At 69.3% G+C, this 115,343-nt stretch carries 82 protein-coding genes (2 of these 82 cut by a window edge); 37 read left to right on the forward strand and 45 right to left on the reverse strand.

Annotated elements, in window-relative coordinates; all coding sequences use genetic code 11:
- The 5 genes from OG293_RS01460 to OG293_RS01480 form a co-directional block, all read left to right on the forward strand.
- Positions 1-1,319: the 3' portion of a GNAT family N-acetyltransferase gene (locus tag OG293_RS01460; protein WP_405996894.1), read on the forward strand. It extends 1,372 nt beyond the left edge of the window; the window shows 1,319 of its 2,691 coding nt (coding positions 1,373-2,691); its start codon lies beyond the left edge, outside the window; the stop codon is at positions 1,317-1,319.
- A gap of 19 nt (positions 1,320-1,338) precedes the next feature.
- Complete coding sequence (locus OG293_RS01465) at positions 1,339-2,067, forward strand: CBS domain-containing protein (protein WP_405996895.1); 729 nt, start codon at positions 1,339-1,341, stop codon at positions 2,065-2,067.
- 16 nt (positions 2,068-2,083) lie between these two features.
- A complete protein-coding gene (locus tag OG293_RS01470) occupies positions 2,084-2,593 on the forward strand; it encodes a flavodoxin domain-containing protein (protein WP_405996896.1) in 510 nt (169 codons plus the stop codon).
- Positions 2,594-2,676: 83 nt separating this feature from the next.
- Positions 2,677-3,351 (forward strand): CBS domain-containing protein, encoded by a 675-nt coding sequence (locus OG293_RS01475; protein WP_405996897.1) that lies wholly within the window; start codon positions 2,677-2,679, stop codon positions 3,349-3,351.
- 202 nt (positions 3,352-3,553) lie between these two features.
- Positions 3,554-4,420: a universal stress protein gene (locus OG293_RS01480; RefSeq protein ID WP_405996898.1), complete on the forward strand. Its 867-nt coding sequence runs from the start codon at positions 3,554-3,556 to the stop codon at positions 4,418-4,420.
- Between the two features lie 115 nt (positions 4,421-4,535).
- On the opposite strand, the gene OG293_RS01485 is transcribed toward OG293_RS01480, so the two are convergent.
- Positions 4,536-5,267 carry a response regulator gene (locus tag OG293_RS01485; protein ID WP_406003476.1) on the reverse strand — a complete coding sequence of 244 codons (732 nt, stop codon included), beginning with the start codon at positions 5,265-5,267 and terminating at the stop codon, positions 4,536-4,538.
- A 395-nt stretch (positions 5,268-5,662) separates the two neighbouring features.
- Here OG293_RS01485 and OG293_RS01490 point away from each other — a divergent pair, with 395 nt between their 5' ends.
- Positions 5,663-6,151 (forward strand): pyridoxamine 5'-phosphate oxidase family protein, encoded by a 489-nt coding sequence (locus OG293_RS01490; RefSeq protein ID WP_405996899.1) that lies wholly within the window; start codon positions 5,663-5,665, stop codon positions 6,149-6,151.
- A gap of 242 nt (positions 6,152-6,393) precedes the next feature.
- On the opposite strand, the gene OG293_RS01495 is transcribed toward OG293_RS01490, so the two are convergent.
- Both OG293_RS01495 and OG293_RS01500 read right to left on the reverse strand, forming a co-directional pair.
- A complete protein-coding gene (locus OG293_RS01495; protein WP_406003477.1) occupies positions 6,394-8,118 on the reverse strand; it encodes a GAF domain-containing protein in 1,725 nt (574 codons plus the stop codon).
- 150 nt (positions 8,119-8,268) lie between these two features.
- Entirely contained in the window at positions 8,269-8,733 is a 465-nt protein-coding gene (locus OG293_RS01500; RefSeq protein ID WP_405996900.1) for a Crp/Fnr family transcriptional regulator, read from the reverse strand.
- Between the two features lie 509 nt (positions 8,734-9,242).
- On the opposite strand from OG293_RS01500, the gene OG293_RS01505 reads away from it, so the two are divergent.
- Positions 9,243-10,328 (forward strand): zinc-dependent alcohol dehydrogenase family protein, encoded by a 1,086-nt coding sequence (locus OG293_RS01505; protein ID WP_405996901.1) that lies wholly within the window; start codon positions 9,243-9,245, stop codon positions 10,326-10,328.
- A gap of 27 nt (positions 10,329-10,355) precedes the next feature.
- Here the strand turns inward: OG293_RS01505 and OG293_RS01510 are convergent, their stop codons facing one another.
- The 3 genes from OG293_RS01510 to OG293_RS01520 all read right to left on the reverse strand — a co-directional run bounded on the left by OG293_RS01510 (position 10,356) and on the right by OG293_RS01520 (position 13,024).
- Positions 10,356-11,681: a cation:proton antiporter gene (locus tag OG293_RS01510; RefSeq protein WP_405996902.1), complete on the reverse strand. Its 1,326-nt coding sequence runs from the start codon at positions 11,679-11,681 to the stop codon at positions 10,356-10,358.
- A gap of 46 nt (positions 11,682-11,727) precedes the next feature.
- Positions 11,728-12,429 (reverse strand): CBS domain-containing protein, encoded by a 702-nt coding sequence (locus OG293_RS01515; RefSeq protein WP_405996903.1) that lies wholly within the window; start codon positions 12,427-12,429, stop codon positions 11,728-11,730.
- Positions 12,430-12,583: 154 nt separating this feature from the next.
- Positions 12,584-13,024: a universal stress protein gene (locus OG293_RS01520; RefSeq protein ID WP_405996904.1), complete on the reverse strand. Its 441-nt coding sequence runs from the start codon at positions 13,022-13,024 to the stop codon at positions 12,584-12,586.
- A gap of 298 nt (positions 13,025-13,322) precedes the next feature.
- Between OG293_RS01520 and OG293_RS01525 the strand changes: the two genes are divergently transcribed.
- A complete protein-coding gene (locus OG293_RS01525; protein WP_405996905.1) occupies positions 13,323-14,201 on the forward strand; it encodes a universal stress protein in 879 nt (292 codons plus the stop codon).
- 66 nt (positions 14,202-14,267) lie between these two features.
- Here the strand turns inward: OG293_RS01525 and OG293_RS01530 are convergent, their stop codons facing one another.
- The 3 genes from OG293_RS01530 to OG293_RS01540 are packed head-to-tail and all read right to left on the reverse strand — an operon-like array spanning position 14,268 to position 18,284.
- A complete protein-coding gene (locus tag OG293_RS01530) occupies positions 14,268-16,658 on the reverse strand; it encodes a glycoside hydrolase family 65 protein (RefSeq protein ID WP_405996906.1) in 2,391 nt (796 codons plus the stop codon).
- Complete coding sequence (locus OG293_RS01535) at positions 16,658-17,404, reverse strand: HAD family hydrolase (protein WP_405996907.1); 747 nt, start codon at positions 17,402-17,404, stop codon at positions 16,658-16,660. Before OG293_RS01535 ends, OG293_RS01530 begins: the two co-directional genes overlap by 1 nt.
- A 4-nt stretch (positions 17,405-17,408) precedes the next feature.
- Positions 17,409-18,284, reverse strand: a complete 876-nt coding sequence (locus OG293_RS01540) for a universal stress protein (protein WP_405996908.1) — start codon at positions 18,282-18,284, stop codon at positions 17,409-17,411.
- Positions 18,285-18,780: 496 nt separating this feature from the next.
- Between OG293_RS01540 and OG293_RS01545 the strand changes: the two genes are divergently transcribed.
- Complete coding sequence (locus tag OG293_RS01545) at positions 18,781-19,245, forward strand: GNAT family N-acetyltransferase (RefSeq protein WP_405996909.1); 465 nt, start codon at positions 18,781-18,783, stop codon at positions 19,243-19,245.
- 292 nt (positions 19,246-19,537) lie between these two features.
- On the opposite strand, the gene OG293_RS01550 is transcribed toward OG293_RS01545, so the two are convergent.
- Entirely contained in the window at positions 19,538-22,393 is a 2,856-nt protein-coding gene (locus OG293_RS01550) for a DUF1349 domain-containing protein (protein WP_405996910.1), read from the reverse strand.
- Positions 22,394-22,665: 272 nt separating this feature from the next.
- Here OG293_RS01550 and OG293_RS01555 point away from each other — a divergent pair, with 272 nt between their 5' ends.
- Positions 22,666-22,920, forward strand: a complete 255-nt coding sequence (locus OG293_RS01555) for a hypothetical protein (RefSeq protein ID WP_405996911.1) — start codon at positions 22,666-22,668, stop codon at positions 22,918-22,920.
- Between the two features lie 119 nt (positions 22,921-23,039).
- On the opposite strand, the gene OG293_RS01560 is transcribed toward OG293_RS01555, so the two are convergent.
- A complete protein-coding gene (locus OG293_RS01560) occupies positions 23,040-24,467 on the reverse strand; it encodes a M1 family metallopeptidase (protein ID WP_405996912.1) in 1,428 nt (475 codons plus the stop codon).
- Positions 24,468-24,863: 396 nt separating this feature from the next.
- Between OG293_RS01560 and OG293_RS01565 the strand changes: the two genes are divergently transcribed.
- Genes OG293_RS01565 through OG293_RS01580 form a run of 4 tightly spaced genes read left to right on the forward strand, consistent with a single transcriptional unit; the run spans position 24,864 to position 28,520 of the window.
- Positions 24,864-25,523 (forward strand): hypothetical protein, encoded by a 660-nt coding sequence (locus OG293_RS01565; RefSeq protein WP_405996913.1) that lies wholly within the window; start codon positions 24,864-24,866, stop codon positions 25,521-25,523.
- Positions 25,520-26,599 carry a peptidoglycan-binding protein gene (locus OG293_RS01570; RefSeq protein WP_405996914.1) on the forward strand — a complete coding sequence of 360 codons (1,080 nt, stop codon included), beginning with the start codon at positions 25,520-25,522 and terminating at the stop codon, positions 26,597-26,599. Before OG293_RS01565 ends, OG293_RS01570 begins: the two co-directional genes overlap by 4 nt.
- Positions 26,596-27,315, forward strand: coding sequence for an ABC transporter ATP-binding protein (locus OG293_RS01575; RefSeq protein WP_405996915.1), 720 nt, complete (start codon positions 26,596-26,598; stop codon positions 27,313-27,315). The genes OG293_RS01570 and OG293_RS01575 overlap by 4 nt, the downstream gene beginning before the upstream one ends.
- Complete coding sequence (locus OG293_RS01580) at positions 27,312-28,520, forward strand: ABC transporter permease (RefSeq protein ID WP_405996916.1); 1,209 nt, start codon at positions 27,312-27,314, stop codon at positions 28,518-28,520. Before OG293_RS01575 ends, OG293_RS01580 begins: the two co-directional genes overlap by 4 nt.
- A gap of 246 nt (positions 28,521-28,766) precedes the next feature.
- On the opposite strand, the gene OG293_RS01585 is transcribed toward OG293_RS01580, so the two are convergent.
- On the reverse strand, positions 28,767-33,200 hold the full coding sequence (locus tag OG293_RS01585) for a hypothetical protein (RefSeq protein WP_405996917.1): 4,434 nt from the start codon (positions 33,198-33,200) through the stop codon (positions 28,767-28,769).
- A 1,355-nt stretch (positions 33,201-34,555) separates the two neighbouring features.
- Complete coding sequence (locus OG293_RS01590; protein ID WP_405996918.1) at positions 34,556-35,131, reverse strand: hypothetical protein; 576 nt, start codon at positions 35,129-35,131, stop codon at positions 34,556-34,558.
- A gap of 243 nt (positions 35,132-35,374) precedes the next feature.
- On the opposite strand from OG293_RS01590, the gene OG293_RS01595 reads away from it, so the two are divergent.
- The 3 genes from OG293_RS01595 to OG293_RS01605 are packed head-to-tail and all read left to right on the forward strand — an operon-like array spanning position 35,375 to position 37,985.
- On the forward strand, positions 35,375-36,064 hold the full coding sequence (locus OG293_RS01595; protein WP_405996919.1) for a response regulator: 690 nt from the start codon (positions 35,375-35,377) through the stop codon (positions 36,062-36,064).
- On the forward strand, positions 36,061-37,500 hold the full coding sequence (locus OG293_RS01600; protein WP_405996920.1) for an ATP-binding protein: 1,440 nt from the start codon (positions 36,061-36,063) through the stop codon (positions 37,498-37,500). Before OG293_RS01595 ends, OG293_RS01600 begins: the two co-directional genes overlap by 4 nt.
- Positions 37,497-37,985, forward strand: coding sequence for a hypothetical protein (locus OG293_RS01605; protein ID WP_405996921.1), 489 nt, complete (start codon positions 37,497-37,499; stop codon positions 37,983-37,985). Before OG293_RS01600 ends, OG293_RS01605 begins: the two co-directional genes overlap by 4 nt.
- A gap of 83 nt (positions 37,986-38,068) precedes the next feature.
- On the opposite strand, the gene OG293_RS01610 is transcribed toward OG293_RS01605, so the two are convergent.
- Entirely contained in the window at positions 38,069-40,261 is a 2,193-nt protein-coding gene (locus tag OG293_RS01610) for an ATP-binding protein (RefSeq protein WP_405996922.1), read from the reverse strand.
- 691 nt (positions 40,262-40,952) lie between these two features.
- Between OG293_RS01610 and OG293_RS01615 the strand changes: the two genes are divergently transcribed.
- Positions 40,953-41,885, forward strand: coding sequence for a DUF3048 domain-containing protein (locus tag OG293_RS01615; RefSeq protein WP_406003478.1), 933 nt, complete (start codon positions 40,953-40,955; stop codon positions 41,883-41,885).
- A 107-nt stretch (positions 41,886-41,992) separates the two neighbouring features.
- On the opposite strand, the gene OG293_RS01620 is transcribed toward OG293_RS01615, so the two are convergent.
- Positions 41,993-43,075 carry a helix-turn-helix domain-containing protein gene (locus OG293_RS01620; RefSeq protein ID WP_405996923.1) on the reverse strand — a complete coding sequence of 361 codons (1,083 nt, stop codon included), beginning with the start codon at positions 43,073-43,075 and terminating at the stop codon, positions 41,993-41,995.
- A 599-nt stretch (positions 43,076-43,674) separates the two neighbouring features.
- Here OG293_RS01620 and OG293_RS01625 point away from each other — a divergent pair.
- Positions 43,675-44,160 (forward strand): hypothetical protein, encoded by a 486-nt coding sequence (locus OG293_RS01625; RefSeq protein ID WP_405996924.1) that lies wholly within the window; start codon positions 43,675-43,677, stop codon positions 44,158-44,160.
- Positions 44,161-44,372: 212 nt separating this feature from the next.
- On the opposite strand, the gene OG293_RS01630 is transcribed toward OG293_RS01625, so the two are convergent.
- Together OG293_RS01630 and OG293_RS01635 are read right to left on the reverse strand one after the other, a co-directional pair.
- On the reverse strand, positions 44,373-45,068 hold the full coding sequence (locus OG293_RS01630; RefSeq protein WP_405996925.1) for a class F sortase: 696 nt from the start codon (positions 45,066-45,068) through the stop codon (positions 44,373-44,375).
- Between the two features lie 66 nt (positions 45,069-45,134).
- Positions 45,135-45,626 carry a hypothetical protein gene (locus OG293_RS01635; protein ID WP_405996926.1) on the reverse strand — a complete coding sequence of 164 codons (492 nt, stop codon included), beginning with the start codon at positions 45,624-45,626 and terminating at the stop codon, positions 45,135-45,137.
- A 1,018-nt stretch (positions 45,627-46,644) separates the two neighbouring features.
- Between OG293_RS01635 and OG293_RS01640 the strand changes: the two genes are divergently transcribed.
- Positions 46,645-48,948: an ATP-binding protein gene (locus tag OG293_RS01640; protein ID WP_405996927.1), complete on the forward strand. Its 2,304-nt coding sequence runs from the start codon at positions 46,645-46,647 to the stop codon at positions 48,946-48,948.
- Here OG293_RS01640 and OG293_RS01645 read toward each other — a convergent pair.
- A complete protein-coding gene (locus tag OG293_RS01645; protein ID WP_405996928.1) occupies positions 48,942-49,403 on the reverse strand; it encodes an ATP-binding protein in 462 nt (153 codons plus the stop codon). The genes OG293_RS01640 and OG293_RS01645 overlap by 7 nt on opposite strands.
- 858 nt (positions 49,404-50,261) lie before the next feature.
- On the opposite strand from OG293_RS01645, the gene OG293_RS01650 reads away from it, so the two are divergent.
- Positions 50,262-52,766 (forward strand): SpoIIE family protein phosphatase, encoded by a 2,505-nt coding sequence (locus OG293_RS01650; RefSeq protein WP_405996929.1) that lies wholly within the window; start codon positions 50,262-50,264, stop codon positions 52,764-52,766.
- A gap of 151 nt (positions 52,767-52,917) precedes the next feature.
- Here OG293_RS01650 and OG293_RS01655 read toward each other — a convergent pair whose 3' ends face one another.
- From OG293_RS01655 to OG293_RS01665, 3 genes are read right to left on the reverse strand one after another with little or no spacing between them, the layout of a single operon-like run.
- Entirely contained in the window at positions 52,918-53,169 is a 252-nt protein-coding gene (locus OG293_RS01655; protein ID WP_406003479.1) for an SDR family oxidoreductase, read from the reverse strand.
- Positions 53,170-53,172: 3 nt separating this feature from the next.
- Entirely contained in the window at positions 53,173-54,381 is a 1,209-nt protein-coding gene (locus OG293_RS01660) for a tryptophan 7-halogenase (RefSeq protein WP_405996930.1), read from the reverse strand.
- Positions 54,378-57,377 carry a LodA/GoxA family CTQ-dependent oxidase gene (locus tag OG293_RS01665; protein ID WP_405996931.1) on the reverse strand — a complete coding sequence of 1,000 codons (3,000 nt, stop codon included), beginning with the start codon at positions 57,375-57,377 and terminating at the stop codon, positions 54,378-54,380. Before OG293_RS01665 ends, OG293_RS01660 begins: the two co-directional genes overlap by 4 nt.
- A gap of 1,508 nt (positions 57,378-58,885) precedes the next feature.
- Between OG293_RS01665 and OG293_RS01670 the strand changes: the two genes are divergently transcribed.
- Positions 58,886-60,493: a CAP domain-containing protein gene (locus OG293_RS01670; RefSeq protein ID WP_405996932.1), complete on the forward strand. Its 1,608-nt coding sequence runs from the start codon at positions 58,886-58,888 to the stop codon at positions 60,491-60,493.
- A gap of 201 nt (positions 60,494-60,694) precedes the next feature.
- Here OG293_RS01670 and OG293_RS01675 read toward each other — a convergent pair whose 3' ends face one another.
- The gene (locus OG293_RS01675) at positions 60,695-61,534 is read right to left on the reverse strand and encodes an alpha/beta fold hydrolase (protein ID WP_405996933.1); all 840 of its coding nucleotides are present in this window, start codon (positions 61,532-61,534) and stop codon (positions 60,695-60,697) included.
- 158 nt (positions 61,535-61,692) lie between these two features.
- A complete protein-coding gene (locus tag OG293_RS01680; protein ID WP_405996934.1) occupies positions 61,693-63,039 on the reverse strand; it encodes a sensor histidine kinase in 1,347 nt (448 codons plus the stop codon).
- Between the two features lie 787 nt (positions 63,040-63,826).
- Between OG293_RS01680 and OG293_RS01685 the strand changes: the two genes are divergently transcribed.
- Both OG293_RS01685 and OG293_RS01690 read left to right on the forward strand, forming a co-directional pair.
- Positions 63,827-66,616 carry an AAA family ATPase gene (locus tag OG293_RS01685; protein WP_405996935.1) on the forward strand — a complete coding sequence of 930 codons (2,790 nt, stop codon included), beginning with the start codon at positions 63,827-63,829 and terminating at the stop codon, positions 66,614-66,616.
- Between the two features lie 516 nt (positions 66,617-67,132).
- Entirely contained in the window at positions 67,133-69,892 is a 2,760-nt protein-coding gene (locus OG293_RS01690; RefSeq protein ID WP_405996936.1) for an AAA family ATPase, read from the forward strand.
- Positions 69,893-70,100: 208 nt separating this feature from the next.
- Here the strand turns inward: OG293_RS01690 and OG293_RS01695 are convergent, their stop codons facing one another.
- From OG293_RS01695 to OG293_RS01705, 3 genes are all read right to left on the reverse strand, one after another.
- Entirely contained in the window at positions 70,101-70,964 is an 864-nt protein-coding gene (locus OG293_RS01695; protein ID WP_405996937.1) for an SGNH/GDSL hydrolase family protein, read from the reverse strand.
- An 892-nt stretch (positions 70,965-71,856) separates the two neighbouring features.
- Positions 71,857-72,522 carry a response regulator gene (locus OG293_RS01700; RefSeq protein ID WP_405996938.1) on the reverse strand — a complete coding sequence of 222 codons (666 nt, stop codon included), beginning with the start codon at positions 72,520-72,522 and terminating at the stop codon, positions 71,857-71,859.
- A 412-nt stretch (positions 72,523-72,934) separates the two neighbouring features.
- Complete coding sequence (locus tag OG293_RS01705) at positions 72,935-74,128, reverse strand: damage-control phosphatase ARMT1 family protein (protein WP_405996939.1); 1,194 nt, start codon at positions 74,126-74,128, stop codon at positions 72,935-72,937.
- A 153-nt stretch (positions 74,129-74,281) separates the two neighbouring features.
- Here OG293_RS01705 and OG293_RS01710 point away from each other — a divergent pair, with 153 nt between their 5' ends.
- Both OG293_RS01710 and OG293_RS01715 read left to right on the forward strand, forming a co-directional pair.
- Positions 74,282-75,790, forward strand: coding sequence for a glutamate synthase subunit beta (locus OG293_RS01710; RefSeq protein ID WP_405996940.1), 1,509 nt, complete (start codon positions 74,282-74,284; stop codon positions 75,788-75,790).
- A 507-nt stretch (positions 75,791-76,297) separates the two neighbouring features.
- Complete coding sequence (locus tag OG293_RS01715; RefSeq protein WP_405996941.1) at positions 76,298-76,489, forward strand: DUF6381 family protein; 192 nt, start codon at positions 76,298-76,300, stop codon at positions 76,487-76,489.
- Between the two features lie 185 nt (positions 76,490-76,674).
- Here OG293_RS01715 and OG293_RS01720 read toward each other — a convergent pair whose 3' ends face one another.
- From OG293_RS01720 to OG293_RS01780, 13 genes are all read right to left on the reverse strand, one after another.
- A complete protein-coding gene (locus OG293_RS01720; RefSeq protein WP_405996942.1) occupies positions 76,675-77,781 on the reverse strand; it encodes a ring-opening amidohydrolase in 1,107 nt (368 codons plus the stop codon).
- A 75-nt stretch (positions 77,782-77,856) separates the two neighbouring features.
- On the reverse strand, positions 77,857-78,819 hold the full coding sequence (locus tag OG293_RS01725; protein WP_405996943.1) for a carbamate kinase: 963 nt from the start codon (positions 78,817-78,819) through the stop codon (positions 77,857-77,859).
- 114 nt (positions 78,820-78,933) lie between these two features.
- The gene (locus tag OG293_RS01730) at positions 78,934-80,559 is read right to left on the reverse strand and encodes a carboxyl transferase domain-containing protein (RefSeq protein WP_405996944.1); all 1,626 of its coding nucleotides are present in this window, start codon (positions 80,557-80,559) and stop codon (positions 78,934-78,936) included.
- Positions 80,556-81,887, reverse strand: a complete 1,332-nt coding sequence (locus OG293_RS01735) for a CaiB/BaiF CoA transferase family protein (protein WP_405996945.1) — start codon at positions 81,885-81,887, stop codon at positions 80,556-80,558. The genes OG293_RS01730 and OG293_RS01735 overlap by 4 nt, the downstream gene beginning before the upstream one ends.
- Positions 81,888-82,063: 176 nt before the next feature.
- On the reverse strand, positions 82,064-83,923 hold the full coding sequence (locus OG293_RS01740) for a hydantoinase B/oxoprolinase family protein (RefSeq protein WP_405996946.1): 1,860 nt from the start codon (positions 83,921-83,923) through the stop codon (positions 82,064-82,066).
- Between the two features lie 3 nt (positions 83,924-83,926).
- Positions 83,927-86,053, reverse strand: coding sequence for a hydantoinase/oxoprolinase family protein (locus OG293_RS01745; protein WP_405996947.1), 2,127 nt, complete (start codon positions 86,051-86,053; stop codon positions 83,927-83,929).
- 256 nt (positions 86,054-86,309) lie between these two features.
- Entirely contained in the window at positions 86,310-87,209 is a 900-nt protein-coding gene (locus OG293_RS01750) for a carbon-nitrogen hydrolase family protein (protein ID WP_405996948.1), read from the reverse strand.
- A gap of 18 nt (positions 87,210-87,227) precedes the next feature.
- A complete protein-coding gene (locus OG293_RS01755) occupies positions 87,228-87,875 on the reverse strand; it encodes a carbon monoxide dehydrogenase subunit G (RefSeq protein ID WP_405996949.1) in 648 nt (215 codons plus the stop codon).
- Positions 87,872-90,460 (reverse strand): aerobic carbon-monoxide dehydrogenase large subunit, encoded by a 2,589-nt coding sequence (cutA, locus tag OG293_RS01760; RefSeq protein ID WP_405996950.1) that lies wholly within the window; start codon positions 90,458-90,460, stop codon positions 87,872-87,874. Before cutA ends, OG293_RS01755 begins: the two co-directional genes overlap by 4 nt.
- Positions 90,457-91,005, reverse strand: coding sequence for a (2Fe-2S)-binding protein (locus OG293_RS01765; protein WP_405996951.1), 549 nt, complete (start codon positions 91,003-91,005; stop codon positions 90,457-90,459). Before OG293_RS01765 ends, cutA begins: the two co-directional genes overlap by 4 nt.
- Entirely contained in the window at positions 91,002-91,919 is a 918-nt protein-coding gene (locus tag OG293_RS01770; RefSeq protein WP_405996952.1) for an FAD binding domain-containing protein, read from the reverse strand. Before OG293_RS01770 ends, OG293_RS01765 begins: the two co-directional genes overlap by 4 nt.
- A gap of 118 nt (positions 91,920-92,037) precedes the next feature.
- Positions 92,038-93,513 (reverse strand): uracil-xanthine permease family protein, encoded by a 1,476-nt coding sequence (locus tag OG293_RS01775; protein ID WP_405996953.1) that lies wholly within the window; start codon positions 93,511-93,513, stop codon positions 92,038-92,040.
- Between the two features lie 273 nt (positions 93,514-93,786).
- On the reverse strand, positions 93,787-95,529 hold the full coding sequence (locus OG293_RS01780) for a PucR family transcriptional regulator (RefSeq protein WP_405996954.1): 1,743 nt from the start codon (positions 95,527-95,529) through the stop codon (positions 93,787-93,789).
- Between the two features lie 129 nt (positions 95,530-95,658).
- Between OG293_RS01780 and OG293_RS01785 the strand changes: the two genes are divergently transcribed.
- Genes OG293_RS01785 through OG293_RS01795 form a run of 3 tightly spaced genes read left to right on the forward strand, consistent with a single transcriptional unit; the run spans position 95,659 to position 99,448 of the window.
- The gene (locus tag OG293_RS01785) at positions 95,659-96,567 is read left to right on the forward strand and encodes a DUF2877 domain-containing protein (RefSeq protein WP_405996955.1); all 909 of its coding nucleotides are present in this window, start codon (positions 95,659-95,661) and stop codon (positions 96,565-96,567) included.
- Positions 96,564-98,030: an FdrA family protein gene (locus OG293_RS01790; protein ID WP_405996956.1), complete on the forward strand. Its 1,467-nt coding sequence runs from the start codon at positions 96,564-96,566 to the stop codon at positions 98,028-98,030. Before OG293_RS01785 ends, OG293_RS01790 begins: the two co-directional genes overlap by 4 nt.
- Positions 98,027-99,448, forward strand: a complete 1,422-nt coding sequence (locus OG293_RS01795) for a DUF1116 domain-containing protein (protein ID WP_405996957.1) — start codon at positions 98,027-98,029, stop codon at positions 99,446-99,448. Before OG293_RS01790 ends, OG293_RS01795 begins: the two co-directional genes overlap by 4 nt.
- A 707-nt stretch (positions 99,449-100,155) precedes the next feature.
- Here the strand turns inward: OG293_RS01795 and OG293_RS01800 are convergent.
- From OG293_RS01800 to OG293_RS01810, 3 genes are all read right to left on the reverse strand, one after another.
- A complete protein-coding gene (locus tag OG293_RS01800) occupies positions 100,156-100,854 on the reverse strand; it encodes a tectonin domain-containing protein (protein WP_405996958.1) in 699 nt (232 codons plus the stop codon).
- A gap of 352 nt (positions 100,855-101,206) precedes the next feature.
- Entirely contained in the window at positions 101,207-102,925 is a 1,719-nt protein-coding gene (locus tag OG293_RS01805; RefSeq protein ID WP_405996959.1) for an acyl-CoA dehydrogenase family protein, read from the reverse strand.
- Positions 102,926-103,002: 77 nt separating this feature from the next.
- Entirely contained in the window at positions 103,003-103,557 is a 555-nt protein-coding gene (locus OG293_RS01810) for a PadR family transcriptional regulator (protein ID WP_405996960.1), read from the reverse strand.
- Positions 103,558-104,270: 713 nt separating this feature from the next.
- Here OG293_RS01810 and OG293_RS01815 point away from each other — a divergent pair.
- The 5 genes from OG293_RS01815 to OG293_RS01835 all read left to right on the forward strand — a co-directional run bounded on the left by OG293_RS01815 (position 104,271) and on the right by OG293_RS01835 (position 108,599).
- Positions 104,271-105,077, forward strand: coding sequence for an IclR family transcriptional regulator (locus OG293_RS01815; RefSeq protein ID WP_405996961.1), 807 nt, complete (start codon positions 104,271-104,273; stop codon positions 105,075-105,077).
- A gap of 278 nt (positions 105,078-105,355) precedes the next feature.
- Positions 105,356-105,748 carry a hypothetical protein gene (locus tag OG293_RS01820; RefSeq protein ID WP_405996962.1) on the forward strand — a complete coding sequence of 131 codons (393 nt, stop codon included), beginning with the start codon at positions 105,356-105,358 and terminating at the stop codon, positions 105,746-105,748.
- Positions 105,745-106,422: a VOC family protein gene (locus tag OG293_RS01825; RefSeq protein WP_405996963.1), complete on the forward strand. Its 678-nt coding sequence runs from the start codon at positions 105,745-105,747 to the stop codon at positions 106,420-106,422. Before OG293_RS01820 ends, OG293_RS01825 begins: the two co-directional genes overlap by 4 nt.
- Positions 106,423-106,739: 317 nt before the next feature.
- A complete protein-coding gene (locus tag OG293_RS01830) occupies positions 106,740-107,537 on the forward strand; it encodes a polysaccharide deacetylase family protein (RefSeq protein WP_405996964.1) in 798 nt (265 codons plus the stop codon).
- Between the two features lie 513 nt (positions 107,538-108,050).
- Positions 108,051-108,599 (forward strand): dihydrofolate reductase family protein, encoded by a 549-nt coding sequence (locus OG293_RS01835; protein ID WP_405996965.1) that lies wholly within the window; start codon positions 108,051-108,053, stop codon positions 108,597-108,599.
- 154 nt (positions 108,600-108,753) lie between these two features.
- Here OG293_RS01835 and OG293_RS01840 read toward each other — a convergent pair whose 3' ends face one another.
- The 3 genes from OG293_RS01840 to OG293_RS01850 all read right to left on the reverse strand — a co-directional run bounded on the left by OG293_RS01840 (position 108,754) and on the right by OG293_RS01850 (position 112,189).
- Positions 108,754-109,446, reverse strand: a complete 693-nt coding sequence (locus tag OG293_RS01840; protein WP_405996966.1) for a YoaK family protein — start codon at positions 109,444-109,446, stop codon at positions 108,754-108,756.
- A 636-nt stretch (positions 109,447-110,082) separates the two neighbouring features.
- Positions 110,083-111,441: a hypothetical protein gene (locus OG293_RS01845; protein ID WP_405996967.1), complete on the reverse strand. Its 1,359-nt coding sequence runs from the start codon at positions 111,439-111,441 to the stop codon at positions 110,083-110,085.
- A 13-nt stretch (positions 111,442-111,454) separates the two neighbouring features.
- The gene (locus OG293_RS01850; RefSeq protein ID WP_405996968.1) at positions 111,455-112,189 is read right to left on the reverse strand and encodes a class I SAM-dependent methyltransferase; all 735 of its coding nucleotides are present in this window, start codon (positions 112,187-112,189) and stop codon (positions 111,455-111,457) included.
- Between the two features lie 527 nt (positions 112,190-112,716).
- On the opposite strand from OG293_RS01850, the gene OG293_RS01855 reads away from it, so the two are divergent.
- The 3 genes in view from OG293_RS01855 to OG293_RS01865 are tightly spaced (at most 25 nt apart) and all read left to right on the forward strand, a layout consistent with a single transcriptional unit that may run on beyond the window.
- Positions 112,717-113,799: an N-acetylneuraminate synthase family protein gene (locus OG293_RS01855; protein WP_405996969.1), complete on the forward strand. Its 1,083-nt coding sequence runs from the start codon at positions 112,717-112,719 to the stop codon at positions 113,797-113,799.
- Positions 113,789-114,604, forward strand: coding sequence for an SDR family oxidoreductase (locus tag OG293_RS01860; RefSeq protein ID WP_405996970.1), 816 nt, complete (start codon positions 113,789-113,791; stop codon positions 114,602-114,604). Before OG293_RS01855 ends, OG293_RS01860 begins: the two co-directional genes overlap by 11 nt.
- Before the next feature lie 25 nt (positions 114,605-114,629).
- Positions 114,630-115,343, forward strand: the start of a protein-coding gene (locus OG293_RS01865) for a transketolase C-terminal domain-containing protein (protein ID WP_405996971.1). It continues 1,203 nt past the right edge of the window; 714 of the gene's 1,917 nt are visible here — the first part of the coding sequence; the start codon lies at positions 114,630-114,632; the stop codon falls past the right edge of the window.

Below are 115,343 nucleotides of genomic sequence, written 5' to 3' on the forward strand. Positions count from 1 at the left end.
TCGCCACCCGAACCGTCGGCGAGCTCCTCGACGCAGCCGCGCTGTTGCATACACAGCCGCTGCCGGCCGGAGCGTCGGTCGCGATCGTGACCAACGCGGGCGGAGCAGGCGTCCTGGCCGCCGACGCCTGCATCGAGGCCGGACTGACCCTGCCCGCGCTGGGCGGTGCGCCGGCGGGCGAACTGCTGGCCGGGCTGCCGGCCGGTGCCACGGTCGTCAATCCCGTGGACGCCACCGCCGCCGTCAACGAGATCCAGCTGCGGGCATGTGTGGACCGGCTGAGGGAGCACAGCGGGATCGATGCCGTCCTGGTCGCATTGGTTCCCACCGCGCTGGCCACGGCAACCGGCGACGACCTGCCCCGGGCCGTCACAGGATCCGGTGGCAGCCGCTCCAAGCCGGTCGCCCTGGTCCTCCCCGCACAGGACACCCGCGTCCGGCTGCTGCCCGCAGAGGGCGGCGGCCACATACCGGCGTACGCCGACGCGGAAGACGCCGCACGTGCCGTGGCCCATGCCGTGACCCGCTCCCGCTGGCTGGCCCGTCCCGCGGGATCGTTCCGCGACCTCGACGGCGTGGACACCTCGGGAGCCGAGGAAATCGTGCGTGGATACCTGGAGGAGCACCCGGACGGCGGCTGGCTCGATCCGCGGTCCGTTGCCGACCTCTTGGCCCGCTACGGCATTCCGCAACTGGACTGGTCGTGGGCCGCGGACGAGGACGAGGCCGTCGCCGCGGCGGCCCGGCTCGCCGGGCCGGACGGCAGGGTGGTGATGAAGGCCTACTGGCCCGGGCTGCTGCACAAGAGCGAGCAGCGCGCTCTCCACCTGGACCTGCAGGGCGAGTCACAGGTACGGGCCGCTCACCGCGACCTGGTGACGCAATTCGGTGACCTGATGACCGGGGTGGTCATCCAGCCGCTCGCCGAACGCGGCACCGAGCTGGTCGCCGGCGTCGTCCAGGACGCCGTGTTCGGACCACTGGTGCTGTTCGGTCTCGGCGGCACGGCGACCGAACTGCTGGCCGACCACGCAGCCCGCCTCGCTCCGCTCACCGACCAGGACGTCCACGACCTGATCACCGCACCACGCTGCGCACCACTGCTCTTCGGCTACCGGGGCGACGGACCTGCCGATCTCGAGGCGCTGGAGCAGTTGCTGCTGCGGCTGTCACGGATGGCGTCCGACCTGCCCCAGCTCACCGAGGCCGACTTCAACCCTGTCGTGGCTCGCCCCGACGGCGTCATCCCCCTCGACGTCCGGATCCGACTGATGCCGAACGCGGCGGCTCAGGACCCCTATCTGCGCCGTTTGCGCTGAAGATGAGAGAGGAACTGCCATGAAGCACACCAAGGTCGGCGCCGTCATGGTGGGCGATGTGATCACGGCCCGCGCGGAGACCGGCTTCAAGGATGTGGCCCGTCTGCTCGGTGACAACCGCATCAGCGGTCTGCCGGTCATCGACGACGACGACAAGGTCCTCGGCGTCATCTCCGAAAGCGACCTCATGCTGCACCAGGCCGCCGAACCGGTTCCCGGTGATCCCGGACACCGGCGGCGCCCGAAGCTGACACGCGCCGCGCGGTCCACGGCGGTGAAGGAACGCGCCGGGACTGCGCGAACACTGATGTCGGTTCCCGCCGTCACCATCCACGCGGACGAGACGATCGCCGCAGCCGCCCGTGCCATGACCCGGCACCGGGTCGAACGGCTCCCCGTCGTCGACGACGAGGAGCGACTGGTCGGCATCGTCACCCGCCGCAATGTGCTCCAGGTCTTCCTCCGCCCGGACGAGGAGATACGGCACGAGGTCGTCCAAGGCGTCATCGTGGACGCCCTGTGGCTGACCCCGCAGACCCTCGACGTCAGCGTCGAGAACGGCGTGGTCACCCTCGACGGGCAGGTCGAACGACTGAGCGAGAAGCCGATCGCCCTGCACATGACGCGCCAGGTCGACGGTGTGGTTTCCGTCGTCGATCGGCTCACCTACCGGATCGACGACTCCCATCTGCAGCCGGCCGACCAGGCCATGCACGGCATCGGCCACCAGTGGCTGCACACGTTGTGAAGGGAGAGAGTTCATCATGACCATGAACATGCTGGTCGCCTACGCCGGCAAGAACGGCTCCACCGAGGAGATAGCCCACTGGCTCGCGGACACCCTCAACGACAGCGGCGTGAGCGCGGTGGCCCGGCCGGCTGCTCTTGAAGGCGCCCCGGAGCAGTACGACGCCGTCGTGCTGGGCAGCGCCCTGTACGCGGGCCGCTGGCAACGTCCGGCGCTCCGTTTCGCGCACCGCCATGCCGAGATGCTCGCGGCCAAGCCATTGTGGCTGTTCAGCAGCGGGCCCCTGGACGCCTCCGCGGCCGAGAAGGATCTGCCGCCGGTGCGCGGTGTCGCGCGGCTCGCGGAGCGTCTGCACGCGCGCGGGCATGTCACCTTCGGCGGCCGGCTGGAGCAAGGCGCCAAGGGCTGGATCGCCCGGATGATTCTCCGGCAGAACCGGGGCGGGGACTTCCGCGACCAGGAACAGATCCGCGACTGGGCACGCGGCATCGCCGCGGAAATGACCGCCCGCCGGCCCGTCGGGTGACGGCGCCGGACCTGCCGTGGCACAGCCCGTGCCACGGCACTGCGAACCCGCCGGAGCATTCCGGCCGACGCATGGAGGACACCATGCACACCAGCCCGCACATCGTCAGCGACGTCATGACGCAGACGGTCCTCTCGGTCGGCCGTGAGGCCACGTTCAAGGACATCGTCGAGCTGCTCGGACAGTGGAAAGTCAGCGCCGTGCCCGTCACGGAAGGCGAGGGCCGAGTCGTCGGAGTGGTGTCCGAGGCCGACCTGCTGCCCAAGGAGGAATTCCGTGACGGCGACCCCGACCGCTACACCCAGCTGCGACGGCTGTCCGACATGGCCAAGGCGGGGGCAGTCACCGCGGAGGAGCTGATGACCCAGCCCGCGGTCACCATCCCTGCCGGCGCGACCCTCGCCGAAGCGGCCCGTGCGATGGCCCACGAGGGCGTCAAACGGCTCCCTGTGGTCGACGCCGTGGGCCGCCTTGAAGGCATCGTCAGCCGCGCCGACCTCCTCAAGGTCTTTCTGCGGTCCGACGAGGACATCGCCGAAGAGGTCCGGCGTACCATCGTCGCCTACCTCTTCCCCGCTCCCGTCGAGCCGATCGTCGTGACCGTCGAGGACGGCGTCGTCACTCTCAGCGGCAAGATCCGCGACACCTCTCTGATCGGGGTCGCGGCACGTCTGGTAGGCGCAGTGGAAGGCGTGGTGAGCTTCGAGTGCGACCTCCACAGCGCCGGCTACCCGGGGGTCGTGAACACGGCTCTGTGAGCCACCGAGCCCTGACCGGGGTGTTCTCGCCGGGGCGCCTGGCATAAGGGCCCGCCCAACAGGCCTCGTTCCCAGTACGGAGGCCCAACGGCGCTCCGCGGTGGGCCGAACGGCCCTCGGCGCCGACTGTCGGTGCCGGAAGGGTGAGCGCGAAGGACTGGACGGGTGCGCGGTGCGCGCACCTTCAAGGGGAGGCATCGGGATGACTCGCGCGATCGTTGTCGGAGTGGACGGGTCCAAGGAGAGCCGGGCGGCAGCCGACTGGGCGGCCCAGGAAGCGGTACGTCGCCGACTGCCGCTGCATCTCGTGCATGCGTGGCTCTGGCAGGCCGTCGACGTACCGATGGTCCAGGACCGGGAAGAACAGGCCCATGCGGCCCGGACATTGCTCCAGGACGCCGAGAAGGACCTCACGTACCGGTACCCGGCTGTGGAGGTGTCGGCCGAGGTGGTGGGAGACACTCCGGTGTCCGGGCTCCTGGACGCCTCCGAGCGGGCCGAGATGCTCGTGGTGGGCTCCCGTGGGCACGGCGCCCTGGTGGGATTCCTGCTCGGATCCTGCGGTCTGCAGGTGATCAGTGCCTCCACCCGCCCGGTGATCTCCGTCCGTGTGACGGGCGAGGACAAGGCAACGCGTGAGGAGGTCGTCGTGGGCCAGCAGGGCGGGGTTGAGGACAGCGCGTCGACCCTGCGGTTCGCGTTCGAGGCCGCCGCGGCCCGGGGAGCGTCGGTACGGGCCGTGCGGGCATGGAACCTTCCGCCGATCCTTGCCTACAGCCCGTCCTCGATGCTGCTCATCGACGACGCCGGAGGGCTGCAACCGTACGAAGAGGCGGCTCTGGACCAGGCGCTCGCCCCCTGGCGCGAGCGCTACCCCGACGTTCCGGTGGCCACACACGTGGAGATCGGAAGTGCTGGGCAGGTGCTGCTGTCCGCCGCCGCGGGAGCCGCGTTGCTGGTCGTCGGCCGTCGTCGGCGCCCCTCCCCCGTCGGTGCCCGGATCGGGTCGGTGGCGCATGCGGCCCTGCATCACGCCCCATGCCCGGTCGCGGTGATTCCGCATCCCTGACGCGCGTCTTGCACGTGCGGGAGGGCTGCGGGGCCGGTGAGGTCCGGTCCCGCAGCCCTCCTGTGTTTCGTCGGTTCCTGCCCGCGCTCGGTTGGTCAGCCGGCGTCGTCGGCGCTCAGTTCCGCGCGCGTCTGTCGCGCGTGGCAGACGGTGCGGCGTTGTGGTGTTCTTGCGCGGCAATGGCCTGGGTGGCGATCACAGCCGCTTGGACGCGGCGTTCCACGCCGAGCTTGGCCAGTAGCCGCGAAATGTTGTTCTTCACCGTCTTCTCGGCGAGATAGAGCCGCTTGCCGATCTCACGGTTGGTCAGGCCCTCACCGACCAGGGCAAGGATTTCCCGTTCCCGTTCGGTCAGGCCGGGCAGCGTCTGCTTGGCTTCCTCCGGCTCGGCCCCGCCGCGAAGGCGGGCCATCAGCCGGGTGGTGGCCCCGGGGTCGAGCATGGACTGTCCCGACGCCACGGTCCGTACGGCGGTAACCAGGTCGGTGCCGGTGATCTGTTTGAGGACGTAGCCCGATGCCCCGGCCATGATGGCGTCGAGGAGTGCTTCTTCGTCGTCGAAGGACGTCAGCATGAGGCAGGCGAGTTCCGGCATGCTGGAGCGCAGTTCCCTGCAGACACTGACGCCGTCTCCGTCCGGCAGTCGTACGTCGAGGACAGCCACGTGCGGGCGCAGGGCAGGAATGCGGACGAGGGCCTGCGCGGCCGTCGCGGCCTCGCCCACGATCGTCAGGTCGGGCTCGGCGTCCAGCAGGTCGTGCACACCCCGTCGCACCACTTCGTGGTCGTCGAGGAGGAAGACTCTGACCGGCGCCTTTGGGGCTGGGCCGCCCTTGCTGTCCGTCATCGCCACTCCGTATTCGCTCGGTCCGTCCGTGGGCACCATTCATCGTCTCCGTACAAAGGGCCCGCATACCAGGGCCGGATGGCCCTGCTGTGGTTCGGCATGTCGTTCCCAGTGTCCGCCAGACCGGCAGATCGATGCCGGCATCAGGGCCGGGCCGTCATCGAGCGGGCTTGCTTCCCGGGCATGCCCCGGGAAGGACATGCCATCGCCGGCCCGCAGAGGCCGCGCACCCGCGTGGCGAGCGGACCCGCCGAGGATCTTGAAGGCGGAAAGGGGTACCAGGCCTCCCTCAGCGGGGGGCCATCCGGCCCTGTCCCCACCGCGTCCCGGAAGGGAAGCTGACTGTCTGGCAACAAGCGCCCTGACCGGCGCGGCAGGAGCAAAGGGTGTGCACCATGAGCGAGGAAGCAGTACAGCCGCTGGACGGCGCCGGTGAGGCGCCGCCACGGCGCATGAAGCCGTTGGACCGCAGTGAAGCGCTGGCGCTGCTGGCCTCCGTCTCCCTGGGACGCCTCGTCTTCACCCAGCAGGCTCTCCCGGCCGTCCGCCCCGTCAACCACGTCCTCGACGGCGAGGACATCGTCATCCGGCTCAGCGACGGGTCCACCCTGGCCTCGATGTCGGCTCCCCCGGACGGCCGGGAGACCGTCGTGGCGTACGAGGCCGATGTCATCGACGCCGACCGGCACCTGGGCTGGAGCGTCGTGGTCACCGGTTACGCGCACCTCGTGGACGACCCTGCCGACCTGGAACGCTACGAACGCCTGCTGCGTCCTTGGGTGGCCCGGTCCATGACGGGCGCGCTGCGCATCCGGCCCGAACTGGTCACCGGATTCCAGCTCACTGACGCACCGGTCGAGACCGCTGCCACACAGGCCGACTGACTGCCGTTGGTGCGCGCCCTCCGCCGTAGGGCGCGCACCAAACGCCCTCCATCCTCGGCGCGCCCTGCCCGCTGGGCATGGCTCGGCGCCCAGACGCAGGGCATGACCGGCTGCGTTCGCCGTCGTGCGCGGAAAGGCCGACCCCCTCCTCCCCCTGGCCTTCCCGCCCAGGTCCAGCCCTGACCTCCCCCGGGGCGTATGCCGGAGCACTGCTGGGTCCTTGCACGGGGACGGGAGTGCAATCAGCGGCCGTCGCCGCCCTGGACCAGCGGTGCCCGCCACACCAGTCGGCTGCCGCCGTCGGCAGGAGTGTTGATGGTGAAGGATCCGTTCACGCTCCGGGCGCGCTCGTCCAGGTTCTTCAGACCGCTGCGCCGACCGTCAGCGGGAATACCCCGGCCGTTGTCAGCGACGGTAAGGACGACTTCGCCCCCTGTGGCCTGCAGAGTCACCTCCACACGGGTGGCATGGGCGTGGCGGGCGGCGTTGCTGAGCATCTCCCCGAGGGCGGCCAGGACATGGTCGGCCAGCGGCAGGGGCACGTCTGTGTCCAGGAGGCCTTCCATGCTCAGGCGTGGCGGGTAGCCGAGTGCCGACGCGGCTTCGCCCGCCGCACGTGCGACGCGAGAGCGGAGGGTGGGGCCGGTCTCCTCGTCGTGGACGCGAAGGCCGAAGATCGTACTGCGGATGATCTTGATGGTTTCATCCAGGTCGCTGACCGCGCGGGACACACGCTCAGCGGCCCCGGCGTGTTCGACGAGGGGGGCGGCGCTCTGCAAGGTCATGCCGGTGGCGAACAGACGCTGGATGGCCAGGTCGTGCAGGTCCCGGGCAATACGGTCGCGGTCCTCCAGCAGCGTCAGCTGCTCGGCGTCGCGGCGCCGTTCGGCGAGTTCGAGGGTGACCGCCGCCTGGGCGGCGAAGACCAGCAGGGGCTCGATGTCGTAGTCGGTGAACACCGGCTCCCCGACGGCACGCGCCAGCAACAGCACACCGCGGCCTTCCTCGGCGGCCCCGAGCGGGATGGCAACGGCAGGCCCGAGACCTTCGAAATCGCCGGGCCCTGAGGCGTAACGGTCATCGTCGGCGAGACCGGTGGTGGTCACGAGCACCCCGGTGCGCTGGGCGGCGCCGGACAGCGTGCCGCTGATGGGGATCACCAGGCCCCGACGGTCGTCCTTCTGCGCGCCGAGGGCGAGTTCGACGGCGAGGTCGTCGGTGTCGGGGACGGGGACGGATACCTCGGCCAGTGCGGCACCCGTGATCTCGGCGGCACGACGGGCGATGAGTTCCAGGACATCGAGGCGCGAACTGCCGGAGAGCAGGCTGTTGGTGATCTCCGTGTTGGCCTGCAGCCACCGCTGCTGGCGCTGCACCCCTTCATACAACCGTGCGTTGTCGATGGCCACGCCTGCCGCGACGGACAGGGTGGAAATGATGCTCTCGTCCTCCTCGTCGAACTCCTGCCCACCGTGCTTGTCGGTCAGGTACAGGTTTCCGAACACTTCGTCACGGACCCGGATGGGAACGCCGAGGAAGGTGAGCATCGGCGGGTGATGGGCCGGAAAGCCGAAGGAGGCCGCGTGTTCGCCCAGTTCGGTGAGCCGCAGCGGTTTCGGGTTGCGGATCAGTTCGCCGAGCAGGCCGTGCCCCTCCGGCAGGTGCCCGACCCTGCCGATCTCCTCGTCGGTCATACCGATGGTCAGGAACTGCGACAGGGTCCGGCCGTCCGGGCTGATCACGCCCAAGGCCGCATACCGGGCCTCGGCCAGCAGAGCTGCGGCCTCCACGATCCGCCGCAGCACTTGGTCGAGGTCGAGCTCCCGGCCAACGGAGACGACCGCCTCCAGGAGGCTGTGGATCCGGTCACGGGTGCCGCGGGCGGCGTTGATACGGGCCTGCAGTTCTTCCAGCAACTCGTCCAGTCGCATCTTCGGGATCTGCGACAACGACTCCTGCTCACCCACCGGGCACTCCTCTGTAGCCACGCCACTCCTGGGTGTCAGACTATCGGGCCGGTCGACGCGTCTCACCGTGTGTGCAGGAGATGGCGCGTAGCGTGGCACGGTGGCCGAGTCCCTGCCGCGCCCTCGGCCCCAGGTCGCGCTGAGGACCGGTCAGCGGGCCAGGCGCAGAGAGCCGCCGCCGGAAGGGCCGTACAGGTCGAGCAGACGGCCTCGGGCCGACTGCAGCCGGTGGGCAATCACTTCGGCGACCCGGAGCGTGAGGGCATGGCAGAGTTCCTGGTCGTCCTCGCACAGGGCGCGCACCTGGGCGGCGTCGAATTCCAGCGCTCGTACCGGAGAGGTCGCTTCGGCACCGAGGTGCCAACTGCGGGGCGGAAAAAGCCAGGACCAGCCGAGCAGGTCACCGGGGCCGAGCCGCTCGACCACGGCGGCGCGGCGGCCCGGCACATGCATGTCGAGGGCGACGGATCCGCTCCGGATGATCCAGAAGCGGTTCGCCCGGCCGCCCTCCTCGCAGATGCGTGCGCCGACCGGGAAGGCAGTCTCCCGGGCGATCTCCAACAGCGTGTCGCGAGCCTCAGGCGGCAGGGCATTGAGCAGCTTCACCGTGGACATGCTCTCTCCGTCCCTCGTGACCGCCGGCGCGGTCCGGGCGGGTGGTCTTGTGATGTCCAGCCTGCCGATGTCGGACGGAGCGCGTCAGAGGCCTGGCGGCTCTGCAAGAGGGCCGGAAGGCCCTGATTCATTGCACCAGGGCCCGTTCTCCCCGTCGGGACATACAGGCGCAGTGGTCGGGGTGAGCGCGGGTGAGGACGAGGGCGTGGACGGCGGCGGCATCGAACGGGGCTTTCGCCGATTGCGGCGGCGCAGTTCGGCCAGTCCCTGGACAGGCCGCAGTCGATCATGATCAGCACGTGGTCGCTCTCGATTGAGCAACTGGCTTCCGGTGACTGTGCCCGCCGCCTCCGGGGAGTCTGCGGGTGCCGGCCTCGCGTCACGGACGGAGCTCCGGAGGGGGGCCGGTGAGTCCCCGCCGGGGCCACTCGGCCCCTGTGCGGTTCCTGTCGGCCCGCCACACGCTGGATGGAGGGGACCCGAGAAGAACCGACCTGAGGAGGATCGTCATGAAGGCTCTCGTTTTCCACGGCCCCGGCCAGACTTCCTGGGACGATGTGAAGGATCCCGGCATTCAGGAGCCGACCGACGTTGTCGTCCGTATCGACACGACCACCATCTGCGGCACGGATCTGCACATCCTCAAGGGCGACGTACCCGAGGTGAAGCCGGGAACGGTCCTCGGACACGAGGCCGTCGGCGAGGTCGTCGAAGCGGGCAGCGACGTCCGTACGGTGCGTCCCGGCGACCGGGTCCTCGTCTCCTGCATCTCGTCCTGCGGCCGGTGCCGTTACTGCCGTGAGCAGATGTACGGCCAGTGCCGCGGAGGCGGCGGATGGGTGCTCGGTCATCTCATCGACGGCACCCAGGCCGAGTACGCGCGGATCCCCTTCGCCGACCTCTCCGTCCACCTGCTGCCGACGCCGGTGAGCAGCAGCGACGCCGTACTGCTCTCCGACATCTTCCCCACCGCGTACGAGGTGGGCGTCCTCAACGGCGGCGTCCGGCCCGGCGACACGGTCGTCGTGGTGGGCGCCGGACCCATCGGGCTGGCGAGCATCGCCACAGCCAGGATGTTCTCCCCGGGAAGGATCATCGCCGTGGACCTGGCGAAGTCGCGGCTGGAGGCGGCGCACGAACTGGGCGCGGACGCCGTCGTCAACGCGGCGGAAGGCCCGGAACAGCTGGTCGCCGACCTGACCGACGGGCTCGGGGCCGATGTCGCCATCGAGGCGGTCGGTGTGCCCGAGAGCTTCGAACTCTGCACCCGTGTGGTGCGGCCGGGAGGCAGCGTGGCCAACGTCGGCGTACACGGCAAGCCCGCCACCTTGCACCTGGAAGACCTGTGGATCAAGAATGTGACCATCCGGACAGGCCTGGTGGACACCTACTCCACGCCGGTCCTGCTGGGCATGCTGGCCGCCGGCCGGCTTCCCGCCTCCGCTCTGGCGACCCACCGCTTCGGCCTGGCGCAGATCGAGGAGGCGTACGACGTGTTCTCGCGTGCGGCGGACACGGGTGCGCTCAAGGTCGTTCTGGGCAGTCCGGAACACAAGGTGGTGGAACCCGCAGCGACGCAGAGCCCCGGTACGTGACCACAGGCGGGCCGCCGCGGTGCGTGGCTAGGGCGAGAACCGGCCGCTCCGCGTGCCGCCTGTGTCGCCGTCACCGTCACCGTCACCGTCAACGTTCGGGTTCTCCCGTATGCCCGGTTCGACGCGCACCATGCTCGTGAACCACTCGCCGTAGCGAGATCCGAGGAACGGGGCCGTGGCACCGTGCAGAAGGATGCTCAGGGCGACGGTCACCGCGACAACGCCGCTCACGAGTGTCCCGCCGGGGAGGTGTTCCTCGAAGGCGATCAGGCCGAAGACCAGGGAGGCGAGCCCTCGTGGGCCGAACCAGCCGATGTAGGCGATGGACGCGGGACGCAGGCCGGTGCCGGCCAACGCGCCGGCCACGGGCAGCATACGGATGGCCGTCAGGCTGATCAGGCCGTAGGTGACCATCTGCCAGGTCAGCTGCTGAAGCGTCGGCCCCAGGATGACCGCTCCGAAAGCAAGAAAGCTCAGCGACCCGAGCAGCAGGCCAAGGTGTTCGGCGAACTCCGTGCTCTGCGCGGGTTGCCCAGTGTGCACGCGGGGAGGCTTGCGCCGCGGCGCTGCGCGCAGCCGGCTTCCGAAGGCCAGGCCGGCGGCCCAGGCACCGATGAAGCCGCTGCCGTCGGCAGTCAGGCACAGCGCGTAGCTGACGACCGGAACAGCGAGGGTCATCAGTTGTCTCCACGAAGCGCTGCTCCAGCCCCGCGCCTGCGACCGGCGCAGCATGCTCGCCCCGGCCCAGCCGGCCGCGACTCCGATCGCACCACTGAGCAGCAACGCCCGGAAGAACGTCTCCGCGACGCCCGGATGACCGTGTCCTTCGCCCGCCGCCGCCAACACCAGGACGAAGAACGGAAGCGCGAGACCATCGTTCAGTCCCGATTCGACCGACAAGCCGTGGCGCACCACTCCAGGGACACGCTCGTCGGCAACAGCCTGCTGCCCCAGTGCCGCGTCCGTCGGCGCGAGGACGACGGCGATCAGTGCCAGCTCCCACACACCGAGGCCGGGCATGAGAGGCCAGGCCACCAGCCACCCGAGCGCCATGGTCGCCGGCAGCCCCACCACCAGCAGGCGTACGGGCAGAAACCGTTCCCGGCGCAGGCTCTCGGCGCGAATGGCCGCCGAATCCGTGAAGAGCACGAGCGCCAGCGCGCTTTCCAGCAACGTCCGTGTGACGTCGGGATCCTGCTCCCGGCTCATGAGATCCAGACCCAGCGGACCGATGGCGAGCCCGATCACGACGAACACGAGCGGAGCTGAGATCACGGTCGTCGACAGCCGACGCGAGAGGGCGCCATAGCCCGCGATGACTCCCCCGGCCACGACCACGGCCCAAGGGCTCATTGCTGCTCCTCACCGTGGACGCGGTCATCGCCCGGATGTGGTCGGGTCACGACGGAGGGGTCTGAGGCTCCTCCGCGCCCGGCGGCTGCCCTGCCCTCGTCCGGCTGTCACCGCTCACCCTCCACTGGACATCCACCACGCCCGCGACGGCCCGCACCAGACGCTCGGCAAGCGGTACGAGCCGGGTGTCGGACAGGTTCCCGCTCAGTACGACAACGCCGTTGTCGACACGGACCCGCACGGTCTCGCCGGCGTCCGGGAACAGGCGATGGACGACCTCCCGCCGCACCTCGGCGGCCAGATCCTCATCCGGCCTCAGGAAGACCTTCAACAGGTCCGACCGGCTGACTACTCCTTGGAGCCTTCCCGCCGCATCCACCACGGGCAGGCGCTTCACACGGTCCACGGCCATCTTCCGGGCGGCCTGTGCCAGCGGGGCCTCTCCTCGGACGGTGATCGCCGGGCTGCTCATCAGCTCCGCGGCCGTGGTGGCCCCGGCCTTGGTGAGATCGGCCAGTCGGTGCACCTGCTCCATGCGGGAAGGAACGCTGTCCCGGAACTCCTCCTTGGGGAGCAGATCCGCGGCGGAGACGACGCCCACAACCACACGTTCCTCGTCCAGCACCGGCAGGGCGCTGACCTTCCACCGTGCCATCGTCTCGGCGATCTCCTTGAACGGTGCACCCTCGTCGACGGCGACGACAGGAGAGGACATCACGTCTGCCACGAAATACGGGGTGCGGTTCATCGGAACTCCTCAAGACGCTGCCGCACAGCAGTGCACCTGGTTCCAGCATCGCCCGGTGAGCCGTCCGGCCGATGGGGCCGGTGAACCCGACGTGCGGACCGAAGGGCCCCTTGCGCGGAGCGTTCCCGCGGAGCGGATTCCGCTGCGAATGGCCTCAGTGGACGGGTCGGACGATGACCACCGGGCACGTCGCGTGCGTGGCGCACTGCTGTCCCACGGACCCGAGAAGGAGGCTCCGGAATCCGCCCCGCCCGCGGCTGCCCACCACCAGGGCTTCCGCCCCGTCCGCTGCCGCGAGCAGAACCTCGGCCGGGTTGCCTCGCGTGAGGTGCTCACGCACCTTCACGGGCGGCCCGTCGCCGAGCACCGCGTGGATCTCGTCGGTGAATTGCCGACGGGCCAGCTCCTCGTCGAAGTCGGTGTCCACCGCGGGTGCCGACCACCCGTGCATCCCCGGCAGCTCCCATGCACAGACCGCGTCCACGACACCTCCGACCAGGCCCGCGTGCTTGACAGCCCACCGCAGGGCGGCCTGCGACGACTGCGAGCCGTCGACGCCGACAACGACGCGGGGTGTCGCATCACTGCTGCTCATACCCGTCACCTCTCTGCTGCCCCCACACCAAGCTGCCCGCCTCCGGGACAGTCCGCCAGGCGGAGCTGTCCACACGAGAGGGCACGCGGCCGTTGGAGTGAGACGGCCGAGGTACGGCCGGCGAGGGTCCGGCCGATCCGGCCCGGGTGCTGGTGGGGCCGTTCGGCCCGGTCGGGGGCCCCTTGGCCCCTCGTCGCGGGGGCATACGGCCGGTAACGCTGGAAGCGGGGCCACAGTGAGCGCCGCGGAGAGACACACGTCCCTCCGGGCGAAGATCCAACCGGAAGAGGTCCACATCATGACGGCTCATGTCACTGCCGGTCTGGACGGCACACCGGAAAGCCTCGCGGCCGCAGAGTGGGCCGCGCGGGAGGCAGTACTGCGCGAGGTTTCGTTGCACCTCGTTCACGCGGAGGAGGGACCGCCTGCGGTGGACCGGCCCGCCATCACCCCTGCGATGCGGCGAACCTGGGCCGACGAGATGCTGGAGAAGGCAGCCACCGAGCTGCGGCAGCGCCATCCGCGGCTGGAGATGGTCACCCGCCGAGTCTCCGGGCAGGGGCCCGCCGCCGCTCTGGCAGCCGCAGCACGTGAGGGAGACCTGCTTGTACTCGGTTCCCGGGGGCTCGGCAGGGTCACGGGCTTCCTCGTCGGTTCAGTGGGTCTGGCCACGGTGACAGCCACCGAGCAGCCGGTCGTGGTCGTACGAGCGGCGAAGGGAGAGGCGGACGCGTCATCCGGCCCAGGGCCGGCCGGGGGCTTCGACCAGTACCGCGACATCGTGCTCGGAGTCGACATCCGCAAGGACTGCGACGCGGTCATCGCGTTCGCCTTCGATGCGGCAGCCAGGCGTGCCACCACGCTCCGGGTGTTCTCCAGTTGGGCGATGCCGCTGGTCTACACGCACTATGCGGCTGTGGACGTCGGCCAGGAAAACGCAGCCGGGCTCAGTGCCATGCTGCTGCCCTGGCGGCAGAAGTTCCCGTCCGTGAACGTTGTCGAGCAGGCACTCTTCGGCGGGGCCGCTCAGCAACTGGTGTACGCGTCCGAGGACGCCGAGCTCGTGGTCGTCGGGCGGCGTCTGGACGACTCCCCGCTCGCGGGGCACATGGGTGCGGTCACCCACGCGGTCCTGCATCACTCGGCAGCACCCGTCGCCGTCGTCGCACACCGGTGAACCGCACGCCCCTGACAAAGGCCGGCTGGGCAGGTGGATCATTCAAAGGCCGGCCGGGCAGGTGGATCATTCCGGCAGAGTCAGCCGACAGGTTTCACCCGGTTCCACGCTGACCGTCCGGTCACGCAGTTCGATGGAGATCGGGGCCCGGTCGGACGCCGGAACGCCGACTTCGAGCTCTCCGGGCCGCATACGGAGCCGGACACCCCAGTGGCCCCGATAACGCAGGGCGAAGCTGTATTCGCCGAGCTCGGGCAGGGGTACGGGGTCCAGCCACAGTGCCCCGGCCCGTGTCTCCAGACCGGTCAGGCCCCGTTGTACGAGGTCGAGGGTGCCGCCCATCGCGCCGAGATGGATGCCTTCGCCAGTGGTCCCGCCCTGCAGGTCGGCGATGTCTCCCTCCAGCGCTTCCCGGCAGAACGTCCAGGCCTCGGCCCGCCGCACACGTGCCAGCACCCATCCGTGGACGAGTCCGCTGAGCGTCGACCCGTGGCTGGTGCGCCGCAGGTAGTAGTCGACGGTCCGGTGCCAGGTCTGCTCGTCCACCTCGTGTCCGAGCCTGCGGAACAGCCCTCGGAGCTCGGAGGGTGAGAAGAGGTAGCCGAGCATCAGCACGTCGGCCTGCTTCGACGCCTGGTAGCGGTTGACCGTGTCGCCTTCCGCTTCCAGAATCCGGTCGAGTCGGCGGATGTCGCCGTAGCGAGCCCTGTAGGTGTCCCAGTTCAGCTCCGTGAGGTCGCCGTATCCTTCGAACTGGCTGATGACTCCGGCGTGGAAGGGGACGCGCAGCTTGTGGGAGATGTCGTCCCACCGCGCGAGTTCGCCCTCGCCCAGCACGGTGCGTTCGAAGAGCTCGCGCCGACGAGGCTCGGGCAGGCCCCGAAGGACGTCGAGGGCGCGAGCGAGTACCCAGGCCGCAGTGACGTTGGTGTACGCGTTGTCGTCGAGGCCCGGTCCCTCGGAGCCCGGGTAGGAGTCGTGATACTCGTCGGGGCCTACGACACCGCGGATCCGGTACCGGCCGAGTCCCTCGTCGAACGTGGCGGACGATGCCCAGAACCGGGCGATCTGCAGCAGCATCTCCGCGCCCTTGGCGTGCAGGAACTCCGTGTCCCCGCTGGCTTCGCAGTACCGCACCACGTTGTAGGCCACAGCGGATCCGACGTGGTGCTGCAGCCGGGAGTGGTCGGGCAGCCAGCGACCGGACCGCGGGTTGAGGTGCAGGTGCTGGGTCTCCTCACGGCCGTCGCTCCCGCTCTGCCACGGGTACTGGGCACCCGCCCGTCCGGAGGCACGGGCGGCCACACATGCCTGTTCCAACCGCCGGTGCCGGTACTCCAGCAGGGCACGGGACACCTCGGGGAAATGCAGATTGAGATAGGGCAGCACGAAAAGCTCGTCCCAGAAGACATGCCCGCGGTACGCCTCGCCGTGCAGCCCTCGCGCCGGAACACCGGCGTCGATGTCGGCGGTGTGCGGCGAGAGCGTCTGCAGCACATGAAAGAGGTGGAGCCGTAGGATACGTCCCGCTTCCCCGGGGACGTCGAGCGCTGCTCGCTCCCACAGCTGCAGCCACGCCGTGCGGTGCGAGACGAGGAGTCCGTCGAAGTCGGCCGCCCGGTTCACCTCGTCGATCGCCGCCCGCAGCGGGTCGCTGATGGCCGGGTCGTGGGAGGTGTGCACGGCCACCGTCTTGTCGACGGTCGTGGTGTCGCCCTGCGTGAGAGGCAGGCGCAGCGACTGAGTGGCGCGGTGGTGGCCGTGGTGAACGGCGATGTCTGCGAGCGGCCCCTCGACGAGGGTGCGCGCCGCCATCCCGATCCGAATATCGGAGGCGCTGGTGCGACAGCGCAGCCACACCGTGTGCCCAGGGGCGGTGCCCGTGTGGACGTGGGTCAGGTGCCGGCCGTTCAGCTGCCGGTAGCGCTCCACTCCGGAGTTCGTGACCGTCCCGTCCAGCGCAGCCTCCACCTCGATCTCCGCGGAGAAGTTCTCGGCCGTGAACTCGGTGCGCAGGGCGGCGAGGTGAGGATGGGCCATGTGCACCAGCCGCAGCTGGCGCACGCGTAGCCGCCGCCCGGCGGCGTCCTCGTAGACAAGGCGGCGATCAAGAGTTCCCGAGCGCAGGTCCAGCGACAGACGGTGATCCCCCAGCGTGGTGTTCTCCGGAGTGAACCAAGGGACTGCTTGCTCGTCGGAGGTGATGCGAAACCGCAGGGGCAGCCAGTTGGGCAGGTTGACCATGTCCTCGTTCTCAACCCGCCGTCCTGCGATGTTCGAGGTGAGGCGGTTGTAGCAGCCCGCCGCGTACGTGCCGGGATAGTGCGCGGAGTCGGCCGAGCACTCGGGGGCCGCTCCGCGGGTGGCGAAGTAGCCGTTGCCCAGGGTGCACAACGACTCCCTGCGCCGCTCGGCTGCGGGGTCATAGCCCTCGTACTCCCACGTCCAGTCCGGCATCATCGGTCCCTCGCGTCGTCCGCGCCGTCGTCGAGCAGGTCGGCAAGGTCCCGGACGACGACGTCGGCGCCGTGCCGCAGAAGTGCGGCGGCTCTGTCCGGTGCGGCGGTGCGGTCCACGCCGATCACCAGCCCGAACCCGCCCCGATGTCCCGCTTCCACCCCGGCGAGCGCATCCTCCACCACCGCCGTGCGCCCGGAAGTCGCACCGAGCCGGCGGGCGGCTTCCAGGAAGAGCGCCGGATCGGGCTTGCCCGGCAGGCCCAGACGGGCGGATTCTCCGCCGTCGACGAGCACCTCGAAGAGGTCCAGCACCCCAGCACCGGCAAGGAGTTCACCCGCGTGCCGGGACGCGGACGCCGCAGCAAGACGAACCCCACGCAGGCGCAGCGCGTGAATCACTCTCACCGTCCCCGGGTAGGCCTCGGCTCCGCCCTCACGCAACCGCTCGGTGAAGAGCCTCTCCTTGAACGCGGCGACCGCCTGCACGGTGGCGTCCGGCAACCGTAGGCCTCGTGACGCGAGAAACGAGGTGGCTCCGTCGATCCGTGACCTGCCGTCCACGTACTGGAGGTAGTCCTCGCGCTGGTCGAACGGACGTCTCTGCTCCGGGGCCGCCGGGGGGTGTTCTCGCAGACAGCTGTCGAAGGCGGTCTTCCAGGCTGCGGCGTGCATCCCCACCGAATCGGTGATCACACCGTCGGTGTCGAAGACCGCCGCTTCCACGGCCTCCAGGGCGGCCAGCACGGGCTCACACCCGCTGAGGCACGACGGCCACGGGACATGGGGCGTGGTGGAGCGCCGTGTGGGCCAGACGGCCGAGTTCGAGGCCGAAGTGCCCCTGCCGACGCTCGGCTCCGACGATCAGAAGGTCCGCGGCTGCCGATCGCTCCAACAGCACCTTGCGGGCAGACCCCTCCACGGTGGTGTGGTGCACCCGGACCGCAGGGTGATCGTCCCCGGCCTTGCCCAGTGCCTCGTCGAGCAGGGTGGCAGCCCGCATCTCGTGGAACGTCGAGGCGTCGCCGGTGACCAAGGGGTGGTCGAGCGCCTCGTGCGCGGGTCGGCGCCACGCACGTACGGCATCGAGGGTGCAGCCGCGCGCCTCGGCCTCACGAAAGGCGAAGCGCACGGCGTTGGAGCCCGCGGCGAGGTCACCGACGCCCAGCAGAATCCGCCCATGGGTGCCCGCCACGGCGGCCTCGTCGCCGCGTACGACGATCACCGGGCAGTGGGCGCGTGCGGCCACCGCGAGACTCACCGAGCCGAGCAGCAGACCGGAGATACCCCCGCGTCCGCGAGAGCCGATGACGATGGCGAAGGCGTTGCGTCCCTCCCTCAGGAGCGCGGCGACCGCTTCCTCCGGCTGTACCTCGGCAGCCACCTTCACACCCGGGTTACGTCGACGGGCGCGCTCTGCGGCGGTACCGACAATGGTGTCGGCGAGTGTCTCGTCTGAAGGCCGGTCGAGGCTGTCCGAGGGTGTCTCCCCCTCGTAGCGCTCCCAGAGGGAGGCGTACACCAGTCGCAGGGGAATCCCATGGCGCGCCGCCTCGTCCACCGCCCAGTCCACAGCCCCGAGACTGGGCACCGACCCGTCCACACCCACGACAAGGGGCAGCTCCATCGTGCCCACACCTTTCATCCGGCTGATCGGAAGTGTCGCTCACGTCACCGTCTCACCTGCGCTGGGCGGCGAGGAGGGGCGGTTGGCCCCCTCTTGGGGACGATCGGCCCAGCTCCATGGCTCGGGTGGACCACACACTCAGTGTCGGCGGGGGCGGGACTGTGTGCACCCGCGCAGACGCCTCACGCGGAGGCCACCGCCGCCGGGGAGGTCCAGACTCGGGCCCCCACCATCGACCTGCCCCGCCCCCTGGGCCCGCCGCATTCCGTCACATATGAACTGGAGATGTCTTCCAGCCAAACTCTCATGCGTCGGCTTCGGTGTGTCCTCCGGCTTCGTCAGGCCGAGGCTGTCACGCTCGCCCTGTGTGGAAAGGTCTTCGAGGTGTGCGCCCCGGCCTGATGCCGAGCGCCGGAAAGTACGTCATGAGCCATGAAGGCACGGGGCGGGCGCGAGTGAGCGGCACCGGTACCCGGGTGCCCCGTAGCCTGCGGTGATGGAGATCGAGGTGGTCCGTCTGGCGGGCCCGCACCGTGCCGGGCTGCACGAACTGCTCGTTGCCGAGGGCTGGGACCACGTGGCCAAGGAGCTACAGGAGAACGGCCTTGATGTGTTCACTCAGTACGTGGCGCTGAGGGGCGAGCGAGTCGTGGGGTGGCTGGAGGGCACGCTGCGCTACGAGGCTGCCGTGGACATTCCGCGTATTCCGAGGCCGTGGGCTCAGGTCAACTTCATCCTGTGTCATCCGTCAATGCGACGGCGTGGCATCGGCACTGCGCTGCTTCGGCGATTCGCACGGGACGAGACGTCCGCGGGCCGTCGCTTCGTCGTCCTGTGGCCCGACCGGCAGGATGCGTACGCGCGCACGGCGTTCTTCACCGCCCTGGGCTTCCGCCCTGTCCCGGGAACCGAGCTGTTGGGAACCGATCTCCCCCACGTGCTCACCGGCCCGGCGCATTGACCCCAAGCCAGCCGCGCGGATCAACGGCAGTACAGCGCCAGTAGGAGGACTGACCGATCCTGTCTCGGCTGTCGCCGTCCCACGGCCTCAGTCACCGGGCTGGGCAGTGGCCTCACCCAGCGGGGACGTCCGCACCCGCCGCCGCCAAGGCTGGCCGAGGCCCCGTCAGCGGTTCATCAATGAGCCGAGCTCAAGCCCAGGGCGCCTTTCGCGTCGGCTGCATGCGACGGCGAACCACAACACCTCCTCGCGGGGGTGGCACCAGGTAGCGGATCCGGAACCTTCGCCGACATCACCAGCCCGAGAAGGGAACCGCCGTCCCGTTGATGGTGAAGTCCTCGAAGAAGAACGGGGTGTCAGTGGCGGAGGGGTTCTCCACCTCGGCGAGTACGCCGAAGCGGGCGGTTGAAAGCCTTGCGGCGTCGATCGGCCCGCCCACAGGGATGAAGGTGGTGCCGTCGAGCGAGTACGAGGCGGCGACGGTGTTCCCGGAACGCTGGAGACGCAGCCACACGTCCTGTTGGTCCGGGTCGGAGATTCGGGCCGGTTCCGTGGGCGAGCCATCGGTCTCGGAACTGACGGTGATGGTGGGTGTGCCGTGGTTGTGCTTGCGCTGCAGAGCGATGTAATCGTCGTCGCCTCGGTAGAGGAGCAAGCCAGCCTCCATCCAACCGCGTGCGGTGCGTCCGGTCATTTTGACAGTCGCGGTGCCCTCGCCGTTCCCGGACGTGGTGAGCACCAGGTTGCGGCTGCTGTTCTGGCCGGCCCATAGAAACCCACTGCCGGTGGGAGTGAGCGCGAGAGCACCGTCGGAGCGGATCGAGCGATGGTCGGCCTGGTCACGGGTGACGCTCCACGCGGCGGTGTTGAGCGTGGGAGGCGTAAGACAGGCGGGGGACGCGGGGTCTGCCCCGACCTTGAGCGTGACGGGTGTGCCATGGATTTCGCCGACCTGACTGTCCGTGACAGGGGTGATGGTGGCGGTGCCGACCCTCCTGGCGGTGACCTTGCCGTTCCGATCGACGGCGGCCACAGCCGGCCTGCTGCTGACATAGCGGATCGAGGGCAACAGGGACCGAATGTTGTCGGTGCCGTTGGTGGTGACCTCATCGGTGGTGACCTGAGAGGCGTCGGTGGTGTTGAGGTCGGCGCGCAGGTTCAGCCCGTTGTCGAAGTTGTTGTTCTTGATGCGGACTGCGGAGGAGCCGCGGTAGGAGAACAGCGAGGTGGAGTACGGCGAGGCGGTGGCGACGGTACGCACCTGTGTCCGGGTGCCCCGTGCTGGGCAGATGTTCTTGGCCTGGGCGGCGAAGGCGGTGTTGCGGTCGAGGCGGAAGACATCGTTGCGCTTGAAGGTGATGCCACCGACGCTCTTGGCCTCCAGGAGTCGGACATCGCCGATCCGGAAGTCGTTGTCCTGGATTCGGATGTTGCGGTGGACGGGCTCCGACGCGTCGAGGACCTGGTTGGTGGGCTCGACGAGGATCACGGGACTCGCAGGGCGCACGAAAGTATTCTCGCTGATCAGGACGTCCCGGACGGGACCGGACTCGTACCACTGGTAGGCGTCGGAGGAGATGAAGATACTGGCCATCTGCATACCGTCGAACACATTGTCCCTCACCACGACGGGCTTGCGGCTGGTGACCAGCACACCGCGGGTGGGGATATCGCGGAAGGTGTTGCCGCGGATGTCGACCCTGGGCGTGTAGGTGGTGTTCTCCACCACGAAGTTCCCTGCGGTGACCGAGGGCGGGATGGCCGTGTCGAAGGTGACCTTCATCGTGGTCAGGGGCTTGTTGTGGTCCTGGCCCGAAGGACCGTCGACCGACTCGACCTTGGCAGCGACACCGGGGACGGCCACCATGGTCCGCTTGTCCACGATCTCCACGCTGTCGCCGGGGTGGAACTGCGGGAACCCGGCCGTCTCGGAGTGTTTGTAAGCGAGCGTGAGCGCCTTGTCCGCGGGACGGCCGGTGACCTCCACGTATGTACCGTGGATGTTGATGGCGTCGTCGTGCGCGCCGTCGAACACGTTGTCCTTGATACTCACCGTGCCCTTGACGCCGGACATCTGGACGAAGTCGGCGAATCCGGCCGTGCTGCGTCCGGAAGCCGGATCGGTGCGGAACTCGTTGCCGCGGATCGTGATGTTCTCGCTCATCTGCCCGAGGAAGCCGAATCCGTGCAGGTAGCGGGCCTTGAGGTGCTGGACGGTAACGCCCTTCGACTCCCAGAAGAACGCTGACGCGGTGTCGCGGGTGGTCTCACGCATCTGGTAGACGAGCCCCCGGTCGGCAGGTGCCGTGCCAGTCGAGTATTCGATGCGCAGCTTGTTGCCACCCAGGTCCGTCATCGAGGCCACGTTGGTGAACAGCGGATTGCCACCGCGCCAGGTGCGCTTCACCGCCGGGTCGTGGATCTGCGTGTACCGCATGCCGTTGACGCCCGACCAGTACGGCTGACCGGTGGCAGGGCTCTTCTCGCCCAGCCAGGTCACCTGGTTGTTCGCCACGGTGAAGCCGTTGCCGGGCGGGATGCTCAGCACCCGGTATCCACGACCGCCCGAGACTCCCGTTTCGCTCACGGTGGCATCGACAACCTTGGGAGCCGTCACATCGAAGCTGAAGTTCCGGATCCGCACGTTCTGCGAGCGGATCGCCGCGAACGCGGTCATCAGCCCATGGAATTGGAGGTGCGAGCCACCGCCGTCGATCGTGACGTCACGCATGTCCTCGACAAGGATGCCGATCCGCTTGTCCCGGTACCTCTGATCGGCTCCGACTGTGTTGGAAAGGTACAGCTCCCGGCTCTCGGCCCGCTCGGGGTACATCTGATAGGTGCCGCGTGGGAACACCACGCGCACAGGCCCTTTGACCTCCTTGGCCCACCGCACGGCCTTCGCCACGGCGGCAGCGCTGTCCTTCTTGCCCGTGGGGTCGGCGCCGAACCTCGTGACGTCGACGACCCTCTGGAAGACGGTATCGGCCGCTGCCCCGGACGACATCGGAGCAGCTAACGAGGCGACGACAACTGTGCACAGCGCCGCCGCACGCAGCCTGCCGGAGCTGCCCTTCCCGGTCAGGAGCGATCCGTGAGTGGCGGACGCCGCAGGGACGCGGCGGCGCCGGAGGTTGCGGAGTTGCACGAGGAGGCTCCAGGGGGACGGAAAAGTCGCGAGCACGAAAACGAACGAAACTGAACAGCGCCAAACAGGCTTGGCCTAATGTGGGCGCTCGGCAGCCCCCTGTCAAGACATGCGTACGCAATGGCTGTTGTCGCGATTCCGTGGGATGTCATTTCCGCAGCGCACGTGCATGAGAGAAGTTCCGGCAGATTGCGGCGCGGGATCGTGGCACACCAAGTCGCCCCCTGCGAAGGTGTGTTCAACGCCGGGACGCGGACCAGGTGGTGCGCAGCGTGGCCGAGGTCGTGCTGAGCAGCGACCCGCTGAGCATTGTTCCGCCGGGACCGCGCGTCAAGGAGCTGGGACGCGGTGCGCACTACCGGTACCGCTTCAGCGGACTGCGGCTGCTGATCGAACGTGATCACCGGTACCACCTGCTGCGCGTGGGATGGAAGAAGTCAACAGATCCCACCTACGTCATCGAGGACGACGACACCATCCAACTCAGGCCCGGCACCCAGCCGCGGGCGCTTCCTCAAGCTTCTTGAGGCGGAGAAGGCACAAAGGGCAGCGCCCCGTCGCCGATGAAAGCGAAGGGGCGCCGGGGCAGGTGAGCCTGCGGTTGAACGAGGTGCTGTCGACTCTCTGGTGAAGCGGCCTCGTCGGCTCAGGGGGTGGCGGGTTTGCCCTTCCCGAACAGCCAGACGTCGAATATCGGCCTCGTCTTCTTCCCGGATTTCTGCTCCGTGAGGGCGATGAACTGCTCGATCGTCGCGGTGCGGTTCTTGTGCTCGGCCGTCCATGTCTTCAGGATTTCGCCGAAGACCTTGTCGCCGACCGCCTGCCGTACCTTGTGCAGCACCATGGCGCCTCGGTAGTAGACAGCATCGTCGAAGAGCTCCTTCGCCTTGGTGGGCTTCCCGGGCGGGAAGGCCCACAGTGCGTTGTCCGCAGGGGTCCGGTAGACGCTGTCGAACCACTTCTGCGTGGTCGCCAGGCCCTGTTCCTCGTCCCACATCCACATGGCGTAAGTGGCGAAGCCCTCGTTCAGCCAGATCTGCGACCAGTCGGAGAAGCGGACCGAGTCACCGAACCACTGGTGGGCGTACTCATGGGCCATCACCGTGCTATTCGGCGCCCTGCCGTAGAGAGGACGCCCGATGGTCTCGAGCGCGGCAGGCACCTTCGGAGCGTGGTCGATGATCGCCCCGGCCGAGTCGACGGGGTAGGGACCGAAGTGCTTCTCGCCCCACTCCACGATCGTGGGGATCTTCCCCAGGATCTCGCGTGATGCGGCGCGCTGCCGGGGGTCCACCGCGTTGACGATGGGCACTCCGGACTTCGTCTTCCCTGTCTGCAGTACGAACTTCCCCACGGCGAGGGTGGTCGCATAGGGGATGGTCTGGTTCTTGTTGTTCCAGCGGAAGGTGTTCTTGCCGGCACCGGCACTCTTCTTGCCCACGTAGCGGCCGTTGGAGACCGCGGTCAGGCCGGAGGGCACGGTCACCGCAACCTCGTACGTCGCCGGGTCGTGCACGGTGTTGTTCACCGGGTACCAGGTCATCGCACCGAGCGGCTCGCCCATCACCAGGGCGCCGTCGTCCGTCTTGATCCATCCGTCCTGGGAGCCGGGTATGAGGCCCGGCAGGCTCTGGGGGTTGCCGCCGTAGGCGATGGCGACCTTGAACGGCTTTCCCTTGGCTATGACCGTAGCGGGGGTGATCGTGAGTTCCGTGCCCTTGTGGCGGAACGTGGCCTTCACGCCGTTGACCGTGACCTTCTTGACCGTCAGTCGCAACAGATCGAGGTTGAAGCGTGACAGGTCCTGAGTCGCCTTCGCCGTCATGGTGCTGGTGCCGGAGAGCACCGTTTTCGACTTGGGCGCGACCGTGAGGTCCAGGGCGTAATGCGCTGCGTCATAACCGCCGTTGCCGGCCTGAGGGAAAATAGAGTCCCCGACCCCCTCCGCGCCGGGGGTGCCTCTGACCTGCGCATCGACAGCGGCGGCGCCGTCGAGGGGCGAACAGCCGGTGGTGCCCGCGATGAGTCCGGCAACAACTACGGCTGGGATAAGGGGCTTTCGGAGTTCGAACATACCTGAATCCGATACCGGGAGTTGACCCGATCGCTACCCAGACACCCCCGAAGAGTTCGGCGCGCCACACCGAAGGGTAACCACCGAAGTCCCGACATGAAACGCCGTAGAACTGGAAGTTGAGCTTGACGTATCCCGCACGCTCTCGGCAGCCCCGTGCGGTGCCCGAGCGCCGGTTCGGCACGGTGCCGCACTGAGACGGGCACGCCATCGGCCGCAGGCCCGGACCGGGTCCGGCCGTGTCAGCGAGACCCCACCCGACTCGGCAGCGGAGCCGCACCCATAGCGGAAGGCCACCCGGGGCGACGGGCCGTCTCCCATGCCGAAGAGGGCGTTGTTACGTTCTCATCATGTGCCCATGGAGGGCTCATCATGTGGCTCCTCCAGCGTGGCGGCATGAGCACTCAGCCCCCAGCAGCGCGCGCCGCCCTCCGCGCGCGCTCACGCACGCGACTTACCTGCTTCGTAGCGGCTCCGGTCCTCTTCCTGACGGTCTCATGTGCCGATGAGAACGGAACCGGCTCGAAGGACAACGGAGTCGCCTCGGTCCCGAACGACCCGTCACCGGGCGGCTCCAAGACCCCAGGGCCGGACGGTGGCACGGAGAAGACGGGCTCCGGCGGCAAGGGTGCCTTCTACGACGCACAGATGACGTACGTCCAGTGCATGCGCGGCAAGGGCGGGGTGAAGAACTTCCCCGATCCCAAACTGAGCGGCTACCTGGACTGGACGAAGATCGATGAGATCGGCCGCAGCAACCAGAAGGTCTACGGCGCCAAAGGCGGCCCCTGTGTTGACAAGATGCTCGCGGCCGACGCCCTTGCTCCGCCGCGGAACACACAGAAGGACTACGAGGCGATGCTCGCGCACGCCAAGTGCATGCGGGAGAACGGCGTCTCCAAGTTCACCAACCCCACCCTCTCCGGCGGCGGCGTGGTACCCGGCGGCGACCCCAACCCCGTCTCGCCGCAGATCGACCCGGAGTCTCCCGCCTACAAGCAGGCACGCGAAGCGTGCAAGGACAAGCTGCTCGACGGCCTGGACGGCATGCAGTGAAGCGGCGTACGGGCGTGATCGCCGCAGGTGTCATTGTCGTGGCCGGGGTTGTCGGCGCCGGTGTGCCGGCCCTGGGCGGCTCCGGCGCGCACACCGACGGAAGCGGTCCGGACCTGCCACCCTCCACTGCTGAGATCATCCGCACCGATCTCGTACAGAGCAAGACCGTCGACGGCACACTCGGGTTCGCCAACCGCCGGGCCGTCAAGGCAGTCGGCGACGGCACCGTCACCGTCGCGGCGCACGTGGGAAACACGGTCCGACAGGGCCAGCGGTTGTACGAGCTGAACGACAAACCGGTCACGCTGCTCTACGGCCAGGTACCCATGTTCCGCGATATGAAGACCGGCGACCGGGGCACCGACGTATTGCAGCTGGAGCGCAACCTGCGGGACCTCGGCTACGGGACCGGGCTCTCTGTCGACCCCCGCTTCGACGCAGCCACCGAGGCCGCGGTCAAGAGGTGGCAGAAGTCCTTGAACCGCACGGCCACCGGCAAGGTCGGCAAGGGGGACGTGGTCTTCCAGCCGGACCGAGTCAAGATCGTCTCCGCGGACGCGGTGCTCGCCGACCAGGTGGGCCCTGACAAGACCGTTCTCACCGTCGCCTCGACGACACCCGTCATCCGCGCCCAACTGGACATCGGCGACACGGCGCTGACTCGCAAGGGCACCAAGGTCGAGGTCACCCTGCCCGACGGCAAGACGGTGACGGGCAGCGTGTCCGGCACCGTCAGCACCGAGACGTCCGGGTCCGACGCATCCGGACAGGACAGTGACAGCACACAGGGAATCACGGTCGAGGTGACGCTGAAGGGCAGAACACAGGCCCCGGCGGACGCGGCAGGCACGGCGAGCGTGAAGTTCATCAGCGAGAGCCGCAAAGGGGTGTTGGCCGTACCCGTCGAGGCCGTCGTGGCGCTCCGCGGGAAGAACGGCGGCTACGGGCTCCAGCTCGTCAGCGGAACCACCACCACGATGGTGCGGGTCGAGACCGGTATGACGACCGACGGACAGATCGAGGTCAGCGGTCCAGACCTCCGCGAAGGTCTCAAGGTCGGAGTGGCCGCGTCATGAAGACCACACCCGCCACGCAGGTGCCCGAGGCCCCGGTCGTCGAGTTGCAGGACGTCACGAAGACCTACCCGGGCGGCGTCCACGCCCTGCGCAGCGTGGACCTCGTCGTCGAAGCGGGGGAACTGCTCGCGATCGTCGGCCCCTCAGGCTCAGGGAAGTCGACCATGCTCAACATCATCGGCACCCTGGACCGGCCGACCTCAGGCACGGTCCGCATCGCCGGACATCGGGTGACCGGCCTCTCCGACTCCCAGCTGTCCGCGCTCCGGGCCCGGCACGTCGGCTTCGTCTTCCAGCACTTCCACTTGGCCCCGGGCCGCGACGCGGTCGACAACGTCGCCGACGGACTGCTGTACACGGGTGCCGGGCGAAAGGAGCGCCGAACCCGCGCCAGGGCAGCCCTGGAGCGAGTTCGCCTCGGCCATCGCCTCGACCACCGACCCCACGAGCTGTCCGGTGGAGAGAAGCAACGCGTCGCCATCGCGCGGGCCATCGTCGGCGAGCCTCGCCTGCTACTGGCCGACGAACCCACCGGGGCCCTCGACACCGCTTCCGGCGAGATCGTCATGGAGCTGCTGCACGGCCTCAACGCGACCGGCACGACCGTCTGCGTCATCACCCACGACAACGACATAGCCGACTCGCTGCCCCGCCGCGTGCGCTTTCGCGACGGCGCCGTCGTCTCCGGATCCCGTGCCCGAGAGGTGGCCGGATGAGAGACAGCGAAGCCCCGGAGAAGCTACGGCCTGCCCGGCTCTCCGCTGCCGACATCCTGCGCACCGGCGCCGTGGGCCTGCACGCCCGCCGTGCCCGGGTGGTGCTGTCGGCGCTGGGCATCTCCATCGGAATCGCCACGATGGTGGCCGTCATCGGTCTGTCCACCTCAAGCCGCGCCGACCTGATGGCTCGCCTCGACCGGCTCGGTACCAACCTGCTCTCCGCGGAAGCCGGCAAGGACATCCAGCGCAACGACGTGAAGCTGCCGAAGAACGCGGTCGCGATGGTGGAGCGCATCGGGCCCGTACAGCACGCGACAGCCACGGCCGATGTGGAAACCCGTATCCGCCGAAGCGACCTCGTGCCCGAGGAGCGGCTCGCAGGCGTCACCACTCAGGCCGCCCGCCCCGATCTGCTGACGGCCCTCAACGCCACGACACACAAAGGTGTCTGGCTCGACGGGGCGAATCAGCACCTGCCCGTGACCGTGCTCGGCGCGATCGCCGCGGAGCGGCTCGGCATCACCGAACCCGGCGAGAAGATCATGATGAACGACCGGTACGTGGTGGTCGTCGGCATCCTCGAACCGATCGAACTCGTCCCGAATCTCGACCGCGTCGCCATGATCGGATTCCCTGCCGCCGAGAAGTACTTCGGATTCGACGGCCACCCCACCACCATCTTCGAACGCTCGACGGACGCATCCGTGGAGGACGTACGAGATGTCCTCGCCCGCACCGTCAACCCCGGCGGCGAGGGGTCCGTCAAGGTCTCCCGCCCCTCCGACGCGCTCGCCGCGAAGGCGGCGACCGACAAGGGGCTGACCGCCCTCATGCTCGGCCTCGGCGCGGTCGCCCTGCTCGTCGGCGGCGTGGGAGTAGCCAACACCATGGTCATCTCCGTTCTGGAACGCCGTCAGGAGATCGGCCTGCGTCGTGCCCTCGGCGCGACCAGGAACGCGGTCCGGCTGCAGTTCCTCACCGAATCCCTGCTGCTGTCCGCCGTCGGGGGTACGGGCGGAGCGGCCCTGGGCGCAGCGGCGACGTACGCCTACGCCAAGTCCCAGGGCTGGACGGCGGTCGTGCCGCCGTGGAGCCTGGCAGGCGGCCTCGGCGCAACATTGCTGATCGGCGCGCTGGCCGGCCTCTACCCCGCGATCCGGGCCGCACGCCTCGACCCCACAGCGGCACTCAACGCGACATGATGTGACCGGGGTCTTGGGACGACGTCGGTGCTCGGGGCCGACACACGACAGCTGGTGGCCGAGGTCGAGAACCTACGGGAGTGCGATGGCGCTGCCGTCGCCGCACCTGCGGGCGGCAGCGACCGCCCACCGGTGTGCGCTCCTTCGACACACGACCCCGCCCGGCCGCTGAGGGTGCGCTGCTCCTCCGGGCGCCACAGAGCCGCACTCGTCGAGTGCGGCTCTGTGCCTTGGGCTGTGTCAGGATCAGCTGATGGTGATGTCGTCGAGATAGCCGCTGTATTCGGCGTTGCCCGGATGGTCCTGGTCATAGCCGACGTTGATCCGGCTGATCTCCTTGCCGCTGTTCTTGGCGCCGAGGTTGACCGTGATGTGATTCCACTCGTTCGGCTTCAGGGAAGCACACTGGGCGGAAGGGTGGACCGAATTGCCCATCTGGTCAACGGCGCCGGAGTCCCGCAGTGTGGTTCCGTCGGTGAACACCAGATCCACTGCCGCGCAGTTGCTGTTGTTGACGGGCCAGTCCATGTTGTCCCGCCTGTCCGCGCTCTTCGGGTAGATCCAGTAACTGAGGGTCTTCGCCTTGCCGATACTCAACGGCTTGTTACCGAGGTCGAAGATCTTCAGATAGGCGTGGGCGTTGCTGATGCCGCCCCGGGTCGAGCCGGCGTACATCAGCGAACCCGTACCGGTGTGTGCGCGCTCGCCGGTGCGTGGACTCGTCACCGGCCCCGGGCCGCCCTTCATTCCGAAGACGTTGTCGACGCCTCCGTTGTCGTTGTCCGCACTGTCGGTCCAGGTCGGCTTCGCGTCAGCCGCCTCAAAGCCCGTACCGAAGGCCTTGCCGTGGTCGGTGTGCGGGTCGGGGTCGGGCTTCTTCGGCCCAGGGCCGGGGGCGACAGGGGGGTTGGTGCGTTTGGTTTCCCTGTAGGTGAAATTGGTCTGGGTCGTGTCGAACCCAAGGGTCGGTGTGGTGAGAAGGAAGCAGTACGGAACGGTCATTTGCGGGTCACGGGGCGTGAAGCTGGAGAACCCGCAGTTGGTCGCGGTCTGGTCGGCCCGGGGGACGAATTGTTTGACGAGATACGTGCCAGTCCCATGACCGATTTCGTAGGTGCCGAAGGCCAGCCCCGCGGGCCCGTCGACCTTGCAGTCGTGGTTTTCACGTGCGCAAGCGTGGGATGCCCAGTCGACGCCCACGCTCTGTCCCTCGTGCTGGGTCTCCTGGCCCAGGATCAGGTCGTGGTTCTCGGCGGACAGGAAGCAGTACTTGTGGGCGTCCTTGAGACCGCTCTCCACGACAGCCACCTCACCGAAGGTGGCGTCGTTGCAGGCGAAGTTCCCGCTCCGGACGGTCTTGACGACCCAGGATCCGTTGCCGCCGTAGGCCGCTTGGTAGGTTCCGGATTCGGGCACCGGGCAGGTCCCGCCGGGACCTGAGCAGTAGGTGAACTGGGCCGGGGGATTGGCGAGATAGCAGCCTTCCGCCTCTCCGGGCAAGGGATCCTTGCCGAACGTCGACGTGGTGCAGGGCACGCCGTTGGGGTACGCGTCCCCATCGACGTCCTTGTAGATCCAGCCCCGCTCCTCGTCGGAGATACGGGCGCCGAAGGCCAGTCTGACCTTGCCCGTGACGTGGCAGTGCTCACCCTGCACCGCGCACGCCTGATACGGGCCACCGGCATTGCCGGCGTGTCCCGGTGGCGAACCCGCCAGTACACGGCATTCCTTGGCCTTGCCCGGGGCAGGGTCGGCGCCGAATCCTTCCTCACTGCTGTCGCAGGCGACCGAGGACGTGACCGGCTTGACGATCCAGTGTGCTCCGGTTCCAAAGGCCACTTCCTGTGTGCCGGCAACCGTGCACTTCTCCCGCTCGTCGGCACATCCGCCCACCGAGGGCAGCCACGATCCGCCGTCGCCACCACTCCTGTTGTCCTCCGCGGGTACGAAGCACGACTCGTGGGCCGACGGGTTCGGATCGGTGGGGAAAGACGAAGGCTTGCACGCGATACCACCGGGTGGCAAAGCCGTGGTGATGTACTTGCCGGCCGCGCCGAAGGCGACCTGTCCGGTGCGGCCCTCGATGCCTGCGCATGTCCCCCCCTTGTCCGCGCAGGGGATGAAACCAATCGGCGCCACGGGCATGGTGTCCGAGATGGACAGCGGAGCGAACATCTTGCCCTCGTTCAACTGGCTGTCGACCGCGTCTTGAGCATCTTTCACGTCACCTGCGGTGAACAGGTCTTTCGGCGTGTTGGCCAGTACCCCCGGCGCGACATCCTTGTCCCATTCAGCCCTTCCTTTCCGCTCGTCCGGAGCACCGCAGGGAGCAAACCCCCCGGTTGTCTTGCAGGTCTTCGGTTGCTTGGGGACCCAGGTGCCCTTGTACCAGGCCGGGAAGGCGGACTTGTCCAAGTATGCCTTGGTGAAGACATCGGATCCTGTGCCCTTGTTCAGCGAGCGGAACAGCTCGGTGACCGCCTGGTGCACGCCGTTGATGAACCCGCTGCGCAGCGACTCAACGGACGCCTTCGTGTTGGCCACGGTCCGGGCGTTCGCAGTCCGAGCCGCTTCCATGACCGCGGAATCTCCCGCCCTTTCCGCCGTGGCGTTCAGCTGCGCCATCGTCGCGTAGGCACCGAACATCAACCTCTTCTGGGCCGCGTCGAACGCCTTCTGCGCAGCCTCGAGCAGCGCCGGGATGCTTTTCTCCAACACCTTCGTCTTCATTGTCTCGTGCCACGCCTTGTCGCGGCCTTCGATCTGCTTGTCGACTTCGCTCTTGCCGTTCGCCCAATCCACGATTCCGGCGACGATTTGCGTGACGAGTGCGACGACCCCCAAGATCATGGCAAGTTCCGGCTGTCCCGCGAACTCCGACGCTTCCGCCAGCAGGTACAGCACGTTCACCGCGAGGCCTACGCCGTCCTTCCTCTCCACCGAGTCAGCGATGCCCACCAACTGACCGACCACCGGAACCGGCGCCAGCACCACAGCCGATTTGGTCAGATCACTGGTGTCCTGGCTGAATGCCTCCGTGATCGAGTTGATCCACATGTACGCCATGGCCGGCGTCATTGCCTTGTTGAAAGCCCCCCAGCCTTTCGTCAAGTTCTTCGACAGGCGCGCGGGAGCCACACCCTTGGCCGATGTGGCTCCGCCGAACGGCTGAAAGATCATGGCGGGGTTCTTCATCGCCACCTTCAGGTCCGAGGTGAACCCGAACTCGCCGGGGCTGAACCCGGACGGGGCGGCCTCGTACTCCGCCATGGCAGCCTTCACCCGCGCTTCGGCGTATACCGGAAGCTGCTCCGCCGGCAAGTCTCGAACGATCAGCGACTCGGGAGATTCCTGGGCGACCTTCCCCTCCCGTTCCGCAGCCTTGAAATCAGCCGACTCCTTGATCTCCTCGGCAGTCGCCCGCCTCGATGAGCCGCAGTCGCCACCTGCCAATGGCGTTCCGGCGACGCAAGCAGATCCGGCTGCAACTCGTTCCGTGAGAGAGGAGCTCTTCTCCGGGGTGTCGTAGTCAGCCTGCTTCAGCGCGCGCCAGATCGCGTCCTTCACGAGTGCAAAACGACGAGAGGGCAGGTTGGGTGGTCTGTTGTACGTGGGGCGGTGCGGTTGAGTGATGGGACTTGCTTTGACGAAAGTGGTTTCAGAGATCGGATTGTTGCCTATGCCCGTGCGGACGTCGAGCGTCTTCGCGACTGCCTGGTCGCTGGGGTTGGCCTTGGCTGCGGCGGTCGCAATCCGGATCGCCTTGGCGGCGTACTGATCCGAGTTGAGCATGAGCCCGAGCGTCCATCGCCTGCTGCCGAAAGCCGCCTTCAGTCCTGATCTACCGCCATGCGCGATGAGTTCCTCGGCGTCTGTTTGCACTCTCCATTCCGCCGTGGGATCGCTTGGATCTTCCACGGTGTTTTCTACATATACCCTTTCTCCTTTGGAGTCTGCCGGGGCAAACCCAAGCAAGCCCCTCAACGAGTGAAGAATCTCGTGGAAGAGCGCCGTAGCAGAGCGTATTCCGAAGAGCTTTCCTTTCTCGGTATACGCTCCTTGGATGTAGTCCGGAACCTGGATGAAGTTTGCACCGCATCCGCTACCCTCGCTCGGCCAAGAACCGTCAAGGGACACTGAAGCCCTGTCATACCCAAGCTTCACCGCCTCGTAGTCCTCTCCAGGAGGAGCCCGGGTGATCACGGACTTGACAGAGGGAGCCGAGGAAGGATCGTTCACGTTGTAGAACGTGCGAGGCCCAGCACTGCCAGCCGGCCTCAAGGGAGAGGCTTCACCCATCGCCTTGAGCGCCCGCACCCCCTCGGGGTTGGACGCAATCTCATCGAGTTCTGCCCATATGCGGTCCAGAAAATCCTGAGCGTCTTGTCCAGCCGCCCTCGTGGCGGGCCACTCCTGGGCATTGTCGATCGCCTTGCCGTTTTTCAACACCACCCCCGGATACACGCCAATTCCGGTGCTCTGCCCGTTGAAGGTGTATTCGTACACCAGGAGCTCGAGGCTATTCTGCGTCGCGTCTCCGGGCTTACCGATCAACCTCGCGCGCGGATCAGCATCTCCTTTGCTCAGATCGGGTGGCGTGGTGTGGACGGCCGTGGGCGCTGCGGATGTACGGGGCGCCTGCTGCAGCACCACGATATGGATTCCGGTCACCACCAGCACGGCGGAGAGGATGAGTCCTAGTAGGCGCCAGCGGGGCATGGCATGACGTAACAACACCGTTCCTGCTTCCTGTAGGAGAGAGCGTCTGCTGAGCGTGAGGATCGCGGTCTGATGGGTGTCGCCTTGACGGCTTGGGCTCCTGAGTCGGGCATTGCCCGAGCGGGTGAAGTGCCTGCCGATGACGAGATTGCTCTTCGGCCACCGGGCAGAACAACGCGGTGCGCCGACTGCCCGGTCGGCTGACGCCGGCACGTAGCCGATGGCGGGGGCAGTCTCAGAACGGTTGCCGTGGCACAGGCGGAGCACCCCCCTTCAACCGTCTGATGATGGGCTGTTGGAAGAAGGATGAAGCCGGTCCCGTTCGGGGCACCAGCGTGAAATTACCTGCTCCGTTACTTGATGCTTCGACCCCGGAGATCCGGGACACGGGTTACCGAACCGCAGGGACGACGTCCGGCGTGGCGGACGCAGCAGCTTCTCCGGGCGCGACCAACGGGACCTGCTCATCGCCGCACACCGGCAGCTCGGCGGGCGTCAGGACCTGTTCAGAGCGCGACCGTGACCACTTCAGCGCGCAGGCGCGGGACCGCGGTGGAGATCCCTTCGGCGGAACCTCCACCGGGGTGCGGCACCTTCAAACCCCTTGACCATGCAGATACTTGGCACACAGGACGCAACCGCAGGACGGATAAGCCGAGTTCCCCAGCTGGACCGCGTCCTCAGTGTCGTCCTCGTCCACCTCAAATACCTGTTTCGCTACGAGGTCGGTGCGCTGACCGTCGGGACTCAGCCGGTACACGCGGAGTGTCATCATGAATGGCTCCCCGTACACGTGGGAGGCCCGCTCGCGCTCCAGACGAGCTCGATCGGCTTCAGGAGACCGACGGCCATGATGTCCTCGTCATTCATCTCGAACTTCTCGCTCGGTTCAGTGATGCCCGAGCCCGTGACAGCGCTTCTCGGGAGCTCCACGAGCTGCCCCGTTGCCGCATCCCTTGGTGGCCTCGACGGACGCAGATGCGTACCGAGCCGCTCCAACTGCGTAGTCCGCCCTGCTGGACATGTGGAGAGACCGACGGCCGCGACCATCGTGGCGCCGGTGATCGCGACACCACGGGCGGAGCGCACGGCGTGCGCCCAGCCCGACCCGCCGTCGCGCAGGACATCGGTGGCCGTGCGATATCAGACCGCAGCCTGGCTCCTGAACTCCCCCGCGCCTCATCGCGGTCAGTACGAGTCTCGGGTGGCCGCCCTCAAGGCCTTTGATCCGGCCCCGGCCCCGGTCCCGGTCCCGATGACGCTGACGCTGACGGTGACAACTGCTGCGCCCGGCACAGTCAGCCGAGTTCGTCCTGTCACTGCATGCCGTCCAGGCCGTCGAGCAGCTTGTCCTTGCACGCTTCGCGTGCCTGCTTGTAGGCGGGAGACTCCGGGTCGATCTGCGGCGAGACGGGGTTAGGGTCGCCGCCGGGTACCACGCCGCCGCCGGAGAGGGTGGGGTTGGTGAACTTGGAGACGCCGTTCTCCCGCATGCACTTGGCGTGCGCGAGCATCGCCTCGTAGTCCTTCTGCGTGTTCCGCGGCGGAGCAAGAGCGTCCGCCGCGAGGAACTCTTTGACGCAGCCTTCGCCCTTCTCGGCTCCGTCACGGTCAGCACCGCCCTTGTAGACTTTGCCATTCCCGGTCTTCTCGGCGATTTCGCCGATCTTCGCCCAGTCGAGATGACCGCTCAGCTTCGGGTCTGGAAAAGTCTTGAAACCACCCTTGCCGCGCATGCACTGGACGTACTTCATCTGGGCATCGAAGAAGGCCCCCTTGGAGCCTGTCCCCGCCTTCTGAACAGATCCGTGGCCGGAGGCACTCTCGCCGGGAACAGCGGCGATGCCCTCGTCTTTGACCCCGCCGCCGTTGCCACTGCAGGCGACGGACACGACAAGGACGGGGACAGCGCAGAACGCAGCCACACGCGCACGGGTTGAGGAGCAGGATGTGGTTCGTGTGCTCATGGCCCCACGGTCGTCCGGCCACATGATGAGCCCTGCACGGCCACATGATGAGTACGTAACAATGTCCACTCCACATGTCCACTCCACATGTCCCCTCCACATGTCCCCTCCACAGTGAATCCAGCTCAAGGGCAGCGGCAGCACAGACGTTCGCCCATAATCGAGCGCATGCCTCATGTGCTCCTTGTCGAGGATGACGCCTCCGTACGCGACGGGATGGAACTCGTGCTGCGCAGGCACAATTACGACGTGGCGGCGGCCGCGACAGGTGAGCAAGCCCTCGCCTTACTGGCCGGACCCCAGGGCGGCACGGTCGACCTGGCGGTCGTCGACCTGATGCTGCCCGGCATCAACGGCTTCGAAGTCTGCCACCGCATCCGCGCCAGGAGCACCATGCCGTTGATCATGCTCACGGCGCGAGGCGACGACCATGACATCGTCACCGGCCTCGAAGCGGGCGCGGACGACTATGTCATCAAGCCAGTCACGGCAAGGGTGCTCGAAGCCCGAATCCGAGCCGCACTGCGCCGCGCCGAACCCGCTGCCCTCTGCACACCGGGAGAGGACCACGCCGGACTCGTCATCGACCGGGGCGCACTCACGGTGACCAGGACCGGCACGCCGGTTGCCCTGCCTCCGATGGAACTACGGCTGCTTCTGGAACTGTCCGCCTCCCCCGGCCGCGTCTTCAGCCGCGAGCAGCTCCTCGAATCGATCTGGGACAGCGACTACCTCGGTGACTCGCGACTGGTGGACGCCGCCGTCAGCCGGCTCCGCACAAAGATCGAGGAGATACCCGCCCGGCCTCGGTACATCCAGACCGTGCGCGGCTTCGGCTACCGGTTCGGCCCGCTGTGACGCACGTCGGTCGGTTCCGGCTGCGGGCGCGGGGGCTGCGTGCCCGGCTTGTCATCACGTTCGTCCTCGTCGCCCTGGTCAGTGCGGTGGCCTCGACAGCTCTCGCCTACCGCGAGTCCCGCAACGCCGTGCTCCGGCGCGCCCAGGACGCCATCCAGACGGACTTTCGCACCCGGGTGAGCGAGGTCGCGGCGGATATGGACGTACCACCCGACCGGAACACCCTCACCCGCTTCGCGGTGAACGTCTCGCACGGGCTCCGCGATGACCTCGTGGTCGCCCGCTACCAGGATCTCCAGGCCGTCTCCGACACACACGCGGACCAGACGCGCGTCACACAAGAGCTGCGCGCCGCGGTGCACAGCACGGACCGGATGTCCTTCCAGCGCGTCGAGTGGGGCGGGGAGCCGTATCTCGTCGTCGGTACGCCCGTCACCTTCGTCGACGGACGCTCCTCGGGCATCGAAGTCTTCACCGTCGCCTCACTCAGAGCCGAGGAGGAGGACACTGCGGGGCTGCTGGACACCGTGCTGCAAGGACTCGCGCCCGTGGTTCTGCTGGCCGCGATCCTTGCGCTGCTGGCCGCCCGCACAGTGCTGCGCCCCGTTGCGGACCTGGGCAGAGCCACCAAGAATCTCGCCGCGGGCGACCTCTCCACCCGCGTCGAGGTCAGGGGGCAGGACGAACTCGCCGAACTGGCGGTGACGTTCAACCAGACGGCCGACAGCCTGCAGGCATCCGTCGCCGAGCTGCGCGAACAGCAGCTGCGCGCCCAGCGCTTCGTCGCCGATGTCTCACACGAACTGCGCACCCCGCTCGCCGCGATGACGATGGTGTCGACGGTGCTGGACGAGGACGCGGACCAGTTGCCTCCGGACGCCGCCAGCGCCGCACGCACCGTCAGCGCCGAGACCGCCCAGCTCTCGCGGCTTGTTCAGGACCTCATCGAAATCTCACGGTTCGATGCCAAGGCCGCCCGCCTGAACGCGTCGGAGACCGACCTTGCCGACGTCATCCGCTCGACGCTCGCCCGCCGCGGCTGGGCGGACAATGTGGAAACCGATCTCGCCCAAGGCGTACGGGCGACGGTCGACCGACGACGGTTCGACGTCGTTGTGGCAAACCTCGTCGGCAACGCGCTGCGGCACGGAGCCCAGCCCGTCGCGGTCGTCCTCCGAGCCACCATCGCCGACGTCACCGTAGAAGTGTCCGACGGGGGGCCGGGGCTGCCGCCCGACTCCCTGGCCCACATCTTCGACCGCTTCTACAAAGCCGACACCGCCCGCGCACGGTCCGAGGGAAGTGGCCTCGGCACCGCCATCGCCCTGGAGAACGCCCGGTTGCACCACGGCACCATTGAGGCAGCCAACCGGCCGGAGGGCGGAGCGGTGTTCACCCTGCGGCTGCCACGGCACCAGGTCGAGGAGGACCGATGAACCCACTGCACAGGGCGGCCGTCGCCGTGCTGCTCGTCGCCGCAGCCGCGGGCTGTGGGGTCCGTCCGACAGGAGTGATCGACTCGGGTGAGCCCGCGTCCGGGCTCAGAACGGGTCTGCGGATCTACTTCGCGTCGGACACGGGGTTGCGTGGAGTCTCACGCCTCACCAAGGTGGACAACCTCAACTTCGTGATCAAGCTACTGCTCATGGGCCCGACTCCATCGGAGCAGAACAGCGGGCTGACCAATCTCGTCGAGCCGGGCTCGTTCAGCGCGGTCGGCCATGGCAACCGGGTAACGGTCGAAATGTCGGGCGAGCCGCTCACATCCGAGGACCAACTCAGCGGGCAGCTGGTGTGCAGCCTCGCCCGCGCCCAGTCCGTGCTCGACCGGAAGATCCGGCCGGACGACGTCCAGGTCACCCTCAAATTCGACGACGAGTCGCAGGGCCCTTACCGGTGCTCGAACTTCCTCAACAGATGACGCTGCATGGCCACGCCCCCCCGGGCGAGTGCGCCCACCCACGACCGGCTGGCCGGCTTCGGCTCGTCAGGGCGGTCCCCTGGTCAGGCTTGGTCATGGCCCTGGACCCACATGGCGATCTGGGTACGGGTGGTGAATCCGAGCTTGGCAAGAATGCGCTGGACGTGTCCTTGGGCGGTACGAGGCGACACCACGAGCCGGGCAGCGATCTGTTTGTCGGTCAGCCCCTGGGTCAGCAGGACGGCGACCTGATGCTCCCGGGGGGTGAGTACAGGAGCAGCGTCCCGCACTGCGGGGCTGGGCTTTGCCGATGTCTTGTCCAGTGCGAAGGCGATGGCCTGTTCCATGGTCAGAGCGGCGCCCGAGCCCACATGCGTGGTGAAGCCGTCCTCTCCCAGCTCCTTTCGGAGCAGGTCCTCGCACTCGGTACGGTGATGCAGCAGGCGCCCGACGCCGGGGAGCGTGGCGCCGACCCTCTCCCAGGCGCTCTGTGCCGCACCCAGGAGTTTCGCGGCCTGTGCGCTGTGACCGTCGCTCGCTCGGGCCCACGCCAGCACCTCGAGGCACTGGGCCACAGCCAGCCGGTTGTCCGTGTGCCCGCCTGTGCTCAGGCCTTGTCGGAGGTAGTCGACGGACTGCCGGGTATCGCCCTTCAGCCAGTGCTGGAGCCCGAGCAGCCACAGCGCGAAAGTGCGCGACCATTCGGTTCCGTGGGCATCGCACAGGGCCAGGCACTCCTCGCTGAATGTCGCGGCACGAGGGTCCTTGCTCAGGTTGCAGGAAAGGCCGAGCAGGAACAGGGACGACCAGACATCGCCCGGTTCGCCGGCAGCGCGGTACCGGGTAAGGGCCACGTCCAGGAGCGGAACGGCGCGCAGGAAGTCGTCCTGGAAAAGAGCGGTCAGCCCGTCGAGTTGTTCGACGTGCGCCTGAGCTCGTCTGTCGCCGAGTTCGTTCGCCAACGCACGGGTCTCCGCAAGCCGCAGGAGTGCCGCGCCGGTGTCGCCGCGGAGAAGCGCCATCCATCCGTCGGCCCACAACGCCTTCAGCCTCGACGGGCTGGGCGTGTCGTCCGACGCGATGGCCCGGCCGAGCCAATGGCGTTCTTCCTCCAGACCGCCTCCGCCGAGGCGGTGGGCCCACAGGGACCCGGCCATTTCCTGGCCCGCTCGGGCCTCGCCCTCCTCGGTCAGGCAGTAGTCCAGCGCCGTACGGAGATTGGGCCGCTCCTGATGCAGGATCGCGAACCACTGGGTCTGCTTCGCCGTGAACCACTCCGCCTCGGCACGCAGGACCAGCGCCCGGTAGTGATCGCGGTGGCGTCGGCGCAGCGCCCGCTCTTCCCCCTCCCCCAGCCAGAGGTGCCCGTACTGGCGAAGTGTCTCCAGCATGCGGTAGCGCGCCTGCCGGTCCTCACGGACCAGAACGGACTTCTCCACCAGGCCCGTCACAGCGGCGAGAACCTCCTCGGCGGCCAAACCTGAATCGGTGCACACCGCCTCGACCGCCTCCAGGTCGAAGGAGCAGGGGAAGACGGACAGGCGGGCCCAGAGCTGTTGCTCTGCGGCCGCGCACAGCCCGAAACTCCAGTCGAGTGCGGCGCGCATGGTCTGCTGTCGGGGCAGGGCACCCCTGCATCCCCCGGCCAGCAGCTGAAACCGGTTGTCGAGCCGTTCCAGGATCTGTTCGCAGGTCAGCACCCGGAGCCGGGCGGCGGCCAGCTCGATGGCCAGCGGAATGCCGTCGAGCCGACGGCAGATCAGTGCTGCCGCTCTGCCGTGCTGAGAAGGCGTGTACTCCCCCAGTGCCGCGGCCGCCCGGTCGGCGAACAGCTCCAGCGCTTCGTTGCGGCCGGCCTCTGTGTCGTAAGCCGAGCCGTCCGGCTCGGGTGCGGACAGCGGGGGAACCGTCATCAGACACTCGCCGGCGACCCCCAGGCCCTGGCGACTGGTGGCGAGCACGTGCAAGCCGGGGGCCGCCGCCAGCAGCGTGCCGACCATGACCGCGCAGCCGTCCAGCAGGTGCTCGCAGTTGTCGAGTATCAACAAGAGCCGTCTGGTGCGCAGATGGCCGGTAAGCGCAGAGGCTGCCGGTAGTCCCGTGTCGTGCTCAGGTTCCAGTGCCGCCAGCACCACATGTTGGAGCAGTGCCTGGTCCTCGACCGCGGCAAGGTCCGCCAGCCAGACACCGTCGGGGAAGGACCGCCGTACTTGTGCTGCGAGTCTCAGAGCGAGCCGGCTCTTGCCGATGCCGCCCGGGCCGGTCAGAGTCAACAACCTGCTACGGGACAGCAGCTGGCGAGCGCGCGACACCTCGGCACTGCGACCGACGAAACTCGTTATGTCGGCGGGAAGATTTCCAGGGTCCTTGCGTATCACGACCACCGGGGCCTCACTTCTTGTGCATGCTGCCGTCAACTCGGCGCCGGGCAACGGACCTTGTGTGGCCCAGCAACCTAGCGCCAAGAGGCTCACAGCGTCCCGGAATAACGGATATGCGCCGTCAAAGACTCTTCGCTCTATGCGGTGTTCGCCCAGGTAAGACTGAACTGCGGCCCCGACGGTTGCCTCCCCGGCCCCTGTCTCTCATCCGGGTCTTGGCACGGCCATCGATTCCCACCCGCATGGCCGTGGACGTCCTTGGCGCGCCGAGTACTGCTTCACCCCGCGGGGAGCCGGGGCTGAGCCTTCACAGAACGCTCGTTCCCGTCGCCGTTCAGGTACGCCACGGTCCCGGCGTCGGCCGGGCGCGCGCGACCGTCGCAGTCGCCGGCCCCTGAACGCCCCGCGCCGCCCCACACCAGTCCCTGAGACGGTCACCTGCGGGCCATGGCGCTCCGACCAGTCGCTCCGACCACTTCTGTCCGACAATGGTGGCATGGGGAAGAGGCCGGTTTCTGCGCAGCGGGCCGCCGCCCGATGCGGTATCGGGCACGGCGGGCGGACGGGAGCGGCGGCCCGATGTGCGATGCTCGTGGCCGCGCTCGTTCTCGGCGTATCGGGCTGCCACGGCGGGGGCGGTCCGGCACCTTCGCCGGACAGCAGCTCGCCGTCCCTCAGTGCATCCGTCAGTCCCTCCGTACCGGGGGCCCACGTCCTGGCCGTGAAGATCGACAATGTCGGCCCTGCCCGGCCCCAGACCGGGCTCGACAGGGCCGACCTCGTCTATATCGAGCCGGTCGAGTCCGGGCTGAGCCGCATACTCGCCCTCTACTCGTCCCAGGTACCGCCCATCATCGGTCCGGTGCGCAGCGCCCGGGAGACCGACCTTGAGCTGCTTCGGCAGTTCGACGAGCCGACTCTCGCCTTCTCCGGGGCGCAGAGCAAGCTCCTGCCGGTCATCGACGCAGCGCCCGTGTACACACTTTCGCCGGGCAGGGCACCGCAGGCGTACTTCCGCGGCCAGGACCGGGCCGCCCCGCACAACCTGTATCTGCGGCCCGAGCGCACCAAGCGCGACATCCCGGGTGTCAACGCCTCCCAGTACGCGGGCCTGCGCTTCGGTCCCCCGCCCCCGGGCGGACGTCCGACTGCCGAGTACAGCGTCCGCTACCCGGCCGCGCGATTCGGTTTCACATGGTCGCCGAGCAGACAGCAGTGGCTGGTGGCCATGGACGGCTCTGCGTCCAGCACGCCGACGGGGCGACAGCTGGGGGCGGCCACGGTGGTCATCCAGTATGTGACGGTGCGCCCATCGCGCTTCCACGACCGGTCGGGAAACGCGTCCCCGTACACCGAGACCGTGGGCTCCGGAACCGCGCTCGTCCTGCGCGACGGATCAGCGTACGAGGCCGGATGGAACCGCGGTACCGCCACGTCCGGGACCGCCTTCACCACGCCTGCGGGCAGGCCCATGGCATTCGCCCCGGGGCAGACCTGGATCGTGTACGTCTCCCGCTGACGGTGACGGGCCCACCTCGCTTCGGCCGGGCGGCGCGGGGTGCATCACTTCGGCACAGGTCCACATGCGACAGCCCCCAGCCTGGTGGGCTCAGGCGTCACCCCGTCTCAGCCTCTTGGCTGTGGGAACCCCCAGGGACGTCGGCGTTGCCCTGCGCCCGAGGTCACGGATCCTCCCATCGGCGGAGGGATGGTGCCGCCGCCTGCTGGAGGGGACGCGTGCTGACCGGGCTGGGGCGGCCTGCGAGCGTGTCGGCCTCTCACATCCGTATGACTGTCGCTGATGTTGAAGTCCAGCAGGAGCTTTTCGAGCGTCTGTGCCTCCTCCGCGGCTCCCGCGGCGTCCAAGCTCCTCTGGGCCTCGCGGACGAGCCGTTCGATCTCAACCTTGGCTCGCCGCTCCATCGTCGACCGCTGGGTCTGAGCCTGCTTCACCGCTTGCTCGGCCTCGGCACGGAGCTGGTCGACTTCCTCAAGCATGCGGTCCACCGACGTGGCTGCCTTCGAACGGTGCTCCTTGGCGTACTCGATGGCGCGTTGTTTGAGGGCGCTCGCCTCCTGCTGCCCCTTACGCGTGATCGCTTCGGCCCGGTCGTTGGCCTCCTGGATGATCCTTTCTTGCTCTATGCGGCCCTGAAGCACACACCGGTCCGCGGTGGCGCGCGCATCGGCGATGAGCGAATCGGCTTGCCGCTGGACGGCAGGCATCCGCTCATGTGCCTGCCGGAACTGGTCGGTGGCTTGCGTCAGCAGCATGCGCGCCTGCGTCTCAAGAGCCGATGCCGCGTCCATTCGGGCCGCTGCCGCTTCGTCGGCAACCTTCGCCTGAGCTATGACGGAATCGGGGTGACACGTCAGAGCGAGCAGCCTCTTGTTCTCGTGTTCCAGGCGCGCGATCCTGGCCCCCGTCGTGTCGCCCCGTCTCAGGCTGGACGCCTGGTGTTCCTCTTCGGCGACCCGAAGGTCCTTCAGCCGCATCAGCCACGCTTCGGCGTCCCCCTCCAGCGCTTGGACAACGTCACGGAGAAGGTCGTCGGATGGCATCTTCTTGGCGTTGAACAACTCCGATAAACGCGGCTGCGCGTAGCCGGCCCGCTTGGCCAGCTCCTTCAGGGTGGGGGCGTTCGCCTGTTCCCGTAGCGCCCGAAGGCCTTGTGCGAAGCTTGTCAACGGTCGTCCGTCGTCCGACAAGGCACTGACCTTACGCCCCATGGGCATCCCCCTCCGCACCCGACCCGCAGCAGGTGGGCCATTCTTCCGGGCGGAGTGCGAAATACTCTAATTGATCTCCATCCATCTGGTTGATGAAATCTCAACGACGTGACCCACGGCCCTTGTTCGTGAGGCGATACGAAGAAAATCGAAGAACTCGAACTTTTTCCCACGCAACAAACCGATCAGTCCGTCAGGAATTGTTCGCCGTTCATCGTCCAGCTGTATCAGGATTTGGACTGAACTTCAGAGCCGCCTTCACTGGACAGCAGCCTCAGCAACAGCCAAGCAGCCTGCGTCCTTCGCACGCCCGGCCCTGACCTCGAACAAGAGATCACCAGGATCACAGTTATCGGGGAAGCAACGCAGCCAAGCCTCCTGTGGCACCGAACCCCACCGGGCTCGGTGCCACGGGGTCCTGCACCGACTGTGCGGTGCAGCGAGAACCTGTTGACGGCCTCGTCCGGGGAACTCTTCCAGGAGCCCCGGCAAGGCCCCGTTCTCCACAAGGACAACTCATGATGCACGGCATTGCTTCCCCGTTGACGGAGAATGCGGACCCACCACGCATCCGTGTGATGCTCGGCAGTAATGCCCTTCACGAGGGCTTCTCCAGCTCTTGGACATGGGCTGCGCTGATCGGCCTGGTCAGCCTCGCAGCCACGGTCTGCTTCTCCGTGGACCAGGTACGGAAGCACCACCGCGCCAAGGAAGCAGAGCGCCTCAGGCCGGACTACGAACTCCTGGACGAGACAATCGTCGCCCTCGACAAACTGGCGGGCACGGCCGCGGTAAAGGCCGACCTGGGCAGGCTCAGCGAGCTGCACAGCCGTATCAAACAAGCAGAGAAGCGCTCACCCGACATCCCGTTCGGCGCTGTGGTCGCGCATGTCGCCGCTTATCAGAAGACGGTTCTGCCCGATGGGTACGCCAAGAAGCTCGTCGGCAGGAAGGTCACTCTGGACGAACTGCTCGACCTCGCCCGGCGGCAGGGGGTGTCGAACGCCGGCATCCGCGTGGCCATCGATGCCGTGCAGCGAGAGATCGATCGCCGCACTGCCTGAACATCACCGCCTCGCGGCAAGAGCTGCGGCCCCGTGTGGCGTGGGAAGACCACGGCCAACGGGTGGCCGGTGCTCGCCTCGGCCCCCGACCACCGGATCGGGGGCACCACCGAGGTGCACGTCGCGACAGCGGGCAGGGACGTCGCCACTCGCCGTGTACGGAGCGGTCATCAGGCCCTGGCCTGCTCGATCGCGGACTTCCGTAACACGCCTCAGTTCAGGCCGATCAGGTACGCATAGACGACCACGTTGCCGAGATATCCCGTGTCCTTGCTGTAGCCGCCACCGCATGTGATGAGCCGCAGTTGAGGTTCGGCCGAGCTGCGGTAGACCTTCTTGGTCGGGAACTCGCTCTTTGCGTACACCTCGACCGCGTCGACGGAGAACACCGCGATCCGTCCGTCGCGACGTGTGATCTCGACGGTGCTGCCTTTGGTGACGGCACCGAGAGGAAAGAAGACGGCGCGGCCGGTGGGGGTGTCCACATGGCCTGCCACGACGGCCGTGCCCGCCTCTCCGGGGGCGGGACCGTCCGTGTACCAGCCCGCGAGGTTGGGCCGGTCCGCCGGTGGCACTTCGAGCGCACCCGCCTCGTCCAACCCGAGCTTCATGATCGGTGCGTCGACGCCGACCACCGGGATGCGCAGCCTGACCGGGGTGGAAAGCGACCGCGGGGTGCCGTGGCCGCTGAACGGTGGAGGACCTGCGGTCTGCCGGACCGGGCCCGGTGCCGCGCTTCCGCCGGGTGTGGCAGCGGACTGCGGGCTGGGCGCGGCAAAGGCCTGCGCGGCGGACGGCTGTGGAGCCGTTTCGCCGCGCAGGCCGTTGTTGAGCAGAGCGATGCCGACGATCACGACGACGAGCAGAGTCTTCGTCGACGTGAAGGAGGCAGGTTCCGTACGTGCCATGGCGGTCCGGGCCTCGGTCTGGGTGGTGGAGGCGGCATCGCTGCCGACCCGTGAGGAGTCGGCCTGTCAGTCGGTGTCGGCGGTGAAACGACGCCGCCGCATCGTCACCACGCCGCCGGCCGCCGCGCCGGCGATGAGCACGGAGCCCACCAGGACCTGCGTGCCGTTCGGCCCTTCAGAGCCGCCGAATCCGCTGTGCACCGCGCCCTTCGGGGGGCTGACGACCTCGAAGCTGGTCTCGACGCGTGTCTTCGGCGGGCACTTGACGGTGATGGTGTAGACACCCGCAGCGGCAGTGTCCGGGACGGTGAAGTCACCGGCCAGTTCTCCGCTGCGCCGTCCCTCGGTCAGGTTGATCTGGCCGCCGGCCTCCGCCTGGCCCTTGGCGTACGTGACGTCCTCCCCGCAGACCTCCGTGCTGACCGTGACGGTCGAGCCCGGGAAAGCCCGTTGCGGGCTCACACTGACGTCGGACTCGTCCGCGCCTGCCGCGGCCACCGGGAGCCCGAGGGCACACAGCATCATGGCCCCACAGGCGAAAATACGTGCGGTGCGCATGCCACCACCTTTCGACCGGCGCGGGCAGGACCAGCCGTCCCAACGAGAGTGCCGCGCTTCAGTGCCAAGACAAACAGCTCCCGCGATCCGACGGCCGGTCCGAAACGGGCGGTCCGACAGGGACCGGATTCCTCACGAAGGATTCCCGCAGGTCGCCCGGTTCCCATAAGCCCAAACGACGGAATGTCAGACGATGTGGCGATCGGGTGGTGCCACTCACTCCCCCAGGGGAACGCCCGCATGACAGGACGCGGTGCCGCTGAGCCACCCTCAAAGCCCGTCGGGAGACTGCGTTTCCCGTTCGTGTGGGAATCTGCCGTTCCGTGGGCTGAATGGGCGTCAGGTTCTCCCTGCGTTCGGGAAGGCCGCGCCGTCGCTGCCGGGCGAGGGGTTCGGTCCTCACCGGCGGCGTTCGAGCCTGCGGATCACCACTCCGAGGATGTCGCCTCGCGCTGGCACCGGCAACGGTGATCACGGCGTAGCAGCGCCGTGCCAGCAGTACGCCCAGCAGGGGCGTCGCGACCAAGGCAAGGGCGAACGGGAACAGCCGTCGGCGGACTGGCCGCATGGGAGCACCTCTTCAGGTGTCGAGGGATCGGCCACCAGGTTGGGCCCGTCCGGGACAGCCGCCCGGCCGGATCGGCCCAGCGCGGCGGGGGCCACATCCCGCTGTCCCCCGGGCGGGATGGCGGAAGCCCCGCCACTGCGCCGATACCAGCCGTACGGCCAGCCGCGTCCGGACCGCTCGCCGGGCTGACGCAGGCCGGCCTGCTCAAGCAGATCGCCGCCGACTCGGGAATCAGTCCCGGGACTCCGCGCAACCGGATGCGCGGAGTCTCGGGGACGGTCTCGTCCCCGGGGGCACCGGGCGGCAGCACCGCCCCCGCTGAGCTGGAGTGTGATACTGCAAGGACTCGGTACCGATGTGCAGGTTCGTCGATGACGGCGCACGGCGGAGGCTGACCCGCCGGAGCCGGTGCGCCGCCTGTTCGGTCACCAGGAGGCGAGGTGCGTTCTCATGGCCACGAGGACATCACGGCGGCGGGCGGGGAACCTCCCGGCCGACGTCACGAGCTTCGTGGGCCGCCGGCAGGAGATCTCCCGGGCCCGTCAGTTGCTCTCCAGCACGCGGCTGCTCACCCTGACCGGCCCGGGCGGTGTCGGCAAGACGCGGCTGGCCCGCCAGGTGGCGTCTGAGGTGAGCCGAGCATTCCCGGACGGAGTGTGGCTGGTCGAGCTGGCCCCGCTGCGTGACGCGGCGCTCGTGTCCTGGACGATCTCGTCCGCGCTGGGTCTGCAGGACCAGTCGGCGCGTCCGGCGGTGGCCAGTCTTGCCGAGTACCTCTCCGACAAGCGCCTGCTGCTCGTGCTGGACAACTGCGAGCACCTGGTGCCCGCCTGCGCAAACGTGCTGGGTGAGATCCTTTCCGCTGCTCCGGGGCTGCACGTCCTGGCCACCAGCCGGCAGGCGCTGGGCTGCGAGGGCGAGTGGGTGCTGACGGTGCCGCCGCTGTCCGGACCCGAGCCGGACGCGCCCTCGCCGGACGCTTCGGCGGCGCACTGGGAATCGGTCGAGCTGTTCGCCGCGCGGGCGGCTGCGGCGGTGCCCGGGTTCACGCTCACGCCGGCCACACAGGAAGCCGTGACACGGCTGTGCGGACGTCTGGACGGCATCCCCCTGGCCATCGAACTGGCGGCGGTGAATCTGCGCTTCCTGTCGGTCCACGACCTGGCCGAACGCCTCGACGACCGGTTCAGCCTGCTGACCGTGGCAAGCGACAGTGACGGCAGGCGCCACCGGAGCCTTCAGGCCGCGATGGACTGGAGCCACGACCTGTGCTCGCCGGAGGAGCGGCTGCTGTGGGCCCGCCTCTCGGTCTTCCGCGGCGGCTTCGACCTGGAATCCGCCGAGCATGTGTGCTCCGGCGAGGAAATCGTCCGGGCCGGCGTCCTCGACACCCTCGTCGGGCTGGTGGACAAGTCGATCGTGAACCTGCAGGACGCGGGGGCCGCGGGACGCTACCGGATGCTGGAGACCGTGCGGGAGTACGGCGGGGAGCAGCTGGTCCGCTCGGGTGCGCACCGGCTGATGCGTGAGCGCCACCGGGACTGGTACATGAAACTCGTCGAGCGGGCGAGGGACGACTGGTTCACCGGGAAGCAGTCCTCCTGGTTCGTGCGGCTCGGCTCGGAGCTGGCCAATCTGCGGTCCGCGCTCGAATTCTCACTGTCCCGGCCGGACGAGGTGCCTCAGGGGCTGGAACTGGCGGCGCGCATCTGCAACTACTGGATGCGCCTGGGCATGAGCGAGGGCCGCCACTGGATGGACCGCGCACTGAGCGTCGCCGACGGCCCGGACGAGCGGGTGCTGAACGTTCTGTGGATCGATGCCTGGGCGGCCGGCATCCAGGGCGACCTGCAGGGGGCCGTAGAGCTGACGGAGCGCTGCCGGGTCATGGCGGAACAGCTGGACAGTCCGAACCCGGCCGTGCCGATGGTGAGGGGTATCACCGCGTTCTACGCGGGCGACCCGGAGCGGGCCAGCGCTCTGCTGGGCGAGGCGCTCGAAGGGTTCCGCAGTGCGGGCGATGCCACGTTCACCTGGGTCGCCCTGTTCTACGTCGCCCTCGTGGCGTCGTTCACGGGCAGCGCGGACGCCGGCCGACTGACCGCGGAATGCCTGAGCACCGCCGGTGACGCACAGTGGTGCCAGTCGCACGCGCTGTGGATCTCGGCCATGAACCGCTGGCGGGAGGGGGAGCCGGAGGAAGCGGTCGCCATGGCCCGGGACGGCCTCCGCCAGAAGGCCTCCGTCGGTGACCTGTGGGGCATCGCGAACTGCATCGAACTTCTGGCCTGGGTCCACGACGCCATGGGGCAGCACCGGTACGCGGCCGGACTGCTGGGCAGCGCACAGACCTTCTGGCGCGCCACCGGCACCTCGGTCCGCGGCGGCGCGGCACGCGGCGCCCGTCACGATGCCTGTGAGACGCGGCTGCGGGAGCAGCTGGGCGACGGGGCCTTCCTGAAGGCGTTCGAACGGGGTGCGGGACTGGGCCAGGAGCAGTCCGTGGTGTACGCGCTCGGGGAAACGACGGCGCAGCCGGCATCCGAGGAGATACGGGACGATACCCAGCTCACCTCCCGCCAGCGGGAGGTCGCCCAACTACTGGCCGAGGGGTTGACGAACAAGGAGATCGCCGAGCGTCTTGTGATCGCCCAGCGGACTGCCGAGGCACATGTCGAGAACATCCTGACCCGCCTGGGATTCTCCTCCCGCGCGCAGATCGCGGCCTGGTCGGTGGAGCACCGGGCTCACTGAGCCACCACCGCACTGACCCGGCCGGGTCCGGGGGCCTCGGCCCGCGGACCCGAGGCCCCGCTCCCGGTGCCGGGCAGGGTTGCGGCCGACCGGCCGGCGCGGAGCGCGAAGCGCACGGTTTTGCCGTCGGCGTCCGGCACGGTCTCCCAGCACTCCGCGAGATCACCGATCAGCCACAGTCCCCGGCCGTTGTCACTGTCGAGCGAGGGTGCCGGGCCGGCCGACAGGGACCTGCAATCAGGATCGGTGACCTCGATCCATACCCGTGCGGCCTCCAGCCGGACCCTCACCGTGAAGTCCGCCCCGCCGCAGGCATGCTCGACGGCGTTGGTGGCCACCTCGCTCGTGAGCAGCACAGCCACATCGACCAGGTGCCCCAGCTCCAGCCCCTCCAGGACCGCCGCCACATGACGACGCGCGCGCCCCACACTCTCGGGACGGCCGGGCAGACTCACAGCGGTCCCCGCATCCGGAACCGCGGCAGCCCTCACCTCTGCCGCACGTCGCCGTGCGGCCCGAGCCGTACGCGGTGCGAACCGGCGCGGGAGCCTCCCGCGGGGAAGTCGCGTCCTGGACGCGGCGACGGTGAACGTCGTCGGAACCGCACGGGCGGTCTCCGCACCCGTTGCACCACCGGGAGCACCGACGGTGCGTACGGGCGACAGAAGCGCGAGATCAACAGTGCCCCGCAACGGGGTGGGCTCGTTCATTTCTCTGACTCTCCCGACGGCTGACACAGGTCCTGGATACGGGATCAAGCGGCAGGATCTCGTCCCGCTTCCACCATGCCCTCACCGTTTCCACGGCATATCGGGAGAAGTACGTAACTACGTAACCATCCACCCAAGCCGCCCCCACACCCAGCCCACACCCGACCGGCCCCACCCGGACCGGGGCCGGACCACCCACACCCGGCCGACCGGGGCGATCAGGGCGGTAAGGCGAGCCGCCGCCGAGGGCAGGGCGACCCCCTCCCCAGCGCTCGGGCCACCTCTCCGCTCTGACGATATAGTCGAAATTAAACCCTTTGGCACCTATGGCCGATTACCAGTGACTGATATCGGATGGTGTGGCAGATCGGAGTCAGCGAGAGTGGACAGGACGCCTCCATTCGGTATGCCGGGGCCGGAGGGAACAGCACCGGCCCAGCCGCACTCCCCCATCCAGGCACGCGGCGGGGGCGGACCGGTACAGCACCGGGGCCAGCGCTGCTGCGTCTCTCCCGGGAAAAGCCGCATGCGCTTTCCGTCCCTGCCGACACGGTGGCCCTTTCACTCCGCTCGTCCGACGGGCTCGGCGGGGTGCTCTCCGCCGTGAGAGAGGGTCCTGACCCACCCAGCGCGGCCCGGCGCGGCCACCTCGAAGCGGTCACGCGGTGGCTCTCCGAGCGGCTGGGGCGCCCCTCCCCCGCTCCGCGCCATACGAGCCGTGCCGGACGGCCGGAGGAGAATCCGGCCGGTTCCGGACTTCGTCGGGCGCGCGACGCGGTCCACGTCGGAGCCTGGGACTGGAACATTCGTACCGGTGACGTGGCCTGGGACGATGCCATGGCCCTGGTGGTCGGCATCGCCCCCGATGCCTTCGACGGGCGGATCGAGTCGTGGAGGGGGCTCATCCATCCCGAGGACCTGCCGGCCGTGCTGGCGCAGGCCGAGCAGTCCCTGCGCGAAGGCGCCGAGTACAGCGTCAAGCACCGGGTCCGCCGACACGACGGCACCGTCGGCTGGGTGGAGGCCCGGGGCCGGACACTCGTCGGCGAGGACGGCGAGCCGGCCCACATGGTGGGACGTCTCTGGGAGATCACCGAGACACGGGCCGCCATGGAATCGGCAGGCCGCGCCCTGCGGCACATGAGCGATGGATTCATCGCCGCCGATGCCGACTGGCGCATCCTCTACCTCAATCTCCAGGCCGAGCAACTCCTGGGCTCCTCCCAGGAGCTGGTCGGCCAGACCATGTGGGACGTCCCGACGCTCCGCGTGCCCGGCCTCGAATCGCGGTGCCGCCGAGCCGTCGCCGACCACACGCCGACAGGACTCGACCTGCAACTGCCCACCGACGCCCGGTGGTACCACCTGCGGCTGGTCCCCGTGCCGGACGGACTCACGGTCTACTTGACGGACATCACCCAGAGGCGGCAGCTGGAGGTGGAGCGCGCGGCAGTGGAGCGTGCGGCCGCCGAACGATCCGCACGCATCGGCGAGCTGACCTCGGCGCTCGCCGAAGCCCTCACGGCCGAGGACGTGGTGGCCGCCGCCGCCGAGCACGTGCTCCCGCTGTTCGGCGCAACCGGGTTGATCGTGCAGGCCCGCGAAGGAGAACGGTTGCAGGCCGTCGGCGCGGTCGGATACCCCCAGCCGTTCGTGGACCAGCTCGTCGAAGGTCTCCTGCCCGCGGCCGCCCCCGCCGACCACGCGCAGCAGAACGGCACGCCGAGGTTCATCGCCTCACCCGAGGAAATGGAGGCCGACTACCCGGCGATGCTCAACCTCATCACACTGAGCGGCAAACGTGCCTGGGCCTTCCTGCCATTGGTGGTCTCCGGTCGTCAAGTGGGCGGCTGCGTGGTCTCCTTCGACCGGCCGCGCAGTCTCACCGGGGAGGAACGCACCCTGCTGATCGCCCTCAGCGGACTGGTCGCCCAGGCCCTGGAGAGGGCCCGGCACTTCGACGCCGAACACACCCGCGCCCAAGCACTGCAGCGCGGCCTGCTCCCCCGAGCACTGCCCTGCCTGCCCGCCGTCACCACCGCCGCCCGCTATCTGCCGGCAGGTGAGGGCACGCTCGGTGGCGACTGGTACGACGTCATCCCGCTCTCCGCCGAACGTGTCGCACTCGTCATCGGAGATGTGATGGGCCATGGCCTCCCCGAGGCCGCCACCATGGGACGGCTGCGCACAGCCGTACACACCTTGGCCGGACTCGAACTACCCCCCGACGAATTGCTCTCCCACCTCAACGACCTGGTCAGCGACCTCGGCGACGACTTCTACGCCACCTGCCTGTACGCCCAGTACGACCCCGCCACCGGTGTCTGCACTCTCGCCAGCGCCGGGCACCCGCCGCCTGCCGTCGTCCGACCCGATGGCACGGTGCACTTCCCCGGCCTCGCCGCCAACCCGCCGCTGGGCGCAGCCACGCCCCCTTTTGACACCATGGATGTGGAAGTGCCCGAGGCGAGCCTCATGGTGCTGTACACCGACGGCTTCGTCGAATCCGCGCGACGCGACATCGAAAGCGGAATGGCCCAGCTGGCCACAGCGCTCACCACCAGCCCCGACGGCCCGGCGGGCGCCGCCCCGGCCCGGAACCGGGACACCGATGCGCTGAGACTGGACCGGCTCTGCGAAACACTGGTCTCCGCGCTGCTGCCCTCCCCGGAACAGACCCACGACGACGCTGCCGTACTCCTGGCCCGTACGCACACCCTCGCGACCGGGAACGTGGTGTCCTGGATCCTCCCCGACGATCCCGTCGCGGCAAGGCAGGCACGCGACCACATCAGGCACCAGCTGGCCGAGTGGCACCTGGACGAACTGGTGATGACCACAGAACTGCTCGCCAGCGAGCTGGTGGGCAATGTGGTGCGCCATGCGAAAGGGCCCGTCCGCCTACGCCTCCTGCGGAGCCGGACACTCATCTGCGAGGTCTCGGACGGCAGTCTCACCACTCCTCGGGTTCGCCGTGCCCGTGACACCGACGAGGGCGGTCGCGGGCTGCAACTGATCGCCGCTCTCAGCCAGCGCTGGGGCACCCGCTTCACCTCCGAGGGCAAGTGCATCTGGACCGAGCAGCCGCTGCCCGACGCCCTGCGCTGACCCTCCACCGTTTGCAGCGGACGGTTGCGGGGATGCCCCTGCGCAACCGGTCCCCCTCGCGCCTCGCGGACAGGCGGATACAGGGGTCCGGCCCACGCCGCCGACGTCTACCGCGAGACGGGCCACGCGAGTACCCCCTCCGTCGACGCCGTCAGACCTGCGCCATGCCGCCGTCGGCGAAGAGTTCGATACCGGTGACGAAACTGGAGGCGTCGCCGGAGAGGAAAGCCGCCGCCTTGCCCATCTCGCTGGGGCCGGCGATCCGCCCGGTGGGGTTGCCCTCCCCCATCGCCTCGTCCGCGGCCTCGACCTCGCCGGCGCCCTGCGCCATCCCCAGCGCACTCCTGAGGGAGCCGGTGTCGACGGCGCCCGGGCTGAGGGAACTCCTGATCGTCCGCGGCAGCCATCACGGTGAGCGCTGTCGGCGCTCCCAGAACGCATGGCTCGGCCAGCGCCGTTCCTGACCGTAGGACTCGGCGTGATGGCGTTCATAGGCGTCCGCGATCCGGTCCAGGAACATGGAGTAGTCGGCGAGCGCGTCCACCTCGCCTGCCAGGCACAGGTCGACGGCCCGGCCGGCGCGGGCACCTGTGTGCAGGGCTGTGAGGATGCCCTGGGAGGAGAGCGGATCGAAGGCGATGGCGGCGTCCCCGGCGGCAATCCATCCGGGAGCCGCCGCCGGGCGCAGACGCAGCCCGTGGGCGGCGGCCCAGCGTGGCGCCGGGGCTCGGGCGGGGTCGTAGCCGTCGAGGCGGGACCGGATGTGCCGGGTGCCCGCGACGGCGCCGAGGAACCCCTCGGGGGTGCGCAGAGCCGCATCGGACAGGTCGGCGTCGGTGAGATGCGCGACCAGCCGCCCGGCCGGAACCCGGGCGGTGTACCACCAGCCTTGGGGTGCCGCCTCGACGAGCGTACGAAGTTCCGCATCCTCGGTGCGATGAGCGGGCAGACGCCGGTCGAACAGGGCGAACACGGCCATGAGCCGGTCCTGCTTGCGCCGCTGGGCGCGTCGGCGGCCGATCACGGCGCGGCGGCCGGTGGCGTCCACGACCCAGTCGCAACGTACCTCCTTGAGCCGGCCGCCTTCACGGATCAGCAAACGCCGGTCGCCCGCGCCGGCGCCCAGCGGCACGGCCTCGGCCTGCCGCAGCTCGGCGCCGGCGGTTTCAGCGGCGCCACGAAGAAACGCGTCGAACCGCCTCCGATCGAGATGCCAGCCATGTCCGTGCGGGTCGTAGAGGTGGCTTCGGCCGTCGAGCCCGTCCGATCCCCAGGAGGCGTAGGTCCCCGGACATCGCAGGTGAGCGTCGGCCGCGAACCCGGGCCACAGGCCCAGATCGTGCAGAAGCAGCCCGGCCGCGGGCGGCAGTGTTTCCCCGATCTTGAACGGGGAGTGCCCGGGCCCGCCTGTGTCCTTGTCGATGAGCAGGACGCGACGGCCGGCCCGCGCCAGCACCAGCGCCGCGACGGCGCCTGCGGGACCGCCTCCGGCCACGACCGCCTCGAACGCTCCGGCGCTCTCGCCGTTCCCGGCGGTCCCGGTGTGCGGGGCGGTCCAGGCATAGCGGTGTCCGGTCGGGTCGGCGACAGCCGCTGCGCCGGGGCGTGAGGTCACTGTTCCTCCGGGAAGCGCGCGACCTTGTCGAAGTAGCCCGCCATCACCTCCTCTTCGGATGCGTCCGCCCGGGCGATGGCCGCAGCCACGGCTGCGTCGCTCAGTGCCGGGTCCGCTGCCTCCGGCACGTGCAGGCACCGCAGGTTCCGCAGCGCGGGCGGGGGCTGCTCCGGGTGGAAGCCCACCGCGGACTCCACGAACATCGTCGCGGGCAGGTCCGGATCGTCAGCTGCGCCTGGGCGCCGTTCGACGAGGCCGAGCTTGCCGAAGTCCTTGACCATCGCGTTCATCTGCTCGATACGGTCCTGAGGCAGCCATCTGTCCCACACGGCCCGGCGCTCGAAGGCGGCCCGGCGCTCCTCGGGGGCGCTGCCAGGACCGACAGCCGTCTCGTAGTCGTCCTCCGTCAGGACGTGGTTGGGCACGCGCGCGGGCCAGAAGGTGGGCAGGTAGGGGTCGTATCGGGGGCCGTAGCCCAGGTAGTAGCCGGAACGGCAACGGGCGGTGTCGGTCTGCCAGGGCACCGCCATCCAGCGCGTCAGGTCGCCCGGCCCCTGCCCGTACAGCGGACCGTCCACGTCGAGCGCCGTCTGCGGAGCGAGCACGCTGCCGTACTCGGGTTCGGGTTTGCCGGGATCGCGGTGCCGCACCCGGAACGGTGCCGAGTACAGGGTGCTGTGGCGCATCGGCCACGAGAGTTCGCACCCCGGGTGGAAGGCGTCGGCCACACAGAACGACAGGGCTGCGCGGTCGAGCGTGCCCGGACGCTCCTCCGGCAGCACCTCGTCGAGGGTCCTGGGCCCCAACGCCGAGGGGTCGTAGTCGGCGTCGAAGTCTCCCGCGGCCCACCGGGCCAGCGACCTGTACTGCAAGGGGGACAGCGTCAGATGCTGCCGAGCGGAGACGGGCCGCACACTCATCGAGTCACCGTAGATCGGCGGCCACGGCACGGGCGAGAGCCCGTCACGGTCGGGGTCCCGCATCGTGGCCCAGATCTGCTGACGCAGCTCTGCGTGACGTGAGCCGGGGGCGGCCAGCCTGGCGAGCCGCTCGGGCGCCAGGAGGTGTTCACGCCCGCCGTGCCCGAACTGGGCGGCGATTCCACGATTGACCCACTGAAGGTCGCACAGGCGCCGCAGGACCGGCAGCACGTCACGGGTGAACGAGACCCGCTCCGGTAGCGGCAGCATTCCGTTGGACACGAAGAGGTCGCGCATCAGGTCGTACATCGTGCGCACCGACTTCATCTCCGGCGCGAAGTTCGGCGGCGCCACCACCACCCAGGCCGCATCGACGGGGACGGCCCGGCCGCCGACTCGCACGCTCGCCGTCACCGGGCCGTCGGAGACGTCGTCGTGCCAGCCGTCGTTGTTGGCGAAATGCCCTGCCAGAGCGTGGTCCGGCGAGGCCGAGACGCCGTGCCCGCCAAGGAAGACCAGTCGGCCGGCGCCGTCGGTGCGCAGTTCACCCAGATGGACGGGTTTACCGAGGAAGGAGCCTGTGTCGAACCGGTACTCGGGGCGGCCCGCGCGGTCCCGGCCGCGGACCGAACGCTGACCGGGGTCGATGACCAGCCGACCACGCTCCGCGGGGGGCACCTTGGGATTGCGGGGGGTGCTCGCCGTCGCATCGGCCGCTTCGGGGATGTCCAGGGCCAGCTGGAACTGGTACCAGGCGGCCTTCTTGTTGGCCACGTGCACGGTCCAGCGGATGTCCGCGTTGTCCGCCGTCAACTCGCCGACCACCTCCCCGACCGCGTTGTAGCCGTAGATGCGAAAGCGCGCCGCCTGCCGCTTGAGGGCGCCGGTCGTGTCCTTGTACGTGCCGGTGGGCAGCGGCGGAGGATCGTCCACCTCGGGCGCGAAGAAGAACTCCTCCGCGCTGTCACCGACCCGCGCCACACCGATGGCGGGATGGATCGCGGCCCGCACGATCCGGGTGTCGCGTCCGTGCGCTTCGCCGGACATCGGCCGTGCGGGACCAGGTTCCGCCACCGGAATTCCGTTCGCGTCGCGGCGTCGTGCCGCCGACGCCCGGTACACGACCTTGCGGGCCTCCGCCATACTGCCGATCGGCCGGTGCTCGGCCAGGCAGTGCCAGGGGTTGTAGGCGAGGTTGTCGCCGTAGGCGTCCTGGCCGCGCGCCGTGACGTCCTGCTGATGCAGGGTCAGTCTCGCGACTCGGACGGGGGCGCTCTGCGACTCCTCCCAGCGCACGGTGGCACGGTCCAGCGGCATGCCGCCCGGGTCCGTGCGGAACTGCACCATCAGGTCGAAGGCGGCCTCTCCCCCGGCCAGACGGTGCCGCAGATCACCGCGCAGGAAGGAGGGGTCCTCGTCCGCCGGCGTCGCTTGTGGGTCACCGGGCGGGCAGGTGACGGGCACCAGCTTGTACTTCACGTAGTGGTCCGGCCCGAAGGCATACGGCAGCACGCCCCAGTAGGTGGCCGTCAGCGTGCTTTCCTCGGGCTTCCGCATCTCTTGGAGAATGCTGCGGGTGACCGGGTGCTCGTTCTGGTAGGCCACCGGGTTCTGCTGGAACTCGCACATGTCCCGGGCGGTGTCGACGAAGAACACGTCGTGGTTCTGCACCACGAGATCCTGTGTGTCCGCCCGGTCCTCGTCCCCCAGCAGCTTCGGCCCCGGAACACCGAACAGCTTGATGCCCATGCCGACGGTCCGGCGGAAGTCCGAACGGTCCGGCAGGGTGTCGCTGGAGAAGCGCACCCAGGCAGTCAGACCGCCTTCCTGATCCCGAGCGGCCCTGAGGAATCCGATACAGAGCTCCGGTGGCAGATCGGCAGAGACCGTGAGCACGCCACGGGCGGTGCCGTGGTACTTGACGAAGACCGGCCGCAGGACCGGATCCTGGCCCTGGGCGATCCGGTCCCCCATGCGCTCGCCCACGAACTCGGCCAGGATGCCGGCGATAGGTTCGGTCGCGCAGTCGGGGAGGGACTCCGAGGAGTTCCGGTGCGGGGCTGGTGTCCCGGTCATGGCGACGCTCTCCTGCCGGTCGAGCCGATTCGGCGTTCCCTTCTCATAAGTGGAGCAAGCTCGATGAAAATATGCTCAATGACGGCGATGACACGCAGATGGGGGCATAGCGTGTGCCGAGTCGGAGGCGCACTCGTTGTCCGCTCCCCTCACCTCCGTCCCGGGGGACGAGGCGCTCTTTCGCGGACCAGAAGCGCTTGTACCGGGCAGGTCAACGGGATGCGGCAGAACCGGCGCCGGCTCAACGAGGGGCAGCCGCAAGGGTGGCTCCCCGCCGCGACACGAACCGGGGAGGTCGCTGGAGAATGATCCATGCCGCATCAGAAGGCTCGACTGCGGCGACGCGTGTGACGGCCTCCGGGTAGAAGGGAACATTGTGTCCAGTGCCGAAGCCGACCTCGAGCACTTCGCCCTCCAGACTGGCACAGGCCCGGCGTCGTAGCGGTTGGGCTGTCTTCGCACCGCAGGCGACGTTGATGATCCGTGGCAAGACTCGTTCGTCATAGAAACCCATGGCGGCCTCCCTGTCCGCTTTCAGCATGGCACCGGAGGGGCCGCACGGCAGATATCTGCCCGTGCCGGAGCCACGGCCGCCCTCCGCGCAGCTCGCGGACTGCGGCACGACCCGGTCGGGGTCGCCGCGGACATCGCCGTGACGTGTGACCGGCCGGCAGTACTCCCGACGACTGAAACTCTCGCCGTCGCGGGCCTTGCCGTGCTGGGTACGGACCGGCACGCGGTCCGGCAAGGCCGGGGCTTGGCGCCGGACCCGTCGCGGAGAGTGCCCGGGGCGGTCCCTCGGGCACAGGACAGTCGTGAATGCTTCGCCTACGACGATGTCCCGGCACAGGGGTTGGCGCCGGCCGTCGGCGCGCCGACGCAGAGACTGGAGCCGGTGCCGGGCCCCACCCCGGTCGTGGCGGCGGTGGAGGGCGCGGGCGTGTGGAGGATCGAGCGGCTCCCGCGTGAGCGAGGCCGGCCAGGATGGAACGTGGCGCACGTCCATGACGGCGAAGACGTGGACGCCGGTGGATTCTCGACCTGGACCAGGCGCTGACCGTGGCCAGTCGGCCAGGCACGAGGGTGAGCGCAAAGTGCGGCACCGCCGACTTCCGCCCCCTGTCGCAGCCGCTGATGAAGCGGGGACCGCGCCTGAATCCCATCGGTTGTGCGCGCTATTCTCTCGGTATTTCCTTCCTGTTATTTCGGTGCGCGCACCAATTCCTTTCGGTACACCTTCTGGAAATCATCGGAGCACGGACTCCCGCTCTTCACATCAGCCACCAGTGGACCCATATCAGCAGGTCAGATGGCACTCACCCGCCGATGAGAAGCGGGGTGGGACGACACCGCTCATAGGCATCGACCAGCGCCTTATCAACCCCTGATCGCTCCCTTAAATATCCTTAAGGGATCGACAGCGAGCGTGGTTTGTGTTCTAGCGTGAAGACGAACGACGGAGCTTTGAGGTTCCGTCACTTCCGCTATGCAGAACGGAAATCCCTCTGATGAACCACCGCCGAAACGTCAACCGCAAGGCGAAGGCCGTGACCGGGCTGGTCCTCGGAGGCGCCCTCACCGCGGGGGTCGCCGCACTGTGGCCGGGCGCTGCGCAGGCACGCCTGCCCGGCACGGATCAACAGCCCACGGACCGCCCACAGCAGACACCCGCATTCGCTCCCTATGCGGACGCCTCGGTCTCCCCGTCGCTCGACCTCCCGGCGTGGGCCAAGGGTGCCGGAGTGAAAGAGATCAATCTCGGATTCATCAACCGCGGCAGCGGCTGTATCCCCGAGTGGAGCGGAAGCTCCGGCTCGAGTCCGCTCGACCGTAACGCCGTGGCCGCCCAGATCGACGCCCTCCGCAAGGCGGGAGGGGATGTGCGGGTGGTGTTCGGCGGCGACAACGGTGCGGAGCTGGCGACGGTCTGCTCCGATTCCGCCAAGCTGTCCGAGGCCTACAAGAAGGTCATATCCCAGTTCAAGCTCACCAAGCTGAACTTCGACATCGACGGCTATGGCCTCCACATGCCGGAGGTCAACTCCCTCCGTTCCAAGGCGCTCGCCAGCCTTCAGAAGAGCGACCCCAAGCTCGACGTGGCCTTCACGCTGCCCACACTGCCGAACGGCCTCACACCGGACGGTGTCAAGGTGCTCGAAGACGCCCAGAAGCAGGGCGTACGCATCTCCGCGGTCAACATCACCCCCGATGACTTCGGGACGGCGGGCTCCGGTGACATGGGGAAGCTCGCGATCGACGGGGCCACCGCCGCCCAGCGCCAGATCAAGGAAACGCTGGGGCTGTCGGAAGAAGCCGCCTGGCAGAAGCTCGCGATCACGCCGACCATCGGCGCCAACGGCCCCAGCGGCGCCAAAGGCAAAGTGTTCGGCCTGAAGGACGCCGAGAAAGTCGTCGCTTTCGCCCAGTCGAAGAAGGTCGCCTGGCTGTCCATGTCGACCGCCAACAGGGACAAGCCGTGCACCAGCGCCGGGGGGCCCGCCGGCCCCACGTGCAGCGGCGTGGACCAGAAGCCGTTCGCCTTCAGCAAGATCTTCGCCACCTACCGGGGCGGCGGGTCCGGCACCCCTGACCCGCAGCCCACGCCCTCCTCCACCTCCACCTCCACACCGGCGCCCACGCCCACCTCCACCTCCACACCGGCGCCCACGCCGACCGAGCCCACGCCGACGCCCACCGAGCCCAAGCCGCCCTCGAACCCCGACGGCACGCCCGCCGCCCTGGGCCGCCAGGTGATCGCGCTGGCCAACGCCGAGCGCGCGAAGGCAGGCTGCCCCGCCGTCCGGGAGAACAACCTGCTCAACAAGGCGGCGCTGGGCCACTCCGAGGACATGGCCAGCCGCAACTTCTTCGACCACACCAACCCCGACGGCAAGGACCCCGGCGCGCGGATCACGGCGGCCGGCTACCAGTGGTCCACGTACGGCGAGAACATCGCCAAGGGCCAGGCCACTCCCGCTGACGTCATGAAGTCCTGGATGGAGAGCAGCGGACACCGGCGGAACATCCTCGACTGCAAATTCAAGGAAATCGGCATGGGTGTCCGGCTCGGCTCCGGCGGCCCTTGGTGGACACAGGCCTTCGGCACCAGCCGCTGACCTCCCCGATCCAGGGCGGCCGCCCGCGGCCCGGCTCACCCGCGCCCCCATGGCGGATGATCCGGCCCGGGCGGTCAGCCCATCCGGCTCCACAACCCAGCGTCCGCCCCGTGCCTGCGCTGCTACTGCTTCACTCAGGGAACACCTGCCGCCTGTGAAGCACCGGGAGGCCCTTCGTAACCCGAAGGGCCTCCCGGTGCTTCACAGGCGGCTGTCGAGGAAGTCCCGCAGATGGGCGGTGAGGACGGCGGGCTGGTCTTCGGGGATGAGGGTGTAACTGTCCGCGATCTCGACGAGTCTGGCCTGCGGCAGTAGGTCGGCCAGGCGGCGGCCATGGGACGGGGGCATCACCCGGTCCTCGGCGGCCCAGGCGACAAGGGCGGGGCGATCGAAGGTGCGAAGCGCCTCGGACCATGCGAGCAACTCGGCCTTCGGCGGGGTGCTGAGGACGTATTTGCGCAGGTCTCGGCGCACCTCGGCGGAGCTGACGACGGGCCGGAACCAAGCGTCCATGATTTCGGGCGGCACCGGCCGTTTGGTCATCCAGCCCCAGGTCACCGGGAGTCGGCGCATGGGCCTGAGACGGAGCAGGTTGAAGGCCATGGCCAGGCCGCCGGGCAGCCTGGCGGAGGCGACCAGGTTGCTGCCGGGCAGGCCGGGCGGGTAGTTGTCGAAGGCCTCGCAGGAGGTGACGACGAGCCCGCCGATGCGGTCCGTGCGGCCGTCGGCGACAAGGCTCTGCGCACCGCCCCAGTCATTGAGCACCAGCGTGACATCGCGCAGGTCAAGCCGTTCGAGGAACTCGTCCACCAGCCGGGCGACGCCAAGGATCGACAGGTCGGCGTCCGGGTGCATCGGCCGACGGTGGCCGCCGAGCGGGAGCGTGGGGACGACACAGCGGAAGCCGTCCCGGAGCCCTGCGACGACGTGGCGCCAGAGTGAACCGTCCATGGCGACGCCGTGCAGCAGGACGACCACGGGGCCGTCACCACCGGTGTCCTGGTAGTCGATGGTTCCCGCCGAGAGTTCCAGCTCGGGCATGAAGGCCCCCTCTTACCGTCGTGACGGTGCACCCGGCCGTGCCAAACGCGTGATGCTGGGGTGCTGAGCGAGGCTCAGCACCCCAGCACCGTAACGCACCTGACTATGACCGGCTCTGCCGTCACGGCGGTGGCGGCCTCGGAGGCGTAGTCCTCACCTCACTGCTGCTGTCCCAAGGTGCCCTGACCGCTCGTGTCCAGCTCATTCACTCGCCGTGGGCCGGTCCACCTGTGGCGCGCGGCCGAGTGCCGTCGTCTGAGCGGGATCTGAGGCATCAAGGCGGGCCGGTCCGGCACTTGAGAGCCTCCCGGCGCCTGTGGCCGGTCCGCGGTGAGCGGGATGGTCGCCTGCACCTGGAACTCTCCCTTCTCGGTGGCCCCGGCGGTCACTGCTCCCCCCAGACTCGCCACCCGCTCGTTCATGCCGACCAGCCCGAGCCCCAGGCCCTCGCGGTCTCCGTCGCCGTGCCTCATCGCCGAAGACAGGACGGGATTGCTCACGACGAGCGTGAGGGCCTCGGGGCCAGTCGTCACCCTGACGGTGACAGTGGCTCCTGGCGCGTGCCGGGCCGCATTTGACAGTGCCTCTTGCGCGATGCGGTAGACCGCGCTTCTGACGGGCAGGGCACACTCCCCGAGCGCGCCGTCCACGGTCCACGTCACCGGCATCCCCGCCTCCTCGGCGCTGCTCAGCAGCTCGGCGACGTCAGGGTCGAAGGATCCTTCCCCGGCTCGGGTCAGTGCCGTCTTGTGCTCCGGGCCGCCGACACGCAGGACGAAGAGCAGGTCGCGCAGTTCCTGCATCGCCCTGCGGCCCAGATCGGAGATCACATGGGCGCTGTCCCCGGTCGTTGACTTCCGGCCGGCTGTCAGTTCCAGCGCACCCGCCCGAAGGACGATCAGTCCCACGTAGTGCGTGACGGAGTCGTGCATGTCCCTTGCGATGCGTGCACGCTCGGTCAGCACGGCGTTCTGGGACACCAGTTCCTGCTCTCGCTCCAGTTGCCCGGTCAGAGCGCGGAGGTTGTCGATCTGCTGCCGGTGCACTCGGACGGTGACGGCCACCAGAAGGGGAACGACGGCAAAGGGCATCATCTGCCGTATGACGACGTCCTCAAAACCTCGGATCACCAACATCGGCGTACTGATCGGATATTCCCACTCAATATGCAAGAAATTAATCATGGCCGACGTGCACATTCCCGTGGCAGCCGCCGCCGCCCACACGTAGCGGCGCTGGGCGGCGAGAGTGTAGAAGAGGATCGGAAGACACAGGACGGACCCGGTGACGAACACCGCGGTCACGGCGGTGACCGCCAGCACCTGCGGCCATCGGCGCCGTATCAGCAGGGACAGCCCCGCCGCGACGTCGGCCGCGATCCAGGAGACGAAAGACCAGTCGATCGACCCTGGCGTGAGTGGGGAGTACTCGGGCGTTGCATCGGTGGGAATGACCACGAAATAGATCAGGAGCGCGTAGCTCACCGCCACGGACGACAGCACCACATCAGAGAGTCTGATTTTCGCGCGGGATCTCTCCCTCCGTCGTCGCGCCCTCGGCGGGGACGGCTTCTCGTCGTTGCCCATGCGGCCTCCCTTGCGTCCACCCATGGCGCCGCGACTCTTGGGGCTCCTTCCCTGTGGTGCCGCTCGGGGCCACACAGTGGCCCAACGACTCGTGGGAGGGCGGTCCCTGGCGGCGACGAGCCGCCCTCGTACTCGGTCCTGCGGGAAGGGCGGAGGCAGATCGGCCCCCGCACAGCCCTGTGTCCACCGCCGACAGCCGTGCGCCGGCCGCCCCGTGGAGATGCGGTCGGCGAGTCGGCGGTTGCGTCCTCGTGCGGCACCACCACTGGCGGTGCGCCCGAGTGCTGCGGCGCCGGTCTCGCCCAGGGGGGCGCAGGAACACAGGTGTCGACGGAACTTGCACGGCCGTCCGGTCCGTCGATTCTGTCGGCGGACCGGACATCACGGCTGCGCCGAATCGATCAGCCGTGAACAGCGAACGCTCGTGGAGCCGCTGGATCAACCGCGGTGCTTGTCCGCGGCCACCGTAATCTCACCATCCCCCGAGATCCAGAGAAACCCTTGGGGTACCGAAAAAACGAAATGTTTCGGTACCGAAACCGCCCTTCCCCGGGTGGACACCGCCCGCCTCACCCATGGGTATATGAAATGGTGGAGAACCCCCTGGTCGCGGGCGGTGCAACTTCGCGCAGAGCAGCAGATCGAGGAGGCCTCGTATCGTGGTACCGGCAATGCCGCCGAACCCTGACTGCCATAATGAGCGCCCATGTTGACAGGACGTGAGAAAGAACTGTCGGTCCTGACCGAGTTGACCTCTTCGAGTACCTCCGGATCGCACCTCTTGATACGCGGTGAGAGAGGCCTGGGAAAAAGTGAGCTCCTGCGGGCTTTCACCTCACAGGCGACCGCTCGAGGATGGCACGTACTGACGGCCGCCGCCGATTCCTTTGGGAATGCGGATTCCGGCTCCGCCCGGCCTGCGGCAAGTGCCGTCAGCGAGAACGGCGTCGTCGGGGTGACGGATCGGCACCCCGCAGCCGGAGCAGCGCCGAGTGCGACCGGCGCCGGATTCGAGGAGCTGGTGCGGACCGCCGAGAGCGTCCTGTCGGGTCAGGCATCACCAGTAGCGCTGGCGTTGGACGACATCCATCGTGCGGACGACGCTGCGCTGCGCGGGCTCGGCCGACTCCTGCGCCGGCTCCAACGCCGGCCTCTTGTCGTGGTGGCGACGCTGACACCCTGCCTCGGCAGACTCGCCGTCGGTGACCTCCTGCCGTGCTTCGAGCACCAGTTGACCCTGGCCCCCCTCACACTGGACGACGTGCGGGCCGTCGCCCAGGAAGTGTCGGGAGGGGATCCGGCACCCGCCTTCGTCCGGGCCTGCCGGGCGGCCACGGGAGGCATACCGTCCGTCGTGCAGGAACTCCTCAGGGCCCTGCGGGCGTCCGGGACCAGTCCCGACGAAACGGCCGCTGCGCAGATCCTGCGCCATGTGCCCCGCTCCGTCGGGCGGGGGGTGATGGCGGAGGCCACCTCCTGCGGAGCGGACGTCGCCCGCACGGCGGTCGCGATGGCGGTCCTGGCGGCCAACTCCTCCCCCGCCCTTCTCTCACATGTGACCGGCCTCCGCGAGACCGCCGTGGAGGACGCCGTCCACACGCTTGTCGGAGCCGGCATCGTGCTCGAGTCTCCGAACGGCCCACGATTTCCCGCAGCGGCGGTGACCGCGGCCGTGGCGAACGAGGTTCCGCCCAGCGTCCGCAGAGACCTGCACAGCCGTGCCGCGCGTTTCCTGCTCGACACGGGCGCCTCCTGGGACGCACTCACGCCCCATCTCCTGCAGTGCCGGGGAGGCAGCGAATGGATCGTGGACGCCCTGCTGCGGACAGCCGAAGCAGCGACGGAACACGACAGCGACAGCGCCGTCGCCTGCCTGCGGCGTGCACTCCATGAACCTCTGCAGGACGATGTACGCGCCTCGGTCCTCGTATCCCTGGGCGAGGCCGAGCTCAACCGGTGCGCCCGTACGGCGGTCAACAGCCTGCGCAGCGGCCTCCAGTTGGATCTGCCCCCCGACGCGCAGGGGCGCGCGGCCCGCTGCCTCGCCGGCGCTCTCTTCGCACTCGACCGGTACCAGGAAGGCGCCGAGGTACTCCAGGACGCCGCGCGCGCACTCTGGCAGGTCCATCCGGCGCAGGCACTGCGCACCGAGGTCGATCTGGTCTACGCCCAGATCACGTTCGGTTCACCGGGGCCCTCGGTGATGCACCGGCTCCGGCAACTCACCGCATCCGACACCGCGGGGACCGAAACCGCCCCATCGCTCGCAGCCCTCCTTGCCCTGCGGGAGATCATGGGCGGGGGAACATCCCGCCAGGCCCTCGCTCATGCCCGGCACGCCCTGGCGCAGGGGGTGCTGCCCGAAGACGACGGGGCGTTCGTCTCCGGTGGCGCCGTGCTGGCCATGGCAGCGGCCGGACGGCCGGAGCTGGCGCTGTCCTGCCTCGACTCCAGCCGGGAAAGGCTGCGCAGGAGCGGATCAAAGCTGGCACACGGACATGTGCACACGCTGCGCGCCGCCGTGCACCACCGCCTCGGGAACATCGGCGAGTGCCTCGGGGACGCCCGGTCGGCGGTCGAGGCGCTGCGAGGAGCCGGCGCCGGCACGAGGTCGAACCACAGCGTGGCCCTCTGGGCGGACGCCCTCGTCGATCAGGGCGAACCCCAGCGGGCGGCGGAGGTCCTTGAGCTGCACGGACTGTCGGGCCGGCTTTCCCAGCGCTGGGCCGACGACTTCACGGCATTTGCGCGGGGGCGGGTGAGACTCGCCCTGGGGCAGCTCCGCCCGGCGCTCGCCGACTTCCTCGACTGTGGTGAACGGGCCTGCGCGCGGGGGCTGGGCAGTCCGGCCGTATTGCCGTGGCGCTCGGAGGCGGCGCTGGTGCACTCCCGGCTCGGCGAGGTGCGGCAGGCCGATGAGCTGATCGACGAGGAGCTGGAACTGGCACACGCCTGGGGTGTCCCGGAGACCATCGGCTCGGCCTTGCGCGCGGCAGGGGTGATCACCGGCGGCACGGCGGGTATCGATCTGCTCGGTCGAGCGGTGGCGGCGCTGGAGGCAACCGCATCCCGCGCCGCGTACGCGCGGGCTCTCCTCGACCTCGGGGCACTGGTGTGGCGGCAGGGTGACCCCGGGCGGGCGCACCCGCATCTGCAGCAGGCCCTCGCCGTCGCGCAGCACTGCGGCGCCGCGGTCGTCGCCGAGCGAGCCCGGGACGAGCTGCGGCTCAGTGGATTCCGGCCGGGACCCGAGGCTCTGCGGGGGGCCGCAGCGCTGTCGAAGGCGGAGGGACGGGTGGCCCGTATGGCGGCCGAGGGAATGACGAACAAGGCCATCGCCGCGGAGCTGTTCGTGGAACTGAGGACCGTGGAAATGCATCTCAGCCGGAGCTACCGAAAGTTGGGCATCACGGGCCGGGCATGTCTGGCGGACGCCCTGGCCCAGACGCACGGCAGCGCCGCCGTGCCCGGCGACGGAAGCGGGCCGGCATCGTGAGTCGTGCGGAGTCACACGGTCCCCTCGGCGACGTGCCACCCGCCTGCCCCGCGGCCACCCGGCATGTGCGGGCCGGCGACTCCAAGAGCGGTGCCGGTGCCGTTCGGAGCTGCTTGTCGGTCGCGGTGACGCGGGCCGCCCCGCGGTACCGAAGAGTTCGAATCTTGCGGTACCGGCACACGGTGTGCAGGAGCTTGGGCTGCATACCGTTGGCGGGGCCCTGCCGACCTGGCCGTGGCGGGCAGCGTCGCCCCTCGCAGGCCGGCGTCACCACACGTCGCATATGCGCACGGCCCTTCGCGCACACTGAGGCACGTCGCATATGCGCACGGCCCTTCGCGCACACTGAGGCACGTCGCATATGCGCACGCCCCTTCGCACACACTGAGGAAGGACGAACGACGTGGCCATGAAGCCATCAACACCGTGCGCACGCGTCGGCGCACACCGGCTCGTCGCCCTCGTGCCCGAGCTTGCCGGCACCGGCCCGCAGCCCCTCGGTCCGGTGAGCGCCCCGTGATTCCGCCACTGCTCGGACGCGAGCGAGACCGTGATGAACTGCATCGACTGCTCACCGGGCCCGACAGTGTCTTCGTACTGCTGGGTGGCGCCCTGGGCAGCGGGAAGACCAGTCTGCTGACCGATGTCTGTCAACAGGCCCGCCAGGCGGGTTCCGTCGTCCTCTCCGCCTCCTGCGACCCGGACGACCGCGCTGCCGACGGAGCCCTGGCCCAGCAGCTCTGCCACCCCCACCAAGACGTCTCCTGCGCCCACGGGGTCGACGAGATCATCGGTCTGCTCTCGCCCCCCGGACAACCGGACAGCGACAGCGAGCCATCCGGCTCCCGCGGCACGCGGCGCCTGGTCGTCCTGATCGACGACCTCCAGTGGGCGGACGCCGCGTCGTTGAAGCTACTGCTCCACCTCATGCGGGCCGTGGAAGGTCTGCCGGTCACCGTGATCGCCTCGCTGGGCCCGGGAGACGCCGTCGACGAACCCGCCCTCGGCGCGGTGCTCCAGCTCTTCCACCACCAGCCACAGCTGTCACCACTCGACGCGGCCGTGGTGCGACGCCATGTGGCGTCCATGACCGGGCTGCCGGAGGATGCCCCCTTCACGCACGCCTGCTCGGCCGCCATCGGGGGGAACCACTCCCTGTTCCGCGCCGCGCTGGGTGCCCTGGAAGACCATCGGGTCCGTGGTCCCGGTGACTTCTCCCCGAGCCAGGCGCTGAACTCGGTCCTTCCCGACGCCGCCCTGGCCGCGCGTGCCGTCCTGCGCAGGACGGCTCCCGAAGCCGAGCGGGTCGCAACCGTCCTGGCGATACTGGGAGGCGCCCAGGCCGTGGAGCTGATCGCCGGCGCCGCCGCCATGGACGTGCACCTCGTGGAGGACACAGTGCACCTCCTGGCACGGACCGAACTGATCGAGCACGCGGACGGAGGTGTGCATCTGACACCCCCGTTGCTCGGCACCGCCCTGGCCCAGAGCGTCCCCGTCAGTGTCCGCAAGGACTGCAACGCGCGTGCCGCTCAACTGCTGCACTCCTGGGGGGCTCCCGCCGAGCGGGTGGCACGGTATCTCGTGGACGGTCCGCTGGGCATCCCATCCGCTCCGGACGTCCTGTGCCGGGCCGCGGACATGGCGCTCGAGCGATGCGCACCCGACGAGGCGCTGGTCTATCTGCACCGGGCCATGCGGGAGGGGCTCGACGAACGCATGCGGGGCGAGATCCTCCGGCGGATCGCGACGGCAGAACCCGCCAGCTCACGTGGTCCGGGTGCCGTGAAGGAACTGCGCGTAAGCCTCCGGCGCGCCGCGACTGCCCAGGAGCAGACCGCGGCCGCGCGCCGCCTCGCGAGCGCACTGTTCGTCTCCGACCGCCACGCGGAGGCCCTGGAGGTGTTGCAGCAGACCGTCGAGCGGATACGTCCGCACGCCCCCTCGTCCGCTCTCCGCCTTGAGATCGACCATCTGCTCGCCGGCCTCGGAGAAGCCGCGTCGGCAGTCCGGACACGTCCACGTCTGCTGGACCTCTCGATGGCGGAAGCAACCGAGCTGTCGTCGCACAGGCCGCTGGCGGCGCTGCTGAGTTTCCGCGGGGCAGTGCTCGGGGACTCGGCCTCGGACGTCGTCGAGCGGGCACGCCGGGCATTGAGCCGGGGCATGGCGCCAACGGACGAGGAGTGCGTGCTTTACGCTTGCGCCGCCCTGGCACTGGGCGCGGCGGGAAGGCCCGACCTCACCCGCGAGTACGCCTCCAGCGCCGTGACGGAGACGCGGGCCCGAAAGTCCCCGCTGTCCCACGCCGGTGCCCTCGCGGTCCGTGCCCACGCACATGGCATGCTCGGCCGGCTTCATGACGCCGAGGCGGACGCGCAAGCCGCACTGGTGGCGCTCCAGGACGCCGGTACCGCCGACGCCGCCGAAAGCGAGCATCGCAGAGCCTTTGCGGTGGCGACGCTCACGGAGTCCCTCATCCGTCAGGGCAGGGAGCAGGAAGCCGAGGCCTTGCTGCACAACAGCGGCCTGAGCGGCTCCCTGGGCACGCACATGATCTACGACTATCCACTGCTCGTCCGCGGCCGTCTGCACGCGGCGCGAGGAAGACCCGGCGAAGCCCTTGCCGACATGCTGCGGTGCGGTGAGCGGCTGGCCTCCCGTGACATGACCGTTCCCGGGCTGTATCCCTGGCGGTCGGAGGCCGCACTGATGCATCTGCGTCTGGGAGACCGCGAGCAGGCCGCCGTACTCGCCGGTGACGAGCTGACGCTGGCGCGGGCGTGGGCCGTTCCGGAGACGATCGCGGTCGCACTGCGTGCCCGGGGCCTGGTCACCGGCGAGCGGGAAGGAATGGAGATGCTCACGGAGGCCGCCGCGCTGCTCGACGCCACATCGGCACGTTTCCAGTACGCACAGACGCAGGCGGATCGCGGAGTGCTGGCGGTTCGTTGCGGGCTGACGACGGACGGCCGCGCGGCACTCCAGGAGGCCGTCAGCGCGGCACACGAGTGCGGCGCCCCACCCGTTGCCGAGCAGGCCCTGGCCGGGCTGCGTGCCCTCGGCGACCGGCCGCGCACGCCGACCTTCCGCGGGCGGGACGCACTCACTCCCGCCCAGCGCCGGGTCGCGGAACTCGCTTGCCAAGGAATGTCGAACGGCGAGATAGCGCAGCAGCTCTTCGTCGGCCTGCGCACGGTGGAGATGCATCTGACGGTGGTCTACATGAAGTTGGGTGTGCGGGGCCGTCACGGTCTCGCGGAAGCGCTGCGCTGAAGGTCCCCCCACCGACTGTGCCCCAGCAACCTGTGAAGGGCGACGGCTTCCCACGGTTCCCACTTTCGGCGGGAGGGCCGAAGGACGTCCCACGGGCCGGACGGAAGTCGTGTCCCCCGCGTCCCGTCCTCGACACCAACAGCGCGGCTGGGAGCGCCGATGTGGTGGCGCTCCCAGCCGGGTGGTTCACGGCACGCGATGTGCGCGCCTACATCTGGGTGCGGGACCGGGGGTTCTTCCCCCCGGGCGGGCAAGCGGCGAGAGCCTTGTTCACGGCGTCGGCCATGGCCGCCTCGCCGCGAGCGTTCGGGTGCGCCGGTGCGGCCGGTGTCTCCGGGGCGAGGTTCTCGATCCAGCGGTCTTCGGCGGGCCGGCACATGTCGTGACCGATCGTCGGCGTGTAGGTGTCGATGTACGCCGCCCCGCCGGTCCTCGCCCGCTGCGCCAGCATGGTGTTGAGCGCTTTGTCCGTGTCGCGCAGATAGGCGAAGTCGCCCGCGGAGAAGGGGGCGCTGCGGCTCGTGCAGCCCACGCCGCTGTCCGGGAAGATCGAAGGGTAGCCGACGACGAGCACCTTGGCCTTCGGGGAACGACGGTGGATGGTGTTGATGACCTCGGAGATCTTCGGAGCGGTTTCGGCGACACCCTGCAGGAGACGGTCGCTGCCGCCCGCGGTGAAGTGGCTTCGGCAAGGCGCTCCCTGGGGGTCGCTCTTGCTCAACTCGGCGCAGGTCTTCAGGACGGTGGAGAAGGGGACTCCGTCGTTCCCGCCGATACTGACCGTGACCAGATCCGTGTCGGGACGCAGCGCGGCGTACTGGGCCTGCGCTCCGTGTTGGCCGGCGGCCAGGTCTGCGGTGGTCGCCCCGGAGCACGTCACATCGGTGAGCCGTGCCTTCCACCTCTCCGCGACGAGCGAGGGGTAGTTGCGGCTGGAGCGCGCGCACTCGGTGTCGACCTGGTCAGGAACTCCGGGTGCGGCGGCGTACGAGTCGCCCAGAGCAACGTAGTCAAGGTCTCCGCCCTGTTCCTTCGGCGCGCTCGCCTCGGCGGGCTGTCCTGCGATCAGCATGCAGGTGAGGACAGCGGTACCGAGAGCAAGCACATTTCGGAACGTGGGTGCATGACGGGTCATTCAGGATCCTGCTTCGGTGATGCGCGCTCTCTCGCGGAGCAGCGTCGAGTGGACGTAAAACAGGTACGGCCGTTCCGCGGGCCGTGCCGCCGGCAACTGCTCCGGAAAGCACCGGGCGTGAACCTCACAGATACGATGAGGAACCTGGAACACGGCGCTGACGACCCGGTGGGCGACCAGAAGGCTCAGCAGAGCCAGAAACGACAGTGCGGCCAGAGCAACCCTGGTGGGGCCATGTGTTTCACGCCGCGTAGGGCACGACGGCACCGAGGTCGGCTTGCCCGGTTCCCCACTCATTGCTCTCCTTTCGGGACGCTGAGGCGCCCACCACCTCGATCGGTTCAACCTGCCGGGACTCACCGCTGAGTTCACGGTCCTGGGTCCAGGACATGAGGACTGCCGCCGATGCGACGACGCACGGTGCGTTGCACAGGGACCAGCCGCACTCGCACAGGGAGTCGTCCCAGGGCGGCGCAGGACTTTCCAATGTGGGGAACGGCCATGTGAACGGCCTGACTCGCGGTGTGGACACAGGCTCTCCCGGAGGTTCAGGAAGGCACGGAAGCGAGGGAAGTCACTTCTCCCCAGCAACTGACGCCTTCCGGGCCGACCGCGGAACTGCGGACGACTCCGAGTAAAGCCACAACGAAAGACTGCGGTATCCACCCGAGGGACGAGGCAGTCGGAACGAACGTTACGCCCACGCCGAAGCCCGCGTCCCTGCCCGTCCATGGCCCGAGAAGTGCACGTGAGGAGCCGTATCGAGGAGTTGACCGAAGGTGCTCGCGCTCCCGAGGGCGAGAAGATCCTCACTCGCCCAGGGTGTCGCTCAGAGGGGCTCGTACCCGGCAGGCGCCTCAAGTCCCGCCGAGTGGGCCAAGATCGCGGCCTGTACGCGGTTGGCACAGTCCAACCGCCGCAGGATACGGCTGACATGGACCTTGATCTGAGACTCGCTGAGCTGGACGTGAGCACCGATCTCTGCGTTGGAGAGACCTTGAGCGAGCAGGTACAGGATCGTGAGGTGTTCCTCCGGCAGGGTCTTGAGCCGCTCCTGTGTGCTCGAGACCGGCTGCGGCACGGCGAAGTGCTGCATCAGCCTCCGTGTCATGGAGGGGGAGATGATCGCCTCGCCTCGCGCCACCACCTTGATCGCCTCGATGAGCTCGAGCGGCATGACGTCCTTCAGGAGGAAGCCGTCGACACCTGCTCTCAGCGCGGAATAGAGATACCCGTCGACCGCAAACGACGTGAGAACGACGATGTGCGGCGGGCTCGGGAGGCGGCGAAGGGCCAGCGCCGCGGACAGCCCGTCCATGTTGGGCATCTCCACATCGGTGAGAACGACGTCGGGCTGGTAGGACTGCACCGCGGCGAGCACCTCGGACCCGTCGGTCACCTCGCCGACGACGGTGATCTCATCGTCCGTCTCCAATATCAGGCGCAGGCTCTCCCTGGTCAGCTGTTCGTCGTCGGCGATGAGAACCCTGATCATATCTGTCTGTCACCCTCAACAACGTTGCAGAGACCTGCATACCGAACTCGGCGATCGGTCGTCCGACTCGGCGTCGACGGGCGGGGAGCCCCTGAGAGCGGTCGGCACGATCTTCACACGCACACTCCCCGCATCCGGGCACTGTTGTCAACGGGCAACGGCCTCGTCGTCCGAGGCCGGCATCCACGATCCGGGGCACACCGGGCGGTGGCCGTGAACGCTGGTTCTGACAGGTGCCGGCACGTGGGCCGGATCGCCGCCACCCGTCACCAGACGAGGCGTCCGCAGAAGCGACACTTCCGTTGGACGACGCCACAGCGACGACGATCCTGCGGGCGCGGGCGCCGGAACCTGGTGCGCCGCGTGTGGTTTGTTCCGCGGCCCGGATGTCTTCGGGCGGTGCGTTGGCAGGTCATGCCCTGACTTGGACGAGCGCATGTGTGCCACTGGTCCGCCAAGCGCTTCCCGTCGCTTCCAGCTCCGTCACGACATGCGGGTCAAGGCCGGTGACGACATCGGACTTCAACGTCCTCAGTGCGGCGACGGGGCCGGGGAAATACGCGGTGACCGTCGCGAAGGGGGTGGTGGCCGGCCAGTGACGGTCGCCGACGAGTCGGCGGTAGTTGAGGTCGCCTTTCATGACGGTCACGGCGGCCGAGGCGAAGTCCTCCCGGAGGTCGACCGGCATGTGCTGGTACGGCAACGGGGCCCACGCGAAGGGATGGGCGCGCAGAAGCAGCCGCCCGGCGGTCACTGCCTGACGCAGTCGCATGCCGATCTCCGACGCTCTGCCGGGCGCCGCGCACATGCGCGCCAGGCAGTCGACCACGTCCGAGGTGGTCGCGTCGGAGACGAAGTACGGATGCGGCTTGATGTGCAGGCTCACGGACGAGGCGCGTCCCGTGGTGAGCATATGGTCGACGAGAGCAAGATCGGGCAGCAACTCAGGTCCTGCGTTGTCGGCGACCAGGCACACCTTTCCCCCCGGCCGGTTGTCTTCCAGCAGCTTCCAGAAGGCCGCCGAGTCGTCTGCGACAAGGCCCGGCACACGCTCACCCATACCGGAAAGACCGGTCGACAGCTGAAATCCGAGGTCCGCCCTGTTCCCCCACAGTGAGGCGTGCAGCAACGCACTGTCCTGCCGCGATGCGGGAAGGCCGGGGAGGTCGTCGAGCGTGGCGAGCTCGGCATCGACGGCCGCGCCCATGAGCTCGGCGCGTTTGAAGGGTGAGAAGGGGTCGATGCCACGCCAGGCTCCGGGAGCGAAGTAGCCCAGTGCGGCCAGCAGCTTCCGGTAGAAGTAGCTCTCCGCCCAAAGGAACGGCACGTCTGCCCAGCGCCGCCCGATCTGTTCCTTGGTCCACCTTCGCCAGTCCGCCGCATCCGGTTCCATGTCGCCCAGAGCCTCGATGAGACCTCCTGCGGCGATCTCGCGCAGCAGGGCATCCAGGGCGCGCTGCTGTTCCGGCGGGTAGGCAGTCGCCTGGCGTACGCGCTCGATCAGCGCGGGGTGCCGGTCATGCAGTACGCCCCAGGCGAAGGAACCGACGACATTGCTGACAACGGTCGGCGCCTGGCCCCCGTCGGCCGACGTTGATCGCGACATTCTCGGCGGACTCCCTTCGGAGATCCTCGTACCTCAGCCCCACCGGCACCGCAGACTATCGGGTTGAGCCAACGGCTGGGGGAAAAGTAACAAAGCAGGCGTAGCCTGGTCAGATCCCCCTTTTGCGCCCCGAGTGAGTGATGGAGGCGGCGCATGACGGACCCGCACGGCTTCCTCAAGACGCCCCGTCGGCCCGTTCCGGCACGCCCCGTCGAGGAACGGCTCAGCGACTGGCACGAGGTGTACGCGGGGCAGGCGCTGCTTCCCCTCGTGTCCGAGCAGGCGGGGCGCTGTATGGACTGCGGCATACCCTTCTGCCACCACGGGTGCCCGCTGGGCAATCTCATTCCCGAGTGGAACGCGTACGCGCTCCATGGCGACTGGCGGGCCGCGGCCGAGCGGCTGCACGCGACGAACAACTTCCCCGAGTTCACCGGGCGCCTGTGCCCGGCACCTTGCGAGGACGCCTGTGTGCTGACCATCAATGCCGATCCGGTGACGATCAAGAACGTCGAGCAGGCCATCGCCGACCAGATCTGGGAGCACGGGTACGCGTCACCGCAACAGCCGGAGCGGCTCAGCGGTAAGTCCGTGGCCGTCATCGGCTCCGGACCGGCGGGACTGGCCGCGGCGCAGCAGCTCACCCGCACCGGCCACACCGTCGTCGTCTACGAGCGCGCCGACCGCATCGGAGGATTGCTGCGCTACGGCATCCCCGAGTTCAAGATGGAGAAACGGCACCTGGACCGCCGCCTCGATCAGATGCAGGCCGAGGGCACCAAGTTCCGAACAGGTGTCGACGTCGGCAGCGATCTTGACGCCCGCGAGCTCAGACGACGTCACGACGCGGTGGTCGTCGCCGTGGGAGCCACTGAACAACGGGAGCTCCCCGTCCCCGGCCGCCGGCTGTCCGGCATCCATCAAGCCATGGACTACCTGACCCTGGCCAACCGGGTGAGGGAGGGCGACTATGCCTCACCCCCCGTCACCGCCGAGGGCAAGCACGTGGTGATCATCGGTGGCGGCGACACCGGCTCGGACTGCCTGGGCACCACTCTGCGCCAGGGCGCGGCCTCCGCCCTCCAACTGGACATCAACCCGGAGCCGGGCGATGCCCGGCCGGACGCCGAGCCCTGGCCCACGTACCCCAAGGTCTACCGGATCTCCCATGCTCATGAAGAGGCCCGGGGTCGAAAGGGCACGGATCCAAGGGTCTTCTCCTCTGCCACCCTCCGCTTCGAAGGGAGCTCCACCGGCCATGTGCGTGCGCTGCACCTGACGGAAGTGGAACCCGAGGCCAGAAGGCCGCGCCCGGACACCGAGCGGATGATCCCGGCGGAGCTGGTCCTGCTCGCCCTGGGCTTCTCCGGCCCCGAACGGGACACGGGGCTGGTCCAGCAGCTCGGACTCACCCTGGACGGTAGCGGGAACTTCGCACGGGACGCCGCCTTCGCGGCCGAGACGATGGAGCGGACAGGCGGACCGGTCCGCCCCAGGGCTGATGGGGTCTTCGTCGCCGGTGACACCGGACGCGGTCAGTCCCTGGTGGTCTGGGCGATCGCGGAGGGACGGTCCGCAGCGGCGGCCACGGACCGGTACCTCACGGGATCCACCGTGCTCCCGGCCCCGGTGGCCGCCAAGGACCGGCCGCTGGCAGCGTGACGCCCCGGCCGTCACGTCGGCGCAAGACCGCAGGTTCGGATCTTGAGCCGCGCCGCCGCGAGTGGGCCTTGTACACAAGGCGTTTCGAACCCAGTGGGGGACGAGTCCGCAACGCGCCCTGGGGATATGTGCAACGCGCGACCGGGGTACAAGGGCAGGCTGCACCGGTAACTCACGTTGAAACTCAGCCCTGTTGGGTTCAGGTCAGCCGATCCCGACGGCTCATTCCAACGGCTCTTACATGAGTGACACACAATCTGCGGGGAACTGTGTCGCCGCTCCGGCGGAAATCGGCGCTCTGCCGTGGCCGGGACCACTCACACTCCCCGGCCTCACGGCCACCGATCAGGTCGGGCCAGGGCGGTGGGCGGGGTCCACGGCGGCATCCGCCCTCTGTCCGCCGCAAGCTCCATCGATAGCAGTGAGTGATCGTTCGACGTGCACGGGCGAGGGGGTGCTGTTTCGCTGGTGTAGCCCCACTCACCACCGTCACCCCGAGGAGTGAACATGAGTGCTGCAGGCGAGTCCGGCGGTCGTGCCCGGCAGATGCGCGCCAAGGCTCAGGAGATGGAACAGGCAGCAGAGCGTGCCACCGACCCCGAGGAGCGTCAGCGACTCAAGGACAAGGCCCGTCGGCTCAAGGAGCAGAGCGAGCAGGAGAGCGGCACGGCCGGCGGTGACATGAACCCCATGCTGTAGCGGCCGCGCACTGACACCGGCTGGTGGCCGACCTCGTCCGCTCCCGCGTTCGAGAGGCCACCAGCCGGCCACTCGTGTTTCCCGGCAGTCGGCCGCAGCCATACGGTTTTCTGCCTCACCTCGACCCGCTCCTCCTACGTGGTGGCCGATCGTCGCAGGTCCGGCCACCCCGTACGACGGCGGTTTCAGTCGACCGCGACCACAGCGGCGACCGGGCCGCCGCCGGAAGGGCCCTGGTGGACGGCGGCGACGGAGACGAACACCGCCGGGTCGCCGGTGACCGCCGCCGTCACCCCGCCCACCGCCGCCTTGATCTGCCGGTGCCAGTGCACGTCCGAGTCGTCGAGCATGATGTTGCGCCTGCCGCGCACGCTGCCGCCGGGGTCGGCCTCGCACTTGAGGAAGACGTTCACCAGCCTCCCACCGAGATCGTCCGGATGCGGTCGCTCCGGCAGGTCGAGGCCGGCCGAGCGGATGGCCGCCCAGATACCGTCCGCGTCGAGGGCGTCGTTCATCACGCTGTGGCCTGCCCGGAAACGTCCTCCCAGGCCGGTGATGTTGCCCACCACCACGATCTGCGCCCGGTCGAGCTCCACGCCCGAGGAGCAGGATGCAACCGACGAGTAGAGGGAAAGGTCCCGGTGGATCTGTTCCGCCGTCGGCATGTCGATCTCCCCGAGGGCAACCGCAATGCCCAGCGCGGTGGTCGAGTTGGAGACGTCCATGGACTTCAGTGTGTCCTCGGTCCATACGTCGTAGCCCCGGGACTTCGCCTCGTTGATCGTCTCCAGCACGAGCAGAGGTGTCTTGGTCTGGACGTAGTGCACGTCGGCGGGGTCGGTGATACCTGCCGCCTTCATCGCCTCCCGGACTCCCTCCGCCACCTTCTCGACCATGGCGGGCCGGCCGATGTCCTCGGGCAGGATGGCGTCGCTCATCGCCACACCGACGGTGAGCCGGGGCTCAGCGCACGGTGCGTAGCGGCCTTCGGGGGCGTGGGCGAACACGGTCGCATGGGGCGAGATCACGCCGTCGGTGCCTCCGGACCACACCAAGGGCACCTCGTCGACCTCTCCTGGCGATCTGCTGCCGCGGTCCACCAGGACCTCACGGAAAGCACGGTCGGCGAGGATCCGGGTGTAGTCGTTGACCCCGCCGTTGCCTTCCGTCTTGCCGATGACGGCGAGGACGTCGTCCGCGTGGACGACTCCTGCGTCGATGAGTTCGGCCAGCCCCGAGGCGTCCGTGACGCTTTCGATGGCGACCTTGTGGACCTCTATCGGTCTGGGCACCGGTTCCACCTCTTCATTCTCCAGGGTGTGCGCCCGCTGGAGGCGGGACGCCTACGGGGGTGTCACACCACCGGGTCAGCCACCAGGCGCGGAGCTGACCACCACCGTGCCGACGGAGCCGGTGACGGCCTCGGCGATCCGGTCGAGGGACGTGATGACGGCTCTTCCGCCGGCTTCGGCGAACCGGGTCGCCGCCTCCGCTTTGGGCCCCATGCTTCCCCCGGCGAACTGGCCGTCGGCGGCGTGGCGGCGCATCTCCTGTGGGGAGACCCGGCCGATCGGCCGCTGGCGGGGGGTGCCGAAGTCCAGAAGGGCGTACGGGACATCGGTCGCGATGACAAGGGTGTCGGCGCCGACGGCGGTGGCCAGCAGCGCCGCTGTCAGGTCCTTGTCCAGTACCGCTTCGACGCCGTGCTCGGTGCCGTCGGCGTCCCGGGCCACCGGTATGCCGCCGCCGCCCGCGGCCACGGTGACGAATCCGGCGGCCATCAGGGCTCGTACGGCTGCCGCGTCGAGCACGGCCAGCGGTTCGGGCGACGGGACGACCCGGCGCCACCCCGGCGCCCCGCGGTCCTCCCAGTGCTGCCCGAGCGCGACGAACCGCTGCGCCTCCGCACGGGGCAGATGGCGGCCGATCGGCTTGGTGGGCCTGCCGAACGCCGGATCGTCGCGGTCGACGAGGGTACGGGTCACCACCGCGGCGGCGGCGTCGGGCAGTCCGCGGCGCCGCAGGGCCTCCTCCAGGGCGCAGACGACGGTGAATCCGAGGGTGCCCTGGGTCTGCGCACCGCACCAGTCCAGCGGAACAGGGGGTACCACGTCGGCGGTCAGTTCGTTCTTCACCAGCAGGTTGCCCACCTGCGGGCCGTTGCCGTGGCTGACGAGCACCGTGTGTCCGGAGGCGACGACGTCCGCCACGCAGGCGGCCGCGATGGCCACCGCGTCGCGCTGCGCCTGAGGGGTCGCCGAACCGTCCGGGCCGGTCATGGCGTTGCCGCCGAGCGCGATCACCACGCGTCCTGGCCGGGTCTGCGTCATGCCGGGACTCCTTCCCTGAGCGGTGTGCGGGGCGCCGGTGCCTGGGAGGTCGGGCTGTTCGCGGGATGTTGGGCGGATGCCCCATCCCTCGGTCCGGGGGTGGGTGCGGTGACTCTATGGACGATTACTGAGGGAATCATGGGCATCTCCTGCCATCGGCCGCCGATGTTCTTGGCGGATCGTGCCGGGGCGGCGGTCGTCGAAGGTCCGCTCACCGCCGGGTGTGCGGTCAACTCGCGCGGTCCGTCGCGCGTCGGGCGGGCGGCCGGACAGGCCGCGCAGTTCGTCGGCGACGGCCCGGCCGGCCCGGCGGCAGAAGTCCTCGGCCTCCTCGGCCGCGTCGGGACGTTCGGCGACGATGCGGTCCACCACGCCTGTGTCCAGCAGGTCGACGGCACGCACCCCGAGTGCCTCGGCCATGGCGGGGGCATGGGCGGCGGAGCGGTGGACGATCGCCGAGGCCCCCTCGGGTGGGAGCGGTGCCAGCCAGGCGTACTGGGCGCAGAGCACCCGGTCGGCGGGCAGCAGGGCAAGAGCCCCGCCGCCGGCGCCCTGGCCGAGCAGCAGGGACAGGGTCGGGGTCCGCAGGGTGACCAGTTCGGTGAGGCAGCGTGCGATCGCGCCGGCCAGTCCGCCTTCCTCCGCCTCCCGGCTCAGTGCGGCGCCGGCGGTGTCGACGACGCTGACGAGCGGGAGCCGCAGCTCCGCCGCGAGCCGCATCCCGCGCCGCGCCACCCGGAGTGCGGCGGGCCCGAACGGCCCGCAGGAGTCCTGGCGGTCGCGGTCCTGTCCGAGGACCACGCACGGCGTGTCGCCGAATCTGGCCAGGGCGAGCAGCACCCGTGCGTCGGTCTCTCCCTCGCCGGTCCCGTGCAGGCGGACGACCTCGTGGGCGCCGTGGCGCAGCAGGGCGCGCACTCCGGGGCGTTCAGGGCGGCGGGAGCGACGCAGGGATTCCGAGGCAGGAGTGCGTCGCAGCGCGGTGAGGTCGGGCGGGGCTTCGGGGGCAGGCAGGGGCTCGGGGTCGGGACGCGCGGGGGTGTCCGGGCCGGGGCGTGGGGCGGCGAGGAGGGCCAGGACGCGGGCCGTGGTGTCCCGTAGCGCGGCCGGCTCGAGTACCGCGTCCACCAGGCCGTGCGCATGGAGGTTCTCGGCCCTCTGCACGTCGGGCGGGAGCGGCTCTTCGCACAGTGCTTCGTGGGCCCGGGGGCCCAGGAAACCGATGAGCGCGCCCGGTTCGGCCGCCGTGATCTGGCCGAGTGAGCCCCAGGAGGCGAGGGCGCCCCCGGCGGTCGGTCCGCGCAGATAGACGAGGTAGGCGAGTCCGGCGGCCCGGTGCGCGGCCACCACCGCGGTGATGCGCACCATCTGGACGAAGGCCGCCGTGCCCTCCTGCATGCGGGTGCCGCCGGAGGCGGGCGAGGCGAGGAGAGGCAGGCGGGCTGCGGTGGCCCGCTCGACGGCGGCCACCAGGCGGGCGGAGGCGGCGGCGCCGAAGCTGCCGCCGAGAAAGGCGAACTCGCAGGCGATGACCGCGACCCGGCGGCCGTGGACAAGGCCCTCCCCGGTCACCACGGCTTCGTCGGTGCCGGACCGGGCGGCGGCGCGGCGCAGCTGTCCGGCGTACGGCTCGTCGACTCCCGCGGGCAGGTGGGGCGGAGTGTCCCAGGAGATCCAGCTCCCCGGGTCCAGGACCTGTGCGAGGAGGGCGTGTGCGCCGGTGGGCTGGCGCCTGGTCATCGGTGCCGCACGGGCGAACAGGGGCGGCTGTGCGCGTCGTCGGCGGCGTGGGTGGTGGCGCGCGGGCGGCGTGCCCTGCCGTCGTCGTCGGCGCGGGCGACCTGCCCGGTGGGCCGTTCCTGGGCGACGGGATCGGCAGAGCGCGTGGCCTCGCCGGGGATGCCGGCCGGCTGGTCCTGCAGGTCGAGCCAGGCGAGCACCTCGTCTGTGTGGGCGCCGAGGACGGGCGGGGCGAGGTGGCTGTCGCGGACTCCCCCGTCGAAGCGGACGGCGGGGCCGGGCAGGGACACCCGCCCCAGGCTCGGGTGCTCCACCTCGATGACGAGTCCCTGCGAGCGGGTCTGTTCCCACTCGTAGACGCGGTCGAGGGTGCGGACCTCGCCGGCGGGGATGCCGGCTGCGCCGAGTTCGGCGAGCAGGTCGTCCACGTCACGGTGGGCGAAGGCGGCGTTGATGTGGTGGGCGAGTTCGTCGGCCCGGGCGACGCGGTCGGCGTTGACCGCGAACCGCGGGTCGTCGGGTGTCAGCCCGACCAGGGGGGCGAAGCGCTCCCACAACCCCTGGCTGCCGACCGCGACCTGGACGACGGCGTCGCGGCAGCGGTACGAGCCGTAGGGCTGCAGGGCGGGGTGCAGATTTCCCTGGGCCCGTCCCACCTGGCCGGCGACGGTGTAGTTGGTTCCCTGGAAGGCGTGGACGCCCACCACGGCGGCAAGCAGAGACGTGCGCACGACCTTGCCGAGGCCGGTGCGTTCGCGTTCGTGGAGGGCGGCGACCACACCGTATGCGCCGTACATGCCGGCCAGCAGGTCCGCGATGGGCACGCCGATACGGGTCGGGTGGTCGGGGTCCGGTCCGGTCAGGCTCATGAGGCCGGCCTCGCCCTGCGCGATCTGGTCGTAGCCGGGGCGTCCGCCTTCGGGGCCGTCGTGGCCGAATCCGGTGATCGACAGGGCGACCAACCGGGGGTTGAGCCGGTGGAGTTCTTCCATGGGGAAGCCGAGGCGGTCCAGGACCCCGGTGCGGAAGTTCTCCACGAGCACGTCGCAGCGGCGTACCAGACGGGACAGTGTCTGCCGGCCGTGGGGCGACTTGAGGTCGAGCACCACGGATTCCTTGTTGCGGTTGCAGGAGAGGAAGTATGTGGACTCCCGCGCGTCCTGCGGCCCGACGAACGGCGGTCCCCAGCCGCGCGTGTCGTCCCCGCCGTCGGGGTTTTCGACCTTGATGACGCGGGCACCCATGTCGCCGAGCATCATGGCCGCGTGCGGGCCGGCGAGGGCACGGGACAGATCCAGCACGACGAGGCCGGACAGCGGACCGTTCATACCGATCTCCTTGGTTCATGGGTGGAGCAGGGTGGGTGGGGAATCCCCGTGTGGCCCCTCGGGGGGAATTCGTGGAGCCACACGGGGCGGCCGTCTCCGCGCACACCGTGCTGCGGTGCGTGGTCACGGCCCCGACCCGTGCCGTCCTGCCTGCCAGGTACGGCACGGGCACCGGCTCACAGCAGGTCGACCTCGGCGTAGGTACGCCCGCCGGCGAGCCGCTGGTAGCCGGGACCTCGGTCGAAGAAGGGCTCGACGTCGGGGCGTTCGGCCCGCATCCGTGCGCGCCGCTCCTCGGTGGCGGCCGGGTCCGCCCGCAGTCCGTCGCCCTCACCGACGACGACAACCCCGTAGTCGTCGTGGGCTCCGTCGACGGAGACCTTGCCCCAGCGGACGTCGCGCACCACCGCGTCGACCTCGCGGTCGAGCGGGTCGCCCCAGCCGCCGCCGCCGGTGGTACGGATGCAGATGACCTCGCCCGCGCGGACCGGTTCGTCGTCCACCAGCCCTTCCATCACCCGCTCGTGCGGGCCGCCCGGGTCGATGACGACCTGGAACGGACGTCCGGCCTTGCCGCCCTTGACACCCCAGCAGGACAGGATCGAGCGGTCGGCGATGGACATGAAGGAGGCGTCCCGCAGCATGCGGATGTGCTTCTCGTAGCCGAGGCCGCCGCGGAACCGGCCGGGGCCGCCGGAGTCGACGGCCAGGCCCAGTCGCTCCACCCGGAAGGGGAAGCGGGACTCGGTGAACTCGGTCGGCAGGTTCCGGGAGTCGGGCACCACGTGGATGGTGTCCTCGCCGTCGGCGTAGTAACGGCCGCCCGAGCCTCCGCCGAGCACCTCGCGCATGAGGTACGGGCGGCCCTCGGCGTCGTCGCCGTAGACACCGGTGTAGCGGATCGTCTCCTGGTCGGCGGGCATCCGGCCGTCGACTGCCTTGGCCAGGACCCCGGCGAGGACGCCGAGCAGCCGCAGGATGACGAAGGTACGGGCGTTGGTGGGCGCCGGGAAGACGGGGGTGAGCAGAGTGCCCTTCTCCGGGAAGCGCATGTCGATCAGCGGGACGACGCCCTCGTTGACATCGAGTTGGGCCATGCGTTCGGGGGTGTCGGCGAGGTTGCGCAGGATCGGTGCCAGCCACTTCTTGAGGAAGTTGCCGTCCGCGTAGTCCCCGCAGTGGTTGATGGGGCCCTTGGCCTGCCGGGAGGTGCCGGTGAAGTCGATGACGATCTTCTCGCTGGTCTTGGTCAGCGTGATGCGCTGGGTGTGCAGCATCGGTTCGTCCACGCCGTCGTGCTCGGCGTAGTCCTCCCAGACGAAGGTGCCGTCGGGGATCTTGGAGAGGATCTCGCGGCGATAGGTCTCGGTGGTCTTGTCCAGGATGGCGTCGAAGCAGGCCTCCACCATGTCGCGGCCGTAGCGGTCGAACAGTTCGGTCAGCCGCCGGGAGCCCATGAGGCAGGCGGAGCACTCGGCGTCCAGGTCGGCGGCGAGCGAGTCGGGCATCCGCGAGTTCCGGGTCATGATGCGCAGGGCCGCCTGGTTCGGCACGCCCTGGTCCCAGAGCTTGATGGGCGGCACCATCAGCCCTTCCTCGTACATGCTCGTGGCGCCGGAGGGCATCGATCCGGGGCAGCAGCCGCCGATGTCGTCGTGGTGGCCGAAGGCCTGGACGAAGGCGACGACCTCACCGTGGTGGAAGACCGGGACCGTCACACAGAGGTCCGGGAGGTGGCCGATACCGCCCTCGGACTCGTAGACGTCGTTGTGGAAGAACACGTCCCCGGGCCGCATGGTCTCCAGGGGGAAGTCGCGGGCGACGGGGTGGACGAGGGCGGAGTACGAGCGGCCGGTCAGCTTGCGCAGACGGCGGTCGTGGATGCCGGCGCGGAAGTCGTGGGCGTCCCGGATCATCGGGGAGCGGGAGGTACGGGCGATCGCCGCCTCGACCTCCCTTTCCACCGAGGCGAGGGTGCCCTCGACGACCTCCAGGACGACGGGGTCCACGGTGTGGACCGATGCCTCGACGGTCATGGCTCAGGCCCCTTTCTGGGTGCTGCGGGTCACGACGAGGTTGCCGAAGGGGTCGACGTCGACGGTGAATCCCGGGTGGACGGGAACGGTGGACCCGAACTCCTCGACGATCGCGGGGCCTTCGATGCGGTCGCCGGGAGCCAGTGCCTCCCGGCGGTAGACGATGGTGGTGACCGGGCCGTCGGCCGGGTCGAAGCAGACCGGGCGGCTGCCGGTCGCCGCACGGTCGGGGCCACCGGTCCCCGCGGGGAGCTTTTGCAGCACGGGGCGCCGGATCGGGCCGACACCGGTGACGCGGAGGTTGACCCATTCGACGACCTGGCTCGGGTCCTCCTGGAAGTCGTACCCGTAGAGCCGGCGGTGCAGTTCATGGAAGGACTTGGCGACACCGTCGGCCAGCCCCGCGTCGAGGGGGCCGTCGGGCACGGGGACCCGTACCTCGAAGGCCTGGCCGAAGTAGCGCAGGTCGGCGGTACGGACATACTGCTGATCTGCCGAGGTGAAGCCCTCCTTGTCGAGGGCGGTGGTGGCCTGCGCGGTGAGGTCCGCGTACACCTCGGCCAGCCGGTCGAGGTCGAGTTCCGGATGCCGGCGGACGGCGGTGCGGACGTAGTCGCACCGGACGTCCACGGTGAGCAGCCCGAAGGCGGAGACGTTTCCGGGGTCGCGGGGCACGACGACGCCGGCCAGGCCGAGGATGTCGATGAGCCGGCAGAGGAGCAGCGAGCCCGAACCGCCGAAGGTGGTCATCACGAAGTCGCGGACGTCCAGGCCCCGTTTGACCGTGATCTGCCGCAGGGCGTTGGCCTGGTTCCAGGCCGAGATCTCCAGGATGCCGGTGGCGCACTCCTCGACGCCGAGGCCCAGCCGGTCGGCGAGGCGCTGCACACCTGCGCGCGCGGCCTCGGTGTCGAGGGGGATCTCGCCTCCCAGGAGGTGGGGCGGGATTCGGCCGAGGAGCACGTGCGCGTCGGTGATGGTCGGGTCCGTGCCGCCCTTGCCGTAGCAGAGCGGGCCCGGGTCGGCGCCGGCCGACTTGGGTCCGACCTTCAGGGTCCCTTCGGGGGATGTCCAGGCGATGGAGCCGCCGCCGGCACCGACCGTGACGACGTCGATCATGGGGATCTTAGAGGGGTAGCGGCCGACCGATCCCTCCGTGGTGAGGGTGGGTTCGCCGTCGAGCACCACCGACACGTCGGTGGAGGTGCCGCCGCCGTCGCAGGTGAGGACCTTGTCGAAACCGGCGGCCCGGGCGATCAGCGCCGCTCCGAGCGCGCCCGCCGCGGGGCCCGACAGAACGGTGGTGATGGGCTGGTGGACGACCTCTTCGGCGGAGAGGATGCCTCCGTTGGACTTCATGATGGCGAACGGCACCCGTCGCGGCAGGCCGTCGGTTCCCGCGGCGAACGCGTCCAGGCGCTCCTTGATGCCGCTGACGTAGCTGGCGACCCGGGGCTTGACGGCCGCGTCGACGAGGGTGGTCATGGCACGCTCGTACTCGCGGTACTCGCGCAGCACTTCGGAGCTGAGCGAGACGGTGGCCTCGGGGTGTTCCTCCCGGAGGATCTCCCGCATCCGCTCCTCGTGGGACGGGTCGGCGTAGGCGTGCAGGAAGCACACACCGAGCGTCATGATGCCCTGGTCGCGGAACCAGCGGGCGGTCTCGCGGGCGGCGGCCTCGTCCAGCGGGCGAATCTCGTCGCCCCGGTGGTCGAGCCGGCCGCCGACGGTCCGTACCCGGTCCACCGGGACGATCCGGTCGGGCTTGACCCAGAAGTAGGAGTTGCCGTACCCGTCGGGGACCGCCTGGCGGGCGATCTCCAGGAGGAACTCGTATCCCTCGGTGGTGATGAACCCCAGACGGTCGATACGGTCCTCAAGCAGCTGGTTGGTGGCCACGGTCGTGCCGTGCACCACGGCCGTCACGTCGGAGCCCGAGCAGCCCATCAGGCCGAGGACCTTGTGTACGCCCTCCAGAAATCCCAGCGCTGGATCGGCCGGTGTCGAAGGGGTCTTGGTCGTCACCAGTTCGCCGGTGTCCTCGTCGAGCGCGACGATGTCGGTGAAGGTGCCGCCGGTGTCGACGCCGATACGGATCCGGCGCGTGCCCGCTGTCGCGACAGCCGTCATGGGGCGCTCCTTTCGTTGGCAGTGGCGGGGATGTGGAGCGATTCAACTGCGTGGCGGCGTCGGCAGAATCGGCAACTTGTGCCAACAGTCCGGGCGGATGTTGGTGAAAGGGCCGGGCCGGCCGGACCGCCGGGCACGCCGAACGGCGGTGGGGCCGCTCATGGTCGAGCGGCCCCACCGCCGTGGTCGGGTGCGGGTGCGGGTGCGGGTGTGGGTGTGGGTGTGCCCAGGGGCCGGCCGTATGCCGGGTCGGGCGTCAGCCGTGCGGGAAGGAAGTGCGGGCGGGCCGTACGAGGTCGTCGGCATAGCGGCGCACCAGGGCGAGGTTGCGGTCCCGGAGGTGGTCGAACACCTGGGGCACCGAGGATCCCGGGGTGAGGGATGCGAGGGCCCGCTCGGGGTCGAGCCGGGCCGAGACCCACGACTCCTGAGAGGCGCCGCGGGCGACGACCTCCGCCCCGGGGGTGACGATCAGCGAGTTCCCGAAGTAGAGCACACCCCCGGGGTCGCTTCCGGTGGCGTTGGCGCCGACGACGTAGACATGGTTGTCGTAGGCGCGTGCACGGCAGGTCAGTTCCCACAGGTCGGCGGAGCGCAGCAGGGCCGAGGGGCGGCAGATGACCTCCGCCCCGCGTACTGCCTGGATGCGGGCCAGTTCGGGGTAGTCGCCGTCGAAACAGATCAGCATGCCGATCCGGCCCAGGGGTGTCTCCACGACGGTGACCTGGTCGCCCGGGGTCACCCAGCCGCCGCGGGAGGCCAGTTCGGGTCCGAAGGGGTGGGTCTTGCGGTAGACGCCCAGGACGTCACCGCCGGGACCTGCGAGGACGGCTGAGTTGTGGACCACTCCTCGTTCCGCTCCACGCTCGTAGCTTCCCCACACCAGGTGGATTCCGAGATCCCGTGCCAGGCCGAGCAGTGGGTCGCACTGTGGTCCGGGCACGCTGTCGATCAGGTCCCACAGCTCGGTCGCGGCGAGGCCCGGGGTGAATCCGGTGGTGACGCTCTCCGGCAGTACGACCAGTTCGGCCCCGGTGGTTTCGACGCAGCGGGTGACCCAACGGGCCGCGTGGGCAATGTTCTCCTTGACGACGGCCCGGGTCAGGACGTCGGGCCGCGGGGCGACCTGGACGGCCGCAGCGGTGAACGCGCGCATCTCGGACTCCGTCCTCTGTCAGCGTCGGCGGCCGATGAGGCCGCCGACGATCGCGCCCAGCAGGGCGACGACGGCGCCGAAGAGCGCCCCCTTGGTGAAGTCGCCGCCCAGTCCCTGCAGCGGTACGGTGCTCACCGGTCGGGCGAGGACCGCGGTTGTGGCAGATGGCTGCCCAAGGGTGGCGGTGGCTGGGCCGTTGGCGGTGGCGGCCGGGTCGGTAAGCTGCTCGCCGCCGAGCAGCCGGTCCACGGACTTGAAGAACTCGCCGGCTGTCTTCTTGGCGACCCCGCTGAGCACGCGCTGCCCGACGCCGCCGATCACTCCGCCGACGACGGCGTCGGCCTCGTACTCCAGCCGGGTCCGTCCGTCGCCGAGGTCGTGCAGTTTCACCCGTGCCTCGGCCTCGACCGTCCCCGGTCCACCGGAGCCGGACGCCTTGAGGGTGAAGGATCCCGGTTTCCTCAGGTCCAGCAGTTGGACGTTGCCGAGGTAGGTGCCCTTGATCGAGGCCACTCCCATCGACACGGTCATCCGGTAGGCGTCGGGGCCGGTCTCCTCCAGCTTCTGGCAGCCGGGGATGGTGCGGGTGAGGACCGTGGGGTCGTTCAGGGCGTCCCACACCCGATCCACGGGGGCGCTCAGGGTGGCGTCTCCACTGACTTTCATGGCTGAGGTCGCTCCTCGTCGGTGTGGTTCATGGTGGCCGCCCTGCGGTGCAGCGGCGGAAGGTGGCCGTCGGCGAACTGCTGCCGCAGACGGAAGAGTTCGTCGGGCTGGATCGGCATCCGCGTGATCGGGAAGCCTTCGGCGTCCTCGATCGCGGAGGCGAGGACGGCGCTGCCGGGTATGACCCCGGCCTCCCCCGCGCCCTTGATCCCCAGCGGGTTCAACGGGGAGGGGGTCTCCAGATGGTCGATCTCGACGTGCGGGGTCTCGCTCGCGTAGGGCATGAGGAAGTCCATGAAGGACGCGTTCAGGAGCTGGCCGTTCTCGTCGTAGTGCATACGCTCGTAGAGCGCCCCGCCGACGGCCTGGGCCACGCCCCCGTGCACCTGGCCCTCCACGATCATCGGGTTCAGCAGGTGGCCGCAGTCGTGCACGACGCAGTAGCGCAGCACCTTGATCTCGGCGGTCTCCGGATCGGTCTCCACGATCGCCGCGTGGACGCCGTTGGCGTAGGTGGCCCGGGGCGGGGAGAAGAAGTCCCGCGCCTCCAGGCCGGGTGCGTCGCCCTCAGCGATCGGGGGTCGGGTGGGGTCGGAGCTGCCACCGAACTGTGTGGCGGCCTTGGACGCCTCGTCGAACGCGTACCGCAGGGGGTTGGACAGGACGGCGACGGTGCCCAGGGGGATGGAGACGGAGGGGTCGTCGCGCGACTGGACCACACCGCGGACGATGTCCAGTTCCTCGATTGTCGTCCCAAGGGCCTCGGCGGCGATGCGCAGGGCCTTCTCGCGTACTCCTCGGGCGGCCTTGGCGACGGCGTTGCCGCTCATGACCGCGGCCCGGGAGGCGAAGGTGCCCACGGCGTAGCCCATCCTGCGGGTGTCGCCGGTGGTGACCGTGATGTCTTCCGGCGGCACGCCGAGCACATCGGCGACGACCTGGGCGAACACCGTCTCATGGCCCTGCCCCTGACTGGTGAGTCCGGTGGCCACGTAGACCTTGCCGCTGGTCTCGACCTGGACGTGGCCGCCTTCGTAGGGGCCGACGCCGGTGCCTTCGACGTAGGCGGCGAGGCCGATGCCCACCCGGCGGCCCTCGGCCCGCGCCTGCTCACGGACGGCGGCGAAGTCGTCCCAGCCGACGAGCTTCTTCAGCCGGTCGAGCGAGGCGGGGAAATCGCCCGAGTCGTAGGTCAGCGGCCGGCCGTCCTGGAACAGCAGTCCGTGGTCGTAGGGCATCTCCTCGGGGCGGATCATGTTCCGTTCGCGGACGTCCGCGCGGTCCAGTCCGAGGCGGTCGGCGATGGCGTCCATGGTGCGTTCCATGGCGAACACGCCCTGGGGGCGGCCGGCGCCGCGGTACGGGGTCACCATGACGGTGTTGGTGTAGAGGCTGCGGAACTCGACCCGGTAGGCCCCCGGCTTGTACGGGCCGAGCAACTGGGTGGAGGTGATGAGCGGGACGATGATGCCGTACTGGGTGTAGGCGCCGTTGTCGTGCAGGATGTCGACGTCCAGACCGAGGACGCGGCCGGTGTCGTCGAAGCCGACCCGGACGGTCTGGAGCTGGCCGCGTTCGTGCGCGGAGGAGATGAAGTGCTCCCTGCGGTCCTCGGTCCACTTGACCTCGTGGTCCAGCAGCCGGGCGGCCCACGGTACGAGGACCTCCTCCGGCCAGGGGTGCACGATCTTGACGCCGAATCCGCCGCCGACGTCGGGAGTGACGCACTCGACCTTGAGCAGCGGCAGATCGAGCTTCGCGGCGACCGCCGCGCGCACTCCGCTGGAGGTCTGGGTGGAGCTGTGGATGCGCAGGGACTGGTCCCCCTCGTCCCAGCGTGCGAGTACACCGCGGCCTTCCATCGGCATGCAGGCGCTGCGCTCGATGTCCAGATGGAGTTCGAGGGTGTGCGGGGCATCGGCGACGGCGGCGCGGGCGTCGCCGGTCTCCTGGACCAGGTGTCCCGCGACGTTGCCGGGGACGTCGGGGTGCACCAGGTGGGCGGCCCGGAAGGCGTTGTCGATGCCGACGACCGGGGGCAGTGATTCGTAGGTGACGACGATCCGGTCGCAGGCGTCCTCGGCGATGTAGCGGTCGCGGGCCACCACCATCACGACGGCCTCGCCGACGTGGTTGACGTACTCGCGGGCCAGCGGATAGCCGGTGCGGCCGTGGGTGAGCCCGGGGTGCGGGATGAGCATGGGGAGCGGCTCGGCGATCCTGCCGGGCAGGTCCTGGTAGGTGTAGACGGCTATCAGGCCGTCGACGTCCAGCGCCCCGGAGGCGTCGATGTCGACGACCCGGGCCCGCGCGTGCGGGCTTCGGACGAAGGCCGCGGCGTAGGCGTGCCGGCCGAGGTCGTCGAGGTAGCGGCCCTTGCCGACGAGCAGCCGCAGGTCCTCGGTGCGTGGCATGGAGGCGCCCACAGCGGGAGCGGGGCGCGGTTCCGCCGCGCCGGCGGCGGGGGCCGGGCCAGGGTCCCCCGCGTCGGCGGCGGGCGCCTCGGACGTCGTGGGAACGGGCACGGCGGACTTGGGCCCGGCGGCCCTGCGGCGGCGCGCCGCCGTGGTCTCGACGGCCTTCATCGTGGGAGCTCCTCGGAAAGGGGGGCGCCGGCGGCGTTCCCGTCGCGCAGGATGCGGGCGGCACGCAGGACGGCACGGACGATGTTCTGGTAGCCGGTGCACCGGCAGAGGTTGCCGCCGATCGCCTCGCGGGCCTCCTCCTCCGTCGGGTCGGGGTGGTCGCGCAGATAAGCGGCGATCACCGTGAGGAACCCTGGCGTGCAGAAGCCGCACTGGAGTCCGTGGCATTCGCGGAAGGCCTGCTGCACGGCGTGCATGCTTCCGTCGGGGGCGGCCAGCCCTTCCACGGTGGTGATCTCGGCCTCGGTGGCGCCGACCGCGAACATCAGGCAGGAGCGCATGGGACGGCCGTCGACCTGGACGGTGCAGGCGCCGCACACGCCGTGCTCGCAGCCGACGTGGGTGCCGGTCAGACCGAGGTCGTGGCGCAGGCAGTCGGAGAGCAGACGGCGCGCGGGTACGGTCGCCGTGCGCAGCACGCCGTTCACCCGCAGCTGGATCTCGTGCATCTCCTCGTCCGTGGATCGGTTCGTCTCGTCGCTCATCGGGCACCGCGTTCGTGGTCGTCGGGGAGGGCTGCGGGTTGTAGGGCGGCACCGGCCGCCCGTCCAGCGGCGGTGTGCAGGGCGCGCGCGGTGAGCACCCGTACGAGGTGGCGCCGGTACTCGGCGCCGGCGTGGATGTCGGGTTCGGGTTCGGTGAGACCGGCGGCGAGTTCGCCTGCCGCCTGCCAGTCGGCCGTCTCCGCGGTCCTTCCGGCGAGCGGCTCCGTCAGGTCGAGGACCAGGGGCACCGGGGAGACGGAGAGGAACGCGGCGCGGGCGCAGACGATCCGCAGGCCGGCGTCGAGGGTGACGGCGACGGCCACACCGCACATGGCGTAGTCGCCGTGCCGGCGGGCGGCCTCGACGAACTCGGTCCCCGTGCCGGGCGGGAGCCGGGGGAAGTACGCGGAGACGGCCAGTTCACCGGGTTCGATGCAGGACTCCAGTGGACCGACGAAGAAGTCCGCCGCGTCCACCTGGCGGGTGCCGGATGCCCGGGCGAGCTCGACGGTGCCGCCGAGCAGGGCGAGCACTGCGGTCATCTCTCCGGACGGGTCCGCGTGGGCCAGGCTTCCCACCGTGGTGCCGCGGTTGCGGATCACGGGATGGGCGACGAGCCGCAGTCCCTGCCGGAGCAGAGGCACGGTCCGGTACGCCGCCTCGTCCCCCTCCACGTCCGCGTGCCGGGCCAGGGCGCCGACCCGTACACCGCCGGAGTCACTGCGGACGTAGGCGAGTTCGGTCAGTGCGTTGATGTCGACCAGATGGCCGGGGGCGGCGAGGCGCATGTTGAGGATGGGGATCAGGCTCTGGCCGCCGGCGAGGACCTTGCCCTCGGTCCCGACCTCGGCAAGCACTGCGAGGGCATCGGGGAGGCATTTGGGTGCGTGGTAGCGGAATGCGGGGGGCTTCATGCTGGTGCCCTTCGTGCGGGAACGGCCTGGAGAGAACCCGGCCGGGCGGGGGGACAGCCCGGCCGGGTGGTCGTCGTCAGCCGTCGTCCAAGAAACGCCTTGTCCGACGGCCTGGCCGCTACGGGCCTGTGCGGGACGGTGCGGTGGCGCCGGCGCTGTCGTCCTTGCCCACATCGGCGCCGGGTGTCGCCTGGGCGGTACGGGCGGCCGTCACACCGTCGTCCGGCGCGGCGGTGTCCGCGGGCGCCGTACCGCGGCCCCCGCGCAGATGGGCAGGTGCCGCTGCCCACAGGGCGTGGTAACCGAGGATGGTGACGATCGTGCCCAGGGCAATGCCTTCCAGGGTGAAGTCGTCGGTGACCTCCAGCCGTACACCGCCAATACCGATGACCAGCCCGGCGGCGACCGGGACGAGGTTGAGAGGGTTGGCGAAGTCGATCCGGTTCTCGATCCAGATCTTGGCTCCGAGCAGGCCGATCATTCCGTAGAGGACCACGGTGATACCGCCGAGCACCCCGCCGGGGGTGGCGGCGATCAGGGCACCGAACTTGGGACAGAGTCCGAAGATCACCGCAACAAACGCGGCCACGTAGTACGCCGCGGTGGAGTAGACCCGGGTGGCCGCCATGACGCCGATGTTCTCGGCGTATGTGGTGGTCGGCGAGCCGCCGACCGCGCTGGCGATCATGGTGCCGATGCCGTCGGCACTGATCGCCCGGCCCATGCTGTCGTCCAGGTCCTGTCCCGTCATCTCCGCGACCGCCTTGACGTGACCGGCGTTCTCGGCGATCAGGGCGATCACCGCGGGCAGCGCCACGAGGACGGCCGAGGTCGTGAAGTCGGGGGCGTGCATGCCGGGCAGTCCGAACCAGTCGGCTGCCGCGACCCCGTCGAAGTTCACCCGGAAGTGCTCGACGGCCTTGCCGTCAGGACTTCCCGCGGGCACCGAGCTGATCATTCCGGCGGTTCTGTCGAGCACCCAGGACAACGCGAAGCCGAAGATCAGCCCGAGGAAGATCGCGATCCGCGACCAGAATCCGCGCAGCAGCACGGTCATGGCCACCACGGCGACCATCGTCAGAAGGGCGACCCACTGGTCCTGCGGCCAGTACACCTGCGCCACCACCGGCGCGAGGTTGAAGCCGATCAGCATGACGACGGCTCCGGTCACCACCGGGGGCAGGATCCGGTTGACGACCCGGGCGCCGACGAAGTGGATGACCAGTCCGGCCACGGCGAGCACCGCTCCGGCGACCAGGATCGCCCCGGTCACCGTGGCGTCGCTGCCGCCGGAGGCCCGGATCGCGGCGACGGCGCCCACGAAGGAGGCGCTGGTTCCCAGGTAGCTGGGGATGCGGCCCTGCACGATGAGGAGGAACGCGATGGTCGCGATTCCCGACATCATGATGGCCAGGTTGGGGTCGAGGCCCATCACCACGGGAAACACGAACGTGGCACCGAACATGGCGACCACGTGCTGGGCGCCGATGCCGACGGTCCTGCCCCAGCTGAGGCGCTCGTCGGGCATGACCACCTCGCCCGGTGGGGGTGTGCTGCCGTCTCCGTGGAGATTCCAGCCCAGTCCTCGTATCATTCGGAGCCGCCTTCCGGACCATCGGGGCCATAGCCCCGTGGGGACTCAAACCGGGGACCTTTGGTGGTTCCCGGAGGGTGGGTGGCCGTGGTGTCCGGGCTGTGCCCGGACCGGCCGGCTGGGGTTGAGGGGCGGAGCCGCCCCGAGGTTGGACGAAGGCTACGAAGCCATCGGGGCCTCAGCATGGGCGAGTTGTGACCAAGCGGCCCGGGTCCTGTTGTGACCTTCCGCCCAACGGCGGATAGCAGGGCGGGGTGTCCGCCTGGCGGACACTCACAGGCCACGCATCCGGAGGACCTGGAGAGCCACCTCGACGTTGAGCCGCAGCTGCGCATCGGTGGTGAACGGTCCGAGGAGCTTCTCCAGCTTGACGATGCGGTAGCGCAGGGTGTTGTAGTGGAAGTGGAGGATCCGGGCCGTCTCGGCGACGTTGAGGTTGGTGTCGAGCAGCACCTGCAAGGTCATTCTCAGGTCCTCGACCCCGGGATCGTCCCGGACGGCCAGTTCGCGGAGCGTCGCCTGCATGAAGCTGGTGAGTTCCGCAGAGTCGGGCACGAGGCTCAGCAGGCGGAACACGCCCAGACTGTCGAAGTCGGCCACGGCTCCTGGCCCGTGCATCTGCCGCCCCACCTTCGCGGCCCGGCGGGCCTGCTCGTAGGCCTCGGGCAGCAGCCGGGGGTCGGTGACGACACGGCTGACGCCGGTGGAGAAGGCGCGGCGACCGCCACCGCCGTCTCCGGAGACCTGCGCGGTCATCTGGGCCACCGCCCGGCTGGGCTGTTCGCCGTCGCGTGCTCCCATCACCACGACGACCTCCTGGCTGTACCCGATCACGGCTGCCTTCCGGTCCCGCTCGCCCACCACGATGGTCCAGGCGGTCGCGAACCGCTCATGAGCCGGGCGGAGGTCACGCAACTGCTCCGGGCCGGGCTCCAGCTCGGCGACCACCACCACCAGGGGTCGGTCGATGTCCCATCCGAGCGAGGTGCAGTGCGGCACGGTTTCCTCCGGGCCGCCGGCCCGCCCGGCGAGCAGGTCGCGCAGGAAGTCGCCCTGGTACTTGCTCTCCACGGCGGCGACCGCCAGTGCCTTGGTGATGACCAGCGCGCCGGTGGCCGCGCCGCGCTCCAGGAGGTGCACGTCGCTGTCGTCGGGCCGCCGCCCGCCGGTGATCAGGACGACCCTGCCGTGGTCGAGGGTGCCGGCGAGTATCGGTACGAGGACGACCCGCTCCCCCTCGTCGAGTCCTCTCCGCCCGTGCTTGAAGCGCTCGACGCGAAAGCGGCCACTGACGTCGAAGCAGTCGGCGGGGGGCGGTGCGCAGCCCTCGGCGTCGGAGCGGGCCAGCACCCGGCCGTCCGGGGTGGTCACCATGACCGTGCCACCCAGCAGGGCGGTGAGCTCCCCGGTCAGCTCCCCGAGGGTGCCGCCCGTCAGCACCAGGTTCACCAGGGCCCGGTGCACCTCCTCGGACCGCGAAAGAACCGCTGCCTGGTGGTCGAGGATGTCCGCCGTCACCTGGGCGTGGACGACGTCGAATGCCACGTCCTCGGGGAGCCCGATCAGCGGCAGTCCGATCCGGTCGGCCGCCGCAAGGACTGCCGGGGGCACCGTGCCGGCAGGGCCGAGTGTGACGGCGACGGCCGCCGGCCTGGCCAGCTCCGGCGCCTCGGCCAGAGCCGCCAGGTCGTCGCCGAGCGATCCGCACCCGGTGAGCACCAGCTCGTGCTGCCGGGGCGACCGCAGTGCGTCAGGCGCCTCCTGGACGCTCAGTCGCCGCACCGCGCGGTCCAGCCCCTGCTCCCCCGCCAGGACCTCGGCCCCGGCGAGGCACTCGGCCGCCAGAATGTCACGCACGGACAGCCCGAGCGTCAGCAGCCGGGGGGGCTGCGCAGCGGTGTCCGGGCGACCGGGCGACCGCCCGTCCGGGGCGGGGTGACGGGCCGCGCGCGCGGCGGTCGGGCCCGCTGGCAAGTTCTGCGAACGTATGGCCTGATCCTTAGCACTCATCTCCATGGGCGAACGCTAGATGGCCGAATACATTCGCCATAGATGTCCGGCAATGGACGTTCGCAATCGTGACCTGCGAGCGGCACCGCCGAAGGCATCCCAGCCTTCGACCGTGCCAGGAGGTGGCCACGCGTGATGACGCTCCCGCCCGACTCCACTTCCCGTACGCCGGCGCCGGGCGGGCTGCCCGCAGCGGCCTCGCTCTCCGTCCGTCCGACGCTCCAGGGCCCGCCCGTCCCGGCCCGCGTGCTGGCCGCGTTCCCGGCGGCCGTCTACCTCCGGACGGCCGACGGCGAGGTCCTCGCCCTGCTCACCCGGGACGCCGTGCGGCTGCCCAACGGGCTGGTGCTCCCCTCGCACAGCACGTCGGCGCCGTTCGAGGAACTGGTCCGCCGGGTTGCCGAGGTCGGTGCCGGGACCATCCCCGCCCACTGCGGCGGGGGTGTGGTGCGGGTCGGCCCCCTCCTCTGTCACACCGTCCGCTGGTGGGCGCCGCTGCGTCCCCGGCCGCCGGGCGACCCCCTTCGGTGGCGTGCCTCCGTGCACGCCCTCGGCCGGGGTCTGCGTGCCTCGCGGGCGTCCGGCGGCCCGGCATCAGGGCTGCCCGCCGAGGGCCGCGCCGCGCTGCGCGCCCTGGCCGCCCGCGCGGCGCGCCAGGACAGCGACGGATGCGCCAAGCAGGCCCTGAGGCTGGTGGGACTGGGCCCCGGCCTCACCCCCAGCGGTGACGACGTCCTGTGCGGATTCCTGCTCGCCCTGCGCCACTTGGGCGGCCGTCCACTGGCAGCGCCGGTCCACCACGCCGGGCGCACCACCCAACTCTCCGCCGCGCTGCTGGACCACGCCGCGCGCGGCGACGGCTGCGATCCGCTCGTCCGCCTTCTGGACGCGGTCGCCGGCCATACATCCGTCCCCGCCGCCTTGGCGGTTCTGCTGGCGGTGGGGCACACCTCGGGCGCGGATCTGGCTCTCGGAGTCCTGGCCGGCGCCCACGCCGTCCTGGCCCGGGGGTCCGAAACGCCACAATGGAAGGAGTCTGTGTGACCAGCGCACTGGAGCTACGCCGCGGCACCTATCGCGACTCGGTGACGCTCATGCAGGTGAGCCGCGCCGTGAAGGGCGTGGAGGGCGTCGAGGACGCCTTCGTGGCCATGGCGACCGCGCTCAACCTCGGTCTGCTCACGACCATGGGCTTCGAGGCGCCCGAGGACGCGGGCCCCAACGACATGATCGTCGCGATCCGGGCGAGGGGCGGGGCCGCCCTGGAGTCGGCCTGTGCCCGGGTGGAGGAGGCGCTCGCCGCGGCCGTCGCCCCGGCGCCCTCCGGGCCCTCCGCCGGACCCGTACCGAGGACCGTCGACACCGTCGAGGGCGCCACCCTCGCCCTGGTGTCCGTGGCCGGACCGTACGTCTTCGCCGAGGCGGCGGCCGCCCTGGAGTCGGGACTCGACGTCATGATCTTCAGCGACAACGTGCCGGTCGCACAGGAGGTGCTCCTCAAGGACCGGGCGCGGGCACAAGGACGGGTCGTGATGGGCCCCGACTGCGGCACCGCGGTGATCGGCGGTGCCGGTCTCGGGTTCGCCAACACCGTGCGCCCCGGCCCGGTCGGCATCGTCGCCGCCTCCGGAACCGGCTCCCAGCAGCTGATGTGCCTGCTGCACGCCGGCGGCGCGGGGATCAGCCACTGCATCGGTGTCGGCGGACGCGACCTGTCGGAGGAGGTCGGGGCCCGTTCGACGCTGCAGGCGCTGAGCCTCCTCGACGACGACCCTGCGACCGAGCTGATCATCGTGGTGTCCAAGCCGCCCGCCCCGGGGGTGGCGGCCGAAGTCGCGCGGTACGCGGCAGGGCTGGGGACCCCCGTGGAACTCGCCCTGCTCGGCGCCGGCCAGGACGATCTGACCCGCGTCGCGGCGCGGACCCTGGAAGCCCTCGGCACCCCTCGGCCCGACCGGTGGCCCTCCTGGATGCCGGACCGGGCCCCGGCCCCGCGCCGGGGCGCGCTCCGAGGACTGTTCTGCGGAGGCACACTGTGCGACGAGGCCATGGTCATCGCTTCCGAGACGCTGGGGCCCGTCGCGTCCAATATCCCGCTGGAGCCGGACCGGGCGCTGCCCGCCGGTCTGCGCTCCTCGGGCCACTACATGATCGACTTCGGTGACGACGGTCTCACCGCGGGTCGGCCGCATCCCATGATCGACCCCTCACTGCGGCGGGAGCGGCTGGCCGAGGTGCTCGCCGAGCCTGAAACGGGCGCGGTGCTCCTCGATGTCGTGCTCGGCCACGGGGCCCACCCCGACCCGGCCGCGGAGATCGCCGCGACCCTGCGGGCGGCCGGCGAGGGGTCCCCTCCGGTGGTCGTCTCGCTGTGCGGAACCGATCTGGACGGTCAGGGGTTCGCCGCCCAGGCCCACACCCTCACCGCGGCCGGCGCCGAGGTGTACCTCTCCAACGCCGAGGCGGCACACCGGGCCGTCCTCCTCACGAAGGGCCAGCCGTCATGACCGAGTCGTCGTCCCCCGCCGCCCGGCTGCTGACCAGGGAGCCGGTCGTGGCCGCCGCGGGTGCCGGCCTGCTGGCCGACGCCCTCGCCGCCCAGGCCGTCGCCGTCACCCGCACGGACTGGCGCCCGCCCGCGCCGGGCACCTCCGGCGACCTGGACCGGGTACTGGCCGACCCGCGCCGCGCGGAGGCCAACCGGACCGCCGTCGGCCGGGTGCTCGCCTCGACGGCCAACCTCGTGGACGTGCGCCCCGCGTCCGAGGCGCTGGGGCTGCGGCCGGGCCAGTTCCTGCACGCCGGACCACCGATCACCTGGGAACGGGCCTCCGGACCGCTGCGTGGCGCCCTGGTGGGTGCGATGCTCCTGGAGGGCCTTGCGGACACGCCCGAGGACGCCGAGAAGCGGCTCGCGGCCGGAGAGGCCGAGTGGGAGCCGTGCCACCACCGGGGGGCGGTGGGGCCGATGGCCGGCATCGTCAGCCCGTCGATGTGGATGTGCGAGCTCGAGGACACCGTGCACGGCAACCGGGCCTGGTGTTCGCTCAACGAGGGTCTGGGCAAGGTGCTCCGCTACGGCGCGTACGGGCCCGAGGTCCTTGAGCGGCTGCGCTGGATGTCAGCCGTCCTCGGCCCCCTCCTCCAGCGCGCGGTCCGCCGTCACGGGCCGGTGGACGTCCGCGCCGTCATCGCCCAGATGCTGCAGATGGGCGACGAGGGACACAACCGCAATCGCGCCGGCACCCTCATGCTGCTGCGCGAACTGACCGCAGACCTGGTCGAGTCAGGCGCACCGAGCCGGGACACCGCCGACGTGATCCGCTTCGTCGGCGGCAACGACCACTTCTTCCTGAACCTGGTGATGCCCGCCTGCAAGCTGGCACTCGACGCGGCCCGGGGCATCCCCGGCTCCACGATGGTGGTCGCGATGGCACGCAACGGCACCGACTTCGGCATCCAGGTATCGGGCACCGCCGACCGGTGGTTCACCGGCCCGGCGGCCGTCCCCGACGGGCTCTATCTCGGGGCGTACGGCCCCGACGACGCCAATCCCGACATAGGCGACTCGGCCATCACCGAGACCGCGGGCCTGGGCGGCTTCGCCATGGCAGCCGCCCCCGCCATCGTCCGCTTCATCGGCGGCCGGGTGCAGGACGCCCTGGACGCGACCCGTCGCATGTACGACATCACGCTGGCGCAGAACACCGCGCACGGGATACCGGTGCTCGACTTCCGGGGCACCCCCACCGGGATCGACGTCACGCGCGTGGTCAGGACCGGGATCGTCCCGCAGATCAACACCGGGATCGCCGGACGCGTCGCCGGTACCGGGCAGGTCGGAGCGGGTCTGGTCACCCCGCCGATCACCTGTTTCACCTCGGCACTGGCCGCGCTGGCGGACGAGGTGCCCGCGGGGCACTGACGGTCGACAGCATGCCGTGCACACGGAGGCAGGCCCTACCGGCGGATACGGTGGGGCCTGCGTGGGGTCGGGCCTGTTCGACAGCGTGGGCATGGCGGGCCGGGAGGGTCTCCTTTCATCACATGACGGAAGATCAGTTTCCGCCGTGAATCGGGCCCTCGGTGTGCGCGAGCCGTCCCCCGGATCCGCCCGTCGGCACGGCACGCTCTCCGCGAGAACGGAGATCGCGGTCCGCTCCGGCGTAACGCCATGCCAGGCAGCCCGATCGCCGCACGGAGCCGATCCAGTTCGGGCTCCGCCGGCCACGCACCGATTCCTCCATCTGACCGGCCCGGAGGCGTGTGCCGACACGGCCACCCATGCCGGCCGAAACCCCTACGAGGCGCGATCCGGCACTCGTTACCATCCGGCAATGCAGAAGATCCGAGTTGCCGAGGTCCTCGCCGCACTCTCCCCGACCACCGATCTCGCGGCAGGCATGTCGTTCGAGAAGGGGCTGCGGATGACCGCGGTGGCCACGACCTTCGCCTCGGCGGTGCTCGGAGTCGACGCGCAGACACGCAGGGTGGTCTTCGAGACGGCGCTGCTGCGCCACGGGACGCCCCACGGAGGTCGGCGATCATTCCGGTGCGGCTCCCCGCTCCAGCTCGGTGCGGCGAGCTGCACCTGCGGAAGCGGGGAACCTTGTTCGACTGGTCGGCGGGGGCCTACCCGGGCTGGTCTCCGGTGTAGCGGTAGATGTTGCCTGCTGCGTTGACACCCCAGACAGTGCCGTCGGCGCCCGCGCCGATATCCACCAGAGCGCCCGGGATCTGCACCCAGGGACTCGCGTCGTTGTTGGTGTAACGATAGATGTTGTCAGCCGAGTTGACGCCCCACACATTGGTCCGCGACCCGGCCGAGATCGCCGTCAGAGAACCGGAGATCTGCTTCCAGTGACCACCACTCTCGTCTCCGGTGTAGCGATAGATATCACCACCCGCGTTGACACCCCACACAGTGCCGTCCGCGCCCGCCCCAATATCCACCAGAGCACCCGGGATCTGCACCCAGGGACTCGCGTCGTTGTTGGTGTAACGATAGATGTTGCCAGCCGAGTTGACGCCCCACACATTGGTCCGCGACCCGGCCGAGATCGCCGTCAGAGAACCGGAGATCTGCTTCCAGTGACCACCACTCTCGTCTCCGGTGTAGCGATAGATATCACCACCCGCGTTGACACCCCACACAGTGCCGTCCGCGCCCGCGCCGATATCCACCAGAGCACCCGGGATCTGCACCCAGGGACTCGCGTCGTTGTTGGTGTAACGATAGATGTTGCCAGCCGAGTTGACGCCCCACACATTGGTCCGCGACCCGGCCGAGATGCGGGTCAGGGCTCCGGAGATCTGCTTCCAGTCAGCCATAGAGCACTCGCCTTCTGCTGCCTCGGTTGCTGTCATCCGATCCTTGGCACACCAGCGGTTCACCCAAACGGCTCCGTCTTGCGACGAGACGACGAAAGAGTCCATAAGACGATGTTTGAGCGGTAGGTCTTCCTGTCCCCGCACCAGGGTTCGACCGCTGGCGCGTCTTGTGTGTGTCTGGATATCCCGTAACCCACAAGGGTGATGTGCGCGTTGGCCGGTTGACGACCAACAGGGGGCGCCAGCCGCAGCATGGCCCACCGTGCGGCTGCGCACGGTGGGCCATGACGGGTGAAGGAGCAGTCGCGGAGGACGTGATCGCCGACAGGCGGCGGTCCCCGTGCCCGCGTTGTTACGGCACCATCTCGTACGCCCCGGACAGTGCCTCGACACGCTCCCAGACGCGCGCCGAACGCGCGCCGTCGACCACGGGTCGCCGGACCGCACCGAGCGCCCAGTGCTGCTGATCCTCGGTGGCCGAGTCCTTGCCGTGGAGTTCGACGGCGTGCGCGGAGAAGTCGCGTACGAGGACGGAGAACAGCTCGTCGAGCACGTCCTGGTCCAAGCCCGTCAGGCGGGCCTGCTCAAGGATCAGCTGGCCGTGGACGACCAACGCGAACAGCTGGCCGACGGAGAGAAGGAAGTCGAGGTCACCGCTCTGCTTCTCGTCGGGACCCGCGGTGGCGACGAACGCGCACAGGGCGTCGGCCTGCTCGCGGAAGCGGGCGACGTTCGGCACCTCGGCGTACGCGTCGTAGGCGGTTCGCCAGTCGTGGAAGCGGATGGAGCTCAGGCCGCGGGCCGGTCCCTGCCGGAAGAGGAACGCGTCGTCGGCCGCGTCGAGGCGGGTCGGAACGGCGGCGTACCCGGCCGGGTCCAGGAGGTGGTTTCTCATGAACTTGAGGATCAGTGCGAGGTTGACGTGGACCGTGCCCTCGAGCTTGGGCAGCCCCCGGATCTCGACGGCGGCCTGGGCGAAGTAGTTGTCCTTCTCGAAGCCCTTGGCCGCGATGACGTCCCACATCAGGTCGATGACCTTCTCGCCCTCCGTGGTCACCTTCATCTTCGTCATCGGGTTGAAGAGAAGGTAACGGCGGTCTTCGGGGCCGGCCGAGCGGAAGTAGTCGACGGCTCGGTCGCTGAACAGCTTCATGCCGACGAGACGGACGTATGCGTCGGTCAGCTCGCGTCGCACATGCGGGAAGGCGGTGACCGGGCGGCCGTAGAGGATGCGGTTGTGCGCGTGCGTCACGGCCTCGTACATCGCGTGCTCGCAGATGCCGATGGAGGCGGTGCAGAGATTGAACTTACCGACGTTCACGGTGTTGAGGGCGGCGTCGAAGGCGGCGCGGCCGGTGTGCAGTACGTCGTCGGGTGCCACCGGGTAGTCCTCGAGGCGGAACTCGCTGACGTACTTCGCGGAGTCGACGACGTTCTTGACGAGCTGGTACGCGGTGTGGCGGCTGTCGGCCGCGAAGAAGACGTAGCCGTCTGCGCCTTCGACGTCGGTGCGTCGGCCGAAGACGGAGACGAGCCCGGCGGCGTTGCCGTTGCCGATGTAGTACTTGGAGCCGTTGGCCCGGAATCCGCCGTTGCCGTCGGGCTCCAGCAGCATGTCCGTGGAGTAGATGTCGGCGCCGTGGGCCTTCTCGGACAGTCCGAAGGCGAACACCTCGCCCTGGGAGAGGAGTTCCGCCGCCCGGCTGCGAGCGGCGGCGTTGTCGCTCTGCCAGACGGGGCCGAGGCCGAGGACGGTGACCTGCCATGCGTACCAGTAGTCGAGTCCGTAGAAACCGAATATCTCGTTCAGGGCGGCGATCCGGGCGGTGTCCCAGCGCTGGTCCTTCTGTCCGGCGGCGGAGGCCGGGGTGAGGAAGGTGGCGAACAGGCCTTCCTTGGCGGAGAACGCGAGGAAGTCCGTCAGCCAGGCGCGGGAGCGGTAGTCCTCGATGAGCCTGCGCTTGCCGCGGTCCTCGAACCAGTCGACGGTGGCGCGCAGAAGCCTGCGGGTCTCGGGGTCGAAATGCGCCGGGTCGTAGGTGCGCGGGTTGAACAGCAGAGGGTCGGCCATGGGGGTTCGCCTTCCGATGGGTTGGGAATTGACGGTTGCTGATGGCGTAGTTTCGGGTCGGGCATTTCGTCGGGTGGTCATGACGCGCCCAGCCGGTGGACGGTGGCGAGTACGTCGTCGAGCCAGGCGATCGTCATCCGCTCGTATGCGATGCCGCCGCGCAGCACGACATGCTGCAGTTCCTGACCGGCGTCGGGCGGTGCGGGGGCCTCGGGCCCGGTGAAGTCACGCAGTTCCCCGGCGAGGTAGTGCGCAAGCCTGTCGCTGTGCAGCCGGTGGTGGCGCTCGATCTCGCGGATCAGCCCGGTGGGGTCGCCGAAGGCCGCGCCGCGGATCTTCACGGCGAGGTCGTGCCGGACGCTCTCGGGTTCGATCGGCTCGTGCAGCCACTGGGAGAGGGCGGCGCGGCCGGGGCCTGCGACCGAGTACTCCTTCTTGTCCGGACGGCTCTGCTGCGGCACCTCGCGGACGGCGAGCATGCCGTCGCTCTCCATGCGCTTGAGGACGCGGTAGATCTGCTGATGGGTGGCGGTCCAGAAGTAACCGATGGACCGGTCGAAGCGCCGGGCCAGTTCGTAGCCGGAGCCCGGCTTCTCCAGCAGAGAGACAAGGATCGCGTGTTCGAGCGCCATACCCCGATCCTTCTATGCAACTCGTTGCATAGACAAGCGGCAGCGCCCGGGAGAGACGCGGCTCACCCGGCGCGGCCGGCGGGGGCAACTCGCTCGTCACGTCCGAGTGGATCGTCAAGGCGCAGGATCCACCTGGGGCGTGGGGCGGCCGGCCAGGCGATGGCAGGGTGAACTCCCGCTCGGCGCCCATCACTTCGGCCCTCCGACCGCGCGAGATGACCGCGCCACGGCGTCTGCCAGGCGGCGGCGACGCTCCGGGGCATGTTCCCTGGCGGCAACCGAGATGTGGGCAAGATCTCACGCCGTCTGGCCCGCTTGCGTTCGTGATCGTCGCCGTATGTACTGGCCGCGCCCTCCAGGGATCGGCTCGCAACGTCGGCGGAGGGGAGACCGTCGGACGAGGCGTCGAACGGGATCGTCTGCGCATACCCGATCGCGGTACCCAATCGAATGTGCGGCACGGCCAGGGGGATGTGTCACGGTGCCGCCGTTCTCGCCCGAGCTCTCGCGACCATGGCCGTCAACTGCGGTGAGCACGGAATCGACGCCGAACGGAGCGGCGCCGGTGATGCCAACTGCCCAGCACCTTTCCTTCCTCATGGAAGGGGGCGGCTCATGCCTTGTGCGAACGACACATCCCGAACTTCCGTCAACGGCACGCGCATTCACCTCCCGCGCCCGGAGAACGGAAGGCAGTGAAAGGACCCTCCAAGATGCACCGAGAGTCGGCCGTTCCGGCGGACGAACGGTCCGTTGTCGGGCGAGCCATGCGCGTTCTCGCGGCCTTCAACGCCGACAAGCCCCTGCTCACGGCGAGCGACCTCAGCCGGCGGTCCGGGCTCCCGATCGCCACCGCCCACCGGCTTGCGACGAAACTGGTGGCCCTCGGTGCGCTGGAGCGGCGCAGTGAGGGCCGGTACTGCGTCGGCCTCCGGCTGTGGCAGATGACGTGCCTCGCACCACCGTCGATCCTGCGTCAGGCCGCCCTGCCGCATCTGTTACGACTGTCCGTACAGACACGCTCGGCGGTTCTGTTCGCCGTCCGCGACGGAGCCGAGATGGTGTACGTCGAGGTCATCCCCGGTCCTCTCAACCCCGCCGAGTTGCCGCGCCCGGGGACGCGCAGCGGCCTGGGCGGCAGCGGGACGGGGATGACCCTGCTGGCCCATGCGGACGAGACGACCCGGCGCGAGGTGGCCTCACAGCCGTCGGCCGACGAGGCAGCCGTGCGCGAGTGCCTCGCGCGGGTGCGCAGTACGGGGTACGCAGTGGTCGGGGGAAGGCCGCTCGAGGCCACCACCGAAGTCGCCGCCGCGGTCCGCGACGCCGAGCACACGGTTTTCGCCGCCGTGGGAGTGGCGAGCGTGACAAGTCAGGTGCGGCTTCCGGGTGTCGTCGATGTGGTGCTCCGTGCCGCCGAAGCGCTCTCCGGCAAGGACTACCGACAGGCACCGCCCCGCGTCAATCCGGCGCTCCGCAACGCGGTGCCATGCGAGGTGACGCGGTGCCATGCGAGGTGACCCGGGCTCGACGTCCTGACCAGCCATTTCGCAGTCGCTGCCCCGCCGGGGCACCACGAGTCGTACGGGTGTGCTCCCGCTCTCGCGAGCATGGGGAACGCCCTGCCTTCCCACCCATTGAGAATGCCGGTTGCTGCTTCAGCACACCGTGAAGAAACTGAGTCGGCACCGACTCCGAAGCAGACCCTCGCTTTGCTCACCACTGCGCTGGGTGTGCGGCCTTCCGTGAAAGGCAACGGAATTGACCTGTCACCTTCGCAACGACTAGGAGGGTCCTGGTGACTTCTCACCCTCCCGCACGCGCGGTCGTCCGCTGCCTCGGCAACGTCTCACTGATGGGGCGCGGGAGCCCGGTGAGGCGATGGCGGGCGGGCAAAGCCCGTGATCTGTTTCTGTACTTACTCGTCAACCGTGGCCGGCCGGTCGACCGTGACGAACTGCACGGCGCCCTGTGGCCGGACCGGGAGAGGTCCCCCAGGGAACAGCAGGACTGGCTGCGGTCGCTGGCTCTGGGAGCCGCCGACTACCTGCTGCAGGACGCAGTGTGCCGGGACGATCTTCTCCTGGTCACCGGAACACCCGCGTACCACGGGGGCATGTCGGGGCTCGTGAAGAACGCCCTCGACTCCTACAGCATGTGCCCCTCGCATGCGCTGGACGGTGCCGGATGATGCGTATCGACCATGTGCTGATCGGCACGCGGACGATCGAGCCACTGCGTGAACTGCTGTGGGAGCGGTACGGCTTCGGCATCACCGACGGCAGCCCCAACCCGGACGGCACGGCGAGCTGGGTGGTTCCCTTCGACACGCCGGACGTCCAGTATCTGGAACTGCTCGTCGTCGATGACGAGCGGAAGCTGGCCGGGAGCGACTTCGGACAGCTCTTCCTCGAACGAACGGCGGAGGGGCCGGCCTTCCTCAACTGGGCCGTGCTCACCGAAGACATCGAGAACACCGCGCGCCGGGTGCAGCAGATCACCGGGGCCGATCCGGAACTGTTGCGCGGGGAGTCCGTCCGCGCCGACGGCCGGCGGGTGCCGTGGGCGGAGGCCGCGTTCGAGCTGTCGTGGTGCAGCCGGGTGCTGCCGTTCTTCCAGAGCTACGGCGAGCCCGAGGCGCGCGCGGAACGGGTGGCGGGCGACCTCGCGGACGCGGGACACCGGGTGTGTCCGCTGTCGTTGCAGCGCCTGGTGACCGGCGCCGCACGGGAACAGGAGTGGGCCGAGCGGTGGCCGGGGCTCGCGGGGGCCACCACGGTCACCGTCGATCCCGCCGCGGGCCGCGGGCTCGCCGCGGTGCACATCGACACCGCCGAGGGCGAGACAGTGGTGCGGCTGGCGTGATCCCGGACAACCGGCTTCCCGGCGGGAGGAGTTCCCGCCGAGGTGTCCCAAGGGCCAGGTCGGCCGCGGCCCGGTCGTGACCGGCGACGGCACGAGACGCCTCACAGACCCGGTTGCCGGGCAGTGACACATCACCCCACTGCCCAACATCCTCGCGCCCGCTACCCCACCCGGTCCGTCTCTCGCGCACGGGCCGGCGTTCCGCTACGACGCGGCGGAATTGTGCCCGATCGGTAACAGCCGGATCCTTCTCCGCCCCTGCTCCGTCCTCCCGAGTGGGAAAGCGGGTTTTCGCGGTGTGAATGCTGGGGGCGGACATGAGGCGGAGCGGGACGCAAGCGACAAACGGCCGTGTGCTGGCGGCGGCGATCGTGGTGGCGGCGGTAACCGCCACCGCCGCGGCGTTGACCTCGCAGTCCGTTCCCGCCGAGGACGGGCCGGCCGCTCCTGCGAGGCCGAGGCCGATCTCGGACCAGACGTCCCTGCCCGACCCGAGGCTCCCCGCGCCACTGGTCAGCATGGATATCGCCCATGCGTCCGACAAGGGCCCCAAGGGCGTCAACATCACGATAGACGACGGCCCGGCCCTTACGTGGACCCCGCAGGTCCTCCATGTCCTCAAGGAGAACGGCGTGAAGGCGACCTTCTGCATGGTCGGCACTCAGGCCCTGGCATACCCGGACCTGGTCAAAGCCGTGGTCGCCGACGGTCATCGGCTCTGCGACCACTCCGTCTCCCACGACACGACGATGGGCACCGGCTCACGTACCTATCAGGCCACGGAGATCCTCGACGCCGAGCGGATGATCACCACAGCGTCGGGAGGCACGGCTCCCCTCTACTACCGCGCCCCCGGAGGTGCCTTCACTCCGTACAGCCGTCAGCTCGCCGCCTCGCGGGGCATGCGGCCGCTGGGCTGGAACGTGGACTCCAAGGACTTCAAGCAGCCGGGCTCGGCCGCGTTGGTCGAAACGGTCAAGAGGGAGATCACCAACGGCCCGACCGTCCTCTTCCACGACGCGGGCGGCGACCGCAGCCAGACGGTCGAGGCGCTGCGCCAGATCCTGCCGTGGCTGAAGCAGCAGGGGTACACCTTTGGATTCCCTGTGCGCTGAGGCCCAGGACATCGGACTCACTGCCCGGCTCCCGCGGCGGACGAGACAACCTCATTCCGCTTGACCGGTCATCGCCCGGCCCTCGGAAAGGAGTTGGAGGGCGACGCCCCGCAGGGCTCGTATTGCTCTTTCGGCCGACAACCCGTCGTCCAGTTCCTCCTCGCGGCTGCCCACGGCATGTGGCGGACCCGCCCCACTCCGGGAAGGTGCACATGCGCGCCGGCAAGATGCGTGCCGACGAGTCGGACATCGACACCTCTCTCGTACATGGCCTGATTGCCACGCAGTTTCCGCAGTGGGCGGGACCTTCCCGTCGAGCCGGTCAACTCCGCCGGTACATCCAATGCCATGTACCGGCTGGGCGAGGATTCTCTGCAGATGCCGACCGCGGGCACGCGCTGCATCCCCGGCGCGCCACGCGTATTCGCCCCCAGGGGCGCCAAGGTCCACGCCGATCGATGATTTCGCGGCGATGATGAGGTCTTCTTGGCAACATCGACGCGGAGGTGCGGAGTGGGAGCAATCCATGTGCACGAATTCATGAGCCTCGACGGTGTGATCGACGCACCGACGTGGACGTTCGACTACGGCTTCGACCCCGGGATGGGTGAAGCCATCGGTGCCGTCACGCAGCGGTGCCGAGGTGTTCTGCTCGGACGCACCACCTACGAGATGTTCGAACCGGCGTGGTCGACGCGGACCGTGGAGGACGATCCGGGGGCTCCGTTCTTCAACGACACCACCAAGTACGTCGTCTCCGGGACACTCCAGGAGGCGACCTGGAGAAACTCGAAGATCATCGGCCCGTACGACGCAGACGCGATCCGCAGCCTCAAGGACGGGGTCGACGGCGACCTCTACGTCAGCGGCAGCGGCACCCTGGTCCGGGCGATGCTCGCGGACGGCCTGGTCGACGAGTTGCATCTGTTCGTCTACCCGCTCACCCGCGGGTCCGGTCCCCGCCTCTTCCCCGAGGATGCCTCACCCGGAAAGCTCTCTCTTGCGACCTGTGAGTCGTACGAGAACGGTGTGGCGTACCTGGCCTACCGGCCACAGGCATGAGCCTGGCCGGTCGGGAATGACCACGTGACGCTGGGCGGGAGCGGGCTCCTGCCCAGCCCGGTCTGAGACGGTGCGGCGGGGCTCATCCGGCCGCGCCCGTTCAGGTCGGGCTCTGGGGCCCGTTCAGGTCGGGCTCTGGGACAGCGGCGCGCTGCTATGCCGACGGCTCGGGGTCCGTGGGAGGCCGGTAGCGCGGTTGGATGAGGTGCAGTCCCGACAGTGCCAGTACTGCCGCGGCCACGGCGATCAGCGCGCGCCCGGTGCCCCACGGAACCATGAGTGTGCCCAGGGCACCGCCCAGGACCATGGCGCCGACTGTCGCGCTCAGACGGATACGCGCGCGTCGCTGGAGCGCCGCCTGTTCGTCGGCCGGTACCCGTAGTTGTGTCACCACATCCGCGAGCAGCCGCACCAGGGACATCTGGACAAGAAGGGTCGGCATGCCCGGCACCGACGCGCGCAGCACGGCGGCGGCCCGCATCCCCATGGCGCATGCGACGAGCGCGATGGCCGCCAGATCCGGATCGTGAGTGAGGGAGCCCGTCCCGTGGCGCACCAGGGCCACGGTCCCCGCCGCCCCGAGGAGTACGGCCTCGCCCGCCAGTGCCGCCGGGAACCACCGGCGCCCCCGTGCGACGAGACTACGGTCCGCCAAAGAGGCCACGGCAACCCCGGCCGCGAACATCGTCAGGGCAACTGTGGGCCGGGCGACAGGGATCTGCCCCTCCCCGGCCAGCGCGAAGGAGAGGAACAGCACGTTGCCCGTCGCGAGTGCGGCGAACACGTGCCCCATGGTCAGGAACGTGATCGCGTCGACCGCCCCCGCGACCACGGTGAGCGCCGCCATGACCAAGGTTGCACGGAACTCGCTCGGCTCAACAGGTTCTGAGGAAACGGAACTTTCGGGCATGAGCAAGTCTGAGCAGACCGCGGCCCCGACAGACCAACGCGACGGCGACACGCGGTCGAATACCACCGTCTGCCCCTGCCTGCCCTGCCTGCCCCTGCCTGCCGGCAGCGTCGTCCATCTGCGGATCCACCGCGCGCGAGGCGGGTACCCGCCGGCACGGCGGACCGTGACCCGGTGACCGGCTCCAGGGTCGTATTCCGGCCTTCGGTGGCACTGCGTCCGGCAGGTCGCTCACGGCCCGCCCGTATCGTCCGGCCAGACGCCGATGTGGTCCTGTTCCAACTCCAGCGCGACCCGTTCGGCCATCCCCGCGGAAAAGGAGAAGCGTCGGGACGGAGTCGGCACGAAGACCTCCGACGCGCTGCGGCCTTCCGGGACCGCACCGCACGGAGGTCTTCGTGGCGACCGCGGCACCGCTCCGCCGCCCCTGCCCATCGGCGCTTGGCGTGTAAGGAGCCGGTCAGGCAGCCTGGTTCGTTCAGAGGCCGGTCAGGCAGCCTGGTTCGGTCAGAAGCCGGTCAGGCAGCCTGTTTCGTTCAGAGGCCGCTCAGGCGACCGGCTCCCAGGGCGACGTCATCCCGGGTAGTAGAAGATCCCGGTGGTGTGAGCGGCCGCCGCGCCCATGCGGATGACCGGGTCGTCGGAATTCTTCGGGACCGCCCTGATGTGCGATCCGGCGTATCCCGACGGGGTGAGGAAGGCGTCCCACACCGCAGTCCACGGTTCCACCTCCCGTGTCACCGGATTGATGATCGGCTCGTCCCGCGGGACCACACGTCGCTGCACGATGTCGCCACGGGCGACGCCGGTGCGCAACGCCTGCTGCCACTGCTGGTCCTCCGTCAACCATCCGACGACAATGCCCGCGCCTCCGTAGGCCAGAGATGGCTTGAGGATCAGTTCCGCCCGGTGATCCCGGCAGTACTCGAAGAGATCCACCTTCTCTCCGTCGACCTCCGAGGGGGCCTCGGAGAGGATCCGGGTCCAGGGCATGACCCGGTCGACGAGAGCCGTCTCCTGAGTGGTGAGCCGCTGCCGGAACCGGTCGTCGGCCAGGAGCGCCAGGGCGCCCTTGTTGTTGATCAGCTGGCTCTCCAGGCCGGTCCACAGGACCACCCTGCCCTCTTCGTGGGCACGGAAGATCGGCTCGACCGAACGTTCACCGTCCGGTCGCTCAGCCAGTTCGTTGTCACTGAAGTAACGCAGCACAACATCGATCGGGCGCCCGTGAAGATACAGCCGGCCGCCCTTCTCGCGTATCTGGCTCACTTCACCGAGAACGACCTCCAAGCCCAGGTTCTGCATCATCTCCTGGAAGGCGAGCACCAGATGCAGGAAGCGCGGAAGCCCGTCGTCGGGGTCGACGAAGGCCACCACGGGGTCCGCACCGCCCGTCAGCGGGGCGGCGATCTCCCGCAGGGTCTCCGCGATGCGCCGGCCCGTGTGGACATAGTCCAGGCCGTGTTCACCGGCAAAGTCACGGAACGCGCCGACGCGCAGAAGGGCGTCCGAGACCTGCGCGCGGTCGGTGCCGCCCATCGCGCTGCCGATGTTGAACTCCAGCACCTTGAACGAGTCGCCGTCGTGGTACAGATCGGCCCGCCCGGTCAGTGCGGGGCGCCGTCCGGCGAAGGGCCGCAGGTACCGGATGCGCTGCTCGTCGATGCCGACGGAGGCGCAGTACCGGTCGAGGTCGCCGTCGAACATCCGCTCCGGCAGGTCCGCCAGCAGGTCGAAGAGTCCGGTCAGGTCCTTGGTGAGGCCGTCCAGTTCCCGCTTCGAGGCGAAGAGCGCCCGCGGCAGCAGCCTCTCACCGTACGCCGCGTTGAACTTCTCCCCGAGCAGCCCCTGCGCTTCGTTCATCATGTGCAGCAGGTCGCTGTCGCCGTTCAGACAGCGCTGATTGAAATCTTGCGTGACCAGATCCGTCACAAGTTCCCCCTTTTCAGCTCGGCCGAGGCCTGGCGGCAATCCATCGCTGGTCATCAGTGAGGAACCGGTCGAAGACGAGGCCGGCGGCGGTGAGCTCCCGCTCCAGCCGGTCGTCGTCCAGGTGGCGTGTCTGGTATGAGTGCGTCCAGACGGAGTCTCCGACTCGGTACTCGACGCTCGCCGACACCAGGCCGGGTGCGGGGCGACTCAGCTCGCGCATGCTGATCCGGTGCCCGAGTTCATTGGTGCGCTCATAGGTGGAGGCCGTGTCGTGCCAGCCGGGCGTATGGCGCTCGAGGACCACATATCCGTTGTCGCGGACGTGGGTACGGCAGGTACGCAGGAAGCCTCGCATCAGATCCTCGTCGGGGATCTCGACGAGAAAGGACATCAGAGTCACGATGTCGAAAGTCGAGTGGAGCAAGAGCGTTTCGATCGGTGAGCAGACCGTTTCGGCTCCCTTGATGTGAGCCAGCATGTCCGGTGACTCATCGACCGCAACGACCTTGTACCCGAGCTCCACCAACGGGTGGGTGACCCGACCCGTACCGGCGCCCAATTCAAGAATGTCGGCACCTTGTGGTGCAAGACTCTGGACAATCTCCGGCTCTCCGCGCGCGCGGAGCAACGCATAAAACTCAACGGGGCAGCCGTCGGGTGTGATTGGTCCGGGACCGGTGCCCTGCATGTACGGTAGCTGAGGCATGCAGCCATCTGAACTGCATCCACCTCGCCCTGTCAACCCCATACTTGCGAGGTTCGCTTAACCCTGCGAGACAGGGCGCGAATCAGGCGCGGTTGGCAGAATCCTTTCGGGTGGCGACCCGCCAATCGGTAGCCGTCATTCCGAATTGCACCGCGGGCGAAGGCTTTTCGGCCACACGATCGATGGTTCAGCAACCGAGCAGGTCACATGGGCCGAATAGAGCCGTAGGGAGGTTCGCGTTTGCCTTCTCCCCCTGCCCGGGCAAGGCGACACACCGCGCCGATCCAGCCAATCCAGCTCCGGCGACACATCCGAGTCCGCGTTCGCAGGCCGCCGACGCCATTGGCAGAAAGTTCTTGCCGACGGACTATTTCGCATGCCACGATGATTGAGCCTCGCAGCGGTGAACTCCACCGTGCCCCTGACATCGCCCCTTATCCGCAGCGATCTGAAGAGCAGTCAGATGGACCGACCCCAGACTGGGATATGCGAGGTTTCGGGAGACCGAATCATGCGTCAGCGCTTGAATGTTGCCTCCACTCTGAGCAGTGAAAGGACCGTGCACGAGCATGCGCAAATTCGAGATATCCAACCGGACCGTCACGGATGACAGCGAGGCCTATCTCATCGCCGAGATCGGGCACAACCACGAGGGCAGCCTCGAAAAGGCGGAGGAGCTGTTCCGCAGGGCGGCAGCGGCCGGCGCTTCGGCCGTAAAGCTCCAGAAGCGCGACAACAAGACGCTGTTCACCCGTGAGATGTACGAGAAGCCGTACACCGGGAGGAACAGCTTCGGCCCGACCTACGGCGCTCACCGCGAGTTCCTTGAGTTCGGAAAGCATGAGTATCAGCGACTCGCCCAGCTCGCAACCGAGTTAGGCGTGGACTTCTTCTCCACCGCATTCGACATTCCCTCGGTGGACTTCCTGGTCGACGTGGGCATCCCCGCCATCAAGATCGCTTCCGCGGACGTGACCAACACGCCCCTGCTGACCTATGCCGCCAAGACCGCGAAGTCCCTGGTCGTGAGCACTGGTGGCGCCACGATGGACGAGGTCAGGCGAGCGGTCGACACCATCCTTCCGCTCAACGAGCGGCTGGCGCTGCTGCAGTGCACCGCTGTGTATCCGGCAGCCCCGTCCGACCTCAATCTCTCGGTCATCGAGACCTACCGCCGGGAGTTCCCCGACGTGGTCATCGGATTCTCCGGCCACGACCTGGGCAATGAGGCGAGCTGCCTGGCCTACACCCTGGGCGCCCGCGTGATCGAGAAGCACTTCACCCTCGACCAGTCCAGCCCCGGCAGTGATCACCATTTCTCGCTCGATCCGGCGTTGCTGGAAGATCTGGCCGTCTCACTCCAGCGGGTCCGGCAGTCCCTCGGCTCTCCGGAGAAGGCGTGCAGCGAGCGTGAAGCCCCCGCGGTGCGCAAGATGGCCAAGAAACTGGTGGCCGCCCGCGATCTGCCGGCCGGCCACACCCTCACTGCCGACGACATTGCGTGCAAGTCGCCGGGCGACGGCATGAAGCCCTACCGACTCGAAGAACTGCTGGGGCGGAAACTGCGCGAGCCGCTGTCCACCGATGGCGCGTTCGCCCTCGATCTGCTGGTCGGCGCCGCCACCGACAGTGGCTCGCAGAATGCGCGCTGACTCCGCCCTCACCGGACAGACCGCCGTGGTCACCGGCGTGTGCGGCCGGCTCGGGCAGGTGTGGACCAAGGCGTTGCTCCGAGCGGGAGCCGATGTCCTCGGACTCGACCTCCGCGAGCCCGAGGGGCCGGTGGCCAAGGAACTCTCCGCGTGCGGCGACGAGGAGTCCCGCCGGTTCGTCTTCCACCGAGCTGACGTCACCGACCGCGCCGGCCTGCGGGACGCCCTCGGCCACTGCCTCGACGTACTCGACGCACCCACCGTGCTGGTCAACAACGCAGGGATCGACCAGCCACCTTCCGCCGAGAGCGGCAGCTGGACCTTCGAGAACGTCCCCGACGAACGATCGGCCGCCGTGCTCGACGTGAATGCAGCCGGAGTGCTGCGCACCTGCCAGGTGTTCGGCTCGGACATGGCCGGGCGAGGCCGTGGTTCGGTCATCAACATCGGCTCGATGTACGGGACCGTGGCGCCCGATCCGCGCTTCTACGACCACATCGAACTGACCCCGCCGTTCCTCAAACCTCCCGCCTACGGCATGTCCAAAGCCGGAGTCGCGGCCCTGACCCGCTATCTCGCCGTCCTGTGGGGCCCGAGCGGGGTCCGGGTCAACACCCTCGCGCCCGGCGGTGTGCTGGGCGGGCAGGACGCCGCCTTCCGCGAGAAGTTCGCCGCACGGGTGCCCATGGGGCGTATGGCCGAGGAGGAGGACCTGACCGGGCCGTTGCTGTTCCTCGCCTCCGACATGAGCCGGTACGTCACCGGTACCGAGCTCACCGTCGACGGCGGCTTCGTGTGCTGGTGATCGCCATTGACCGACGGAGAATGCCATGACCACCACGCTCCACTGGGTGCGCACCCCGGAGTTCACCCGCATATGTGACGGGATCACCGACCCCTACGACCGCACACGCGCCTTCGCCGCCCTCAGCAGGATCAACACGCTTTACATGATCGTGCGGGCCGGCTCGGGCCACCTGGGATCCAGTTTCAGCGCCGCCGACATCGTCGCCCACCTCCATCTCCATGAGATGCGTGCGCCCTTCGAGGAGGGAGGGGACCTCTACTTCTCCTCCAAGGGGCACGACGCACCCGGGCTGTACGCGTCCCTGATCGGCCTGGGAGCCCTCGACGAAGGGCTGACGCACGCATTGCGCCGTATCGACGGGCTCCCCGGGCACCCCGATGTGGGCACCCCGCACATGCCCTTCAACACGGGCTCGCTCGGAATGGGCATCTCCAAGGCCAAGGGCCTGATCCTCGCCGACCGGCTGCACGGCCGCGGCCGTCGTGTCCATGTCCTCACCGGGGACGGCGAGTTGCAGGAGGGACAGAACTGGGAAGCGCTCGCCGGTGCCGTCCACCACGGGATGCACGAACTGACGGTGATCGTCGACCACAACAAGATCCAGTCCGACACATGGGTCTCCCGGGTCAGTGACCTCGGGGACCTGGAGGCGAAGTTCCGCTCCTTCGGCTGGGGGGTCGTGCGCTGCGACGGCAACGACCCGATGGAGCTGGAATCCGCATTCCGCAAGCGCGCC

Origin of the sequence: Streptomyces sp. NBC_00829 (genome assembly GCF_045161795.1) — a bacterium.
GTDB lineage: Bacteria > Actinomycetota > Actinomycetes > Streptomycetales > Streptomycetaceae > Streptomyces.

Excerpts from the sequence above, each read along its gene's own strand:
- OG293_RS01470 (WP_405996896.1), top strand. The coding sequence starts at position 2,084 with ATGACCATGAACATGCTGGTCGCCTACGCCGGCAAGAACGGCTCCACC.
- OG293_RS01665 (WP_405996931.1), bottom strand. The coding sequence starts at position 57,377 with ATGACCGGGACACCAGCCCCGCACCGGAACTCCTCGGAGTCCCTCCCC.
- OG293_RS01785 (WP_405996955.1), top strand. The coding sequence starts at position 95,659 with ATGACGCTCCCGCCCGACTCCACTTCCCGTACGCCGGCGCCGGGCGGG.
- OG293_RS01795 (WP_405996957.1), top strand. The coding sequence starts at position 98,027 with ATGACCGAGTCGTCGTCCCCCGCCGCCCGGCTGCTGACCAGGGAGCCG.
- OG293_RS01520 (WP_405996904.1), bottom strand. The coding sequence starts at position 13,024 with ATGAGCAGCAGTGATGCGACACCCCGCGTCGTTGTCGGCGTCGACGGC.
- OG293_RS01705 (WP_405996939.1), bottom strand. The coding sequence starts at position 74,128 with ATGTCGCGATCAACGTCGGCCGACGGGGGCCAGGCGCCGACCGTTGTC.
- OG293_RS01595 (WP_405996919.1), top strand. The coding sequence starts at position 35,375 with ATGCCTCATGTGCTCCTTGTCGAGGATGACGCCTCCGTACGCGACGGG.
- OG293_RS01635 (WP_405996926.1), bottom strand. The coding sequence starts at position 45,626 with ATGCGCACCGCACGTATTTTCGCCTGTGGGGCCATGATGCTGTGTGCC.
- OG293_RS01475 (WP_405996897.1), top strand. The coding sequence starts at position 2,677 with ATGCACACCAGCCCGCACATCGTCAGCGACGTCATGACGCAGACGGTC.
- OG293_RS01605 (WP_405996921.1), top strand. The coding sequence starts at position 37,497 with ATGAACCCACTGCACAGGGCGGCCGTCGCCGTGCTGCTCGTCGCCGCA.
- OG293_RS01630 (WP_405996925.1), bottom strand. The coding sequence starts at position 45,068 with ATGGCACGTACGGAACCTGCCTCCTTCACGTCGACGAAGACTCTGCTC.
- OG293_RS01830 (WP_405996964.1), top strand. The coding sequence starts at position 106,740 with ATGAGGCGGAGCGGGACGCAAGCGACAAACGGCCGTGTGCTGGCGGCG.
- OG293_RS01735 (WP_405996945.1), bottom strand. The coding sequence starts at position 81,887 with ATGAACGGTCCGCTGTCCGGCCTCGTCGTGCTGGATCTGTCCCGTGCC.
- cutA (WP_405996950.1), bottom strand. The coding sequence starts at position 90,460 with ATGAAGGCCGTCGAGACCACGGCGGCGCGCCGCCGCAGGGCCGCCGGG.
- OG293_RS01730 (WP_405996944.1), bottom strand. The coding sequence starts at position 80,559 with ATGACCAGGCGCCAGCCCACCGGCGCACACGCCCTCCTCGCACAGGTC.
- OG293_RS01675 (WP_405996933.1), bottom strand. The coding sequence starts at position 61,534 with ATGCCCGAGCTGGAACTCTCGGCGGGAACCATCGACTACCAGGACACC.
- OG293_RS01805 (WP_405996959.1), bottom strand. The coding sequence starts at position 102,925 with ATGGCCGACCCTCTGCTGTTCAACCCGCGCACCTACGACCCGGCGCAT.
- OG293_RS01685 (WP_405996935.1), top strand. The coding sequence starts at position 63,827 with ATGTTGACAGGACGTGAGAAAGAACTGTCGGTCCTGACCGAGTTGACC.
- OG293_RS01815 (WP_405996961.1), top strand. The coding sequence starts at position 104,271 with ATGCACCGAGAGTCGGCCGTTCCGGCGGACGAACGGTCCGTTGTCGGG.
- OG293_RS01715 (WP_405996941.1), top strand. The coding sequence starts at position 76,298 with ATGAGTGCTGCAGGCGAGTCCGGCGGTCGTGCCCGGCAGATGCGCGCC.
- OG293_RS01565 (WP_405996913.1), top strand. The coding sequence starts at position 24,864 with ATGAGCACTCAGCCCCCAGCAGCGCGCGCCGCCCTCCGCGCGCGCTCA.
- OG293_RS01485 (WP_406003476.1), bottom strand. The coding sequence starts at position 5,267 with ATGACGGACAGCAAGGGCGGCCCAGCCCCAAAGGCGCCGGTCAGAGTC.
- OG293_RS01765 (WP_405996951.1), bottom strand. The coding sequence starts at position 91,005 with ATGAGCGACGAGACGAACCGATCCACGGACGAGGAGATGCACGAGATC.
- OG293_RS01505 (WP_405996901.1), top strand. The coding sequence starts at position 9,243 with ATGAAGGCTCTCGTTTTCCACGGCCCCGGCCAGACTTCCTGGGACGAT.
- OG293_RS01740 (WP_405996946.1), bottom strand. The coding sequence starts at position 83,923 with ATGACCGTCGAGGCATCGGTCCACACCGTGGACCCCGTCGTCCTGGAG.
- OG293_RS01800 (WP_405996958.1), bottom strand. The coding sequence starts at position 100,854 with ATGGCTGACTGGAAGCAGATCTCCGGAGCCCTGACCCGCATCTCGGCC.
- OG293_RS01670 (WP_405996932.1), top strand. The coding sequence starts at position 58,886 with ATGAACCACCGCCGAAACGTCAACCGCAAGGCGAAGGCCGTGACCGGG.
- OG293_RS01640 (WP_405996927.1), top strand. The coding sequence starts at position 46,645 with ATGGCCACGAGGACATCACGGCGGCGGGCGGGGAACCTCCCGGCCGAC.
- OG293_RS01810 (WP_405996960.1), bottom strand. The coding sequence starts at position 103,557 with ATGGCGCTCGAACACGCGATCCTTGTCTCTCTGCTGGAGAAGCCGGGC.
- OG293_RS01615 (WP_406003478.1), top strand. The coding sequence starts at position 40,953 with ATGCTCGTGGCCGCGCTCGTTCTCGGCGTATCGGGCTGCCACGGCGGG.
- OG293_RS01480 (WP_405996898.1), top strand. The coding sequence starts at position 3,554 with ATGACTCGCGCGATCGTTGTCGGAGTGGACGGGTCCAAGGAGAGCCGG.
- OG293_RS01525 (WP_405996905.1), top strand. The coding sequence starts at position 13,323 with ATGACGGCTCATGTCACTGCCGGTCTGGACGGCACACCGGAAAGCCTC.
- OG293_RS01860 (WP_405996970.1), top strand. The coding sequence starts at position 113,789 with ATGCGCGCTGACTCCGCCCTCACCGGACAGACCGCCGTGGTCACCGGC.
- OG293_RS01510 (WP_405996902.1), bottom strand. The coding sequence starts at position 11,681 with ATGAGCCCTTGGGCCGTGGTCGTGGCCGGGGGAGTCATCGCGGGCTAT.
- OG293_RS01825 (WP_405996963.1), top strand. The coding sequence starts at position 105,745 with ATGATGCGTATCGACCATGTGCTGATCGGCACGCGGACGATCGAGCCA.
- OG293_RS01775 (WP_405996953.1), bottom strand. The coding sequence starts at position 93,513 with ATGATACGAGGACTGGGCTGGAATCTCCACGGAGACGGCAGCACACCC.
- OG293_RS01840 (WP_405996966.1), bottom strand. The coding sequence starts at position 109,446 with ATGGCGGCGCTCACCGTGGTCGCGGGGGCGGTCGACGCGATCACGTTC.
- OG293_RS01580 (WP_405996916.1), top strand. The coding sequence starts at position 27,312 with ATGAGAGACAGCGAAGCCCCGGAGAAGCTACGGCCTGCCCGGCTCTCC.
- OG293_RS01575 (WP_405996915.1), top strand. The coding sequence starts at position 26,596 with ATGAAGACCACACCCGCCACGCAGGTGCCCGAGGCCCCGGTCGTCGAG.
- OG293_RS01540 (WP_405996908.1), bottom strand. The coding sequence starts at position 18,284 with ATGGAGCTGCCCCTTGTCGTGGGTGTGGACGGGTCGGTGCCCAGTCTC.
- OG293_RS01755 (WP_405996949.1), bottom strand. The coding sequence starts at position 87,875 with ATGAAAGTCAGTGGAGACGCCACCCTGAGCGCCCCCGTGGATCGGGTG.
- OG293_RS01780 (WP_405996954.1), bottom strand. The coding sequence starts at position 95,529 with ATGGAGATGAGTGCTAAGGATCAGGCCATACGTTCGCAGAACTTGCCA.
- OG293_RS01770 (WP_405996952.1), bottom strand. The coding sequence starts at position 91,919 with ATGAAGCCCCCCGCATTCCGCTACCACGCACCCAAATGCCTCCCCGAT.
- OG293_RS01745 (WP_405996947.1), bottom strand. The coding sequence starts at position 86,053 with ATGACGGCTGTCGCGACAGCGGGCACGCGCCGGATCCGTATCGGCGTC.
- OG293_RS01530 (WP_405996906.1), bottom strand. The coding sequence starts at position 16,658 with ATGCCGGACTGGACGTGGGAGTACGAGGGCTATGACCCCGCAGCCGAG.
- OG293_RS01710 (WP_405996940.1), top strand. The coding sequence starts at position 74,282 with ATGACGGACCCGCACGGCTTCCTCAAGACGCCCCGTCGGCCCGTTCCG.
- OG293_RS01700 (WP_405996938.1), bottom strand. The coding sequence starts at position 72,522 with ATGATCAGGGTTCTCATCGCCGACGACGAACAGCTGACCAGGGAGAGC.
- OG293_RS01515 (WP_405996903.1), bottom strand. The coding sequence starts at position 12,429 with ATGAACCGCACCCCGTATTTCGTGGCAGACGTGATGTCCTCTCCTGTC.
- OG293_RS01625 (WP_405996924.1), top strand. The coding sequence starts at position 43,675 with ATGCTCGGCAGTAATGCCCTTCACGAGGGCTTCTCCAGCTCTTGGACA.
- OG293_RS01850 (WP_405996968.1), bottom strand. The coding sequence starts at position 112,189 with ATGGGGTTGACAGGGCGAGGTGGATGCAGTTCAGATGGCTGCATGCCT.
- OG293_RS01465 (WP_405996895.1), top strand. The coding sequence starts at position 1,339 with ATGAAGCACACCAAGGTCGGCGCCGTCATGGTGGGCGATGTGATCACG.
- OG293_RS01545 (WP_405996909.1), top strand. The coding sequence starts at position 18,781 with ATGGAGATCGAGGTGGTCCGTCTGGCGGGCCCGCACCGTGCCGGGCTG.
- OG293_RS01855 (WP_405996969.1), top strand. The coding sequence starts at position 112,717 with ATGCGCAAATTCGAGATATCCAACCGGACCGTCACGGATGACAGCGAG.
- OG293_RS01560 (WP_405996912.1), bottom strand. The coding sequence starts at position 24,467 with ATGTTCGAACTCCGAAAGCCCCTTATCCCAGCCGTAGTTGTTGCCGGA.
- OG293_RS01500 (WP_405996900.1), bottom strand. The coding sequence starts at position 8,733 with ATGTCCACGGTGAAGCTGCTCAATGCCCTGCCGCCTGAGGCTCGCGAC.
- OG293_RS01750 (WP_405996948.1), bottom strand. The coding sequence starts at position 87,209 with ATGCGCGCGTTCACCGCTGCGGCCGTCCAGGTCGCCCCGCGGCCCGAC.
- OG293_RS01490 (WP_405996899.1), top strand. The coding sequence starts at position 5,663 with ATGAGCGAGGAAGCAGTACAGCCGCTGGACGGCGCCGGTGAGGCGCCG.
- OG293_RS01725 (WP_405996943.1), bottom strand. The coding sequence starts at position 78,819 with ATGACGCAGACCCGGCCAGGACGCGTGGTGATCGCGCTCGGCGGCAAC.
- OG293_RS01695 (WP_405996937.1), bottom strand. The coding sequence starts at position 70,964 with ATGCTGATCGCAGGACAGCCCGCCGAGGCGAGCGCGCCGAAGGAACAG.